Genomic DNA, 114087 nt, shown 5'->3' with positions numbered 1-114087 from the left:
CGGCGCACGTACGGCGGCAATGGGACTGAACCGGCTGATCGACCGCGTGATCGACAAAAAAAATCCGCGAACCCGAAACCGGGCGATTCCGTCCGGTCTGCTGGGGGTCGGCGAAGTGGTCCTGTTTATCGCCGTCTCGTTTCTCGTGCTGCTTTACGCGGCGTGGCGGCTGAACCCGATTTGCATCAAGCTGATGCCGGTCGCCGTCTTCATGCTCGTCATCTATTCCTACACCAAACGGTTCACCTGGGCCTGCCATCTCGTGCTCGGACTGACGATCGGGCTGGCGCCGCTGGGCGGCTGGATCGCCGTGACCGGCGCGTTCGATCTGCCGGCCTGGCTGCTGTATGTGTCGGTCGCGTTCTGGCTGGCCGGCTTCGACATCATCTATGCGACGCAGGACTTCGAATTCGACCGAAAGGAAGGCGTGCATTCGATCCCTGCGCGGTTCGGCATCGCCAAGGCGCTGTGGATCTCGCGGGCATTCCATGCGGTGACCTCCGCGGGATTTCTGACGCTCTTCTGGCTGACCGATTTGAGCTGGGGTTATCTCATCGGCACGATTGCCGCGGCGGGCATTCTGTTCTACGAGCATTGGCTCGTGAAGCCGAACGATCTGAGCCACGTGCATATCGCCTTTTTCCGGATGAACAGCGCCGTCAGCAGCGTGATGTTTATTTTTACGCTGTTCGATCTGGTCGTGCTGCACCGGTGGTAATCGCCGGGATGATTTGATGACGGGCGCGCCGTTTGATATGCTGGAAAGAAAAGCAAAGTGCAGCTGCATTTGATTTGGAGTGGAGATAGGGAGATGTGAGGCATGGGGAAGAATCGCCCGATCACCATTGGACGCATCGATTACGCGAATGCCTGGCCGATTTATCATTATGCGGAAGAACTGCTGCCCGAAGGGCGGTTCCGCATCGAGCAGAAGGTGCCGTCCGCGCTCAACCGGGCGATGAGGATGGGGGAACTCGACATCACGTCAATGTCGTCGTTCGCGTACGCCCAGAACGCGGAGCACTATTTGCTGCTGCCGGATTTGTCCGTCAGCGCCAGAGGCCGCGTCAATTCGATTCTGCTGTTTACGCGCAAACCGATCGAGGACGTGCTCGGCGGCACGATCGCGCTCACGGCGACGTCGGCGACGTCGGTCAATCTGCTGAAAATCATCATGTCGCTATATTTTGAAGCGAGCCCGGCCTATCTGACGATGGAGCCTTCCTTGGACGACATGCTGGAGCAGGCCGATGCGGCGCTTCTGATCGGCGACACGGCGATCCAGGCTTCGTGGGCCAGCCGGGATCTAACCGTGCTCGATCTCGGCGAGCTGTGGCGGAGCTGGACCGGCTGCGGGATGACGTTCGCGCTGTGCGCCGTCCGCAGGGAGACGGCCGAAGCCGAGCCGGAAGCGGTGTCCGCCGTACTGCGGGCATTCACCGAAAGCAAGCGCAGGAGCATCCGGGCGCTGCAGCCGCTGGTCGATAAAGCTTGCCGGGAACTTGGCGGCGAGCCCGCATACTGGAACCGGTATTTCCGCGAGCTCCATTACGATTTCGGACCGGAGGAGCAGTCGGGGCTCTCGCTTTATTTTCGGTACGCGCTTCGGCTCGGACTGCTCGAACACGACGTCGACATGCAATTTTTCGAAGACCAAACTGCCCTACAGGTGAACGAATGAAACTACTCGATATTTATGCAAAAATGAAAAGAGACCTCGATGCCATCGAGAATCAGCTGGCGCATAGCGTCACCTCCGATCACGAGCTGCTGACCGAAACGTCCACTCATCTGCTGAAAGCGGGGGGGAAGCGGCTTCGGCCCGTGTTCGTGCTGCTGGCCGGCAAGTTCGGGGATTACCGGCTGGACGTGCTGCAGCGGGTGGCCGTGCCGCTCGAGCTGATTCATATGGCCTCGCTCGTTCACGATGACGTGATCGATAATGCCGATACGCGCCGAGGCCAGCTGACGGTCAAATCAAAATGGGACAACCGGATTGCGATGTATACAGGGGATTACATATACGGGAAAGCGCTGACGATCGCAACCGGGCTCGGCAATCCGCTTATCCATCAGATTTTGTCCAAGGCGATGGTGCAGATGTGCATCGGCGAGATGGAGCAGATCCGCGATTTTTTCAATACCGAGCAGACGATCCGGAACTATATGCTGCGCATCCGGCGCAAAACGGCGCTGCTGATCGCGGTCAGCTGCCAGCTCGGGGCGATCGCCGCGGGCGCGGAGCAAAGCGTCTGCAGCAAACTGTACCGGTTCGGCTACAATATCGGGATGTCGTTCCAAATTCGCGACGATCTGCTCGATTTGCTCGGTACGGAGAAGCAGATCGGCAAGCCGCCCGGCTCGGACATCCGCCAGGGGAACATTACGCTTCCCGTGCTGCTCGCGCTCCGGGAGACCGGAATCCGCGACCGGCTGCTGGCGGAGATCGGAAAAATCCGCGAATCGGACGGCGGCGGCGATACGAAGGCGGCGATCAAGCTGATCCGGAGCAGCGTCGGCATCGCATTTGCCGACGACCTGGCCGCCCGTTTCATGCACAAGGCGATCGACGCATTGGACGGGCTGCCGAACATTTCGGCGAAGAAGCATTTAATCGATATTGCGCATTTCGTGGCAAAACGAAACTATTGACAAGCCATTGTTTGCTGGGAGGAGAAATGACGGTGGAACGAACGTTTCTAATGATCAAGCCGGACGGCGTACAAAGGGGATTAATCGGGGAAATCGTGTCGCGCTTCGAGCGTAAAGGACTTCAGCTCGTCGCGGCCAAATTTTTGAAGCTGACGCCGGAGCTGGCCGAGCGGCATTACGCCGAGCATGTCGGCAAACCGTTTTATCCGCCGCTCGTCGATTTCATCACTTCGGGGCCTGTGCTGGCCATGGTATGGCAGGGCGATAATGTCATTGCGCTCACGAGGGCGATGATCGGCAAGACGAATGCGCTCGAGGCCGCCCCGGGCACGATCCGCTCCGATTTTGCGGTACATACGAATTTAAATGTGATTCACGGCTCGGACTCGACGGAAAGCGCTGAGCGCGAAATCGCCATTTATTTTGCGCCGGACGAGCTGATCGATTACGAGCAGCACATTCAGCGCTGGATTTAATGAGCCGCGATGGAGGATTTGGACTTTGCGGCGTTTGTAAACCGCATCAAGGAAAAGACGGAGATCGACCTGTCGCAGTATAAAGAAGTCCAGATGAAGCGCAGGCTGATGACGCTGCGCCAGAAGCACGGCTTCAGCTCGTTTGCGGCTTATATGAATGCGCTGGAGAAGGATGGCGGGCTGATGAACGAGTTTCTGGACCGGATGACGATCAACGTGTCCGAATTTTGGCGCAATCCCGGCCGCTGGGAAGCCGTCGAGAAACGGTTCCTGCCGGAAATGCTGCAGGCTGATCCGCACCGGCGGATTAAGCTGTGGAGCGCGGCCTGCTCGACCGGGGAAGAGCCTTACACGCTCGCCATGATCGCCTCGGAGCTCGGCGCGCTGGAGCGGACGTCGATTCTGGCGACGGATATCGACCGGAACGTGCTGCAGAAGGCGGCCCAGGGCATCTATCGCGATCGTGCCGTCCGCGACGTTCCGCAGACGTATTTGAATGCTTATATTCAAATGCGGGAGCCGGACAGCTTCGCCGTCGACGACAAGCTGAAACGGGCCGTTTCGTTTCAACAGCAGAATCTCTTGCAGGACAAATTCGACAGCGGCTTCGATTTGATCGTTTGCCGCAACGTGATGATTTATTTTACCGAAGACGCCAAGCGCGAGCTGTACCGCAAATTTTCGCAGGCGCTCCGTCCCGGCGGCATCCTGTTCGTCGGAAGTACGGAGCAAATTTTTTCGCCTTCGCAGTTCGGGCTGGAATCGGTCGAAACGTTCTTTTATCGCCGGCGGGCGTAAAAGGCGTATATCGTTTTCCAACTTCCCCTATAATAAGCCTATCCAAACGGTTTTGGAGGGTGCTTCATGGACAAGCGTAAAGTGATCGCGGCTTATCGTTCGGGTACGATTACCGTGCTTGAATGCGCGCAAATACTCGGACTGGATGTCGGACATATGCGCGGGCTGATCAACGACCCGCGGTTGTCCGCGGATCCGCAGCCGCCGCGAAATCCGCAATCGGCGGGCGGCTGACGGCCGCTGCGCCGGAATCCGGCTTCCGTCCCCCGAACAAAAGCCGTCTGTCCGCGTCCCGGTGACGCCGTCAGACGGCTTTTGCGTTTTGTCGGACACGTCTGTCGAGGATTCCGATTCCTTGTCAAAGCGGCAAGGCTATACTATAATGAGCAAAGATATCGGGCCGATCGGAACCCCGTTTCCGCCCGAAAGTGACGTTCGGTTTTCAGGGAGGAGCTATTAGGTGAGTTTACGTTATTTAACCGCAGGGGAAACGCACGGCCCGCAGCTTACGGCGATTATCGAAGGGCTGCCGAGCAATATGCAGCTCGATTTCGAGGAGCTGAATTTCCAGCTGCAGCGCCGGCAGAAAGGTCACGGCCGGGGCCGCCGCATGCAGATCGAGAAGGATACGGCAAACATTGTCGGCGGCGTGCGCCACGGCCGGACGACCGGCGCGCCGGTCGCGATCGTCGTCGCCAACAACGATTGGAAGCATTGGACGACGGTGATGAACATTGAGCCGATTGAGGGCGGGGACGAGGAAAAGCGGCGCGTGCATCGGCCGCGGCCGGGGCATGCCGATTTGAACGGCGGCTTGAAATATAACCTGACGGATCTGCGCAACGTGCTCGAACGCTCGAGCGCGCGGGAAACGGCCGCGCGGGTGGCGGTAGGAGCGGTTGCCCGGCAGTTTTTGGCCGCGTTCGGCATCAAGGTCGCCGGCCAGGTGATCCGGATCGGCGAAATTGCGGCGCCGCCGAACGATTTGCCGATCGACGAGCTGATCCGCTTGACCGAGGAGTCCCCGGTGCGCGTCGTCGACAAGGCGACGGAGGAGAAAATGACGGCGTACATCGATCAGATCAAGGCGGAAGGCGATTCGATCGGCGGCATCGTCGAATGCATCGTCGAAGGCGTGCCTGTCGGCCTCGGCAGCCATGTGCAATACGACCGCAAGCTGGACGGAAGAATCGCCCAAGCGGTCGTTTCGATCAACGCTTTCAAGGGCGTCGAGATCGGCATCGGCTTCGAAGCGGGCATCCTGAAAGGCTCCCAGGTGCACGACGAAATCATGTACGCGGAAGACCGCGGCTACTACCGGAACAGCAATCGTCTGGGCGGCTTCGAGGGTGGCATGACAAACGGAATGCCAATCGTCGTGCGCGGCGTCATGAAGCCGATCCCGACGCTGTATAAGCCGCTGCAGAGCGTCGACATCGATACGAAGGAGCCGTTTACGGCCCAGGTCGAGCGCTCCGACAGCTGCGCGGTGCCCGCAGCGAGCGTCGTGATGGAGCACGTTGTCGCCTGGGAAGTGGCGAAGGCGTTTCTGGAGAAATTCGGAGGAGACTCCATGGAAGAAATTCGCGCCAATTACGACCAATATTTGGCGCAAGTGAGGCGGTACTAATGGCGGGCGTACGCGAATTGACCGTCGACCTGGGCAAACGCTCTTATCCGATTTATATCGGCCAGTCTCTGCTGGATCAAGCGGGAAGCCTGCTGGCGAAGCACGGACTAAGCAAAAAATCGCCGCTCCTCATCGTCACCGACGAGCATGTTGCCGCCCGTCATCTCGCCAGGCTGGAACAGGCGCTGGCCGGCGAAGGATTCCAGACCTTCTCCGCCGTCGTGCCTCCCGGCGAAAGCTCGAAATCGCTTGCGGTCTTCGAGCGGTTAATGACGAAAGCGCTTGAGGCGGGGCTGGACCGCAAATCGGCGATCGTCGCCCTTGGCGGCGGCGTGGTCGGCGATCTGGCCGGTTATGCGGCGGCTTCCTACATGAGAGGCATCAAATTCGTGCAAATCCCGACGACCATTCTTGCACACGACAGCAGCGTCGGCGGCAAGGTCGGGATCAATCATCCGCTTGCCAAAAACATGATCGGCGCGTTCCATCAGCCCGAGCTGGTGCTGTACGACCTGGATACGCTGCAGACGCTGCCCCGCCGCGAGGTCAGCGCCGGCCTTGCCGAAGTCGTCAAACACGGGCTCATCTGGGATGCGTCGTTCGTCGATTGGTGTCAGGACCATGCGGACCGGCTGCTGGCGCTTGACCCGGACGCGCTCGGCTACGCCCTGTACAAAGGCTGCAGCGTAAAAGCGGCCGTCGTCTCGCAGGATGAACGAGAGAACGACCTGCGCGCCATTCTGAATCTCGGCCATACGATCGGCCATGCGCTGGAAGCGGTAGCCGGCTACGGCGAGCTGCTGCACGGCGAGGCGATCTCGATCGGGATGGTCGGGGCGGCGCGGCTTGCCGTCCGGCTTGGGGCGCCTGAGGACGTGTATACGGTAACGAAGTTGGCGCTGTCTAGCGTCGGGCTGCCCGTCCGGCTTCCGGCGCATCTCGATACCGATGCGATTATGGACGCGATGATGCACGACAAGAAATTTCAGGAAGGCACGATGGTGTTTATCGTGCCGGTCGCGATCGGCAAAGTGGCAATCAACAAATCCGTTTCGGCCGCGCTCGTACGCGAAATCGTCGAGCAGCTGAAGCTTGAGGAGGTCCTCTCATGAGTGTTCGAGGTGTACGAGGCGCCATTACGGTGGACGCGAATGAAGAACAGCCGATTTTGAATGCGACGACCGATTTGCTGGAACGCGTCGTAGCGGCGAACGGAATCGTTCCCGACGATATTTGCAGCGTGTTCGTCACGGTAACCCGAGATCTGGATGCAACGTTTCCGGCCCGGGCGATCCGCACGATGCCCGGGTGGGAGCTTGTGCCGCTCATGTGCGCCCTTGAGGTGCCGGTAAAAGGCAGCCTGGAGAAATGCATTCGGCTTATGGTCATGATCAATACCGAAAAAACGCAGCAGCAGATCGAGCATATTTATATGGGCAGAGCGCAGGCGCTGCGCCCGGATTTGGCCAAAGCTTGATTTTGTCTGTTTGAAGTCCGTCTGGGTCATGCTTGACTAGTATAGCGAGTGCGTACTTATGCATTATTCCTAACCAATTATCAGCTGTTGACGGCTGCCCGCGGGCAGTGTATAGTGAATGCATACTTGAAAGTGAAGTTGAGCAGAGCTATGAGCCGAGAGCAGTGCAAGCGTGAGACGAGATGAGAAGAGACGAGACGAGCGAAGAGAGGTAAAGGCGATTGTCCGATTCGGGCGAGAGCGCTTCGTTTTTGCTGCCGGACGATTCCGTGCAGCGGGGAGGCGGTTGTTCGTTTGACGGGAGACGTTTTCGACCCCTCGCATTTCATCTTGAACATGCGCACTCCTGCTTCGGCGGGAGTTTTTTTATTTTCCGGAAGAACCGGCAGGCGGCTCGGCTGAGCGCCAAACCTTTTTAAAGGAGCGATTGCGAATGAACCACGAGCTGCAGCAGGTCATCCGGCTGGCGGGGTCCTACAACCTGATCCCGATCGTGCGGCATGTCATGGCGGATACGGAAACGCCGATCCGGCTGTTCCAGCATTTTTACCGGGAGCAACGGGCGTTTCTGCTGGAAAGCGTGGAAGGCGGCGTGAAATGGGCCCGGTATTCGTTTATCGGTACCGACCCGTTCATGCTCGTGCGCGGCAAAAAAGGACGGATGGTCATCGAGCAGAACGGCGATTCAACCGTATTGGAAAGCGGTGAGCCGCTCGAGCTGCTGAAAGCGCGCCTTCGCTCGTTTCGCAGCCCGTCGCTTCCGGAGCTGCCCCCGTTTACCGGCGGAGCGATCGGGTATTTCGGCTACGATCTTCTGCAGTACTATGAGAAGCTCCCCGCGCACCGGATCGACGATTTGGGCATGGACGACCTGCAGTTCATGTTCTGCGATCAAATTATTGTATTCGATCATTTCAAGCAGCATATTCAAGTGATCGGCAACGTCCATGTGCCGGAAGGCGCCACAGACCGGGAGATCGAGGACGTCTATAACCGCACCGTCGGCAAAATCGAAGCGACGACCCGCCGGCTGCAGCAGCCGCTGCCGCTTTCGCTCATGAATACGCAGTCGATCCCGGCCGATCCGGAGCTGGGCGACGTCAGCTCCAACCTGACGAAGGAGCAGTTTATCGGCAACGTGGAAAAGGCGAAGGAATATATCCGCTCCGGCGATATTTTTCAGGTGGTGCTGTCGCAGCGGTTCAGCATCGAGACGGACGTCGATCCGCTCCACGTGTACCGCGTCCTGCGGACGATGAACCCTTCGCCGTACATGTATTATTTGAAAATGGACGAAGAGGTGATCGTCGGCGCGTCGCCCGAGGCGCTGGTGAAGGTGGACGGCGAACGCGTCGAGACGCGGCCGATCGCGGGTACAAGGCCCCGCGGCAAAACGCCCGAGGAGGACGCTGCGCTGGAGAAGGAGCTGCTCGCGGACGAAAAGGAGCGGGCGGAACACCTGATGCTGGTCGACTTGGGCCGCAACGACATCGGCCGCGTGGCGGAATTCGGCTCGGTCAAATGCGATTCGTATATGGATATCGAGCGGTATTCCCATGTCATGCATATCGTCTCGAACGTATCCGGCAAGCTGCGGAAGGATAAAGATTTCTTCGACGCTTTCGTATCCTGCATGCCGGCCGGCACCGTATCCGGCGCGCCGAAGCTGCGGGCGATGGAAATTATCGCGGAGCTGGAGAACGAAGCGCGCGGCGCATATGCCGGCGCAATCGGTTACCTAGGCTTCGCGGGAAGCCTCAATACGTGCATCACGATCCGGACGATCGTTTTCAAGAACGGACGGGCTTATGTTCAGTCCGGCGCGGGTATTGTATGGGATTCCGTGCCGGAGAGCGAATATACGGAGACCGTCAACAAGGCGAAAGGCTCGCTCAAGGCGATTCGCGCGGCGGAGCAGGCGTTTGCCGCCCCTCAGCGGAGTGAAAACCTGATCAATATCGATTATTATGCGGAAGCGAAAGGGTGAGCGGACATGGCCGTCGAAACGAAAATGACGATGCAGGCTGCGCTGGCCAAGCTGATGGAAGGCAACCATTTGTCGCGCGAAGAAGCCCGGGCCGTTATGAGCACCATCATGGACGGGGAAGCGACCGATGCGCAGATCGGCGCCGTCGCCGCCGCTCTGCGAATGAAAGGCGAAACGAAGGATGAGATCACCGGCTTTGCCGAATCGATGCGCGAACACGCCGGCCGCGTGCGCACCGAGCAGCGCGGGCTGCTCGACACGTGCGGCACGGGCGGCTCCGGCGTGCACAAGTTCAACATCTCGACCGCTTCCGCAATCATCGCGGCGGCGGCGGGGGTGCGCGTCGCCAAGCACGGCAACCGGGCGATGTCCGGCAAGGCGGGCAGCGCGGACGTGCTGGAAGCGCTTGGCGTCCGCATCTCGCTGAGCGCGGAACAGGCGGCGGCGTGCCTGGAGCGTATCGGGATCTGTTTTATGTTCGCGCAGCTGTACCATCCGTCGCTGAGGCATGCGGCGGGTCCGCGGCGTGAGCTCGGCGTCCGCACCATATTCAACATGCTCGGCCCGCTGACGAACCCGGCCGGCGCCGACCGCCAGCTGCTCGGGCTGTACGACCGCACGCGCACCGGGACGGTGGCGGAGGTGCTCGGGGAGCTCGGCCTTTCCCGCGCGATGGTAGTCAGCAGCCATGACGGCCTGGACGAAATCAGCATTTCGGCGCCGACGCAAATTTCCGAGCTGCAGGGAGGCGTTGTCCACACTTACGATATGGCGCCGGAGGGGCTTGGGCTGACACGGCGCCCGCTTTCCGCCATCGTCGGCGGAGATGCGGCCGAGAACGCGGCGATTATCCGGCGCATCTTTGCCGGGGAGGAACGGGGAGCTTACCGCGATATCGTGCTGGCCAACGCGGGGGCATGTATGTTTGTCGGCGGAGCGGCAGCCTCGCTGAACGAAGGCGTCACCGCTGCGGCCGACATCATCGATACGGGAAAAGCGCAGGCGAAGCTTGCGGAGCTGATTGAAACGACGGGAGAGTTGACGGATGTTTCTGGATAAAATCGTAGCAACCAAACGCAAAGAAGTGGACGACCTGGCGTCCGGTTTCGACTTGGCTTCCAGCGAGCGCCTCATCGGCGGGATGGAGCCGTGCCGGGGATTTATACGGGCGCTGACGGAGGACCGCAAGCGGCCGGTCGGCTTGATTGCCGAGGTTAAGAAAGCGTCCCCCTCGAAAGGGCTGATCCGCGCAGATTTCGAGCCGGTTTCGCTTGCGAAGGCTTATGCCGCCGCCGGAACGGATTGTATTTCCGTCCTGACCGACACCGATTTTTTTCAAGGCGCGAACGGCTATTTGACGGCCATTCGAGAAGCGGTGGACGTTCCGATTCTGCGCAAAGACTTTACGATCGACTACCGGCAAATATACGAGGCGAGGCTGATCGGCGCAGACGCGGTGCTGCTGATCGCCGCCATTTTGCGGCCGTCGCTGCTGTCCGAGCTGTACGACGTCGCCGTGTCGATCGGGCTCGACGTTCTGGTCGAGGTTCATAACGAGGCGGAAATGGACGAGGTGCTGGGCCTCGGCAAGGCGAAGCTTGTCGGGATCAACAACCGCGATCTGCACACGTTCGTCACCGATCTGACGACGACAGGCAGGCTGATCGATATGGCGCCGGATGGAGTGACCGTTATTAGCGAGAGCGCGATCTCGAAGCCCGAAGATATCGCTTATGTGCAATCGGTCGGCGCGAAAGGCGTGCTCGTCGGCGAGCATTTTATGCGCCAGCCCGATGTCGGCGCTGCGATCGGCGACCTGATGGGACCGGTGACGCGGTCATGACGGAAGCGCTCAAGCCGAAGCCCCGCGTAAAAATATGCGGTCTTCGCGATGCCGCCGTCGTGCGCGCGATGGATGGTCTCCCCGTCGATGAAATCGGATTTTTGTTCGCGAAGAGCAAACGGCAGGTGACGCCGCAGCAGGCCGGCGAGCTGATCGCAGAGGTGCGGCGGCTGCGGAAGCCGGACGGGACCGCTCCGCGGACGGTCGGCGTTTTTGTGGACCCGACCCTCGAGCGCGTGCGCGAGGTGCTGGCAGCCGCTCCGCTTGACGTCGTGCAGCTGCACGGCAGCGAAGATCCCGGATTGTGCGCCGCGATCAAGAGGGAATTCGGCGTTGACGTATGGAAGGTGTTATCCGTCGGCGGTGACGCAGGCTCGGAACGCGAAGAGGCGGCACTTGCCCGGCTCGAAGCGTTCCGCGGGACGGTCGACGCCGTACTGATCGATACGGCCGGCGGCGGGACGGGCAAAACGTTCGCTTGGGAGCTCATTCCCGGGTACATCGAAGCGGCGGAGCGCATCGGCGTCCCGCTGTATGCGGCCGGCGGCCTTCATCCCGGAAATGTCGGCGAGCTGCTAGAACGATACGCGCCGAGCGGGGTGGACGTTTCAAGCGGCGTCGAAACCGACGGCGCGAAGGATATGGAGAAAATCAGGAAATTTGTGGAGAGGGTGAAACGCGCATGAACCGAGTCCCGGACGAAAACGGGCGCTTCGGCAAGTTCGGCGGCCGTTACGTGCCAGAGACGCTGATGAACGCGCTGCTGGAGCTGGAAGAGGCGTACAGCCATTACTCGAAGGATCCGGACTTCATCGCAGAGGTCCGATACTTATTGGCCCAATATTCCGGGCGTCCGACCTCGCTTTATTATGCCGAGCGGCTGTCGCGCCATTTGGGCGGCGCAAAAATTTATTTGAAGCGCGAGGATTTGAACCATACCGGCGCGCACAAAATCAACAACACGATCGGCCAGGGCGTGCTTGCCAAGCGAATGGGCAAAACGAAGGTGATCGCCGAGACGGGAGCCGGCCAGCACGGCGTTGCCTCGGCGACGGTTGCCGCGCTGCTCGGCCTCGAATGCAAGGTGTTTATGGGCGAGGAGGATACGAAGCGCCAGGAGCTGAACGTCTTCCGGATGAAGCTGCTCGGCGCGGAGGTTGTCCCCGTTTTGTCGGGCACGCGCACGCTCAAGGACGCATGCAACGAGACGCTGCGCTACTGGGTCAGCCACGTCGACGATACGTATTATATTCTCGGATCCGTCACGGGACCGCACCCGTATCCGATGATTGTCCGCGATTTCCAGCGCATCATCGGCGACGAGTCCCGCGAGCAAATCCAGAAGGAGACCGGCCGGCTGCCCGACTATATCGTGGCGGCCGTCGGCGGCGGCAGCAACGCGATCGGCATGTTTTATCCGTTCATCGGCGACGAGTCGGTGCGCATGATCGGCGTGGAGGCGGCCGGCAAAGGCGTCGAGACCGAGGAGCACGCGGCAACGATGACCAAAGGCCGGCACGGCGTCTTTCAGGGCTCGCTCAGCTACGTGCTGCAGGATGAATACGGCCAGGTGCAGCCGGCGCATTCGATTTCGGCCGGCCTCGATTATCCGGGCATCGGACCGGAGCACGCCTATTTGAAAGATACAGGGCGCGCCGAATACGTGCCGGTTACGGATGCGGAAGCGCTGGAGGCGCTGCAGCTGCTCTCGCGCACGGAAGGCATTATTCCGGCGCTCGAATCGGCGCATGCGATCGCCCAGGTCATGAAGCTGGCGCCGTCGCTCGGAACGGACCGGACGATCGTCGTCAGCCTGTCCGGCCGCGGCGACAAAGACGTGCAGGCGATCATGGGATATTTGGGAGGTGCAGAGCATGGCCGCTAATTTGATCGACGAAACGTTCCGCCGGTTGAAGGCGGATGGCGAGACGGCGCTCATTCCTTTTTTGACGATAGGCGATCCGGATTTGGATACCTCGCTGGACATTATCCGGACGCTGGAAGAAGCGGGTGCGGATATGATCGAGCTTGGCGTGCCGTATTCCGACCCGCTCGCGGACGGTCCGGTCATCCAGCGAGCGTCGGAACGGGCGCTGCAGCACCGGGTGACGATCGTCGACTGCATCGAAATGGCCGATAAAGCCCGCCAAGCCGGCGTCAAGCTGCCGTTCATTTTATTTTCTTACTATAATCCGGTGATGCAGTTCGGCCTGGACCGCTTCTTCGAGCTCATCGTCAGAAAGCAGATCAGCGGCCTGATCATTCCCGACCTTCCGATCGAGGAGGATGCGGAAGTGCGCGAACGCGCGGAGAACGCGGGCGTACACCTCATTCCGCTCGTCGCGCCGACTTCGCACGACCGCGTTGCCCGGATCGCCAGCAAAGCGAGCGGCTTCGTGTACTGCGTTTCGTCGCTTGGCGTAACCGGGGTTCGTTCCGATTTTCACCGGGGCATCGACGATTTTCTGACGGCCGTGCGCCGCTCGGCATCGACGCCGATCGCCGTCGGCTTCGGCGTTTCCAGCCGCGAGCAGGTGGAACGATTCAGTCAACAAGCCGACGGCGTCATTGTCGGCAGCGCGATCGTGCGCAAGATCGAGGAAACGCTGCCGCTGCTGCAGTCCGCCGGGACGAGAAGCGAAGGCCTGGCGCAAATCCGGGAATTCGTTGCCGGGCTCAAAGGAGCCGGCGTTCAAGGATAACCCCGCGAAGCGGTGTACCCCTATGCCCTTCGGCCGCTCAGCTGCACTGCTCCCCGTCAAGTCGACAGAAAGGGGAGCGGTTCAAGGTGCGGCCGGAGGGCGTTTTTTTCGTTTCCCGGCCCTGAATGGTCCGTGCGTCCCCTGCCAAGAAACACTTTAAAATGCCGCAAACTTATGAGACAATGAAAGGCGTAGCTGTTTCCATTCGCGTCAGCGCGTTTAAGCGGCGAAGCAAAATCGATGAGGTGATCCATACATGCAGCCGAAATCCAACATCGTAAACTTGCCCGTCTATCAGCCCGGCAAGCCGATCGAAGAAGTGAAACGTGAGCTTGGACTGAACGAAGTCATCAAGCTTGCTTCCAATGAAAATCCGTTTGGGTGCTCAGAGCAGGCAAAAGCGGCGATTCAGAGCGAAATCGCAAACGCGAGCCTTTATCCGGACAGCTTCAGCACGGAGCTGACCGCCGCCGTAGCGGATTATTTGCAGGTCGACCGCAATCAGATTATTTTCGGTGCCGGTTCGGACGAAGTGATCCTGATGCTCGCCCGCGCGTATCTGTCTCCCGGCGACGAAACGATTATGGCCGACGAGACGTTCCCGCAGTATAAGCATAATGCGGTCATCGAAGGCGCAGTCGTGATCGAGGTGCCGCTTAAGGACGGCAATCACGATCTCCCGGCATTCCTGGCAAAAATAAACGACCGGACCAAAATCGTCTGGCTTTGCAATCCGAACAACCCGACCGGCACGATTATCCGCCAAGATGAATTGATCGCTTTTGTGGATGCCGTGCCGGAGCATGTCATCGTCGTGCTCGACGAGGCCTATTGCGAATATGTGACCGACGCCGCTTATCCGGACAGCCTGGCGCTGCTGCGCGGGCGAAAAAACGTCCTTGTTCTGCGTACGTTCTCGAAAATATACGGACTTGCGTCGCTGCGCATCGGCTACGGTATCGGCCACCCGGAAGTGATTCGCTTTATCAATCAGGTTCGCGAGCCGTTCAATACGACCCGTTTCGCCCAGGCGGCTGCGGCTGCGGCGCTCGCCGATCAGGCGTTCGTGCAAAGCTGCAGAGAGCGCAATGCCGAAGGGATTCGATACCTGTGCGCCGAGTTTGACCGGCTCGGACTGACTTATTTCGAAGCGCACGGCAATTTCGTGATGGTCGACGTGAAAATGCCGTCCCAGCAAATGTTCGACGGACTGCTGCGCAGGGGCATTATATCGCGCGCGCGCTGGACGCATTATCCGACCTATATCCGCATTACGGTCGGCAGCAGGGAACAGAACGAGAAGTTTGTCCAGGCGCTGGAGCAAACGCTGCAGGAAGCGGCGGTGCTCGGGTAGCTTATGACGAAAATTGCAATATTCGGCGTCGGGCTGATCGGCGGCTCGCTGGCGCTTTGCTTTAAAGGCCGGCCCGGCCTGACGGTCGTCGGTCATTCCGTGCGCGAGTCGTCCGCGCGCAAATACGTGGAGCGGGGGGTCGTCGATTCGGCGACCACCTCGATGAAAGAAGCGGCCGAGGGCGCGGATTTTATTTTTCTGTGCGTGCCGGTAGGCAATTTGGAGCCTTATGTGCGGGAACTGAGCGGGATGGAGCTGAAGCCCGGCTGCATCATTACCGACGTCGGCAGCACGAAGGCGTCCGTTGCGGCCTGCGCGAAAGAGCTGCAGCTGAAAGGCGCGACGTTTATCGGCGGCCACCCGATGGCCGGCTCGGAGCGTTCCGGCGTCGAGGCGGCGTCCTCGTTTCTGTTCGAGAACGCTTATTACGTGCTGACGCCCGACGCATCGACTCCGCAGTCCGAAGTGGACAAGCTGACGGAGCTGCTGAGGCTGACCAAGGCGAGCATTGTGCACGTGCCTGCAGTGGAGCATGATGAAATCGTCGGCGCCATCAGCCATCTGCCTCACATCATCGCCGTTGCGCTGACGAACCAGATCCGCGATTATAACGAGGGCAACCCGCTGTTCGCGCAGCTTGCAGCCGGGGGCTTCCGCGACATTACAAGGATCGCTTCCAGCGAGCCCGTGGTTTGGCGCGATATTTTGATCAACAACCGCAGCGTTCTGCTGAGGCTGCTTCAGGATTGGAACCGGGAAACCGCCGGATTCATCGACATGCTGGAACGGGGCGACGGGGAAAGCATTGAGCAGGCTTTCCGGACGGCGGGCCAATTTCGCAGCCAGCTGCCGGAGCGGCGCAAAGGGATGATTCATTCCGTCTATGAATGCTACATCGATGTGCCCGACCATCCCGGCATTATCGGGAAGGTGGCGACCGAGCTCGGAAACAGCCGGATCAATTTGAGCAATATTCACATTATCGAGAGCCGCGAGGACGTTCCCGGCGTGCTTCGGCTTTCGTTCCGCACCCAAGAGGATTTGGACCAGGCCGTGGCCAAGCTCGGGCAAATCGGCTTTACCGCGCATCTTTAAAAATTTAACGAAAAAAACATGTAAACGCTTATTGACAAAATGAAAACGGATACATATAATAAAAGTACAGTATGGTTTCTCTCCACTCCTATCCAAATCAATCGCACGTTGTGCGGGCCGCCTTTAGCAGGCGGTCTTTTTTTGTTTATTGCACATTTTCCCAATAGGCCTTTAGCTGGACTCAGGTCATGGAACCGGGATGACGCAGCCTGATGCGAGAAAAATTTTCTTTGTTTTTTGTAACCTTTTTGAGATGACTTTCGTCTAACAACCTGGAAGGGTTTTAACCGGCGGCGCATGAAAAAAATTTTGATAAAACTTAAGCTTCGCTTCTGCAGCGCTATGTTACAATGCAAGTAATGCGTGTAAAAAAAAGGGATCTTTGTGTGTCGAAAGAAGCAGGAATTTTGTCTCATTTCGCGAATTTTTTACATATATGGATTGCTGCCTGCTTTGCGGCAGCACCTCGTTCCAGGCTGTGTCTGTCCGGATTACCCCCGACAATCGCATTTTCTGCCCAAACACCGCAACTTTTTTCTTCCGCATCGGTACAATAAGTATACCGGATGCGGATGTACTCCTGATGGCCAAGGAGGTCCGCCCGCTTGTGACCGATTCCCAGTTAATACGCGAAATAAAAGACGGTAACGTACAGCTTTATTCGGAACTGATGCGGCGCTACCAACGCAAGATCCTTGCCTTTATCTATCATATGCTTAAGGGCGCGAAACTCGAGCTCCTGGCGGAAGATTTATGCTCGGAGACGTTTTATAAGGCGTACCGCAGTTTGCACTCGTTCCGGGAAGTCGACGCTTCCTTTTCCACATGGTTGTACACCATTGCCCGAAATACGGTACTCAGCGAGCTTCGCAAGCAGAAGGGAAACAGCGTTTCGCTCGACGAAATCGGCGAGGTCGGCCTGCTGCCGGTCGCTTCTTCGGACTCCGCTCCGGAATTTCGCCTGCTCCAGAGGGAACGCATGACGATGGTGCGCGAGGCGATCAACAGTTTGCCCGAGAAACAGCGTTCTGCGCTTATTTTGCGCGAATACGATCACCTGGATTACCAGGAAATCGCAAACATTCTCGGTCAAACGGTCAGCTCCGTCAAATCGCTTCTGTTCCGTGCCCGCAACAGCGTGAAACTGCAGCTTGAGCCGTACTTCGGTGATTCGCCGATGCTGGAGGAATTCGAGGGGATGAAAATGCGATGAAATGCCTTGAGGTTCAGGAAACGCTCGGCGTTTATTGGGACTTAAACGAGGACGATGCCGAACGCATGGCGGTTGACGAGCATTTGCGAACTTGTCCAAGCTGCAGGGAAGAGTTTGAGATCTGGGAGGAAAGCGAGCGCCTCATTCGCGGTTTTTCGGCCGAGGAGCCGGAGACCGAGCAGCCGGTCGACCGCGTGAACCGGAGCGTTATGGACCGGATTTATGCGGAACAATCGTGGTTCATGCCGGTGACGAGCCGCAGCTATCATTTTTCCCGCTCGTTCCGGCGCAACGTAACCGCGATTATTGCCTGTTGTCTCGCGATATTCGTCTGCGGACTGTTTTATTTGTTGTCGGGACCGGGCGATTCGACCTCGACCGCTCAGGTGCAAAAGCTGACCGGCGTACTGGAGACGGCAAATGCGGCCAGCGACAATTCGGTCATCAGCGCCGATTTTTATGCGGACGTGCCGGTCGCCAGCATCAGCGATCCGATCATTCTCAACGTCGTGCCGACCGTTCCGCAGTACTGGGTCGCGCTATCTCTCATTGGCATCATTATGACGCTGCTGATCATGAACTGGTTTTCGCGAACGCGCAATTAGCGGACATTCCGTTCCGGCAAGCGGTTTGCTTCTGGAGCTCTTCTAGATTTGGCATAGGAAGGAGACCGTTCTTTTGAAAATCGGACTGATCAGACACGGCAAAACGGACTGGAACGCGCTCGGCAAAATCCAAGGCCAGACGGATACGCCGCTGAATGCCGAAGGCATCGCGCAGGCGAAAGCGCTGGCGGAACGACTATCCCGTGATTCGCTCAAATGGGACGCGGTCGTCTCTAGCGATTTGAAGCGGGCTTACGAAACGGCCCGGATTATCGCAGCCAAGCTTGATATCCCGCTTTGGCCGGCCGATAGCCGGATTCGCGAGCGTTATTTCGGCGAGGTCGAAGGAACGACCGAGGAAGAGCGCCTTGCCCGCTGGGGCGCCGATTGGCGGCAGAGCTCGAGCGGCCAGGAACGGGACGATGAGGTGCGAAGCCGCGCGATGGCGTTTATCGAAGAAATGGCCGGCTTGCATCCGGGTGCCAATTTGCTTGTCGTCAGCCACGGCAGCCTGCTGGCGCAGCTGCTGAAAGCGATGTGCGCCCAATTGGAGGATAAGCCGATCGGCAACATGTCCTTCTCCGTTCTCGAGCGGGAAGAAGGCGGCTGGAAGCCGCTTCTCCACAACTGCACCGAGCATTTGCAGCCGTCTCTTTAAGCTTTCCGGCATAGCGGCCGTCCGAAACGCAGACCCTCTGCGCATCGGGCGGTTTTTTTGATGGAATCGCAAGTTTCGAATCCGATAAGTTGTTCCTGATCAATCTGAAAGAAATCTGAAAGAAGAAGCCGGCTTCGCCTTCGTCAAAGAACGGTGAAGACCGGTTCTTTTTGTTTATTTTCACTCTTCGGTTATAAATTTCTCCAATGTTCCCATAATGGTAGTAAACCGAAGGCACCAGGACCGAGAACGGACAGATTGGAGGGCGGACGATGAATTTGGCGGACATGCTGAGTTATGCGGATATCGGTCAGCTCAGCCGGATCGCGACGACTTACCGGTGCGAATGCAACGGCAATTCGAAAAACGAGCTGATTCAGTCGATACTGGCCGCCATTATGAGAAAAGACGTATTCGAAGCGCAGATCAGCGCGATGAGGCTAGAGGATTTGCGTTTTATGAACTCGCTGCTGTTTGACCCGAGAGACGCATTCAGCCTGGAGGAATTGATTGCGCGGATCCAGATGAGCAAGTTCGGCCAATCCGCTCCGGAGAAGAGCGAAGCCGCGGTGCTGATCGCTTCTCCGCAGCAGCAGGCGCAGCCGGAATCGAAAGGAAGCGGGAAGCGAAAAAAGAAGCCGCCGGCCGAACCGGCACCGGAGCCCGGGCCGAGGGAAACCATCTCCCGCTTTAAGCACTACGGCTGGCTGTTTAACGGCTATTCCGGACCGGACCGTTATTTGTTCCAGATGCCGGCCGATTTGAAGGTCCGGTTCAAGGATGCGCTGGAGCGGCGGTTCGCATCGCAGATCGTACCCGCTGCGGACGAGCCGGCCGCCTACCGGGACGAACAGCAGCTGATGGGCGATGACGTGCAGAAGCTCCTCACGTATATTCATCATCACGATATCCCGCTCACCTCGGAAGGATCGATGTACAAGCGCAGCATTTTGCAGATTCTGGATGGGCTCGGCGTCAAAGAACAGCTTCCGACGCGGGGCGAATGGCGCTTCGGATACGGAAGGCGCATGAAGGATTATCCGAACCGTCTCTCGCTGCTTTACGATTATTGTTACTTCGAAGGGTGGCTCTCGGAAAACGACGGCAGACTGACGCTGACGGCCGCCGGGCAGGAGAGGCAGGCGCAGCTCGCACCGGAGGCGCCAGACAAGCTGTACCGCTTCTGGCTCCGCTTATACAAAACGGCGATCCCGAATGTCCGGGCGATTGCCGGCTGGGTCGATAAGCTGGCCAAAGCTTGGATTACCGCCGAATCCTTGAAGCAGGCGCTGACGCCGTTCATCAAGCCGTATTATTACGACCCTCCGGAAACGATTCTGGAGCAGCGGATCGTCGGCATGATGCTGCATTTGGGCATGCTTCGTCTCGGCGAACACGGCGAAAGCGGGCTCGTTGTCCGGATGACGCCGCTCGGCCGATCGATCGTGGCGGGACTGAATATCGAAGACGATGCGATCGTCCTGGAATAACCGCCTCCGGGCAAGGGCATATTCGTGCCCCGAAGGGCGAACGTCTTATTCGGGGCCGCAGCCGGGGAATATGATGGAGTAAGCCGGCTGCCGTTGACGGGACAATTTTCACCCTATACGCTTCGCTGAAACCGCCTGCCGGACAATCGTCAAATGAAACGACCGATTAGACTGCGACTGCACGCGTAAGCGGACGATGAATGCTGCAACGGTGAAAGGAAACGAATATAGGATTCTCTTATTTGCTGGAGGTGTATCCTATGGACAAAATGAAGGTTACGTATGAGGCGATGCTCGCACTCGCCGCTGAAATGGTACTGGACGAGGCTGTCCTGAAATTCCGCACGGACCGGTTGTATCAAGCGATTGATCATGCCCTTGCTTCTGGCGATAAGGATACGTTTCAACGATTGACCGACGAACTGAGAATGCTGCACGCTTAGTGGAAGCTGCGGCACGCATCTGAAACGGCCGGCAGGCGCACGGATTTCGATCCGCCGCATCTGCCGGCCGTTTACTTTGTTTGCCGGCGGCAGAGGTTTCGGCGGCGGCCCCTTTATGATAGGATTAGATTTGCCGTACAAGTTATACATATAATTAGAAGAAAAAATCGAGAACGGGTGTGTTGCGATGAAATTCAGCGAATTCAGCGGGGAACAATGGGCCGAGCTGCAGCCTTATCTGGACACGGCGCTGCTGCCTGTTACGGGTCTGACGGGAACGGAGATGCCTCACGAGGCGGCGGAAGCGCTCGGGCGGCTGCGGGATGTGCTCGCCTTGATTGAGGAGCCTTTTACGGGCAGGGTCGTCACTTATCCGGCGATTCAATACGGCCAGTGGAACGCCGACACGCAGCGGACCGTTTCGGCAGTCTGCGCCAATTTGCGGGCGGCCGGCTTTCGGTACGTCATCGTCGCCGCGGCATTTCCGGTCCAGGATGAGCCGCCCGCGCTCGCCGATCTGCTGTTCGGGATGGACGAACAAGGCCATTTGCCGGATCCTGGGACCGTGAGTGCGGCTGTAAGGGAGCTGTGGCTCGGACGGGCATGACGCCGAAAGGCGAGTACTGTATATTCGCACCTTCAAATGGGAAAAACAAATGCCAGACAAGGTCAAATGTGACAAAATAATAACAAATTAAATTTCCCATTTTGTTCGGCGCTTCAAATTGCCTGCCAAATTCTTGACGCTCTATATCACCTAGGCTATTATAAGTAATGTCCTAGTTCATCGTACGTTTTGCCCTGGCTGGCAGAACGCAAGATAGGCTTTAGCAAAGGGGGTAGAACAGAAGATGAGTAACCACGAGCATTCCGAAACCGCGCATAAACCGGCCAATCGCAGCGGCATGTCGCGCCGGCAGTTTTTGTCGTATACGCTCGGCGGCGCAGGCGCGTTCATGGCGGCTGGCGTCACGCTTCCGATGATCCGTTTTGCAGTCGACCCGATTTTGCAGAAGAAGACGACCAGCTCGTTTATTAAAGTCGTCGAGGCCAACAAAATCACGACGGAACCGCAGGAATTCAAATTTAAAATCCATCAGGTGGACGGCTGGTATGTCAGCGACCCCGAGTTGACCGCATGGATTTGTAAAGATGATCAAGGCAAAATTTTCGCGCTCTCGCCAATCTGCAAGCACCTTGGCTGCACCATTGGCTGGAACACCGAGAAGAACGAAGAATATGTTTGTCCATGTCACGGCGCGCATTATACGAAACTGGGCAAAAACCTGGTCGTTGCACCGAAACCGCTCGACGAGTACGAAGTGAAAATCGACAAGGACTGGATTTATCTCGGACCGATTGTGCCGAATACACGGTTTAAATAAAGGAGGGCGTATCTCAGATGTTGAAAAGTATGTACAACTGGATGGACGAACGTCTTGACATTACGCCGATGTGGAGGGACGTTGCGGACCACGAGGTGCCGGAGCACGTCAACCCTGCGCATCACTTCTCCGCATTCGTGTATTGCTTCGGCGGTCTGACGTTTTTTATTACCGTAATTCAAATCCTGTCGGGCATGTTCCTGACGATGTATTTCGTGCCGGATATTATCAACGCTTACAAAAGCGTCGACTACCTCCAGCATAAAGTCGCTTTCGGCGGCATCGTGCGGGGGATGCACCACTGGGGCGCGAGTCTCGTCATCGTGATGATGTTCCTGCATACGCTCCGCGTTTTCTTCACGGGCTCCTACAAGGCGCCGCGCGAGATGAACTGGGTCGTCGGCATGCTCATTTTTTTCATCATGCTCGGACTCGGATTCACGGGCTACCTGCTGCCTTGGGATAACAAAGCGTATTTTGCGACAAAGGTCGGCATGCAAATCGCCGCTTCGATTCCATGGATCGGCAACTATTTGAAAGAATTGATGGCGGGCGGGGATATCGTTGGAGCCGAAACGCTAACGCGTTTCTTCGCGATTCACGTTTTCTTCCTGCCGGGTGCGCTGCTTGCGCTTCTTGCGGCACACTTCTTCATGATCCGGAAACAAGGCATTTCCGGACCACTATAAGCCGAAGGGAGGCAACTTGCGAATGGCACACGGCCACAAATCGAACGAAAAAGTCGTCTTCGTCGGCGACTCTCGCGTGCGCAAACGCGAGTCTACGGGACCAAGCGCACCGCCGGATTACTCGGCCTACCCGGGAAGATCCGAAGCGTTCATTCCGAACTTTTTGCTGAAGGAATGGATGGTCGGCGTTGTCGTGCTCGTCGGATTTCTCGTTTTGACCATCGCGGAGCCGGCCCCGCTCGGCTACCCGGCGGACCCGACGAATGCGGCGTTTATTCCGATGCCGGACTGGTACTTCCTGTTCCTGTATCAATTTCTGAAATATCCGTACGTATCCGGCGGCTATGTTGTTCTCGGAACGGTCGGCGTGCCCGGCATCGCATTCGGCGCGCTGCTGCTTGCTCCGTTTCTCGACACGGGCAAGGAGCGCCGGTTTTACAAGCGTCCGATCACGTCTGCGCTTATGTTCTTGGCTCTGTTCTCACTGTTCTATCTGACGAAAGTTTCGTGGGATCACTATCAATACGAGCTGAAGCTCACGAACACTGTTCCGGAAGATCAGCTCCGCGAGGAAAAAGCGCGCGAAGCGGCGGAGAAAGGCCAAGGCGCCGGCGGGGGCGGACAGGAAGACGCGACGATTCCGCTCGTAGCTCCTAACGATCCGGCGATGAAAATCGTTCAGAAGGCGCAGTGTATCGCCTGTCACGGCGCGGATCTGACCGGCAACCCGACGACCGGCGCACCTTCGCTTCACGGCATCGGCGACGTCCTGACGAAGGATCAGATCGTCGATACGATTACGAATGGTAAAGCTGGCGGAATGCCGCCATTCAAATCGACGCTGAGCGCCGATGAGATCAATCAGCTGGCAACTTGGCTGTCGAAGCAGAAGAAAGCTTAATACACAGCGTAGATTGGAAACCTGATCGCGAACGACGCGGTCAGGTTTTTTTCGAAACAAGATTCGTTTTTCCCTGCAGATTGGCCTTGAATTTGGATTGAAAGCAACCACCCTTGCCAGGAGATGACGGCGTGCGCCGCTTCTGCCTGGACTCGGGGAAAGGAGCACGGCTTTGAGATTGCTGTCGTGGTTTTGGAGCAAATCGTTTTTACTGGACCGTTCGTTTTTATGGCTGCTGTTTCTCGTCAATGCGGCCGGAACGGTATACGGTTACATCTGGTATGGCAACCAAATTGTCGATACGATCGACCATCATCCGCTTTGGCAGGTCATTTTTGTTCCGGACAGCCCGACCGCCAGTTTGTTTTTTACGCTTTCCCTTCTGTTTTTTTTGTTTCCCCGGCGCAAGACGTCCAGGCCTTCGGCAGGCATGCTCTGGCTTCGGTCCGTTCTCGAAGCGCTCGGCGCAGTTTCTTCCATTAAATACGGCATTTGGGCGGTGACCATGATTGCGGCCGGCGGCGCACAGGGCGACCCGCTGCATTGGGAGCACTACATGCTCGTCGTTTCGCATCTCGGTATGGCGGTGGAAGCGCTGTTGTTTATTCGCTTCCAAACCTTCGGACGGGTCGCCGCGATGGCCGCCGCCTGCTGGCTGCTCCTTAACGATATGGTCGATTATACCTATAACGTTTATCCGTGGCTTCCGGATGTGCTGGAGAACGATTTGCCGGCGATTCGCAGCTTTACGATCGGCCTGACGTTCTTCAGTCTGCTCGCGACCTGGCTGTGTATGAGGTTTCGCAAGGAATAAATGCGGACATCCCCCCATAAAGTGATACAAGCAGCGCATTATCGCGCATCACGTGAAGGAGGGGGAGAACGTGAGGTCGAAACGGATTTTCGTTACCGGGCTGTGCGCCTTACTGCTTATGCTGGCGGCTGCGGGCTGCAGCGAGCGGATTACCCGGCAGGCGGCCGGCGAGGACTCCGCGGCGGACGGATCGGCAGCGGAGGCGGACAGGCTGTACAAGCTGACGGAGCAGTTTTATACCGCCGTCAGCGACGAGAACCGCCAGCTTGCTTATGTATTAGCAGGGCGGATCAAGCAGGCTGCCGCACAGAACGGCGTGCGCGAGCTCGGCTACGGCGGCGGCTGGAAGGCGTTTGACGACACGGTCCAGGCAGCGGAGAAAACGCTTGCGAAAGAGCAGGCTGTAAGCGATTGGAACTTGCAGGGAGCGCAGCTGAAGCTTGCGGCCGATACGCTGGTCCGGCCGAATGCACCGGTATGGCTGCAGTACAAAGATGTATTGGATGACGATCTGAGCAGGCTGGATCAGGTTTGGCGGTCGTCCTCCGCGCAGCGTGTCCAAGGGTCGCTTGCGGCGCTGAACGTCCTGGCCGATCATGCCGAGCGGTTCGAAGTGGCGGCGATGCTGCAGCGTCCGGCAGAGCTTGAACAGGCGCTGCAAAAACAAATCGCGTATACGAAAGAGATGCTGCAGAGCGCCTCCGCGGGTGGTCCGGCTGTGAAATCGATGGACAGGACGTTTGCGCAGCTGAAAGCATCGTACGACCGGCTGTTCGAGCCATCCCCTGCCGAAGCCGCTGAATCGAAGCTTGCTTCGATTGCGCCGATGGACCGGCTGGGAGCGTCACACGAGTACCTGACGACGATGTTCATTGCGGCTTTCGTGATGGGCATTCTCGGTCTTGCGGGCTGGCAGCGTTTTGTTTACGAGAAACGCAAGGGGACGATCGTTCCTCCCCGCGGCGGAAGGAAATAAAGCCGATAAGCATCGTTTATTCCTCTTTAAAGCCTTCGCCGAGTACATCGTGCACATCGCTGATCACAATAAAAGCATGCGGGTCGATACTGCGCACAATCGTTTTCAGCCGCCGGATTTCATGGCGGGCGACGACGCAGTAGACGACCTGCATTTTTTTGCCGGAAAATGCCCCTTTCGCGGAAAACAGCGTCACGCCGCGATCCATTTCCTTCGTTACAAGCGCAGCCAGCCGCTCCGGATAGGGGGTGAAAATCGAAAACGCCTTGGCGGCATAGGCGCCCTCCTGTATAAAATCGATCACCCTTGACGCGATAAAGACGGCGACCAGCGTATAAAGCACCTGCTCCTTCGGAATGTACAGCAGAGCCGAGCCGATGATGACGGCATCCATCGTGAGGATGATTTGTCCCATGCTCCAGCCCTTTTTCTTGGAAGCGATGCGGGCGATAATATCGGCCCCGCCGGTCGTGCCGCCGTAGCGGAACACGAGTCCGAGGCCGGCGCCGATTGTCACACCGGCGTAGAGCGCCGCCAGAATGAAATCGCTGTGCGTGCGGAACGGGACAAGCCAGCCCGCTTCGATCATTCGCTCCAGCAGCGCAAGAAAAAGCGAAAGCGATACGGTGCCGAAAATCGTGTAGCCGATTTGTTCGCGGCCGAGTATTTTCCAGCCAAGGATAAACAGCGGAATATTAAGCGCCAGGGTCGAAACGGACAGCGGCCATCCGAGCGCATAGTTCAGCAGGATGGCGATCCCCGTCACGCCGCCTTCGGTCAGCTTGTTGGGCAAAATAAAGTAATGAAGCCCGAAGGCGTATACGGCCGTGCCGAGCATGATCAGAGGGAGCGTTCGCAGCAGACGGACAACTGACGGTTTCATCGCAGGATCGCCTCCTTTTTATACCGCCTGAAAAGGTTGAACATCCATTTCTAGGTTCCCATTTTCGGCGCGATCTTAAGCATTGTTTTCGAATACGCTTTAGGTTAACATATGGAGTGAACCTTTTGGGAAGAAAGGAAACGAACGATGGCTGAGAAATCGCTTGCGGACATGCAGCGCGAGGTCGACCGGTACATCTCGCAGTTTAAAGAAGGCTATTTCGGTCCCCTGTCGATGCTTGCGCGAATGAGTGAAGAAGTTGGCGAGCTTGCGCGCGAAGTGAACCACCGGTTCGGCGAGAAGCCGAAAAAACCGGACGAAGCGGACAATTCCATCGAGATGGAGCTGGCGGATATTTTATTTATTGTCATTTGCTTCGCCAATTCCCTCGGAATCGATTTGACGGAAGCGCACGATCGCGTGATGCATAAATTCAATACGCGGGACGCAGACCGGTGGACGCGAAAAAACGTCGAACCGTAAGTCCCCCTCTCTCATATGCTGTACAATCAGCATGTGTACAAGGAGGATGGGCGGATGGACGGAGAAAGCGTCGTGAAGAAGGCTTACGAGGCCATCCTCAGCGGCGATTTCGAGCTGGCGATCGTCCGGTTCGAGGAAGCGATCGCGCTGGAACCGGAAAATGCGGCCTTTTGCTATAAATGCTCGATTACGTGCGCGCGCAGCGGGAAATGGCCCAAGGCGCTCCATTATGCCGAAGAGGCGGTCAGGCTGGAGCCCGAGCAGGAGGAGTATCGGTTCCATCTGCAGACGGTCCGCGCGAAACAATTGATTCACGAGGCCGAAACGCTGCTGGCGCAGAGCATGGACGAGGCTGCAGCCGCGATCGTCAAGCTTCGGGAGGCGTCGAGGCTCGACCCGCTGAGTGTGGAGGCGCTGCTGCTGCTGGGAGCCGCTTATTCGGCGCAGGGGCGGCTGGATGAAGCGTCACAGTGCGCCCGCGAGGCGGTGCGGCTGGAGCCTGGGCATACGGCGGCGCGGAAGCTGCTGTCGGACATCAGACGCCGCAAAAGGCTGTGGGGGTACGGCCAGACCAGAAAACGGAAAAGGAACAGGTGAACGCAGTTATGACGGACAAAATTCGGGTTGCCGTAACGGGAGCGGGCGGCCGTATGGGCCGCGAGGTCGTAAAAATGGTGCTGCAGGATGAACAGCTGTCGCTTGCGGCGGCGGTGAGCCCGTCGGCGGGCCCGGTCGATGCCGGGGTACTCGCCGGCGCCGCACCTTGCGGCGTGGCCGTATCGCCGGATTTGGAGTCGGCGCTTGCTGGCGCGGAGGCGGATGTGCTCGTCGACTTTACAGTGCCGCAAGCCGTTTACGGCAATACGAGAATGGCGATCATGAACGGCGTCAGACCCGTTGTCGGTACGACCGGGTTTACGCCGGATCAGATCGCAGAGCTGGACAAGCTGTGCCGGGAACGGGAGATCGGCGGGCTGATTGCGCCGAACTTTTCCATCGGCGCAATTTTGATGATGAAATTCGCCGCACAGGCGTCCAAATATTTGCCCCACGTCGAAATTATCGAATATCACGGCGATCAGAAGCTGGACGCGCCGTCCGGCACCTCGATCAAGACGGCGGAGCTGATTTCCGAGGTCCGGCAGGAGCTGCGCCAGGGCAACCCTCGGGAAGAAGAGACGATTGAAGGCGCGCGCGGCGGTTATTACAACGGTTTCCGCATACATAGCGTCAGGCTTCCGGGCGTGTTCGCCCAGCAGGAGGTCATTTTCGGCGGGCATGGTCAAACGCTGAAAATCCGCCACGATTCCTACGACCGGGCCGGTTATATGCCCGGGGTAAACGCGGCGGTCAAGAAGGTCATGACCTATGTGGGCCTGATTTACGGGTTCGAGCATGTGATGGACTAACATTCGCGGCCTGCCGTTCGTGGAGAGGAGACGAGCACGATGAACATTGCCTTTATTGCACATGACCGAAAAAAAGAAGAGATGGTCAATTTCGTTACCGCCTATGAGCATGTTTTCAAAGATCATACCTTGTATTCGACCGGCACCACCGGCGCGAGAATTATGGAAAAAACGGAGCTCAGCATCCACCGCTTCATGTCCGGACCGCTGGGCGGGGACCAGCAGATCGGGGCGCTGGTCGCCCAGAACGAAATGGATCTGATCATCTTTCTGCGCGACCCGCTCATGGCGCAGCCGCACGAGCCGGACATCATCGCGCTGCTGAGGCTGTGCGATGTTCAGGGAATCCCGGTTGCGACCAACATCGCGACGGGCGAGCTGCTGGTCAAAGCGCTGCAGCGGGGCGATTTCGCCTGGCGGGAGCTGGTGCACAAATATAAGCCGGGTGATCCGGCATGACGTATCATTTTGATATCGCCGCTTTCGGCGCGCATCCGGATGACGTCGAAATCGGTATGGGCGGCACAATCGCGAAGCAGGCGCTGGCGGGCGGCAAGGTTGCCGTTTGCGATTTGACCGCTGCGGAAATGTCGTCGAACGGCACCGTGGAAACGAGGCGGCGGGAAGCTGCCGAAGCTTCCGCGGTGCTTGGTTTATCCGAACGCTCCTGCCTGGGGCTGCCGGACAGAGGGCTGACGGGATCGGCGGAACAGATCGCTGCGGTCGTCCGCGAAATCCGCCGCTTGCGCCCCCGAATCGTGTTCGCTCCCTATTGGCACGACCGCCATCCGGATCATGTAGCGTGCAGCCGACTCGTCGAAGAAGCGGTCTTCAACGCCAAGCTTCGCAATTATATGCCCGAGCTGCCGCCCGTTCAGGTTCAGCAGTGCTATTATTATTTTATTAATGATACGGGCGATGTGTCGCTCGTTGTCGATGTCGGCGGAATATACGAGAAGAAGATTCGGTCGCTGCAAGCGTACCGGTCGCAGTTCGCCCCTCCGGCCGAAGGCGAGGACCGCGTCGGCACGCCGCTGACCGACCGTTATATCCAGCGCGTCGAGGCGCGCGATCTGCTGCTCGGCCAAGCGCAAGGGGTTGCGTATGCCGAGGGCTTTGCCATCAAACGCCCGCATCCGGTCGCGTTATTTTAAGCGCCGCGAATGCCCTTTTTGCCCGAATACCGGCTTAGGGCCAACCGGTATGATTTATTCGTCAAATTTCTTGATCCGTCGTCATAATATTATTCGGTAACGCTCGTTAAAGCGGGAGGTGCGCTGCAGTATGGCAAAACGTTTAAAAATCGGGATCACATGCTATCCGACACTCGGCGGATCCGGCGTCGTCGCGACCGAGCTGGGGAAGCTTCTGGCGGAAAAAGGACACGAGATTCACTTTATTACGCACAGCATTCCGTTTCGGCTCGGCCAATTTCATAAAAACATTTATTATCACGAGGTGGAAGTGAACGATTATTACGTGTTCCGCTATCCTCCGTACGATTTGTCGCTGGCCAGCAAAATGGCCCAAGTCGCCAAAATGCAGCAGCTGGACCTGCTGCACGTTCATTATGCGGTTCCGCACGCGGTGTGCGCCTTTATCGCCAAACGGATGGCGGGCGAGGGGCTTCGCACGGTAACGACGCTCCACGGCACCGACATCACGGTGCTGGCGCAGGACGAATCGCTGAAGGATCTGATCCGGCTTGCGATCAACGAGAGCGACGCCGTGACGGCGGTTTCGAACGATTTGATCCAGGAAACGCGGGATCTGCTCGATATCGACAGGCGGATCGAGCTGACGTATAACTTTGTCGACAAGCGGATCTATTATCCGCGCGACTGTGCGTCGCTGCGAAGCGATTTTGCCCGCGAAGACGAGAAAATTTTGATGCACATTTCCAATTTCCGGCCGGTGAAGCGGGTCGGCGACGTAGTCGAAATTTTCGCCAAGGTGGCCGAAGTAGTCCCGAGCCGGCTCGTGCTGGTCGGCGAGGGTCCGGATTTGCCGAAAATCCAGTGCAAAATCCGCAATCTTGGCATCGAGGATAAGGTTCATTTTCTCGGCAAACAGGACGACGTGGCGCAGGTGATCTCGATTGCCGACCTGATGCTGCTGCCTTCGGAGAAAGAAAGCTTCGGACTGGTGGCGCTCGAAGCGATGGCGTGCGGCGTTCCGACGATCGGTTCGTTCGCCGGCGGCATTCCCGAGCTGGTGACGCACGGAGAGACCGGCTATTTGTCGCCGATCGGGGATACGGAAGATATGGCGCACAACGCGATTCGCCTGCTGTCGGACCGGGCGCTGTACCGGCAGTTCCAGGAGGCGTGCCTGCACCGCGCCACGACCCAGTTTTGCAACGATTTGATAACGGAAGAATACGAGCGGATTTATTATAACGTGCTCGGCATCGAAACGAACGTTCCCGAGCCCGTATGCAAGAGCTGACGGGGAGAACGGGCCCATGACGATGAACGAATCGCTGGCGCGGGCGCTTCCCGTGCTGGAGGCGCTGGAGCGAAGCGGATTCGAAGCCGTTTTTGTCGGCGGCTGCGTCCGGGATGCGGCGCTCGGCCGGCCGCTGAAGGATGTCGATATCGCATCCTCGGCGACGCCGGAGCAGGTCATGGCGATTTTTGCCCGGACCGTTCCGACCGGCATCCGCCACGGGACGGTGACCGTGCTGCATGCAGGCCGGCAATACGAAGTGACGACGTACCGGAAGGAATCGGCTTACGAGCGGTACCGGCGGCCTGCGGAGGTCGAGTTCGTCACCGAGCTTGAAGCCGATCTGCAGCGCAGAGATTTTACGATCAACGCCATGGCGATGCGGCCGGACGGCACGGTTGTCGATCCGTTCGGCGGCATGCGCGACCTCGGCCGCCGCCTGCTGCGCTGCGTCGGCGACGCCGATGCGCGATTTCAGGAGGATGCGCTGCGCATGATTCGCGCCGTCCGCTTTGCCGCCGAGCTGGGATTCCGAATCGCACCGGCTACATGGCGGGCGCTCATGCGGCACGGCGAGCTGCTGCGCCATGTCGCGATGGAACGGGTTGGCGCCGAAGCGGATAAAATGATCGCGGGCGCGAGCCTGGCGCGCGCAGCCGCTTGGCTGGCCGCCGGGGGGCTGCTGGCGAAGACGAAGGAGCGGCTGCCGGACCGGCTGACGGAAGCGGCGGAACAGTTCCGTCTGAATCGGCGTGATCCGGAGGCGCGCAGCTTGACGGCCGCGGCCTTGAGCAGCATTGCCGCGGCGAGCCGGCTGGCGGGTCCAGACGATCGCTGGGCGGCCGTAACGGACGCACTCGCGTTAAAGCCGGAAGAGGCGCTCGAGCTGTTCGGCCGGCTCCGGTTCGCCGCGGGGCGCGCAGACCGGCTGGCGGCGTGTGCGCGCGTACATGCCGCGATGGCGAATATGCCGGAGGATGCCGGCGGCAATTCGGCGCGGTGCAAGCTGCGCGAGCTGTGGCTGGACACGGTGCTGCGGGAAGGCAAGGAAGCCGCGGAGCAGTGGCTGCGCGTTCATTTTGCTGCCGCGGAGACGGGGCCTCTGCAAGAAGCGGACCGTCAGCAGCTGCGGCTTCGGGACAAGCTGCGGGCTTGGCTGCTGGCAATGCCCGCGGCGTCCGTAAAGGAGCTGGCCGTTCGCGGTTCCGATCTTCTGGAGCGGCTGAACGCGCCGTCCGGCCCGTGGCTCGGCGAGCTGCTGAACAGGCTGCTCCGGGCAGCCGCTTTCGGCGAGACCGCGAACGAGCGCGAAGCGCTGCTGGAACTGGCCGAGCGGCTCGCAGCCGCTAAGAACGACAGGAAGGAGCTGCCATGAACAATCGGATTATCGAACTGCTGGAACGGATGCCCGGTGCGTTTGTATCGGGCGAAACGATCAGCAAAGAGCTGCAAATCAGCCGGACGGCCGTCTGGAAGCAGATCCGCAAGCTTGAAACGCTCGGCTACACATTCGAGGCATCGCGCAGGCTGGGCTACCGTCTGGTCGCCAAACCGTCCAAGCTGTCGCTGGAGGAGCTGACACAGCGGCTCGGCGCATCGCCGCTTGCGAAGCGGATCACGCTGCTCGATACCGTCGATTCGACGCAGAACGTCGCGCAGCGGCTGGCGGAGGACGGCGCACCCGAGGGCACGCTTGTCCTTGCGGAGCAGCAGACCAGCGGCCGCGGGAGAATGGGCCGGCACTGGGTGTCGCCCTCGGGCAAAGGCATCTGGATGAGCCTCGTGCTGCGGCCGGATCTTCCGCTCCAGCTGGCGCCGCAGCTGACGCTTCTGGCGGCCGTCGCGCTGTGCCGCGCGCTGAAATCGGTCGCACCGGTCGACATCGGCATCAAATGGCCCAACGATCTGCTGATCGGCGGCAAAAAAATAAGCGGCATTTTGCTCGAATCGACGGCGGACGAGGAACGGATCAAATATGTAGTCGCCGGCATCGGTATCAGCCTGAATTTGGAGCCGGACGATTATCCGGACGAGCTGAAGGAGATCGCCACCTCGCTTCGTATTGAAGCCGGCCGGACGATCGATCGCACGGAGACGATCGCCGCCTTCATCGGGCAGTTCTCGGCGCTTTACGATCTGTACCGCAAGGAAGGCTTCGCTCCGATTCGCACGCTGTGGGAGGCGCTGTCGGTTACGCTGAACAAGCCCGTTCGGCTGAATCTGCCCTCCGGCGCGGTCGAAGGAACGCCGATCGGGCTGGATGAGCGCGGCGCGCTGCTCGTCCGCCGGGCGGACGGTTCGGAAATGCCGGTATTCTCGGCTGAAACGATCGCGCAGCAGGGCTAGCCGTTCATAGACGGTTTGCAACTTATTTGGTATACTCGACATAAGCCGGAGAAACGACTTCAAGCGGGCGGCATTGCGCATGCAAGCCGTACCGGCTGAGAAGCCGCTTCACCGTTTGGACTTATTGCCACATCTTCGAAGGATGCAGTGCGTACTCTGCTCTGAGCCGCTTAGGACCGAGACAGAAGGAAGCTCGCTGGCAGCTTGACGTTCCTTTTTCGTTTGGGACCTTTTTAGCGGCGGCTAAAAGGTTTTTTTGTGTTTCGGCTGCAGGGAGTTTCTCTCTGCAGGAGCGGGAGAAACGGCGCGTCCGTTCTTCCAGCCGCATTCGAAAGGGGACGATTCCCATGAAACATCCGCTGACCATTACGAAGCTGAAAACAATGAAGCAAAGCGGAGAGCCGATCTCGATGCTTACCGCTTACGATTACCCGTCCGCCAAATTGGCCGAGGAAGCCGGCATCGACGTCATTCTCGTCGGCGATTCGCTGGGCAATGTGGTGCTTGGGTACGACACGACGATTCCCGTTACGCTCGATGATATGGTCTATCATACGAAAGCTGTCGCGCGCGGCGCGGCACACACGTTTATCGTCGCGGACATGCCGTTCGCAACGTACCGGATCGGCAAGGAAGCGACGCTGCGCAACGCGGCGAGACTGATGCAGGAGGGCGGAGCGCAGGCCGTCAAGATGGAAGGGGGAGCGGATATCGCGGAAGAGGTATCGGCTCTTGTGAGAGCGGGCATTCCGGTGCTCGGCCACATCGGGCTGACGCCGCAATCCGTGCATCAGCTCGGCGGATACCGCGTGCAGGGCAAGCAGGAGCGCGAAGCGCAGAGCCTGATCGAAGACGCGCAGGCGCTCGAAGCGGCCGGCGCTTTCGGCATCGTGCTCGAGCTTGTCACCGAGCCGCTCGCGGAAGCGGTCACGTCGAAGCTCTCGATACCGACGATCGGCATCGGAGCCGGCCGCGGCTGCGACGGCCAGGTGCTCGTTTTCCACGATTTGCTGCAGTACGCTTCGCCTTACCGCGAGAAACGATTTGTCAAAACGTACGCCGATCTCGGGACGACGATTCGCGGTGCTATCGGCGCATATGTCGGCGATGTGAAGTCCCGCGCCTTTCCGGAACAGAAGCATGCCTTCCCGATGGAGCAGGAGCTCGTTCAGCGGCTTTACGGCGGGGGCGGGGAACGGGACGGAGGTCCGGACTCGGCCTCAAGCGTTGTCAAAGGAGGCGATCGTTCATGATCGTCTGCGAAACGATAAATGAGCTCCGCTCGATCATCCGGAAGCGCCGCCGCACGGCGCCGGAGGGAATAATCGGCTTTGTGCCGACGATGGGATATTTGCACGAAGGGCATGCTAGTCTTATGCGCAGAGCAAAGGACGAATGCGGCTATGCGGCGGCGTCGGTATTCGTCAACCCGCTGCAATTCGGGCCGAACGAGGATTTCGACCGTTACCCGCGGAATCGTGAGCACGATATCGCGCTTGCGGAAGCAAGCGGCGTCGATTTGCTGTTCATGCCTTCCCTGGCGGAGATGTATCCGGAAAAGCCTTTGACGAAGGTGCTGATCGGCCAAGTGTCGGAGCGGCTGTGCGGCGCATCGCGTCCCGGCCATTTCGACGGCGTCGGCCTTGTGGTCGGCAAACTGTTTAATCTGGTGCAGCCGGATAAGGCTTATTTCGGGATGAAGGATGCGCAGCAGGTTGCCGTTATTCGCCGGATGGTCGACGATATGAATTTCCCGGTCGAGATCGTACCCTGCGAAACGGTCCGCGAGCCGGACGGTCTGGCCAAAAGCTCGCGCAACGTCTATTTGAATCCGGAGGAGCGGAGGCAGGCCGTCATCCTGTATGAGACGCTGGAAGCGGCGGGGCGCTGGATGCGCGAGCCGGGCGTGACCGCCTCCGACCTGACGTCCCGGATCCGGGCGAAAATCGCGGAGGCGCCGCTGGCGGACATCGACTATGCCGAGCTGCTGAAATACCCGGATCTTACGCCGCCGGAGCCCGGAGCGGATATATCCCGTCACCCGAAGGAGCTGATCGTCGCGCTCGCCGTGAAATTCGGCCGGACGCGGCTGATCGATAACCGCGTATTTGGAAGCGCAGGGAGGTGAGCGGCATGTTCAGAACGATGATGAAATCGAAACTGCACCGCGCGACCGTTACGGAAGCCAATTTGAATTATGTAGGCAGCATTACCATCGACGAGGATTTGATGGAGCTTGCCGATATTTGGCCCAATGAGAAGGTTCAAATCGTCAACAACCATAACGGAGCAAGACTGGAAACGTACGTCATTGCCGGCCCTCGCGGCTCGGGCGTGATCTGTCTGAACGGCGCGGCCGCGCGTCTCGTCCAGCCCGGCGACAACGTCATTATCATTTCGTACGGCGTCATGACCGAACAGGAGGCCCGCAGCTATAAGCCGAAGGTCATCCTGCTCGATTCCGCGAACAAACCGGTAAACACGGCAGTGGAGGAGACGCACGCCACGATTTTATAACCGCCAAACCCCGCCATGCCAGTCCTGTATAACGTCTGGCACCCGGTATGAAAACAAGCGCCGGGGCAAAGAATGAGCATACGCCATACAGCGACAGCAAAACGGCATGAAGGTGGGATGCAGGCGATGTTTAAGCATGTATTCGGAGTCATGCACGAAATGCTTGACGATATCATGATCCGTTATCCGTACGCGGACTCCGAACAAAAACGGCAACTCGACGAGCAGCTCTCCATGTTAAAGCAATACAGCGACACGTTTATCGAGGATTGGCTTTTATTCGAAGAAAAAATGGCGGATGTGCTTGACCTGCGCGGTGCCGGCGCTGCAGGAGGTTCCGGAGCGCCGATCGGGTCTTCGAAGAAAGCCGCGGAACAGCAGGAGCATCCCTGGATGCCGCCGGCCGGCGGAGAGCATTCCGTTTATGCCGCAGGCAAGCAGCTAGCCGCTTCCGCCGAAGCTGCCGATTACGCGGCGGAAGCGGCGGAAGCGCTCGGCTGCAGCTCCGGTACGGCTGCGGGAGACGCCGCGATGTCCAAAGGGCAGGGCTATTTCAAGCTGCTGATGTTCGGCCAGGCGGCCCGCCATTTTGAAGAGGCGGTCGGCCGCTCGCCCGAAGATAACCGGGCCAGGCTGTTCCTGGCGATGACTTATATGCACCTGCAGGAATGGAATGAAGCGCAGCGGCATTTTCAGCTGATCGTCGAGCTGACGGATCATGCCAAATGGCGGGCGCTGGGCTATAATGCGCTTGGCTGCATTCAAGCGATCCGGATGAATCTGGAGCAGGCGGAACGTTATTTCGTCATGGCGCACGAAGCCGATCCGGATTTTGCAGATCCGCTGACCAACCTGAAGTCTTGCCGGCAGCACAGCGGACATTTGTCGCTTTATTTCGGCAGCGGCCAGCTGTAGATTGTGTGAGAGGATCGAACCCCGGATGAATTACGCGGTACTGGATTTGGAAACGACCGGCCACGGTTCCGGCGACGAGATGATACAGGTCGGACTTGTGCTGCTTGATGAATCGCTGCAGGTTATCAAGTCCTACAGTACATTCGTCAAACCGACAATACCGATACCCCCCTTTATTACCCAGCTTACCGGCATCGACGAATCGATGGTCGCGGACGCCCCGCTTGCGGAGGATGTGCTGCTGGAGCTGATTCCGCTTCTCAGCGATGCCGTGCTTGTCGCCCATAATGTCGGCTTTGACGCCGGCTTTCTGAACGCGGCGCTCGACCGCTGCGGGTATATGCCGTTCGCTGGCAGGCGCCTCGATACGATTGAGCTGCTGCGCATCCTGTATCCGTCGCTCACCAGTTATCAGCTCGGGTCGGTGACGGAGGCGTTCGGGATCGGCCACGACCGGCACCATCAGGCGGACAGCGACGCGCTGGCGACGGCGGAGCTCTTCATCGAGTGCGTGCATAAGCTGGAGCAGCTGCCGCTGCTGACGCTGCAGCGGCTGGCCGCTCTGCTTGGCGGAGACCATGACGACGACCTCGGCTGGTTCGTCGGCACCATCGCTGCGCGCAAGGAGCTTGAATCGTCCGTCATAGCCGATTCGTACGCTTATTTTCGCCAGTTCGCCCTGAAAGCCGGCGACTGGACCGACGAGCAGGCGCCCAGGAGCGATGCGGACGACGCCGAATCCGTTGAGGGCTGGAGCTTCGACGATTTTCTGGCCCATCTGAAGGGCGGCATTCAGGCAATCGTGCCCGGCTATGAGGAACGCGAGCCGCAAAACATCATGTTTCAGGAAGTGATCGAGGCGTTCGAGAACGACCGCCACCTGCTGGTTGAAGCCGGAACCGGAACGGGCAAATCGCTCGGTTATCTGATTCCCGCACTGTTCTACGGAGTTCAGCAGGGAAAGAAAATCATCATCAGCACGCATACGATCAATTTGCAGGAGCAGCTGCGGCAGCGCGATTTGCCGCTGCTCCGGTCAGTTATGCCGGTGCCGTTCAAAGCGACCCTCTTCAAGGGACGCGGCAATTACTTGTGCCTGCGCAAATTCGAGAGCAAGATCAATATGCGCGATTTTGCGGCGCCCGGCGACGACCGGATTACGGCTGCGCAAATGATCGTATGGCTGAGTGAAACCGATTACGGCGATCAGGAGGAGCTCAACTTCGGCAACCGCGGCGCGGAGTTTTGGAATACGGTCGCAAGCGACGCCGATTCCTGCCTCAACCGGAGCTGCCCCTGGTTTAAGCGGTGTTTTTATCACCGGGCGAAGCAGGAGGCGAATTTGGCCGATGTCGTCATCACGAACCATTCGATGCTGTTTACCGACATTCGCGCCGATCACCGGCTGCTTCCGGGCTATGAGCATTTGATCGTCGACGAGGCGCACCATTTGGAGGAAGTAGCAGGTAAACATCTCGGTTCGCAGCTGTCCTATCATTCCGTCCAGCATCCGGTGACGCGGCTGTGCAAGGATGCGCGCAACGGGCTGCTGATCCAGCTGCGGAACCGCTTGGCCGGCGAAGACATGGAACGAACCGAAAAATGGCGGGAGATCATCGACGAGACCGTCCCGGTATTCGGCGAGCTGCGTGACGAATGGGAGCGGATGTTCGAGCTGCTTTATACGATCATGGGCGGCAGTTCGGCGGCATCCGGCGGCGCCGGCCAGGACGCGGGAGGCGGCGAGACCGGGCAGTTCGTGCTGCGGCTGCGCAGCGGCAAGCTGCCGAAGCCGTGGACGGACGCGCAGGCGGCCGGAGAAGTTGTGTACGGCCTGCTCAGCCAGATCGTCCGCCCGCTCGACAAGCTGCTGAGCGATATTAAGGACGATATTGACGATCAGGCGATTGCCGCGCTGGTGACGGATCTGGGCGGGACGGTGAAGGACCTGACCCGCGCCCGCGACGAGCTGCGCCAGTTTATGAAAGCGGACAATCCGGACGTCGTCTATTGGCTCGAAGCGAACAGCCATTCCCGAGCCAGATCGGTGCACCTGATATCGGTGCCGGCGAATGTCAGCAGCCAGCTGCGGGACTATTTTTTCGAAACGAAAAAAAGCGTGGTGCTGACGTCGGCGACGCTGTCGGTGCAGAAATCGTTCCAGTACGCGTGCGAGCAGCTCGGTTTGGCGCAGGATCTGGATACCGGACGGCTCAAGACGGTACAGCTGCCGTCTCCGTTCAATTACCGCGAGCAGGCGCTCGTCTGCATCCCTCGCAATTTTCCGGTGCTGAAGGGCGCTGCGGGCGACCCCATGTTCAACGACATGCTGGTGAAATCGCTGGCGGAGACGGCCATGGAGACGAAGGGCCGAATGCTCGTCCTGTTTACCTCTTACCGGATGCTCCGGCAGGTATACGACCCGCTGAAGGAGCTGCTCGCGCCAAGCGGCATTCAGCTGCTCGGACAGGGCATCGACAGCGGCAACCGGAGCAAGCTGACGCGACGCTTTCAGCAGCAGACGGCCTCCGTGCTGCTCGGCACGAGCAGCTTCTGGGAAGGCGTCGACATTCCTGGCGATGCGCTCACCTGTCTGGCTATCGTCAGGCTGCCCTTTCAGCCGCCGAATCATCCGCTAGTCGAAGCGAAATCCGAGCTGCTGCAGGAACAGAATCAGAATCCGTTCATGAAGCTGTCGATTCCGCAGGCGGTCATCCGGTTCAAGCAGGGCTTCGGCCGGCTCGTGCGGACTTCCCGCGACAAAGGCATCGTTCTCATTTACGATACGAGGGTCATTGAAACGTATTACGGCAAATATTTTCTGTACTCGCTGCCGGGTCCGAAAATCGAGCACATGCATCTGGATCAGATCGTGCCGCGCATTCGGGAGTGGCTGCAGCAGGCCGAGGGGGCGACGCAGGAATGAAAACGTTCAAAATATCCGAAGCGGTCGTTCGCCGGCTTCCCGTCTATTTGCAGGTGCTGAACGACCTGAACAAGCGCGACGTGCAGACGGTCTCCTCGCAGGAGCTGGGCGCCAAGCTGGATTTGAATCCGGCGCAAATCCGCAAGGATCTCGCCTATTTCGGCGAATTCGGGCGCAAAGGCATCGGCTACGACGTGACATACTTGATCGAGAAAATCAGGCAGATTCTGAAGCTGGATCAGCCGCTCAACATGGCGCTCGTCGGCGCAGGCAACCTCGGGCGGGCGCTGTGCAATTACAATACGTACCTGAAGGACAATATGAAAATTACGGCCGTCTTCGACGCGCATCCCGCAGTCGTCGGGCAGGCGATCAACAGCCTGACCGTCCTGCCGATGGATAAGCTGAAGGAGACGGTGACGGAGCGCGATATACGCATCGGCATTATTACCGTGCCCGCTTTTGAAGCGCAAAATGTGGCCGACCGGTTCGTCGAGACAGGCATTGAAGGGATACTCAACTTCGCGCCGACGATTTTGCGGGTGCCGGAGCAGGTCAGAATCCATTATGCGGATTTTACGACCGAGCTGCTAAGCCTGGCGTATTATTTGGAAAAAGGAAAGGACGACGAGGATGAACCGGATATGGATTGAGAACGGCACGTTCGTGACGATGGACGACGCGCGGCCGGTCGTGAAGGGGCATTTGGTGACTGAAGCTGACCGGATCGTCTATCTCGGGGAAGACGCGCCGTCGCCCGCGCCGGAAGCGGCGGAACGGGTCGACGGCAGCGGGCTTGTCTTTATGCCCGGGCTCGTCAACACGCACGGCCACGCCGCCATGTCGCTGCTTCGCGGCTATTCGGACGATCAGAATCTTCAGGTCTGGCTGGAGCAGAAAATGTGGCCGATGGAAGCGAAATTTACCGCAGAGGACGTTCGCTGGGGGACGTCGCTGGCTGCGCTCGAGATGCTGAAGTCCGGCACGACGACCTTTCTCGATATGTACGACAAGATGCATATCGTCGCTGAAGTGACCGAGCAGTCCGGCATGCGCGGGGTGCTGACGCGCGGCGTGATCGGCCTGTGCCCGCCGGATGTGCAGACGGCGAAGCTGGAGGAAGCGAAACAGTTCGTGCGCGATTGGAACGGCCAGGGGGACGGCCGAATTTCCGCGCTGATGTCGCCGCACGCGCCGTACACGTGCCCGCCCGATTACATCGAGCGGATCGTCGAAGCCGCGCACGAGCTGGACGTGCCGCTTCATACGCATATGTCCGAAACGGCCGCCGAGGTCGAGCAGAACGTGAAGCAGTACGGCGAACGGCCCGTCAAGCATTTGGATAAGCTCGGCTTTTTCTCCCGTCCGGCGCTCGTCGCCCATGCGGTCCATTTGACGGAGGACGAAATCGCGCTGCTGGCCGAGCGCGGCGTCTCCGTGTCGCACAATCCCGCCAGCAACCTGAAGCTGGCGAGCGGAGTGGCTCGCGTGCCCGAGCTGCTGGCGGCGGGCGTGACCGTCGGGCTCGGCACCGACAGCGCCGCGAGCAACAACAACCTTGACCTGTTCGATGAAATCCGCCTCGCCGCGCTTATCCATAAAGGCGTATCCGGCGATCCGACGGCCGTGCCCGCATGGGAAGCGCTGAAGCTTGGCACCGTTAACGGCGCCCGGGCCCTCTGGCAGGAAGACCGGATCGGGTGCCTGAAGCCCGGCATGAAAGCGGATTTCATTGCCATCGATATCAGGCAGCCGCATTTTTATCCGCAGACGGACATCGTCTCCCACCTGGTATACGCCGGTTCGGGCCGGGACGTCCGGCACGTCTGGATCGACGGCCGCCAGGTCGTCCGCGGCGGCGAATGCCTGCTCCTGGATGAAGCGAAAATCAAGGCCGAAGCGCAAGCCTGCTTCGAAAGGCTGCTGAAAGGCTGATGCGGGCCAACCGTCGGAAACAGCCGCCGTTTATGACGCCGCGCAAATGGGTTTGGCTCGGCATCCTCGTCTTCGTTGCCGTGCTGATCCTGCTCAATCAGTTTTACCGCTACGTGCAGGGACCGGTATGGAAGGCGGAGCGGCAGGCGGAAGAACAAGCGATGAAAGCGGCGGATTTGAAGGAAGCGGATAAAGCCTATAAATTTGTCTGGGACGATACCGTATGGGTCGTCGACGGGACGAATCAGAATGGGGAAGACGTTTACGTCTGGCTGAGACCGCAAGGCGAGCCGGTTACGATGAAGGTGAACGACGGGCTTTCGAAGGCTGACATGAAGCGGCAATTTCTGCAGGCCAAACCGGATGCGAAGATCAAGCATATGAAAATCGGCATGGTTGGCGGAATGCCGGTTTGGGAGTTCTATTATACCCGCAAACAGGCATCGGAAACCGATACGTATTACGATTTTTACCGGTTCGCGGACGGCGGCTTTGTCGTTACGTACAGGCTGCCGAAGCAATAAAGACTTCCGTATGTCATCGGCATATCATAGAAATAAATGAATGGAAGGCGGCGCCCGGACCGGGCGCCGCCTTTGCCGTTTACCAACGTTCCCTGTTATTACACACACGATTTTGCTGCTAAGTATGATATACTTTGATATATCGGAGAATGATAGATTAATAAAATTTCGAATTACCCAAATGATCGCCGAAAGGGGGCTTTGGCCTTGAAAATACGAGTGATTCCCGTTATCGTGACCGCCGTCCTCACCGCTTGTCTGCTGGTCGGCGGCTGGTATGTATACCGCAACGTCTCGACGGTTCAGCCGCTCGAGCGCATCGCGCAGGACGTCCCCGGCGTGACGGCGGCAAAGCCGGTCATCGGCAGCGATACCGTGACGCTGGACGTGAAGCTTGCGCCTGATGCGGATATCCGGGACGTCTATCAGTCGATCGTGCAGAACGGAGCGGCCGTCATCGGAAGCCGCGGCGTGAAGCTGAACGTGCTGGAGGAGCAGGGCGGCAAACGGCTGGACGATGCGTGGTCTTCGGTCCTGTTCCAGGTCGCCGAAGCGATGGATCATCGCAAATATTCGGAGATCCCGGCCGCGATGAAGCAGGTGGAGAAGCAGTTTAAAGGACTTGAAGCCCGCTCCGAAATCGACGACACGAACGTCTATATTACGCTGAAGGACGGAAATGCCGCGAAGCATGTCGTCCTGCCGCGCACGCCGGACAAGATCGGGGTGTGGCCGGATGCGTAAGTATTGGAAAGAAATGCTGATCGGCTTCGTGCCTGTACTCCTGTTGTTCCTTGAGTTTATCGTTCATGTGAACGTCGTTCCGGTGCTGGTGCTCTTCGTGCTGGCCGGTGGCGTATTTTATGTCGCCCGTTCGCGGGGAAATCTGGCCGCGGTCGGCGGCGACCGCAAAAGCGCCGCCAGACCGCCGACCCCGCTTTCCTTCGAGGAAATCGGCGGACAGGAGCGGGCGAAGCAGGAGCTGATCGAAGCGCTCGATTTTCTCGTGCGCGAGGAGCAAATTTCGAAATTCGGCATTCGCCCGCTGAAGGGCATTTTACTGACCGGCCCTCCGGGGACGGGCAAGACGCTGCTGGCCAAAGCGGCCGCAAGCTATACCGATTCGGTCTACGTGGCCGCATCGGGCTCGGAATTCGTAGAAATGTACGTCGGCGTCGGCGCAAGCCGCGTGCGCGACTTGTTCAAGGAGGCCCGGCAGAAGGCGTCGAAAACGAGCAAAAGCGGCGCCGTCGTCTTTATTGACGAGATCGATGTGATCGGCGGCAAACGCGACGGCGGCCAGCACCGCGAGTACGATCAGACGCTCAATCAGCTGCTGACGGAAATGGACGGCATTCATACGACCGATTCGCCGCGCATTCTGCTGATCGCCGCGACGAACCGCAAGGAAATGCTCGATCCCGCGCTGCTCCGTCCCGGACGATTCGACCGGCATATCGCCGTCGATCTGCCCGACAAGAAAGGGCGGGCGCATATCCTGCGCATCCACGCGCGCAACAAGCCGCTCGGCGAAGACGCCAATCTCGATAAAATCGCCGAGGAGTCGTTCGGCTTCTCCGGGGCCCAGCTCGAAAGCGTCATGAACGAATCGGCGATTTACGCCATGCGGGAAAGCAGCGAATCGATCTCGCAGCGCCATTTGTCGATGGCCATCGACAAGGTGATGATGGGCGAGAAGACGGACCGCGAAGCGACGAAAGAAGAGCGCGAGCGCGTGGCGCTGCATGAGCTCGGACACGCGATCACGGCCGAGCTCGTCCGTCCCGGCAGCGTATCTCAGGTGGCGCTGTCGCCGCGGGGCCAGGCGCTCGGCTACGTGCGCCACAATCCGCAGCAGGACCGGTATTTATACACGCGCCATTTTCTCGACGGGCAAATCATGATCGCGCTCGGCGGAGCGGCGGCGGAGGAGATTTTCTACGGCGAGCGAAGCACCGGCTCGCGCGGCGACTTCGACCAAGCGATGAGCATCGTCCGCTCGATGGTCGAATCCGGTCTGACCGAGGCCGGCATCGTCGACCATTCCATGATGACGCCCGATAAATGGGCGAGCGTCAACGGGGCGATTTTGGATGGGCTCATGTATCGCGTCAAGGAAATGCTCGAACAGCGAAAAGATGTCTTCACACGGGCGCTTGCCGTGCTCGTTGCCGAAGAAACGCTATCCGGCGACCGGTTCCGGGCGCTGCTCTGCGGAGACAACGACCCCGGCCGGTCTCAGAGCGCATAAGGCTGGCAGCATCAAAGCGAATGGCAGGAACGTTCCGTCATGGGCGTTTCCGCGGTTCGCTTCTTTTTTTGTCCAAATTCGTTATAATAAATGAAGCCGAGTCATCTTGAGCTTTTGAGTGCAGCGGATGGGGGGATCAACATGGATGTGCGCAGAGTCGGCGTCGTCGGCGCCGGAACGATGGGACAGGGTATTGCCGAAATGCTCGCCGCTTGCGGTCTGGACGTGCATTTGGCCGAGCATTCCGCGGAGCGGCTGACTCATGCGGTCGCCATGATCGGGCTGAGCCTCGACAAACAGATTGAGAAATGGGCGTTGACGGAGGCCGAGAAGCGGCTTATCCTGAACCGGATTCATCCGGAAAACGAGCTGGAGCAATTGGCCGGCTGCGAACTCGTGATCGAAACGGTGACGGAGGATCTCGATGTGAAACGTGCGGTCTTCGCCGAGCTGGACCGGATCTGCGGGCCGGACGTCATCCTGGCCAGCAATACGTCAACGCTCAGCCTGACCGAGATCGCAAGCGCAGCCTCCCGGCCGGAGCGGGTGATCGGCATGCATTTCGTCTACCCCGTCATCAAGACCGATCTGGTCGAGCTGGTGCGGGGGCTGAAAACGAGCGACGAGACGTTCGAACGGGCGAAGCAGTTTACGGAAGAAACGATACATAAGAAAGGCATCATGGTTTTCGAATCGCCCGGCTTCGTCACGACCCGGCTGATCTGCCTGTTCATTAACGAGGCGCTGCACGTGCTGGAGGAAGGCGTCGCTTCGGCGGAGGATATCGACAGCGCCATGCGGACCGGCTATTCGTTCCAGCACGGGCCGCTCGAACTGGCCGACCGGTTCGGCCTCGATTTCGTGCTGGCCTCGCTCGAGCGTATGTTCCGGGAGTACGGCGAGCTGAAATACCGTCCCTCCATCGTGCTCAAAAAAATGGTGCGGGCGGGCAGTCTCGGCGTCAAAAGCGGCACCGGTTTTTTCAAGTACGATAAGGATGGGGACCGCCTGTGAAAATACTCGTCATGAATGCCGGAAGCTCGTCGCTCAAATACCAGCTGTACGAAATGACCGGCGAAGCCGTTCTTGCGCACGGCCGCGTCGAACGGATCGGGTCGGATTCCGCAATTGTCACGCATGAGGCGGCCGGCAGGCCGGAGCTGCGCGAGGTGAAGGAAATGCTCGATCACAACGCGGCGGTGAAGCGGGTCATCGAGCTGCTGACCGATTCGGGCAGCGGCGTATTAGGGGCGATGGGCGATATCGACGCCGTCGGCCATCGCGTCGTGCACGGCGGCGAAAGCTTCAAGGCGTCGACGCTCGTCACGAACGAAGTGAAGCAGGAGATCCGCCGGCTGTTCGACCTTGCCCCGCTGCACAACCCGCCCGCTATGATGGGCATCGCGGCGGCGGAGGCGAATTTGCCGAACGTGCCGCAGGCGGTCGTATTCGATACGGCATTCCATCAAACGATGCCGATGGAAACGTTTCTGTACCCGATTCCGATGGTGCTGTACAAGCGCCATAAAATCCGCCGGTACGGCTTTCACGGCACGTCGCACGATTACGTCAGCGCTCACGCGGCGGAGAAGATCGGCAAGCCGCTTGCGTCGCTGAAAATGGTCACCTGCCATATCGGCAACGGGGCGAGCTGCGCGGCGATTCTAGACGGCAAATCGTACGACACGAGCATGGGGCTGACGCCGCTCGAAGGACTGATGATGGGAACGCGCAGCGGCGACCTCGATCCGGCGATCGTGCCGTTCACGATGGCCAGGGAGGAGCTGACGCTCGGCGAGGTCAGCTCGATGCTGAACAAGCACAGCGGCCTGCAGGCGATCAGCGGCACCAGCAGCGATATGCGGGAAATTACCGATGCGATGCAAGAAGGCGACAAGCAGGCGAAGCTCGCCTTCGATATGTACACGTACAGACTGCGGAAGTATATCGGCGCCTATGCCGCCGCCATGAACGGCATCGATGCGCTGGTATTTACGGCGGGCGTCGGCGAGAACTCCATCGTATTCCGCAAAGCGGTATGCGAAGGGCTGACCTTTCTGGGCATCGAGCTGGACGAGCGGCGGAACGCCGTCCGGTCGAAGGAAGCCCGGTACATTTCGTCCGACGCTTCCCGCGTGGCCGTGCTTGTCGTGCCGACGAACGAAGAGCTCCTGATTGCGAGGGATACGTACCGACTGGTGAACAACCGTTCGCAGGCCTAAATTCGAAAATAACGATCCGAAAGGCGGGACCCGGCGATGAAAACGTTGACGACGATAAAAAAAATGCAGCAGCATGCGGGACAAACGGTGCGCATCGGCTGCTGGCTGCACGGCAAGCGGTCGAGCGGTAAAATCCAGTTTCTGCAGCTGCGCGATGGAACCGGATTTGTGCAGGGGGTCGTTGTGAAAAGCGAGGTGCCGGAGCAGACCTGGGAAGCGGCGCAGAAGCTTACGCAGGAAAGCTCCCTGTACGCGGTGGGGACGGTCCGCGAGGAGCCGCGCAGTCCATCGGGCTACGAGCTGGCGGTCCAGGACATCGAGATTATCCAATTGACGCAGGATTATCCGATCACGCCGAAGGAGCACGGCGTCGACTTTTTGATGGACCGCCGCCACTTATGGCTGAGAACGCCGAAGCAGCGGGCGATTCTCGTCATCCGCTCGGAGATTATCCGGGCGGTCCAGCAGTTTTTCGACGAGCGGGGCTTCACCCTGGTCGATCCGCCAATCCTGACGCCTTCGTCCTGCGAAGGGACGACGAACCTGTTCCATACAAAATATTTCGACGAAGACGCCTATTTGACGCAAAGCGGCCAGCTATATATGGAAGCGGCGGCGATGGCGCTCGGCAAGGTGTATTCGTTCGGCCCGACGTTCCGCGCCGAGAAATCGAAGACGCGCCGCCATTTGATCGAATTTTGGATGATCGAGCCGGAGATGGCCTTCGTCGATCACGAGATGAACCTTCAGGTACAGGAGCAGTTCGTGACGCACGTCGTGCAAACCGTCGTCGCAAACTGCCGCAAGGAGCTGGAGACGCTCGGACGCGATATCGGCAAGCTCGAGACGGTCAAAGCGCCGTTCCCGCGCATGACGTACGACGAGGCGATCGATCGGCTGCGCGCCGAAGGGATGGACGTCCCGTGGGGCGAGGATTTCGGCGCTCCGCACGAGACGGCGCTCGCCGCAAGCTTTGACCGGCCGGTCTTCATCACGCATTATCCGACCGCCATCAAGGCGTTTTACATGAAGCCGGACCCTTCGCGGCCGGATGTTGTACTGTGCGCCGACATGATCGCCCCGGAAGGCTACGGGGAAATTATCGGCGGCTCGCAAAGGATCGACGATCCGGAGCTGCTCGCGGAGCGTTTCGCCGAGCATGAGCTGCCCAGCGACGCGTACCGTTGGTATTTGGACTTGCGGCAGTACGGAACGGTGCCGCATTCCGGCTTCGGCCTCGGCCTGGAGCGGACCGTCGCCTGGATCTGCGGGCTCGATCATGTTCGCGAAACGATTCCGTTTCCGCGGATGCTGTACCGGCTTTACCCGTAAGGCCCCGCCTCGATTCGCGGCCGCCGGGTAAGGCGGCCCGGCCTCCGGAAGCATCCGCGTAAGGCATAACGCCGGCCGGGCGCCCGGCCGGGGCAGAGGAGGACAAACGATGAAGAACGAACTTGCGCTTGCTTATGCGCGCGGCATGGCAGAGGCCATGAATGCGGGCGCCGTGACGGTGCCGGCAGGTGTGCTGATGGCTTACCGGGATATCGGGATGTCCGATTCCGAGCTGCTGCTGATCGTCCAAATGATGCTGTTCCGGCAGCTGGAACGGACCGATTTTCCGACGCCGGAGGAGCTGTCGGAGCGGCTTGGCATCGCGCCGAAGACCGTGCAGCAAATGATCGGCCGGCTGATGAAGGAGGAGCTGCTGGCCATCGACGAAGAGTTTGATCCGGTCAGCGGCATTCAATCGGAACGATACAACTGGAACGGCCTGATCGTGCGCTGCGCCGAGCGGCTGGCTTTCGACGCCCGGCAGCCGGCACCGCGCGGTCAGGGGCAGAACGCTGCTGCCGGAGGAAAATCAAGCCGGCCGGCCGATTTGTTTACCGTGTTCGAGCAGGAATTCGGCCGGCCGCTGTCTCCGATGGAATGCGAGACGATCAGTGCGTGGCTCGACCAGGACCGCTACCCCGACGAGCTGATCCGCTTCGCGCTGAAGGAGGCGGTCTTCGCGGGCAAGCTTCATTTTCGCTACATCGACCGCATCCTGATCGAATGGAGCCGTAACCGCGTCACGAATACGGACGAAGCGAAAGCGCATGCCCAGAAATTCCGCGGCGGCAGAGGATCCTGATCCCTTCTGCCGTTTTTTCGTGCCTTCTGCCGGGCTTCAAGTCCCTTCCATGCGGGTCCGCGATGCGGCGAATTTCCAATCCATCAACATGGAACGGGCCAAGCTTGAGATCGTCTCACGGATACTGGAAAATAGGGGAAATCGGCGTTTATCGTTTACCTTGCCGGATGAACGGCCGCACGGTTTGGTTTCCTCCGGAACAACCTCCCTCCTAGAAATAGAGTGGTTTTTTCAGCTTCATTTGCTATAATGAGAGGAAGCGGCAAGGCAAAATGAAAGAAGGGGAGCTGGAGAAGTCCGGCTGAGAGGGGATTCAAGGCAAGTCAATCCCGACCCGTTGACCTGATCTGGATAATGCCAGCGTAGGAATCGCAATAAGCCGCGCATACCCGGCCGTCCGTTGGACAGGGAGGCCCGGAACGGCGCGGATTGACGAAGCTATGTTGAAGCATCCTCATCGGGGATGCTTTTTTGCATGTCCATAAGCGGGCGGCCGGCCGTAACATCGATAGAGACTGCGGAGAGGAGTCAACAGCAATGAGAACCAAACGGGGTGCATGGGCAACATGGGGGATCGCCGTCCTCATCGTCCTGGTGGCGCTGACGGGCTGCGGCACAAAACAAAACGGCGGCGGTAACGCGGCGCAGACGGGTAATGCCGGCGCGTCCGGCGGCAGCGCAGCCGGGGAGGACGCAAGCGTAGCCGGGACATCGGCGAATTCGGGAGCGGACAATACGGCCGGCAGCGCAGCGGGCGCCGGGAACGCGGCGGCGGACAAGCCGCTGACGAAAGTGAAGGTCGTGCTCGACTGGACGCCGAATACGAACCATACGGGACTGTATGTCGCCCGCGATAAAGGCTTTTTCAAAAATCACGGGCTTGACGTCGAGATCGTGCAGCCGGGCGACGCCGGGGCGGATACGATGGTGGCGACGGGCGCGGCGGAATTCGGCGTCGGCTACCAGGAAGGCGTGACGCAGGCGCGGATTAACGGTGTGCCGCTCGTCTCGATCGCGGCCGTCATCCAGCATAACACGTCGGGCTTCGCTTCGCCGGCTGCCAAAAATATCAAGGAGCCGAAAGATTTTGAGGGCAAGACGTACGGCGGCTGGGGCTCGCCGTCCGAGGAAGCGGTCATCGCTTCGTTGATGCAGGAGCAGAAGGCCGACGTGAAGAAGGTCAACATCGTCAATATCGGCGATGCCGACTTCTTTACGGCCGTGAAGAAGAACATCGACTTCGCCTGGATCTTTTACGCCTGGACCGGCGTCGAGGCCGAGCTTCGCGGCGAGAAACTCAACATGATTTACCTGACCGACTACAGCAAAAAGCTCGATTATTATACGCCGGTGCTGGAGACGAGCGAGAAAATGATCGCGGAGCATAAAGACGTCGTGCAGGCGTTTACGGCCGCGGCGGCGGAAGGCTACCAATTTGCGATCGACCATCCGGACGAAGCGTCGGACGTGCTGATCAAGGCGGTGCCGGACTTGAACGCGGACCTCGTCCGCGCCAGCCAGAAGTGGCTCAGCCCGCGCTACAAGGACGATGCGCCGCGCTGGGGCGAGCAGAAGCTCGAGGTGTGGAAAAACTACGCCGACTGGATGTACGACCATAAGCTGCTGAAGAAGCAGCTCGATCCGGAGAAGGCGTTCACGAACGAATTTTTGCCGCAATAAACATGTAAAGCCAACGACAGAAAGGGGAATAGGTCCATGGCGAACGCACTGCTGAGCATTCAAATTTTACCGCATACGCCAGGAGGCGAAAGCGTCATTCCATACGTCGACCGCGCGATCGACATCATTAAAGCGAGCGGAGTGCCGTATCGGGTCGCGCCGCTTGAGACGACGATGGAAGGGGAGCTCGGACGGCTGCTCGCGATCGTTCAGGAGATGAACGAAGCGATGACGGCGATGGGCTGTCCGTCCGTCATCTCGCAGATCAAAGTGTATTACAACCCGGAAGGCGGCGCGTCGATGGAGCGGCTGCTGGAGAAATATCCGGATGGCAAGTAACAAACGCAAATGGCTGCCGCCGCTTGCCGTGTTTGCGGCGTTCCTCGTCGTATGGCAGGCGGCGGTCGTTTTGCTGCACATCGATGAATATGTGCTGCCTTCGCCGCTTGTCGTCGCTGCGAATACGATTGCCGAAGCGCCGCGGCTGCTGGAGCATACAAAGGCGACGCTGGCCATCACGCTGATCGGCTTCGCGGCAGGCTCGGCGGCGGGTTTTGCGCTTGCCGCCTTGCTGCATCTGATCCCCGGCGCGCGCGCCGGCGTTTATCCGCTGCTTGTCCTGACGCAGAACGTGCCGCTGATGGCGCTCGGGCCGCTGCTGGTGCTGTGGTTCGGTTTCGGCATGATGCCGCGGGTTCTTCTCATCATGCTCGTCTGTTTTTTTCCCGTTTCGGTGGCGATGCTGACGGGGCTGACGCAAACCGACCGTGCGCTGCTGAACTATATGAAAATGATCGGCGCAACGCGCAGTCAGCTGTTTCGGCGGCTGGAGCTGCCGAGCGCGGTCCCTTATCTGTTCTCCGGTCTGAAAATCGCCGCGTCATACAGCGTCATCAGCGCGATTTACGCCGAATCGATCGGCGGGAGCAAAGGGCTGGGCAGCTTCATGCTTCTTTCGCAGCGCGGCTTCGAGACGGCGAACGTGTTTTCTGCCATTGCCGTCATCGTGCTGCTCAGCCTGGCCTTGTTCGGTCTGATCGCCGCCGCGGAGCGGCTCTTCCTTCGGGGAAGACAGGGGAGAAGGGAGGCGGAGGCGTAATATGACCCGCCTGCTCGACATCCGGGACGTATCGAAAAGCTTTGACGGGCCAGGCGGACCGAAAAAGGTGCTGGACGGCGTCACCTTCCGCGTGGAGGAGGGGGAGTTCGTCTCCTTGATCGGCCCTTCCGGGAGCGGCAAGTCGACGCTGTTTCATATGATCGGCGGCCTGACGCGTCCAACCTCCGGCGAAATTGCCGTGAACGGCCGCCGCATCGACGGCGACCGCGGACATATCGCGTATATGCCGCAGCAGGCATCGCTCATGCCGTGGCTCACCGTCGCCGGCAATATCGAGCTGGCGCTCGGCATCGGCGGCATTGCGCGGCGCGAAGCCCGCAGCATGGCTCGCGACTGGCTGAAGCGGGTCGGACTCGGCGAGGCCGCGGACGCTTACCCGCTTACGCTGTCCGGCGGAATGCAGCAGCGGGTGTCGTTCCTGCGGGCGCTGCTTTCGCCGCAGCCGCTCATGTGTCTAGACGAGCCGTTCGGCGCGCTCGACGCGCTGACCCGTCTCCATATGCAGCAGTGGCTGCTTTCGCTTTGGGAGGACAACCGCCGTTCCGTATTGCTCGTAACGCACAGCATCGAGGAAGCGATTCTCATGTCCGACCGCATCGTCGTATTATCCGCTTCGCCCGCATCGGTCATTCATGAAGTCGATGTGCCCTTCCCGCGGCCGCGCGGCGAGGAGCTGTGGAGCGAGCCGCTGTTTAACAAATTGAAAACCGAAATTTACGAGCTGCTCCGCCCGGACGATGACGGGCCGGGGCGCAAAAGGGAGTCGATATAAGGGCATGACGACGGCCGGTTTATGGGTGGATGCTCATCTCCATGCGGATAAATACGGCGAAGCGGAGCGCGACGCGATGCTCCGCGGCGCCTTCGAAGACGGAATTGCCGCCGTCGTGGCGGTGTCGACGGACCTTGCTTCGTGCGAGATGAACCGGGCGCTTGCCCGCCGGTTCGCGGGCCGGGTGCTGCCGGCATACGGCTTTCATCCGGAACAGCCGGTCCCGGACGCCACCGAGCTGGACACGATGTTTCGCTGGATTCGGGAACGGAATGCGGAAGGAGAGCGTTTCGCCATCGGGGAAGTCGGTCTGCCGTACTACACCCGAACCGATGCCGAACGAAAGGGGCAGCCGTTCGACGAACGGCCGCATCTTGAGCTGCTGGACCGGTTTGCAGCGCTGGCGGCGGAGCTGGACCGGCCGCTCGTCCTGCATGCCGTATACGAAGATGCGGATAAAGCGCTTGATGCGGCGGAGCGCCGGGGCGTGCGCCGCCTCCATTTTCATTGGTTCAAGGGAGCGGAGAGCACGGTGAAGCGGATGATCGACCTGCGCTGCCGCATCTCGGTGACGCCCGATGTCCTGTACGAAGAGGAGATAAGGTCGCTTGTAAGGACGTATCCGCTCGAGCTGACGATGACCGAAACGGACGGCCCCTGGCCGTTCGAAGGGCCTTTTGCCGGGAAGCCGACGCGGCCCGCCATGGTGAAGGAAGCGGCGAAAGCGATTGCCGCATTGAAGGAGATGCCCGTTCTGGCGGTACAGGAGCGGCTGCTGCAAAATGCGGTGGAATTTTATGAATTACAGGGCTGATTAAAATCGGCTTTAAGAACCGGCAAAGCCGCGCGGACGGCGGAGCCGGTTTTTTTATGCGCGAACGGTCATGACCGCCTTCGGAAAAATGGCATGCATAAATTATCGAACAAGGGACAAAACATAGATGTAATCCCAAAACAATTCAATTGGTGGAGGTCTTGCATCCGTGAAAAAGGCAATTGCAAGTGCAGCTTTAAGCGCCGTGATGTCGGCGATGCTCGCTGTTCCGGCTATGGCTGATGGTTCCACGGTCAACACGAGCACGACACATACCTACAGTGCCGCCGCTCAAGCAAACGGAACGAACGGCACGATGGGCACGTACGGCACGACGAATGACCGCACGAACAATGCTTATGCACCGGGCGTGGCTCCTTACACGACGCGGGCAAGCAGCGTGCGCGCCAATGCAGCCGACGTGGCGAACGACAACGATATGGACTGGGGCTGGCTCGGTTTGCTCGGCCTGCTCGGTCTGATCGGTCTTCGCGGCCGCAACCGGGAACGCGCTTAAGTCACGTCCTTTTGAGAAACGGCAAAGCGGGCCGGCAGCATGACATCATGCTGCCGGCCCGCTTTCATTTGCGCCGCATCGGAACGGCATGGGGGCTATATAAGAAACATCGCGACGATCGTCGTAATGGCGAGGCCGATCAGCACCGGCTTCACGTTGCGCCGCGCAAGCTCGAACGGATCGACGCCGCAGATGGCCGCAGCGGGGATCAGCGCCCATGGGATTAGCGTCCCGCCGCCTACCCAGATGGCGGCGACTTGGCCGAGGGCGGTCAGCGTCGCCGCTCCCGAGCCGATCGCTGCGGCAAACAGATGGGCGATGGAGCCGGCTAGCGAAATGCCGGAAAAGCCCGATCCGTCCAGACCGGTTATGGCGCCGGTCACGGTCAGCGTAATCGAACCGATCGCACCGTTCAGGGGCACATGATGGGCCAGCGCTGCGCCAAGGTCGTTGACGATGCCGGTGGAGCCGGCGGGCAGCGTCTTGCCGAACAATTCCGTAAACGCCGAATCGCCGAGATAAAAAAACGCGGCGATCGGAATGACCGGTCCGAACACTTTGAAGCCGAACTGGAAACCTTCGATCAAATAGCTCGTCGTTTGTTCGAGACTCTCATTCTTATGCGCAAGCAGCGTAACCGCGATCAGAATGAATACGGCCGTACCGCCGATCAGCGCGGTTGCGTCGCCGCCCTGCAGACGGAGGACGAACATGGCGGCGACGTCGGCCGCAAACAACAGCGGGATGACGACCGCGAGCCACTGCTTAGTCCGGCGGGGGAGCGGTATTTTCTCCTCATCGCCCGGAACGCCCGATTCCGATCCACTGCCGGCCGCGACAAGTCCGTCTTTCCAAGTGCCGCGCTTCATATCCCTGCGCATGAACCAGAAGGCGCAGACGGTCGTCACCACCCCCATCACCGCGACGAGCGGAATGCTCGCTTCCATGACGGCCGAGACGGGAAGTCCGGCGGCATCGGCCGTCAGCTTCGGCGCTCCTTGAATAATGTAGTCTCCCGACAGCGCGATCCCGTGCCCGAACAGGTTCATTGCCATCGCGGCGCCGAGCGCGGGCAGCCCGACGCGCAGCGCGACGGGGAGCAGCACCGCCCCGATCAAGGCAACGCCCGGCGACGGCCAGAAAAACCACGACGTCACCAGCATGATAATTCCGATCCCCCAGAAAGCGAGCGCCGGCGTGCGCATAAACCGGGTAAGCGGCGCAACGATCATCTCGTTAATCCCCGTTTTGATCATGATTCGGCTCATGGCGACGATGATGGAAATGATCAGAATCGTATCGATCAATTGCTTGATTGCATAGACGAAGCTGTTGAATACGCCGCTGAGCGAATGGCTCAGACTGCCGGTAGCTATCAGGCCCAGCGTGAATATCCCGGCGACGCACACAAGCGTCGTATCGCGTTTTTTGATCAGCAGCCCCATGATGAACAAGATAAAGGCAAGATACACCCAATGCAGCGGGACAAGCCGAATATCCATCCGGGTTCACCCTTCCGAAAACTGGTTGTTTGCCATACAGCGTATGCGGAGGGGCGGCTGGGCGTTCTAACGAAAACCGCCTCCGTCCGCTGTGCGGAGGGAGGCGGTTTGACGCGGCGCGAGGCGATTATCTTTTCCGGGCTTTCTTTCTCGGCCGTACGCTCGATACGCGGCACATCACGTCTTTCATCGAATAGGCCGTGTGGTGCTGGTAGACGGGAACGCAGTGATGCTGATTGATGATTTCGACCGGATGAATGACGTTGACGAGCTGCGGGTGGTAGAAGTTTTGGTACATCGTGACAGGCGGATCATAAACGGTTTGAGTAGGACAGTCCGGGCAGAATTGCTGCATGATCCATTCATCTCCTTTCCGTTTATCTCCCTCCCAATATACGCATTTTCAGGCGAATCTGCCTGTACGAATGTCATGGAGGGACATCGGCCTGCGAAGCGGTCCGCACCTCGTTTTACGTTCCGGTGTGCGGAAGACCGTCCGGGGAAAGGTTATCTGCGCGGCCGGCCGGCGGATTCGCCGCCGGAAGCGGGCGGCGCATAGGATGCGATCTGAATGACCAGCGAAGACAGCAGGATGCCGAGGGAGTCGATCGCCACGTCGTACAGTCTGCCGTCCCGGTTGAAGTACAGCTGGAAAATTTCCGTCGCCAGCGCGAAAAAGACGGCTAGCGCGAGCGAGACGCCTTTTCTGCGCGTTAAATTATAGAGCAGCAGGTCCAGAATAAAAAAACCGACCAAATGGCCGACCTTCACTGCAATCCATTCGTGGTGAATGGAATTGATGTCCCGAAGCTCGAAAAACTCGCGGAAATTCGGATGCGGATTATAGATAAAATGAACGACGCGCGTTCGCAGAAACGTGCCCAGCCTGAACGTGCAGGTCAGAACGAACAGCACAAAGGCCCATGCGATGACAAGCAGCAAACGGATTTTTACACTCATTGCAGGCCTCACTCCATCCCATTTGGAACTTTTATTGTAACCGTTCCGCAGGCAGTATGCCAATGCGGCGCAGGCTCTATATTCGTACGGTCGAGCATCTTTTCTCTATTACGATTCGGGATACGGTAAAGTTTTGGGTGAAGGAGGGGCAGTGAACCTTTTTGGAGGAGGTTCCGTTTGGTGCATGTACCGCCGGCAGCATGCAAAAAAATTCGGGGCCCCCTTTCGGGAGCCCCTTTCATGGGAGAGGAGAAACCGGACGAAGAGCTTATGGGGAAACGTAAGTCTTCTCCGCGGTTGTCTACGGCATCTCTCGACGCCGATATCTTCATGATGTCCAGCGCGGATTTTTTTATACGCGGGAGCGAACTTTTTTTTTCGGCGGTATCGAGTTCAGGCTGCGCAGGTAGATTCGTCGGCATCGAGCTTATGCTACAGCGAGTAGATTTGCTTAACGATCGATACGATGTCTGCCGCCGTCATGACCGCCTGGCTCCGATCCCGCGTCCGGACGGCTGCCCGCAGCCTGTCGATATTGCGAGCAAGCTGCTCGTATTCCTCTTCGTCGCCAAGCAGCTGGTATTTCCATTTGCTTCCGTGATAAGCTTTCCTTAGCGCTTCCGTTTTCGCGGCGGCCGGCTTCCACTGTTCCCGGCCGGCGAGCGACTCGACGGCTTGTGCGGCCTTGATGACCGGTTCGGCTTCGTGTGCGCGGGCTTCCGGCGTACCGGCCGGTCCGAGCTGAAGAGCGGTCAGCAGCAGCAAAGAAAGCATGAATCGAACCATCGAAGACCCCCTCCTTCCTTATTCGCGCATGATTAGGTTTCATTTTTCCCATATTAAGAGGGAACATGTACCAAGGGGGGAATGTTTTGCCGGAATATCTGATGATTCTGATTCGTTCGATCGTTGCGTTTCTCGTCCTGCTGGCGATGACGCGGCTGATGGGGAAAACGCAGCTGGCACAGCTGACTTTTTTCGATTATGTGGTCGGCATTTCCGTCGGATCGATTGCGGCCAGCATGTCGGTCGACCAAAACGTGAAAATACTGAACGGTTTTATGGGCATTCTCGTTTGGGGACTCCTTCCGATCGTCATCGCCATCGTCAACCTGAAATCGTACCGCTTCCGGCGCATGACCGACGGGCAGCCGACGATTCTGGTGCACCGGGGCAACGTACTGGACCGTAATTTGCGCAAATCGAGAATGTCGTCCGATGAACTGATGCTGATGCTTCGCCAAAAAAATGCGTTCAAGCTGGCGGACGTCGAATTTGCCGTCCTCGAAACAAACGGCCAGCTGAGCGTAATGAAAAAGACGGGCGCGCAGGCCGTTACCCCGGATAAGATGGGGATCCGCACGAAGAAGGAGGAGCACGAGCCCCAGGCCGTTATTATGGACGGCAATGTGATGGAATCGACCTTAACCGCGCTCGGCTACGAGAAAAGCTGGCTGCTGAAGGAGATCAGGCGGAAAGGGGCGGACGGCTTCGAAGACGTTTTTATGGCCCAGCTTTCCCTGGACGGAACGCTTCATGTGGATTTGAAGGAGAAGTAAATTCCGCCGGCGGGCGGTGGAAAGAAGCGGATTTTTTATCTTTTCTTAAGGTTTTGGAACTGCGGTTCTGTTATAGTGTACAAGCATAGAAACCAATGCCGCACCTTGCGAGAAGGAAGGGAGATTTTCAAGTTGAACGAGAAAGATCAGCCAAAGGATGAAAGCTTGAACGATAAAGAGGAAGCGATGAAGGAGGCGCAGCAGGAATCCGAAGCGCAGCAGGAATCCGAAGCGCATCCGGCATCCGTCGAAGCGAAAGAGGACGCCGTTCGGGACGATACGGCCGACGAGCCGAACGATTCGGCGGAGAAGCTCCGCGACGATGAAGATGAAGAAGAAGGGGAGCCGACTGCCGCAGCGGGAGCCAAGCAGGGCAAAGGCGGCGGCAGGGGATGGATGATCGCCTCGGTCGTGCTTGCCGTACTGCTGGCCGGATCGCTGATCAAGCCTCCCTTCGCGAATACGAACCCCGCGGTTGCGAAAGTCAACGGCGCCAAAATAACAAAGAACGACCTGTACGATGCGATGGTGAAGGTCGGAGGCAAGGCCACGCTCGACAATATGGTGCAGGAGGAGCTGGTCAAGCAGGAAGCCGACCGCAAAGGCATCACCGTCACCGACGCCGATATCCAGAGCGAGATCGACAAGATCAAGAAGCAGTTTCCGAGCGAGCAGGATTTCGAGGCGGCTCTCCAGCAAAGCGGATATACCGTCGACAGCCTGAAAGAGCAGATGCCGATGCAGATCCGCGTCCGTAAAATTTTGGAGCCGGAAGCGAAGAAAAGCGTCACCGACGCCGACGTCCGAAAATATTTTGACGACAACAAGGCGCAGTTCGATACGCAGGAGCAGGTGCGGGCGTCCCACATTCTCGTGGCGACGAAAGCGGAAGCGGACGAAATCGAGAAGCAGCTGAAGGGCGGCGCCGATTTCGCCACGCTGGCCAAGGAAAAGTCGACCGACACCGGATCGGCTGCGAACGGCGGCGATTTGAACTATTTTACGCGCGGACAGATGGACAAGGCGTTCGAAGACGCGGCGTTCTCGCTCAAGCCGGGCGAAATCAGCGAACCGATCAAAACGCAGTTCGGCTATCACATCATTAAAGTGACCGATCATAAACCGGCTCATCAGGCGACCTTCGATGAAAAGAAAGCGGAAATCGAGGATCAGCTCATCGACCAGAAAGTGTCCGAGCTGACGCCGGGCTGGTTATCGGATCTGCAGTCGAAAGCGACGATTACGAACACGCTCGATCCGACGGGCGCTGCAGGCGCAATCGCCCCGCCGCCGGAGGAAGGCGCGCCTGCGCCGGGCGGAAGCGGAGCCGAAGGGAATGCGGCTCCCGGTAATGCCGCTGCAGGAGGCTGATCGGCCCACAGCCGGTCGCAGCCGGGAGCGTGCTGCTCTCGGATGATGGTCCGTTAATACGAACAAACATTGTTGGAAGTTCAAACAAACCGCAGGCCGGGATTCTGTCATTCCGGCCTGCGGTTTATATGCGTTTCGAGCATTTATAAGATGCGCTCGCCGAGCAGCGAGCCGATCAGCTCGACCGCCAGCCTCGCTGTTGTGTGGCCGTTATCGAGCAGCGGATTGAGCTCGACGAAGTCCGCGGACGTGACGATTTCGGCGTCGGCGAGCATCTCCATCGCCAAATGCGCCTCGCGGTAATTGAGCCCGCCTCGTACGGGCGTGCCCGTTCCCGGCGCTTCGCCGGGATCGACGCTGTCGATATCGAAGCTGACATGGACGCCGTCCGAGCCGGAGGCTGCGATACGGATCGCCATCTCCATGACGCGGGCCATGCCTTGTTTGTCAATATCGTGCATGGTAAAGCAGGAGATTCCTTGTTCGCGGATCAGCTGCTTTTCGCCGTCGTCCAGCTCGCGGACGCCGACCAGGACGACCCGCTCCGGCTGCAGCTTCGGAGAGGCGCCTCCGACGCCGGTGAAGCGGGGATCGCCGATTCCGAGGCTTGCGGCGAGCGCCATGCCGTGAATATTGCCCGAAGGCGTCGTCTCGGGCGTGTTCAGGTCGGCGTGCGCGTCGATCCATAGAACACCGAGCTTTGAGCAGCGACGGGCATGGCCGGCTATCGTGCCGATGGCGATGCTGTGATCGCCGCCGATCGCAAGCGGGAACGTGCCGCTGCCGATCTGCCCGACTTCCCGGCATACGGCCTCGCACATGGCGAGAACGCGCCCCCAATGCTTGATGCGGGGCGACGTGCGGCGGTCGGCGAGCGTGCCGGACAAATAGGCGTCGCTCCGGATGTCGAAGCGGCGGCCGAGCTTCGCAAGCTTGCGTTCCAGCCCGGTCATCAGCGCCGCGGCCGGCCCGCCTTCGGCGCCGCGGCGGCTTGCGCCCCAGTCGAACGGGACGGGCAGCACGCCGACAGGCGCCAGCTCCTTCTTCATTGCAGCCACCTCCTCTCGAAAAGCTTGATGACCCGCGTTCGCCTGCCGGCAATGTCCCGCTGAAGGGAGGCGGAGGATCCGGGTTCGGCACAAGGCCGAGCCGGATTCCCGCTCGGCCGATTCGGTGCTTGCAGCGGCGGCTGCCCGCGTCACGCGCAGCACTGCCGTCTATTTCCGTTTGATCAGGCTTTTCGCGATAAACAGGACGTTCGCGGGACGCTCGGCCAGCCGGCGCACAAAGTACGGATACCAGCTCCGCCCGAACGGCACGTAGCTGCGCACCGTATAGCCCTGCCGGGCCAGCTTCTCCTGCAGCGGTACGCGAATGCCGTACAGCATTTGAAACTCGAATGCGGTAAGGGGAATGCCGCGCATGCGGGCATACGATTTCACCCAGCCGATGATCGCCTCGTCGTGCGTCGCCACCGCCGTATAGACGCCGCTGTCGAGCCGGAGCTGGATGAGGCGGCGCATATTGGCGTCGACCTGCTTTTTCGATGGAAAAGCGATCCGGCGCGGCTCCTTGTAGGCGCCTTTCACCACGCGCAAATTGACGTTTTCGGCGCACAGCCTCCGGACGTCTTCCTCGCTTCGGTATAGATAAGCTTGAATGACCGTTCCCTGGTTCGCGAAGCCTTCTTCCCGAAGAGTCCGCACGAGGCCGATCGTGGCATCGGTCCAGCGGCTGTCCTCCATATCAAGCCGGACGAACAGCCCGAGGCGGGATGCCTCCCGAACAACCGACCGGATGCCGCCCAGACAGGCGCTTTCGTCGATGGCGAGACCGAACTGCGTCGGCTTCAGCGAGACGCCGCCGTCAATCCGTTCCTCGGCGATTGCCTGCAGCAGCCGGATATAAGCCGTTTCCGACCGCTTCGCTTCCTCCAGGCTGCTTACGCTTTCGCCCAGCACATCGAGCGTGACCGCAATCCCGGTACCGTTCAGTCGCTTCGCCTGGGCAAGCGCCTCCTCCATCGTTTCGCCGGCGACGAACCGCCGCGCGCCGAGCCGCATGCCGTAACGCTCCGAAAAGGCCCGCGCCGCCCGGTTCCCGGCCAGCCCGAGCAGCGCCGAACGGAACAGCCGCGTTCCGATATCCATGATGCTTCCCCCTCCTTCCGCACCCGGCCGCCCTTAGCTTATATATAGGCGCTTCGCGCGGCGCGCATGACAAAAAGGGCGCGGAGCGCAAGGCGCCTGCGGCATCCCTTTAACAACGACGAATAAATGTGATACGATAGCAGAGGTCATCAAGGATGAAGGGAGCGGGAACGGGAGTTGAGAGTGATCGCGGGCTCGGCGAAGGGCCGCGTTTTAAAAGCGGTGCCCGGCATGAATACCCGTCCGACGACCGACAAGGTGAAGGAAGCGATCTTCAGCATGATCGGCCCGTATTTCGACGGCGGATGGGTACTCGACCTGTTTGCCGGCACCGGCGGGCTCGGCATTGAAGCGCTTAGCCGGGGCGCGGAGCGGGCCGTTTTTATCGACAGGGAGAAAGCGAGCGTCGACGTCGTCCGGCATAACCTCGCTGCGGCCGGTGTGTCGGACCGGGCGGAACTGTACCGCAATGAAGCGGTGCGGGCGGTCAAAGCGCTCTCGAAAAGGGAAACGAAGTTCCGCTATGTGTTTCTCGATCCGCCCTATCGCATGAAGGATATGGACGAGCTGATGGCGCAGCTGGCCGAATACGGCCTGCTGGAGGACGAAGCCGTCATCGTCATCGAGCACGACGCGGAGCATCGCTACCCGGAAACGGCTGCGCATTTTGAACAGACGAAGCGCTCGGCGTACGGCGATACGGCGGTCACGATTTACCGGTACCGGCCGGCGGCGGAAGCCGCGCATCGAACGGAGCGCCCCGAGCAGATGGAGGATTAAACGATGTCATCGTCAAACAACGAATCGAGAGTCGCGGTGTACCCCGGCAGCTTCGATCCGGTTACATACGGCCATTTGGATATTATCCGGCGGGCGGCCAAGCAGTTCGACCATTTGATTGTCGCCGTTTTGAACAACACCAGTAAAAATCCGTTATTTTCCGTGGACGAGCGGAAGGCGCTGCTGTCCGAGGTGACGCGCGATCTGCCGAACGTCGCGATCGACAGCTTCCGCGACCTGCTCGTCCGGTTCATGCGTTCGCGCCATGCCCAGGTGATCGTCCGCGGCATCCGCTCGATCACCGATTTCGAATATGAAATTCAGCTGGCGTCGACGAATCATCAGCTCGATCCGGAAATTGAAACGATCTTCATGATGACGAATCCGAAATATTCGTATTTAAGCTCCAGCATCGTAAAAGAAATCGCGCAGTTTCGCGGCAGTGTGAAGGACCTCGTCCCCCCGGAGATTGAACGCGCCCTCGCCGCTAAATTCGCAAGCCGCCCGTAACGGACGCCGGTCACCCGCAGCCGCGCAAATTAATATGCCGCCTTTGATCCGGCGGGGCACTGCCGGATCAAAGGCGGCATTGTGGTCACCTGCGGGCGGCGCCGCTTCCGCGGACGCCGGCCAGGGCGGACACGGCGGCCAGCAGGAGCAGCACGGCGCCGAAGCCCGCGATGAGCAGCGGGGCGTACGCCCACAGGCTCGCGAGGCTTGCGGCATGGATGGCGGCCGGCGCGGCGGTATTCCGGGCCGCGCCTTCCAGCTCCAGCACAGGCGCGGCGGCCGGCGACAAGGCGGTGAATAGGCCGGTCAGCGGCCGCCACAAGCCGAGCAGCAGTGCCGCAGCGAGAGCCGACTGCGCCAGCCGCGCGGCGGCGAGCTTCGCCAGCGACAGGTCGGTGCCGGCGACGGCGCTGCCGGCCTGCAGGAGGGCGCTGACACCGCCCCAGCCGAGGACGGCGGCCGCGGCGGCCGCGTTTAAGGCGATGCCGCCGGGAAGCTGGGCGGCCGCAGCCGCGTAGGCGCCGATATGGCTTTCCAGCAGGCCCGGCAACAGCAGGGCGGGCACCGCATCGGGCACGAGCGGCTCGAGCAGGCGGACGATTACCGCGCCGAACATCATCAGGCCGCCGACGGCCAGCAGCTTGTAGACCGCGGCGGTTACGGAATCGCCGAGCGCCTTGCCGAAGGTGCGTCCGTCGAGCGCCCTCGCTTTGGCCATGGCCGAAGCGGCTTGGCGCAGGAGGCCGATTCCGGGAGCCGCGCCGGGGATGGGCCGGCCTTCGCCGGGAGCGCCGTCTTTGCCGCGCCGCGCGAGCCGCGCGCCGGCGAACGCCGCCGCGAAGGCGGCGAGCCATACGGCGCAGGCGACGGCCGCGCCGAGCTCCGGCCTGCGGAAAAAGCCTGCGCCGACGACGAGCAGCATGAAGAGCGGGCTCGGCATATGCGCCAGCGCCAGCAGGCGCTGCCCTTCCCCGCGTGTGACGGCCTCCCGGCGCCGCAGCGCGGCCGCCGCTTCGGCGCCGGCCGGGAAGCCGCCGGTCCAGCCGGCCGCAACGGCGAAGCCGGCTTCGCCCGGCAGCCGGAACAGGCGGCGCATCAGCGGGTCGAAGAAGACGCCGAGGGCGTGAACGGCGCCGAAGGCAAGCATAAGCTCCATCAGCGTCAGAAACGGCAGCAGGCCGGGAAACACGATGTTCCACCACACGGTCAGCCCTTGCAGCGAGGCCTGGAATGCGTCGTCCGGCCGGTATACGATGGCGGCGACAAGCAGCAGGGACAAACAGGCGTAAGTCAATGTGCGCGTCACAATTTCCAACTCCGTTACGATAAAATGGCCGAAACCGGGCGTGCGGGACAAACCGTCCCTACATTGTACGCTTGCCTGTGCGGCAATATAACCCGGCGGAAGCAGAAGCCGAAGCGGAAGCGCGATGCGCGCAGCGCCGGCGCGTTCTGCATCCGGGTGGAGCCCTGCTGACGCTTCGGCCGATGTATCGTGCGCCCAAGCCGGTTTGCGCCAAGACGCAGGTAAGACGTGGAAGCGGACGTATGATACGCGCAGCACCGGCGTGTTCTGAATCAGGAGCCGGCGGGTGTTTCAGCCGGCGTACCGTCCCGCCCAAGCCGGTTTGCGCCAAGACGCGTGACACGAGCAGCGCCGGCGCGTCCTTCTGGCCGGAGCTGGCGGGCGTTTCGGCCGGCCCGTCAAAACGCAGGAAAGCCGGCCCGCTACAGCGTGACCGGCTTCCCGTAATAATCGCGGAAGCATTCCTCCGGCCCGGCGTCCCGCCAGGCGAGCGCATAGACGGCGCTTGCGCGCACGTCCAGCTCCAGGAACGGGTACGGCTCCGGCGGCCGCGCCGCGCTGAGCAGCACGGGCAGCCGCGCCGTTTGGCGCATGCGGCGCAGAAGCGCGCGGCCTTTGTCCGTGAACCCGAGCACGCGGATATACCGCACGCCGTCCCGCAGCCTATTCGGCGTCAGCCACTCCTTGCGGTGCCCGAGCAGAACGGCGAGCAGGGCGCGCTGAAGCTTCGTGCGGGTATAACGCTTCGTCTTGAGCGCGTCGAGCAGCGATTTGAAATCCAGAGCCGGCAGCCGGGTCAGAACCCTTGCAAGGCGGTGCTCGAGTCCTTCGCTCATCTCGCGGTATTCGCCGAGCGTTCCGGCCTGTTCGGCGAGCAGCTTGTGAAAAAGCGGCCGCTCGTAATCGGCCCAGCCCACGGGGCCGCGGCCTTCGGCGGCGGCGCGGAGCAGCAGCTCCAGCGTGGAAGCCGGCACGTACGGCGCAGCTTCCGCCGGCGACTTCCGCTCCGCGACAAGCTTCCGGATCGCGGTGGCGCTGGCAATCCGCGCATCAGTAATGGTTGCTTGCGCGTAGCCGGCTTTCTCGCGCCGGATCGTGCAGGGCTCGACCGCGCTGCCGAGCCGCTCCAGCGCAAGCAAATAATGCAGCCCGAGCGTATTGTTGGGCTGCGCAAGCGGATAGGCGGCCGCTTCCGCGTCCCCGGCCGCCTCCATGAAGCGCCGCACCGCGGCGCTGTATGCGGCGGGATAGCTGACGCCCGCCGCAAGCGCTTCCGCCAGGAGCCGCGGAAACGGCTCCGGCTCGTTCGCCACCGCGCGTGCAATGCGCCGCAGCGGGCCGAGCTCGCCGGATTCGCTGCCGAAGCACAGCGAATCCACGACGCCCGTCGCGCCGAGCAGCGCCACGGCGCCATACGCGAACCATTCCGCCGCCTGCGTGGAATAGGCGACGGGCAGCTCGATGACGAGGTCGCAGCCGCCCCGCAGCGCCATTTCCGTCCGGGTCCATTTATCCGCAAGCGCCGGCTCGCCGCGCTGCAGAAAATGGCCGCTCATGACCGCGACGACGGCGTCCGCCTTCGTTATTTTGACCGATTGCTGCAAATGATAGAGGTGTCCGTTATGAAACGGATTATACTCGACAATTAAGCCGACCGTGCGCATGACATTCCCTCCGGGCGAATAAAATGGTTGTTTTTCACTATATCATGCCGTGAAAATGTTGACAAAAGGTTTAACCGGTCGATATAATAAACTTTGTTTGTTTGGAGTGATCGTAATGGAATTGCGTATACAGGAAATGGCTTCCAAAGGGACGAAGGCCGAGATCCGGACAACGCTGGACGGCGGCTGGCTGAAGGACGTTCGCAAAGATATTCTCCGCGCGGGACCGATCGCCGTCGATTTGACGGCGCAGGGCGAGGGCGGCGAAGTGAACGTCGGCGGGCGGCTGTCGACGGAAGTCGAGCTGGCGTGTTCGAGGTGTCTGGAGCCGCTCGCTTACAAGGCGTCCGCCGATTTCCGCGAAACGTTCAAGCCGGCTTCGGCGATGAACGGCTCGGAGCCGGAGGAGACGATTCCGGTGGAAGAGGACAAGGTCGATCTGGAGCCGTTCGTCGAAGAGACGATGATGCTTGCGCTTCCTTTTGCCCCGCTGTGCGAAGAGTCCTGCAAAGGGCTGTGCCATACGTGCGGCGCCAATTTGAACGAAGGCGGCTGCGGCTGTTTGACGGATGCGGTCGATCCGCGTTTCGCTGCACTGAAGGATTTGTTTAAATCGTAAATGCCGGACGCTCAAGGCCGGCCGAATTCTGTGAAGGAGGTGGGAAACAATGGCAGTACCACAACGAAGAACGTCCAAAACTCGTCGTGACAAGCGCCGTACGCATTTCAAGCTGACGGTTCCGGGCATGGTGAAATGCGACCAATGCGGAGAGCTGAAGCTGGCTCACCGGGTGTGCAAGGTGTGCGGATATTATAAAACGAGAGAGATTATCAAACAATAACGGTTCACAAGTAGTACTTCATCCCGCGGTGAGGTGCTATTTTTTTGCCCAGGGGACATTCGGCCGGTCGCGGCGGCGGAGCGGCAAACGGTTCTATCTCGTTGCTTCCCGCCGTATTCTTCTATATACTATTAGTACCTGGTTATAAAAGCTGACGCAATGGCTCGGATCGCGGGCGAACCGGGCCCGGCTGCAAAGCGGGGATCAACAGGCAAAGGCGGTGCGGAACATCGAACGCATACCGAAGCGGCAGCGGCACCAGCAGCTCTCCCGGCTGATCGAAGAAAATCCGTTCATTACGGACCGGGAATTGACAAGAGTACTCAAGGTCAGCATTCAGACGGTCCGTCTCGACCGGATGGAGCTCGGCATACCCGAGCTGCGCGAACGGCTGAAGCTGATGGCCGAACGGTCCTACGATGCCGTCCGTTCCTTGCCGCTGCATGAAGTCATTGGCGATATCGTCGATTTGCAGCTCGACAAGAGCGGCATTTCCATTTTTGAAATACGCGACGAACATGTGTTTTCGAGAACCGGCATTGCCCGCGGACACCATCTGTTCGCTCAGGCGAACTCGCTTGCGGTTGCCGTCATCAACGACGAAATCGCCTTGACGGCGTCAGCCGACATTCGCTTCCTGCGGCAGGTCAAGCTGGGAGAAAAGTGCATCGCGAAGGCGTATGTGCGCTCCGGCGGCCGCAGCAAGGCGAAGGTGGAGGTGTTCTCGTACGTTGGCGACGAGATGGTTTTTCAGGGCAACTTTATGATTTATCGGTCCGCGGGAGAGCCGGTCGTTAAGGGAGGAAATTAAGTGCGGATCGCTATCGACGCGATGGGAGGCGATCATGCGCCTTCGCTGATCGTGAAAGGGGCGCTGGAAGCGGCGGCGGAGTTCCGTGATACGGAGCTGCTGCTCGTCGGAGACCGGGCGCAAATCGAGACGCATATGGCCGGCGCGAAGCCGGCAAATGTCGGGATTGTCCATGCGGACGATGTGATTGGGCCGGATGAAGAGCCGGTCAAGGCGGTCCGCCGCAAGAAAGGGTCGTCCATGGTAATGGCCGGCCAGCTCGTGCGCGAAGGCGAGGCGGAGGCGATGCTGTCGGCAGGCAATACCGGCGCGCTGATGACGACCGGCCTGCTGGTCGTCGGCCGGATTGGCGGAATCGACCGGCCGGCGCTTGCGCCGATGCTGCCGACGATGGACGATGTCGGCGTGCTGGCGCTCGATCTGGGAGCCAACATGGACGCGAAGCCCGAGCATTTGCTCCAATATGCGATTATGGGCAGCATTTACCGTGTCAAAGTGCACGGCATCGACAAGCCGCGCGTTGGGCTGCTCAACGTCGGCACGGAAGCGATGAAAGGCAACGAGCTGACGAAGGCGGCCTTCGAGCTGCTGCAGACGGCGCCGGTGCATTTTATCGGCAATGTGGAGGCGAGGGACGTGCTGATCCGCAATTGCGATGTGCTGATATGCGACGGCTTTGCCGGAAATATTATGCTTAAAGCGATGGAAGGCGCGGCCGGCACGGTAATGCGGGGCGTGCGGGATGCGCTGACAAGCACGTGGCTGACCAAGCTGGCGGCGCTGGCCGTCAGGCCGAAGCTGCTGGAGCTGCGGGCGAAAATGGACTATAAGGAGCACGGCGGCGGCCCGCTGCTCGGCGTAAAAGGGCTCGTCATCAAATGCCACGGCTCATCCGACGCGAAAGCGGTGAAAAACGCGGTCGGCAAAGCGAGAACGGCGATCAATAACCGTTTGACCGAATCGATAATAACGGAATTTAGCGGGAAGTGAGTGGGCGAATACATGCAGCATCATCCTGTAGGCATTATTGGTTCCGGCAAATACGTTCCGGAACGGATACTAACCAACCGCGAGCTGGAGCAAATGGTCGAAACGAACGACGAATGGATCGTCACCCGTACGGGCATCCGGGAGCGGCGGATCGCCGCGGCCGAGCAGGCGACGTCGGATCTCGCGTACGAAGCCGCGGTAAAGGCGCTTGAAGCGTCCGGCTTATCGGCGGAGGACCTGGATCTCATTCTGGTGGCGACGATTACGCCGGATATGTTTTTCCCGTCCACCGCAAGTCTGCTGCAGGCCAGGCTCGGCGCGAAAAAAGCCGCTGCGTTCGACCTGTCGGCCGCTTGCACGGGCTTCATTTACGGCTTGGCGACGGCAAGCAGCATGATTGCGACGGGCATGTACAACCATGTGCTGGTCGTAGGCGCCGAATGCCTGTCGCGCATTACCGATTACACCGACCGCAACACCTGCATCCTGTTCGGCGACGGAGCGGGCGCGGTCGTACTTGGCCGGGTGCCGGAGGGACGCGGATTCAAATCGTTCGAGCTTGGCGCGGACGGCACCGGCGGCGAGCTGCTGAAAATAGGCGGCGGCGGGTCGCGGCTTCCGTCTTCTCAGGCTTCCGTTGCGGACAAGCAGCATTACATCTACATGGCCGGCAGAGAGGTGTTCAAATTCGCCGTCCGCATTATGGGCGGAGCCGCGGAAGAGGCGCTTCGCAAAGCGGGAATCGAGAAGAGCGAGATCGATCTGCTCGTCCCCCATCAGGCGAATATCCGGATTATCGAGTCCGCGCTGAACCGGCTCGAACTGCCACCTGAGAAATGTATGGTCAATTTGGATAAGTACGGAAATATATCGGCAGCTTCCATTCCGATTGCGCTGGCGGAAGCGGTGGAGCAGGGCCGCGTCAACGAAGGCGACTGCATCGTGCTGGTCGGCTTCGGCGGCGGCCTCACCTGGGGCGCATCGGTATTGATCTGGTAAGCTTCGATAAGAATTGGAGGTGTGGGGAGCATGGGTAAAACCGCATTTGTTTTTCCCGGCCAAGGCGCTCAGGCGGTCGGCATGGGGAAAGACGCTTTCGAGACGAACGATGCGGCGCGCGCGATCTTCGAGCGCGCGGACAAGGCGCTCGGCTTCGCCTTGAGCGACATCATTTTCGAGGGGCCGGACGAGGCGCTGAAGCAGACGGCCAACACGCAGCCCGCGCTGCTCACCGTCAGCATTGCGCTGCTGGAAGCCTTCCGCTCGCGCGGCATAACACCCGATTACGCCGCCGGCCACAGCCTTGGCGAATACAGCGCCCTGGTGACGGCGGGCGTGCTGACGTTCGAGGACGCCGTGCGCACCGTCCGCGCCCGGGGCGAATATATGGAAATGGCGGTGCCTGGCGGACAGGGCGCGATGGCGGCGGTTCTCGGCGCCGAACGCGAAGCGCTGGCCGCGCTGTGCGAAGCGGTCACGGCGGAAGCCGGCGCCGTTGAGCTCGCCAACGTCAACTGCCCGGGACAAATCGTCGTCTCCGGCACGTCGGCCGGCGTACAAGCCGTTATCGAACGGGCCAGAGAAGCGGGCGCGAAACGCGCTATCCCGCTGGAGGTTAGCGGCCCGTTCCACTCGTCGTTGATGAAGCCGGCGGCGGCACGGCTGGCGGATACGCTTGCGGAGCTGACGATGAACGACGCCTCGTTTCCCGTCATCGCCAACGTAACGGCACAGCCTGTCGCCGAAGCGGCTCAAATCCGCCGTTTGCTGGCGGAGCAGGTCTATTCCCCGGTCCTGTGGGAGGACAGCGTCCGCTGGCTGATCGAACGGGGCGGCGTCGACCGTTTTGTCGAAATCGGTTCGGGCACCGTCCTGGCGGGCCTGATCAAGAAAATCGACAAGTCCGTCAGCATCGTTTCGATCAACAGGCTGAGCGCAATGGAAGCGATAGCGGCAGCACAATAACCGCAGGGTAACATGGGCTAGAGTTCCATAAAATGTAAGGGGATTGCAAAGGGCGCAGCCCTTAGCGCCTCAATCTTGAGGAAAGGTGTGTCCTCCATTGTTTGCAGACCTCACGGGCAAAATCGCGCTGGTTACCGGCGCTTCCCGCGGCATCGGCCGCGCGATCGCGATTGCGCTTGCGGAAGCGGGCGCGGATGTGGCGATCAATTACGCAGGCGGTGAATCGGCCGCGGCCGAAACGGCGAAAGCGGTCGAAGCGGCCGGCCGCCGGGCGCTTATCGTCCAGGCGAACGTCGGCAAATCCGCCGAGTTCGACGCGATGGCGAAGCAGGTGATCGAGACGTTCGGCACGATTGACATTTTGGTCAACAATGCCGGCATTACGCGGGATAACCTGATCATGCGCATGAAGGAAGAGGATTTCGACGCCGTCATTGAAACGAATCTAAAGGGCGTGTTCAACGGCATCAAAGCCGTCACCCGCCCGATGATGAAACAGCGGTCCGGCCGCATCATCAACATTTCCTCCGTCGCCGGCTCGCTCGGCAATCCGGGCCAGGCCAATTACGTGGCGGCGAAAGCCGGAGTGATCGGACTGACGAAGGCGTCCGCCCGCGAGCTCGCTTCGCGCGGAATTACGGTGAACTGTGTTGCGCCAGGTTTTATTCAAACCGACATGACCGACAAGCTGCCGGAAGACATGAAGGCGAAGCTGCAGGACGACATCCCGCTCGGGTCGCTCGGCAGACCGGAGGATATCGCGGCCGCAGTCCGTTTTTTGGCCTCGGACGCCGCCTCGTATATGACCGGACAGACGATTCATATCGACGGCGGAATGTATATGTAACGGGCATTTTCGGGCATCATGGCACGTAGTCGGCCTCATCGATAGATGTATGGCAATTTGTCCGCAATTCTCGTATAATACCATGGAGGAGGTGAACCGGATGTCCGATGTTTTCGATCGTGTGAAACGCATCGTAGTCGACCGCCTTGGCGTGGACGAATCGGAAGTGACGCTCGAGGCGTCGTTTAAAGACGACTTAGGCGCTGACTCTCTCGATGTCGTTGAGCTCGTCATGGAACTGGAAGACGAGTTCGATATGGAGATCTCTGATGAAGATGCAGAGAAAATTACCAGTGTGGGAGAAGTTGTGAATTACATACAATCTCATACGTAAAGATTCAGACAAGTCCCGTTGCCCTAACGGGACTTCTCTCCATCTAGCTCGAACTCCAGCCACGTTCCCGTCAGCAACCGCTGCCATGCGTTTTTTTCTATAGATCCGCTTTGCTCGCAGAAATATTTACTAATCGTTGTCAATCAGAGGTGACTGGAATGAAACAGAGAGTGGTCGTTACGGGCATGGGCGTTATGACTTCGCTCGGCTCCGATCTGGAACGGTTTTGGGGCAATTTAATGGAAGGCCGGTCGGGCGTCTCGCATATCGATGCGTTTGATGTATCGGAATATACGACGCAAATCGGCGCCGAAATCAAAAATTTCAACCCGGAAGACTATGGAATCGATAAAAAAGAAGCGCGCCGTATGGACCGGTTCGTCCAGTTTGCGGTTGCCGCCAGCTTGGCCGCGCTCAAGGACGCTCAGCTCGAAATCGGGGCGAACGTCGACGCGGAACGCACGGGCGTCATGATCGGCTCCGGCATCGGAGGACTCGGGACATGGGAGGACCAGCACAATATTTTGCTGGAAAAAGGGCCCAAGCGTGTCAGCCCGTTCTTCATCCCGATGATGATCGCGAATATGGCGTCAGGCCAAGTGTCCATGGCGACAGGCGCAAAAGGCCCGAACAGCACGGCGGTCACCGCTTGCGCGACCGGAACGCATTCCATCGGGGATTCGTATAAAATGATTCAGCGCGGCGATGCTGACGCGATGATTTGCGGCGGCGCGGAAGCGACGATCCGTCCGACCGGCATGGCCGGCTTCTGCTCGATGCGGGCGATGTCCACGCGCAACGACGAGCCGGCCAAAGCGAGCCGGCCGTTCGATATCGACCGCGACGGCTTCGTGATGGGCGAAGGCGCCGGCATCCTCGTGCTGGAGTCGCTCGAAGGCGCGCAGAAGCGCGGTGCGCGCATCTATGCGGAGATCGTCGGCTACGGCATGAGCGGCGACGCCCATCATATGACCGAGCCCGACCCGGACGGCGCCGCGCGCTGCATGGTGCGCGCGCTGAAGGACGGCGGCATCGAGCCGGTCGAGATCGATTATATCAACGCGCACGGGACGTCGACGCCGATCGGCGACAAGTCGGAGACGACGGCGATCAAGAAAGCGTTCGGCGAACATGCGTACAAGCTGGCGGTCAGCTCGACCAAGTCGATGACCGGACACCTGCTTGGCGCCGCAGGCGGCGTCGAAGCGGTCATTTTGGGACTGACGATCGTAAACGGCATCATTCCGCCAACGATTAATTTGGACAACCAGGACCCGGAATGCGATCTTGATTACGTGCCGAACAAACCGCGCCAGGCGGACGTTCGCATCGGCATGTCCAATTCGTTCGGTTTTGGCGGACACAACGCCACGATCGCGATGAAGAAATATGAAGCATGAATCGTTCGAAGAGCTGCAGGCGCGGCTCCGGATCCGCTTTCGTAACGTGCGCTTGCTGCGGCAGGCGTTCACCCACACCTCCTACGTCAACGAGCACCGGCAAACCGCGCTCGAGCATAACGAACGGCTCGAATTTCTCGGCGACGCCGTCCTTCAGCTGACCGTTTCGGAATATTTGTACCGCACCTTTCCGGACCGGCCGGAAGGCCATCTGACGCGGATGCGGGCCGCCATCGTGTGCGAGCCGTCACTCGCCCGCTTTGCGGAAATGCTCGATTTCGGCGCGCATGTCCAGCTCGGCCGCGGCGAAGAGCAGCTTGGAGGCCGGCATCGTCCGGCTCTGCTCGCCGACCTGTTCGAATCGTTTGTCGGAGCGGTTTATCTGGACCAGGGGCTGGACGCGGTACGCGAATTTTTGGCGGAAAATGTGTTTCCGCATATCGACGGCGACGGCGGGCTGCTGGTGAAGGATTACAAGTCGACGCTCCAGGAGCGCGCCCAGCATGTCGGTCTCGGCCCGATTGAGTACCGGATTTCGGAGGAGCGGGGACCCGCCCATGACCGGGAGTTCGTCGTTCAGGTGCTGATCGGCGAGCGGGTAACCGGCACGGGCGTCGGCAGAACGAAGAAGGAAGCGGAGCAGCAGGCGGCCGCGGAAGCGTGGCGCGCCCTGTTCAAGCCGTCGCAATAGCGCATGACCCGGTTTGCCCAGGCGAACCGGTTTTTTTATGTGCTCCGGGGTTCCGGCAGGTGTCGAATCCGGCTGTTTTGAATCCCGTCGTCGCTTTTTGTTGGTTATTGCGAATGCCCGTCCCTCCTTCGTTCGACATGTCCTATCCGGTCAATTATGGTACAATAGACGCCGAGGTGAAAGCGGAGCCATGTTCCTGAAAAGAATTGAATTATCGGGATTCAAATCGTTTGCCGACAGGACGGAGCTTGAATTCGTCCGCGGTATTACGGCCGTTGTCGGTCCGAACGGCAGCGGCAAAAGCAACATCAGCGACAGCATCCGCTGGGTGCTGGGCGAACAGAGTGCCAAGAGCCTCCGGGGCGGCAAGATGGAGGATATCATTTTCGCCGGAAGCGATGCCCGCAAGGCGGTCAATTTCGGTGAAGTGTCGCTGACGCTCGATAACGCCGACGGCGCGCTGCCGCTCGAATACAATGAAGTGACTGTCACGCGCCGGGTTCACCGGAGCGGCGAGAGCGAATATATGATCAACAAGCAGCCGTGCAGGCTGAAGGATATTACCGAGCTGTTCATGGATACGGGCATTGGGAAAGAAGCGTATTCGATTATCGGACAGGGCCGGATCGAGGAAATCTTAAGCACGCGTTCGGAGGACCGGCGGGGGATTTTCGAAGAGGCGTCGGGCATCGTCAAATATAAATCGCGCAAGCGTGAAGCGCAGAAAAAGCTGGATGAGACGGAGCAAAATTTGCTGCGGATTCACGATCTCGTATCGGAGCTTGAGGACCAGGTCGAGCCGCTGCGCGAGCAGTCGGAGAAGGCGAAGCATTACAAGGAGCTGCGCGAGCGGCTGAAAACGTCCGAGATTTCGATGTACGTGTACAATATCGAGAACGTTCACGCTTCGTGGACGGAAGCGAACGCGCGCCTGGCGAAGTTCCGGGAAGAAGAGCTGGCGCTGACTTCCGTCGTCAGCAAGCATGATGCGCTGCTCGAGAAGGACCGGATGAAGCTGCGCGAAATCGAGGAGTCGCTGGACAAGCTGCACGGGGAAATGCTGCAGATCAGCGAGGAATACGAGAAATGCGAAGGCTACGGCGAAGTGCTGAAGGAGCGGAAAAAAAATCTCGAGCAGAATCGCCGGCAGCTGGAAACGTCGATCGAAGCGCAGATGGAACGGATTTCGGCGCTGACGAAGGAAGAGGCCGAGTTTCGCAGCAAGGCGGCCGCGCTGGAAAGCGATTTGGCGGCCCTTCGTACAAGGCTGGCCGAGGAGGAGGCGCGCCTTCTGGGGACGTCGGCGGCGATGTCCGAGGATGCCGTCGAGGCGCTGAAGAGCGAGCTGCTCGACGTGCTGAGCGCCATGGCGCAGCTGCGCAACGAGATCCGGTATGCCGCACAGCAGGAGGAGGCTCTCCAGCGGCGGATGGAACGGATCGGCGACGAGCAGTCGAAGTGGCAGGGGCAGTACGAGTCCATGCAGGCGCGGCGGGAAGAGCTGCAGCAGCGGCTGGATGCGGCGCTGGAGGAAATCGCGGCACTGCGGGATCGGTACATCAGCGAAGCCGAACGGCTGAAAGCCGGGCAATCGCTGCTTGAGGAAGCCCAGTCCGCGGCGCGCAAATGGGAGCAGAAGCTCGAAGCGCTTCGTTCCCGCCGGGATACGATGAAAGAAATGCAGGACGACCTGGACGGCTTTATGCACGGCGTCCGGGAAGTGTTGAAGGCCGCCCGGCGGTCCTCCGGCGGACTGGAAGGTGTGCACGGCGCGGTCGCCGAGCTTGTCCGGGTGCCGGAAAAGGTGGAAACGGCCGTCGAAACGGCGCTCGGCGGCGCGCTTCAGCATGTCGTCATGAGCGACGAGCGGAGCGCGCGCGCGGCGATCGCGTTCCTGAAGCAGCGCCAGTTCGGGCGGGCCACCTTTCTCCCGCTCGACGTCATCCGGGGGCGCGCCGTCCCCGAACAGGACAAGCGGACCGTGGCCGCAATAAGCGGCTTCGTCGGCATCGCCTCGGAGCTCGTGACATGCGAGCCGAAATACCAGTCGATCGTGGACAACCTGCTCGGCAACGTACTGATTGCCGAAACGCTCGAGCAGGCGAACCGGATCGCGGCGAAATGCCAGTACCGGTTCCGCGTCGTCACGCTGGAAGGCGACGTCGTCAACGCCGGCGGTTCGATGACAGGCGGAAGCCTGCAGAAGAAAGGCGCCAATCTGCTTGGCCGCAAGCGGCAAATCGAGCAGCTGGACGCGGAAATCGTTTCGGGGGAGCGGCAGCTGGACGGGCTTCGCGACAACATCGGCGATCTCCGCAAGGAGCAGTCGATCGTCTCGCAAAACGTCGACGAGCTGCGCGGACAGGGCGAGCAGCGGCGCATCGACGAGCAGCATCTTCGTGCGGCGCTGCAGCAGCTGGACAACGAAAGCCGCCACCTGGAGGAGCAGCGCCAGCTGTTTGAAGCCGACAGCAGCGGCAATCGCAGCGAACGCGAGCAGCTTGCGGCGGCGGCGGCCGAGGCGGAGAAGCGGCTGGAAGCGAAGGCGCTCGAGGAAACGAAGCTCCAGGAAGCGATCCGCATCGCCGAAGAGCGGCGCAAGGAGAGCGAATCGGCCAAGGAGCAGCTGCAGGACGAGCTGACCGACCTGAAAATCGCGGCTGCGAAGACCGACCAGGAGAAGCAGTCGTTCGAGGACCAGGCCGCACGGGTACGCGCCGACATCGGCCGGGCGAAGCAGGAGCTTGCCGCGCTGCGGGGCATGCTGGAACGCCATGAAGAGGAAGCGGCCCTTCACGCCGAGGAAGGCGTGCGGCAGATCGAACAGTTGAACGAGCTGCGAATGAAGAAAACGGCTTGCTCCGAGCAAACCGACCTGAGGCGGTCGGAACGTGCGGATCTGACGCAGGTGCTGGAGCAGGGCGAAAGCGAGACGAAGGAGCAGCGCGCGGAGCTTCGCCGGGTCGAGGACCGGCTGAGGCAGACGGAGATCGCGGTCAACCGGCTGGATGTCGAGCTCGACAACCTGCTTCGCAAGCTGAGCGACGAATACGAGCTGAGCTTTGAACTGGCCAAGGAGCGCTATCCGGTGCCGGAGGACGTGCAGGCGGCGCAGAACGAGGTGCGCGACCTGAAGCGCCAAATCGCCGCGCTCGGCGATGTGAACCTCGGCGCCATCGACGAGTACGAGCGCGTCAAAGAGCGCTACGAGTTTCTGAATGCGCAGAAGAACGACCTGATCGAAGCGAAAACGACGCTGTACCAGGTGATCCGCGAAATGGACGACGAAATGGCGAAGCGTTTTCGCTCGACCTTCGAAGCGATACGCGGCCATTTCGTCGTCGTCTTCGCCAAGCTGTTCGGCGGCGGTCGCGCCGACCTTGTCATGGTCGAGCCCGATAACGTGCTCGAAAGCGGCGTCGATATCGTCGCCCAGCCGCCGGGGAAGAAGCTGCAAAATTTGCAGCTGCTGTCCGGCGGTGAACGGGCGCTGACGGCGATCGCGCTGCTGTTTGCCATTTTGCAGGTGAAGCCGGTGCCGTTCTGCGTGCTGGACGAGGTGGAGGCGGCGCTGGACGAAGCGAACGTCAGCCGGTTCGCGCAGTACCTGCGAGAGTTTTCGGAGCTGACGCAGTTTATCGTCGTCACGCACCGCAAAGGCACGATGGAGGAAGCCGACGTGTTGTACGGCGTGACGATGGAGGAGGGCGGCGTATCGAAGCTCGTCTCCGTCCGGCTCGAGGACGAGGGCGAGGAGGCGGTTTCCGCTTAAAGGGCGGGTATCGCCTAGACGGGAGCGGAAGCCGTGATAAACGTACTGCCGGAGCAGGAGGCTCGTGACCTGCACGCGGTATCGTGCCGCTCGAGTCTTAGCGCCGGAACCGCACGCCTCCGGCGGCAAATGGTTTATGAGTATAAGCCCGCGCCGGGCGCCGCGATGCGCGCCTCGGACGGGTCCGATTTTTTGCAATCCAAGGAGATGGAGGAAGCGCATGAGTTTTTTCAAACGGCTCAGGGAAAGCATATCGCAAAAGACCGAAAGCGTCACAAGCAAGTTCAAGGAAGGGCTGTCGAAGACACGAAGCGCGTTCGTCGAGCGGGTGGAAGAGCTTATTCTGCGCCGCAAAAAGATCGATGAAGCGTTCTACGAGGAGCTGGAGGAAATTTTGATCGGCGCCGATGTCGGCGTAAATACGGTCATGCAGCTGATCGACGATTTGCGCACCGAGGTGAAGAAACGCAAAATCGAAGCTGCGGCCGAACTGCAGCCGATCCTATCCGAGAAGCTGGTCGAGCTGCTGAAGGGAGGCGAGCCGGCTGCGCTTCACATGGAGGACGGCGGCATGACCGTCATCCTGTTCGTCGGCGTCAACGGCGTGGGCAAGACGACGACGATCGGCAAGCTGGCGCACAAGTTCAAGAGCGAAGGCAAAAGCGTGCTCTTGGCCGCGGGCGACACTTTCCGCGCAGGCGCAATCGAGCAGCTCGAGGTATGGGGCCAGCGCGTCGGCGTCGACGTGATCAAGCAGGCGGCCGGCTCCGATCCGGCGGCGGTAATGTATGACGCGGTACAGGCGGCGAAGCAGCGCGGCGTCGACGTGCTGCTGTGCGACACAGCCGGTCGGCTGCAGAATAAGACGAATTTGATGGAAGAGCTGAACAAAATCTACCGTGTCATCCAGCGGGAGGTGCCGGGCGCTCCGCATGAAGTGCTGCTCGTGCTCGACGCGACGACGGGGCAGAACGCGCTCAGCCAGGCAAAGGTATTCGGAGAAAAAAGCGGCGTTACCGGGCTCGTGCTCACGAAGCTGGACAGCACCGCCAAAGGCGGCATTGTGATCGCGATCCGGAACGAGCTGAACCTGCCCGTCAAGCTGGTTGGACTCGGCGAAAAGATGGACGATCTGCAGCCGTTTGATTCCGAGCAGTTCGTCCATGCGCTGTTCGCCGGGCTGATTCAGTCGGCGGAAGAAAACGAACCGGTCTGAAAGCCGCTGACAAGGCTTATCCCTTGACAGGGTACAGATCAATAGGCTATGATTAACGTCGTATTCAACATGTAAAGGTTTTTCCCTTGACGGATGACGGAAGGGGTGGCCGAAGGTGACGCTGCAGGAGCCTGATGCTCTGGCCAAGACGAACCGGATCAATTTGCTGTTCGACTTTTACGAACCGCTGCTCACAGAGAAGCAGCGGACGTTTCTGAAATATTATTTTCACGACGATTATACGCTCGGCGAAATTGCGGCCGAATTCGAAGTCAGCCGCCAGGCCGTATACGAGCACATCAAGCGGGCGGAATCCGTGCTCGAGAGCTACGAGCACAAGCTGCGGCTGCTCGCACGGCACGAAGCGGCAGCGGATTTGCTGTCGCGCCTGGACGCGGTTGCGGAATCGCTTGCCGGCCAGGACGATGTCGTCTGCGAGCTTCGGACGATCTCGCGCCGTTTGAAGGAAATCGACGGCGCGTAGCACGCAAGCGGATGTTTGCGTAGGGAGTTTTTCTACGAAAAACATAAGTAGAAGCTTACGAAGCGAGTTTTTCTACGAAAAACTAAGCGGATGCTTATGTGCGAGTTTTTCTAAGAAAAACTTTACCTTATGCTCACGGAATAAGTTTTTCTTCGGGAAAAACTTTCAGGAGGTGACAATCATGGCATTTGAAGGTTTGACAAACAGGCTGCAGAACGTATTCGGCAAGCTGCGCGGCAAAGGCAAGGTGAGCGAGGAAGACGTCAATGAAGCGATGCGCGAAGTGCGGCTGGCGCTGCTCGAGGCCGACGTCAACTTTAAAGTCGTGAAGGACTTTATCGCCAAGGTGAAAGAGCGCGCGGTCGGTCAGGAAGTGATGAAGAGCTTCACGCCGGGCATGGTCGTCGTCGACATCGTCAATAAAGAGCTGACCGAGCTGATGGGCGGCTCGCAAAGCAAGCTTGCAAAAGCGAGCAAGCCGCCGACCGTCATCCTGATGGCGGGCCTGCAGGGCGCCGGCAAAACGACCTCCTCGGCCAAGCTCGCCAAGCTGCTGCTGAAGGAGAAGCACAAGCCGCTGATGGTCGCGGGCGACATTTACCGTCCGGCGGCGATCAAGCAGCTTCAGGTGCTCGGCGAGCAGATCGGCGTTCCGGTCTTTACGCTCGGCGATCAAACGTCGCCGGTCGAAATCGCCAGAGCCGGCCTGCAGCATGCGAAGGAAAACAGCCACGATTACGTCATCATCGATACGGCGGGCCGCCTTCATATCGACGAAGCGCTTATGGAAGAGCTGCGGCAAATCCATGAGGTGACCAAGCCGGACGAGGTGCTGCTTGTCGTCGACGCGATGACGGGTCAGGAAGCGGTCAATGTGGCGCAAAGCTTTCACAGCCAGCTCGAGCTGACGGGCGTCATCCTGACGAAGCTCGACAACGATACGCGCGGCGGCGCCGCGCTGTCGGTCAAGGCGGTGACGGGCTGCCCGATCAAATTCGCCGCGACCGGCGAAAAAATCGAACCGCTCGAACCGTTTCATCCGGAACGGATGGCCTCGCGTATTCTCGGCATGGGCGATATGCTGTCACTGATCGAAAAGGCGCAGTCGAATATCGATGCCGAGAAAGCGGCGGAGATGGAACGAAAAATGCGCACCGCCGAGTTTACGTTCGAGGATTTTCTCGAGCAGATGGAGCAGGTCCGCAAGCTCGGTCCGCTGGATCAGCTGTTCGACATGCTGCCCGGCATGGGCAAGATGAAGGATATGAAAAACCTGAAAGTCGATGACAAGCAGATCGGACGCGTCGAGGCGATCGTGAAGTCGATGACGAGGGCGGAGAAGCAGAAACCGGAAATATTGAATTACAGCCGCCGGAGAAGGATCGCGGCGGGCAGCGGAACGTCGCTCGCCGAGGTAAACCGGCTGATCAAGCAGTTCGACGATATGAAAAAAATGATGAAGCAGTTTTCGTCGATGATGGGCCCGAAAGGACCGAAGGGCGGCATGAAAGGGCTGAAAGGGCTGCTCGGAAAAGGCACGAAGTTCCCGTTTTAGAACGTCCGGCTTAGGGCCCCATTTTATTGAAGGAGGTGATTTTTGTGGCAGTACGTATTCGTTTGAAGCGGATGGGTGCGCATAAGGCGCCGTTTTATCGCGTTGTCGTATCCGATTCCCGTTCCCCTCGCGACGGCCGGTTCATTGAAGAAATCGGCACTTACAATCCGGTCGCGCAGCCGGCGCAGGTAAACATCGACGAGGAAAAGGCGCTGAAATGGCTCCAAACCGGAGCACAAGCTTCCGACACCGTTCGCAGCTTGCTTTCCAAAGCGGGCGTGATGAAGAAGTTTCATGAACTGAAGCTCCAGAAATAATCCTCTTCGCGGGGGGCCTTGAGATGAAAGAATTGATTCTTGTCATAGCGAAGGCTTTAGTGGATCACCCGGAGGACGTACGAGTCGACGAGAAAGAGGACGATCGCGGCATCGTCTACATGCTGTCCGTTCACCCCGAGGATATCGGCAAGGTAATCGGCAAGCAGGGACGAATTGCGAAAGCGCTTCGGACGGTCGTCGCTTCGGCGGCCGTCAAATCGCAGAGGCGCGTTCTGGTCGATATCATTTCGTAGCGGTCGTACATCGAAGCAGGGTTAGGATAGCGATATCCTAGCCCTTTTTCGATGGGGAAGGCGGATTTCGGGATATATTTTAATGGAAGAGGCAGGAAACTGAACATGACGGAACAGTGGCTCACGGTCGGCAAGGTGGTCAATACGCACGGCATACGGGGAGAAATCAAAGTCGTTTCGCAGACCGATTTCCCCGAGGAGCGATTTGCGGAAGGCAGCGTGCTTTGGCTTGTCCATCCGGAGACGCAGCAGCGGCTTTCGGTTGAAGTGCAAGGGGCGAGAATGCATAAAAACATGTATATCGTGAAGCTGAAGGGCTGCGACGACATCAACGAGGCGGAAAAATATAAAGGCTGGCAGCTGAAGGTATCGAGGGATGACCTTGCGGAGCTCGACGAAGGCGAATATTACCATTATGAAATCATCGGATGCCGGGTCGTCACCGACGAAGGAGCGGAGCTCGGCACCGTAACCGAGATTTTAAGCCCGGGCGCGAACGACGTTTGGGTCGTTCAGCCTCCGAAAGGCAAGCAGGTGCTCATTCCGGTCATCGATGACGTGCTGCTCCGCGTCGATCTCGGGACGAAGACGGTTACCGTCCGGCTGATGGAAGGGTTGATTTGATCCGATGCGGATTGACGTATTGACGCTGTTCCCGGACATGTTCGAGGGCGTGTTCGGCTCAAGCATCCTCGGGAAAGCGCGCGAAAAGGGAATTGTCCGCCTGCATGCGGTCAATTTCCGCTCCTATGCGAACAACAAGCACAATACGGTCGACGATTACCCGTATGGCGGCGGCGGAGGCATGGTGCTGAAGCCGGAGCCGCTGTTCGCCGCGGTCGAGGATCTGCTGGATGAAGGCGGGGCGAAGCCGCGGATCGTCCTGATGTGTCCGCAGGGCGAGCCGTATACGCAGCGAAAGGCGGAGGAGCTTTCCCGCGAGGAGCATCTCGTGTTCGTCTGCGGCCATTATGAAGGCTATGACGAACGGATACGCGAGCATTTGGTTACCGACGAGCTGTCGATCGGCGATTATGTGCTGACGGGCGGGGAATTGCCGGCGATGGTTGTGATCGACAGCATCGTCCGCCTGCTGCCGGGCTCGCTCGGCAACGAGCTGTCCGCCGTTACCGACTCGTTCAGCACCGGCCTGCTGGAGCATCCGCATTATACGCGGCCGGCCGTTTTTCGGGGCTGGGAAGTGCCCGAGGTTCTGCTGTCGGGCCATCACGCCAACGTCGAAGCGTGGCGCCGCGAGCAGTCGCTCATGCGGACGCTCAAACGGCGGCCGGAGCTGCTGGAGACGGCCGAGCTAACCGCGAAGGAACGCGAATGGCTGAAGCGGCTGGCGGCGGAGGAAGCCGGCGACAACGGATGAGCGGCACGGAATCGATTGGCTGTTGTACTGCAGGCTGAATTGTGGTAAAATTTCTAATGTTGTCTTTGTATAATCGGACGGTCCGCTGCGAAGCCGTAACCCGGCATTTCAGGAATGCCGGATAGCTTGTATGAACGTCTATGGTGGAAGGAGTGAATCGACTATGAATCTTGTCCAAGTGATTGCACAAGAGCAGCTGCGGAAAGACCTTCCCAGCTTTCGTCCGGGCGACACGCTGAAGGTACACGTAAAGGTTATCGAGGGTTCCCGCGAGCGTGTTCAGCTGTTCGAAGGCGTTGTCATTAAACGCCGCGGCGGCGGAATCAGCGAAACTTTTACGGTTCGTAAGATTTCGTACGGCGTAGGCGTAGAAAGAACGTTCCCGCTGCATTCGCCGAAGCTTGAGAAGATCGAGGTGGCCCGCCGCGGTAAAGTGCGCCGCGCCAAGCTGTACTATCTTCGCAATCTTCGCGGTAAAGCTGCGAGAATTAAAGAGATCCGCTAACGAACGCATGGAGGGGGCTTGGTATATTCAAGCCCCTTTTCGTATTTTAAGCTCCGATTTTGGGATTGAAGAGGTGGATGTATGGACCAACAGCATCGAAACGAAGAAAATCTTTCTGTCAACGCCGAACCGTCATCGAACGAAAACGGTCAGCCGGCGGCGCAGCTGCAGGGCGAGCCGGCAGGCGTGTCCAAATCGGGCGGCAAAGGCGCGCAGAAAGAAGTGGTCGAATGGATCAAGGCGATCGCCATTGCCGCGCTGCTCGTCGTCGTCATCCGCTATTTCCTGTTTGCGCCGTTTATTGTTGACGGTCCATCGATGCAGCCCAATTTTTATACCGGTGAACGTCTGATCGTCAATAAGCTGATCTACGACATCCGCGCGCCGAAACACGGGGAAGTCATCGTATTTAAGGTACCGGAGGAAGGCCGGGATTTTATTAAGCGCGTCATCGGCGTGCCCGGCGATAAAGTGAAATATGAAGGAGACGATTTGTACATAAACGGTAAAAAGGTCGACGAACCTTATTTGAAGCAGTCGATCGCGGCGGCGAAGGCAAACGGCGAAATTTTCAACCTGCCGGGCCTCGATTCGAGTTTTCCGAACGAGAACTTCAAGACGGACGTCGTGCCGAAAGGCATGGTGCTGGCCTTCGGCGATAACCGGCGCAACAGCAAAGACAGCCGGATGATCGGATTTGTGCCGTTCAGCCGGATCGTCGGCCGCGCCGACGTAATTTTCTGGCCGATGGACAAAATGAAGCTTGTCAAGCAAGGATGAGGTGACAGCATGACGATTCAGTGGTTTCCCGGCCACATGACGCGGGCGCGCCGGCAAATTCAGGAGAAGCTGAAGCTGATCGACATCGCGATCGAGCTGCTGGACGCCCGGATTCCGCTCTCAAGCCGGAACCCGATGATCGATGACATTTTAAGCGGCAAGCCGCGGCTCATTCTGCTGAACAAAGCGGATTTGGCGGACGGCCGGACGACGGAACGGTGGCTCGCGTATTTCGCCGATCAAGGCTATTCCAGCATTGCGGTGGATGCGAATACCGGCACGCGGGTGGGGGAAATACCGGAGCGGGCGAAGCTGATTTTGCGCGACAAAATCGAGCGGCAAATCGCCAAAGGCATGAATCCGCGGGCGATTCGCGCGCTGATTGTCGGCATCCCCAATGTCGGCAAGTCGACGCTGACGAACCGGCTGGCGGGCCGCAGCATCGCCGCGACCGGCGACAGGCCCGGCGTCACGAAGGGGCAGCAGTGGATTAAGGTCGGCACCGACATGGAGCTGCTCGATACCCCGGGCATTTTATGGCCGAAATTCGAGGATCCGCTGGTCGGCTACCGGCTTGCGATGACGGGCGCGATCAAAGAGCAGATTTTGAATGTGGAGGACGTCGCTTTTTTCGCCGTCAAAGAGCTCGTGAAGCGGTACTGGCCCGCGCTTGAGGAACGGTTTGGGATTGAACGCCAGCCGTCCGATCCGGATGACCCGGACGAAATCGTCCGTGTAATGGAGGATATCGGCCGGAAGCGGGGCTGCCTCGTCAGCGGAGGAAGAATCGATCTGGAGAAAGCGTCCGGCATTATTTTGCGGGAGCTGCGTGCCGGCAAATTCGGGCGGATTTCGCTCGAAGCGCCGAACGAGGCGTAAACCGAACAGCTGGCTGTAGACAGTGCCGGAGAACGCACCGCTCCGGACGACGGATGGACGAACCATTTGATCCATTTGATCCATCACGCGAATCAAGCTTTTGGGAGAGCTTCGCATGCGGTGCGCAGGGATTGCCTGGTTCCGCTTCGCTGACGGATGTTTCGGCCGGGTGAAGGCGCCTGTTCCAGGCAGGCTTGGCGCAGCGGGATGAATGATGTTTTGCATGGGGGAATGCCGGATGCTGGAGTTCGAGAAGCCGTTATGGGCTCAGGGGCACCGCTTTATTGCGGGAATCGACGAGGTCGGGCGCGGCTGTTTGTTCGGCGACGTGGTCGCCGCGGCCGTTATTTTGCCGGAGGGGCTTGTGCTGGAAGGCGTGGACGATTCGAAAAAGCTGTCCGCGAAGAAACGGGAAGAGCTTTATGAAGCGATTACCGGGCAAGCGCTTGCCTGGTCCGTCGCCCGGGTCGACGCGAGCGTCATCGATTCGATCAATATTAAGCAGGCGTCGCGGCTCGCCATGAAGCAGGCGACGGCAGCGCTCGGCGTGGACCCGGATTATTTGCTCGTCGATGCGGAAAAGGTCGATTGCGACGTGCCGCAGCTCGCCATTATAAAAGGCGACGCCAGAAGCCAGTCGGTCGCCGCCGCCTCGATCGTGGCGAAGGTGACCCGGGACCGGCTGTGCGCGAACGAATGGGATGTGCTGTATCCTGCTTACGGCATTGCGATACATAAAGGCTATGCGACGAAGCTTCACCGCGAGAAGCTGCTTGAATACGGGCCGAGCCCGATGCACCGGCAATCGTTTCTCGCGAAGCTCTACGCCGAGCAGCAGGTGCTGTTTTGACAGCCGGTTGAGCGCGGCGGCGAGACTGCCATACGATTCGAATGGAAGGGGAATAGCCGTCGAAGGTTATGGATCGCTGAAACTCGCCGCCCAGAAACGATTGCAGGTTGAACGTTTATCGAAGTTGAGAGGTCACCCGGAAAGATTTTTCGTATCCGGGGGGCTTTTTTTATGCCCGGATCCGCTTTTACGTTTCGCGTCTCGTCATTACCCGCAGCTCGATAACTGCGATGCCGATTGTCCGGCACGGATTCGCATTCCCCGGCACATCGCGTTAACGGTTGGGACCGTATAGACCGATAATGAACGTAACGAAGGATATCGGTCGCAACCGGGTGGATACAAGCGGTTGGTGATAATGGAAAGGAGCGGTATATGCATATCGGACAGCTGATGCGAGGGCTGCTCGGCGAAGCCCGGCCGGACGGCGGAAAAGCGCTGGAGCTGAAGGGAGGACAGATCGTTCGGGGCGTTTTGCTGCAGGCCGTCGACGAGCTTGAAGCGCTGGTCCAAATAAACGGCGTCCAGGTGCGCGCCCGGCTGGACATCCCGATGACGACCGGACGGACGACACTGCTTCAGGTACAGCCGCAATCGGAGGACGGGCTGCTCCATTTGAAGCCGATCGGGCTGCAGGAGGCGGAGGCGCCGGACGAAACGTTAAAAGACTGGGCCAAGGCGATGGGCCTGCCGGCGGACCGGCAGTGGGCGCTCGATCTGGCAAGCGAGGTTCGCAGCAGACAAGGATCTTCGCTTCAGGAAGCGGCGGCTTCGTTTCGGCTCGCAGCCGCCGCTATGCCGCAGGGAGAAAACGCGATTACCTGGATGCAGGCGGCAGGGCTTGCGTACAGCCGCGGACTGCCGATGACCGCGACGGTCGTCAGTGCGCTTCGGCAGGTGGAGGCCGGGCCGCCGCTGCATGAGCTGCTGGACGTTTTGGAGGCGAAGCTGGACGACTGGCGGAATTCCGCAGCCCGGGAGGAGGAGCGTTCGGTGGCGCAGCCGTCCGGTTCTTTCCGGTTGGCGGCGGAGAAGCTGAAAAACCTGCTGATTGAAGACGGCGAAGCGCTGCTGAGGGCTGTGAGCGGTGACCGGGCGCTTGCGGATGGCCGGCTGCCGACAGGCGAACAAGCCGGATCAGGCGCCGGCGAAGCTGGATCCGCTGTGCTGCCCGGGAATGCCCCTGCGGCTTTCGCTGCCCGCGGAGGAGCACAGTCACAGACGGCCACCGGCCCATCGGATGCGCGGACGTCGGCGCATGCGGGCCAGGCGCGTGCCGTGCCGGACGGAAGCGTCGCTTCGCAGAACGGCGGCGAGCCGGTCGCTCCTCGGGCGCTGCGAGGCACGCCGGAAACCGCCGCCGGCCTGGGAGCGGTGAACGCGGAGCACGGGCAGGCCCGCGACTCCGGCGGCTGGCCGGCCCAAATTTTAAAATGGCTCGGCGTCGATCACGAGCGGCTTTTGGCGCGGGCCGTCACAGAATCGGCGGCGAAACGAGCTGTGGATCCGCCAGCCGCAGACAGCCCGATCGATTCGTCACGGGAGGACGCTCGTCATGCCGGTACGGCGCAGCCGCCCGCCGACGAACAGGCGGAGCGGATAACCGGGGATGCGACTCGCGGCGGCCCTCAGCCCCGATATGCCGCCGGCCCTGTATCCGCTGCCGTACATTCTTCGGGCAGTGAGCCGCCCCGGCTGGAGGCGGAATCGCTTAAGAACTCGCTCATGACGCTGGCAAGCGATGCCGACGTCCCTCCCGCGCTTAAGGATGCGGCGGAGCAGCTGGTCCGGCATATTACCGGTCAGCAGCTGATGCTTGCGCCGGAGCGAACGGGGGGGCTATTCACTTATGTCGCGATGTTTATCCCGATGCGAGGAGAAGACGGCGCCCGGACGGCATCCGTCCACATCCAGACCCGCCGCGGCCGCAAAGGCGAGCTCGATGCCGACAACTGCCGGCTGCTGTTCGATTTGCGGCTGAAATCGCTTGGCGATACGGTCGCGGAGGTCCAGGTCGTGGACAAAATCGTCAGCGTAAACCTATGGAATAACCATCCTGCCGTCGCGGACCTAATGGAAGCATCTCGCGATGAAATGGCAGAATCGCTCCGGAGGGCCGGATACCAGCTGTCTTCGCTCCGGACGACGCCTTTTGCGGAGCGAAGCCGGGAGGAGCCGCAAGGCGGCGTTTTGCAGGTTCTGCCGTCAGCCGATTTCCGGGCTCGGTCGTCCAAGCCGTATAAGGGAGTTGATTATCGCATATGAACGAAGAACGCAGTCCGGCAACGGGCAAACGGCAGCCTGCCGAAGACCGGGCGGTCAAAAAGGCGGTTGCGCTCAAATACGAGCCCGGCGACGGCGGAGCGCCTGTCGTCACAGCCAAAGGAAGCGGGAAATTGGCGGAAGCGATTTTGGACAAAGCTGCCGAAGCAGGCGTACCGGTGCAGCAGGACGCTTCGCTCATCGAGGTGCTGTCCAAGCTCGATATCGACCAGGAAATCCCGCCGGAATTGTACGCCCTGGTCGCCGAAATCTTGTCGTTCGTCTATCGGACGGATCAGCGCGCGGGAGGGGGGACGCGATGAGCGGCGGCTTTGGCAAACCTCCGGGAAAGCCGCGCGACCTGGATGCTTCGCTGCGGCTGAGCAGGCGTCGCGAGGTGGGCCGCATAGGCGAGGAGGCTGCAGCCGAACGCCTGCGGCAGGGAGGCTACGAAATCCTTCACCGCAACTGGCGGTGCCGGTTCGGCGAATTGGACATCGTAGCTCGCCGCGGGGAAACGGTAATCGTGGCGGAGGTGCGGACGCGGACCTCCGGCGGCCGTTTCGGCACGGCATCCGAATCGGTCGACTTTCGCAAGCAGCGGCGCGTGCGGACGCTAGCGGAAATCTATATTCAGCAGCACAACCTGCAGGGCGTCCCGGTCCGGTTCGATGCCATCGTGCTGTCGCTGGACAAGCATTCCGGCCAAATCATCGAGTATCGCCATCTTGAGGGCGCTTTTTAGCCGAGATGGAGCAGGCGGAAACGGGGGCCGTCCTGCGCCTGCAAGCCTTCCGACCGATTAAAGCGACTGCAGCTTGCGGTCGAGGCTCCGGTAGCCGATCGCTTCTGCGATATGCTGGCTTTCCACGCGTTCGGACTCCTCGAGATCGGCGATCGTGCGCGAGAGCCGGAGAATCCGGTCGTGCGCGCGAAGGCTGACGCCAAGCGAATCGAACGCAAGCTGCAGCATGCGAGCCGCTTCCTGCGAAAGATCCGCCGCTCTCCGCAGCGCCGCGCCGGCCATTTCCCCGATATGCCCCCCGGTGCTTCGGGTTCGTTCGCGGCCGATGCGGTGCGCTTTCAGGACGGTGTCGCGCATTTGCGCCGACGTCATCCCAGGAGACAGCCCTTCCGAAGCGAGCGGGCGGGAAACCTCGATCTGCATATCGATGCGATCCAGCAGCGGACCGGATATTTTTGTCCGGTACCGGGCAATTTGGACCGGGCTGCAGCGGCAGGCGTTGTCGTCGCTCTCGTGGCCGAAATAGCCGCACGGGCAGGGGTTCATCGATGCGGCGAGCAGAAAGCTCGCCGGAAACCGGACGGCCGCGCGCGACCGGGCGATCGTCACCTCGCGGTCCTCGAGCGGCTGCCGCAACACCTCCAGCGCCGCCCGCGAGAACTCCGGCAGCTCGTCGAGAAACAGCACGCCGCGGTGCGCCAGCGTCGCTTCGCCCGGCCGGGGAACGGAACCGCCGCCGATCAGGCCGGCTGCGGATATCGTATGATGCGGCGACCGGAACGGCCGCTCGCGCAGCAGCGACGTGACGCCTTGCGGAAGCTTGCCTGCGGCGCTGTAAATTTTCGTGACCTGCAGCGCTTCCTCTTCCTCCAGATACGGCATGATGCCGGGAAGCCTGCGGGCAAGCATCGTTTTTCCCGTACCCGGAGGCCCCGACAGCAGGACGTTGTGCTTTCCCGCCGCGGCGATCAGCATCGCCCGTTTCGCATGATGCTGGCCGAGCACGTCACCGTAGTCCCCGCAGGAAAACGACGGCGGTTCAGCTGCCGCACCGCGGGCAGCGGCCGCCTTCTCCCCGTCGAAACGCAGGCTGCCGAGGTCCCCGCCGGACGAACAGCCGGCAAGCTCGCGCAAATGTGCGGTTCCGAACAAATCGAGCCCGCCGATAAACGACGCTTCCGGCGCATTGTCACCCGGCAGCAGGATGCGGCGGATGCCGTGCAGCTTCGCCTGCTCGACCATGGCGAGCACGCCGGGAACGGCGCGGATCTCCCCGTTCAGCGCCAGCTCACCGAGCACGAGCGCACCTTCGAACAGCCCGGGCTTCAGCTGCCCGCTCGCGGCCAGGATGCCGCAGGCGATCGCCAGATCGTACGCCGTGCCTTCTTTGCGCAGATCGGCGGGGGCGAGATTGATCGTGATCCGTTCCAAAGGGAACGTGAACCCGCAATTTTTGATCGCCGCCCTGACCCGTTCCACCGATTCCCGTACCGCGGGATCGGGCAGCCCGACGATGTTGACCTGCGGCAGGCCGCTGGAAATATCCGCCTCGACGGTAATCAGCCGTCCCTCCACGCCGTATACGCTCCCGCTGCATAAGCTTGTATACATGCAAAAAAGCACCTCCAAAATATGGATGAAGGTGCTTCCTCACAATCCTGTCGAATGAACTTGTTTGTTGTAGAAAATCTTAGATCAACGGAGGCGGATCTGTCAACAAAATCCGACGCTTTCCACCCGTTTGAAACAAACGTGCAAGTTTTTTCCAGTCGATGGCCATACTAGCCGATGTGTAAAAAACAAGAGGAAGGACTTGGAAAACGGTATCGAACTTGATCGATTTAATCTCGAAATGAGATGAAAATGATATCAAAAAAGATGCCATCTTCACATGAAAAGATAAGGAAAGCCTTATGAAAACATGCTACAATAATTAAGGCTTGTGTTCATCTATGGGGAAGTATAACATTTCGCCTTACTATCTCTATAGATTTATGGGAAGAAACTCGCATCGCCCTATAGGACGACGTCGTCATGTTTCTTCTAGATCCGCAGCAATCGACTTACGGATAGGAGGATTTTCGTCAATGAATATCCATGAGTATCAAGGCAAGGCAGTGCTGAAACAGTACGGTGTCGCCGTACCCGAGGGCAAGGTGGCTTTCACCGTCGACGAGGCGGTCGAAGCGGCGAAAGAGCTCGGTACGCAGGTCGTCGTCGTCAAAGCGCAAATTCATGCCGGCGGCCGGGGTAAAGCCGGCGGCGTCAAAGTCGCCAAAAATTTGGACGAGGTGCGCCAATACGCCAGCGAAATTTTAGGCAAAGTGCTTGTCACGCATCAAACGGGTCCGGAAGGAAAAGAAGTGAAGCGGCTGCTCGTCGAGCAGGGCTGCGACATTAAGAAAGAATATTACATCGGGGTCGTCGTCGACCGCGGTACGGGCCGCGTCGTCATGATGGCTTCCGAAGAGGGCGGCACGGAGATCGAAGAAGTGGCCGCGCGCACGCCGGAGAAAATTTTCAAAGAAGTGATCGACCCCGCTGTCGGGCTGCAGCCGTTCCAGGCGAGAAAGCTCGCTTTTGCGATTCATATCCCGAACGAGCTGGTCAATAAAGCGGCGCAGTTCATGCTGTCCCTCTACAGCGCGTTTGTGGACAAGGACTGCTCGATCGCCGAGATCAATCCGCTCGTCGTCACGGGCGACGGCAATGTCATGGCGCTTGACGCCAAGCTGAACTTCGATTCCAACGCCCTGTACCGGCACAAGGACATCCTTGAGCTGCGCGACCTGGACGAGGAAGACGAAAAGGAAATTCAGGCATCCAAATTCGACCTGAGCTACATCGCGCTCGACGGCAACATCGGCTGCATGGTCAACGGCGCGGGTCTTGCGATGGCGACGATGGACATTATCAAATATTACGGCGGCGATCCGGCCAACTTCCTCGACGTAGGCGGCGGCGCGACCAAAGAGAAAGTAACGGAAGCGTTCAAAATCATTTTGTCCGACGAGAAGGTCAAAGGGATTTTCGTTAACATTTTCGGCGGCATCATGCGCTGCGACGTCATCGCGGAAGGCGTCATCGCCGCGGCGAAAGAGCTGGGTCTCGACCGTCCGCTCGTCGTTCGCCTCGAAGGCACGAACGTCGATTTGGGCAAAAAAATGCTGAACGAATCGGGACTGAACATCGTGGCCGCCGACTCCATGGCCGACGGCGCGCAAAAAATCGTCGGGCTCGTGAAGTAACGCCGGACCGTTTTCCGAAGAATAAGCGGCATATGAATTCTTTTAGGGGATGTGAGCTTCGAAATGAGCATTTTGGTAGGAAAAGATACAAAGGTCATCACGCAGGGCATCACGGGTAAAACCGCTTTGTTTCATGCCAAAGGGGCTTTGGACTACGGAACGCAAATGGTAGGGGGAACGTCGCCGGGCAAAGGCGGCCAGAAGGTCGACATTACGTTGGAGAACGGGAGCACGGTGTCGCTTCCGGTATTCAACACGGTCGCCGAAGCCGTCGCCGAAACGGGCGCAACCGCATCGGTTATTTACGTTCCGCCGGCTTTCGCGGCCGACGCGATCCTGGAAGCGGTCGACGCCGAGCTGGAGCTCGTCATCTGCATCACGGAAGGCATTCCGGTGCTGGACATGGTTAAGGTGAAACGGTACATGGAAGGCCGTAAAACGCGCCTGATCGGGCCGAACTGTCCGGGCGTCATTACGCCGGACGAATGTAAAATCGGCATCATGCCGGGCTACATCCACGCCAAGGGCCATGTCGGCGTCGTCTCCCGCAGCGGAACGCTGACTTACGAAGCCGTGCATCAATTGACGACGCGCGGCATCGGCCAATCGTCCGCGGTCGGCATCGGCGGCGACCCCGTTAAAGGCTCGGAGTTTATCGACGTCCTGAGCATGTTTAACGACGATCCGGACACCTATGCCGTTATTATGATCGGCGAAATCGGCGGTTCCGCGGAAGAGGAAGCGGCCGAATGGATCAAGGCGAACATGAAAAAGCCGGTTGTCGGCTTTATCGGCGGCGCAACGGCGCCTCCAGGCAAACGGATGGGCCATGCCGGCGCGATTATTTCCGGCGGCAAAGGAACGGCGGCCGAGAAAATCGCCACGCTGGAGAAGTGCGGCATCCGCGTCGCGCCGACGCCTTCGGAAATGGGCTCGACGCTCGTGGCGGCGCTGGAAGAGCGCGGCATGCTGGACAAGTGTAAAACGCACTGACAGCCGGTTTAAGCCAATCGAATACGTAGGATGCGCAAAAGGTAAGCAACCTTTCGGAAACCCGTCAACCGGGCCGGAAGGTTGCTTTTTTCATGAATATGGAGCGGCGGCTTGCATTCTGAATCCATGTCAAGCAAAATAGGGAAGATAGGATGCAAGCCGTCCCGCACGAAAGGACGGAATGTTATGTATAATGAAGCGAAACGTACGGAAGCGCTGCTGACGCTGCACGAAACGCCGGGCATCGGCTGGCAAACGGTCCGCAAAGCGGCCGAATTCGGAAGATGGGACGCTTACGGCCGGTTCACGCCCGAAGCGTGGGTATCGTCGGTCGGATTGAAGCCGGAGCAGGCTGCGGCGGCGTCCAGAGCATTTGCCGGGACCGATCAGGCGCTGCGCTCGCAAAAGCTTGCCTCCCGCGGCATCCGCGTGCTGACCGTCTTTGATGCCGAATATCCGGAGCGGTTAAGACAATCGCCGCAGCCGCCTTGGGTGCTGTATACGATCGGGCGCACCGAGCTGCTGACCCGGCCGTCGATCGCGATTGTCGGGACACGCGGGCCGACCGCTTACGGCCGCAGAATCGCCTCGCACCTTGCCCGGGAGCTGTCCGAATGCGGCATCGTCGTCGTGAGCGGCATGGCACGCGGCATCGACAGCATGGCTCACGAGGGGGCACTGGAGGGAAGCGGAGGCACGGTGGCGGTGCTGGGCACGCCGGTCGACGTCGTTTACCCGCGTGAAAACCGCGCCTTGTACCGCTCCATTGCGGAGCGGGGCAGCGGGGTCGTCATTTCCGAAGTGCCGCCCGGAACGCCTTTCCATCCCGGCCTGTTCCCGCTTCGCAACCGCATCATCGCCGGACTGTCGCTCGGCACGGCCGTCGTGGAGGCCGCGGAGCGCAGCGGCTCGCTCATAACGGCCGATCAGGCGCTGGAAATGGGGCGCGATGTGTTCGCCGTACCGGGACCGGTTTCCTCGCCCAAGAGCGCGGGAACGAACAGTCTGATCAAGCAGGGAGCAAAGCTGATTGCGTCCGCGGCTGATATTATGGAAGAGTACAGCGAGCTGCTGCCGAAGCGGAGAACGGCTGCAGCTCCGGGAGCTTTCGAAGGGCATTCCGGTGCGGAACCTCTGACGGCGGAGGAAGCGGCTGTGGTCGCGATTTTGCAGGATGGGCCGCTCACGATCGACGAGCTGCACGAGCGGACCTCGTACCCGTTTGGACTTTTGAACGCAGTTCTGATAAATTTATGTATAAAACAAAGGGTCGAACAACATCCCGGTTCAATATATAGCGCCTTTTAGTGCGAGTTGGAGCAATTTATGGAAAGGGGGACGTTCAAGATGGCGGATTCGCTCGTAATCGTCGAGTCGCCGGCTAAAGCGAAAACGATCGGCAAATACCTTGGCAGCAAATTTATTGTCAAGGCGTCGATGGGACATATTCGCGACCTGCCGAAGAGCCAGATCGGCGTTGAGGTCGAGAACGATTTCAATCCCAAATATATTACGATACGCGGCAAAGGGAGCGTTCTCAAGGAACTGAAGGACGCAAGCAAAAAAGTAAAAAAAGTATATCTCGCGGCGGACCCCGACCGCGAAGGAGAAGCCATCGCCTGGCACCTGGCGCATTACCTCGAGCTGAACGAACGCGACTCGTGCCGCGTCGTCTTTAACGAAATCACGAAGCAGGCGGTCAAGGATGCGTTCAAATCGCCGCGGCCGATCAATATGGATCTGGTAAACGCCCAGCAGGCCAGGCGGATTCTCGACCGTCTTGTCGGCTATAAGATCAGCCCTCTGCTGTGGAAAAAGGTGAAAAAAGGGCTGTCGGCCGGACGCGTGCAGTCCGTCGCCGTCAAGCTGATTATCGACCGCGAAAATGAAATCGACGCCTTCGTGCCGGAGGAATACTGGACGATAACGGCGCTGCTGAAGCACGGCAGCTCCACGTTCGAAGCGAAGTTTTACGCGCTTGGCGGAGAGAAGAAGGAGCTTGGCAGCGAACAGGACGTTCAGGACGTGCTGAAGGCGATGGGCTCTTCGCCGTTCACCGTCGCGGACGTGAAGGAGAGGGAGCGGCTGCGCAATCCGGCACCGCCCTTCATTACAAGCTCCCTGCAGCAGGAGGCGGCCCGCAAGCTCGGCTTCCGGGCTTCCAAGACGATGTCCATCGCCCAGCAGCTGTATGAAGGGGTCGATTTGGGCAAAGAAGGGACCGTCGGTCTCATCACCTATATGCGTACCGATTCGACGCGGGTATCTCCCGTTGCCCAAGAGGAAGCGAAAGGGTTTATCGAAGACAAATACGGCGCGCCTTATTACCCGGAGCAGCCGCGGGTTTATTTGAAGCGAAACAGCAACGCGCAGGACGCGCACGAGGCGATTCGGCCGACATCGGTGCTGCGCGAGCCGGATTCGGTCAAAGAGTTTTTAAGCCGCGACCAGTTCCGGCTTTACAAGCTGGTATGGGAACGTTTTGTCGCGAGCCAGATGGCGTCGGCCGTGCTCGATACGATGACGGTCGACCTGTCGGTAGGAACGGCGACGTTCCGTGCGGTCGGCTCGAAAATCAAGTTTCCGGGCTTCATGAAAATTTACGTGGAAGGCAATGACGACGGCACGACGGAGGAGGAGAAGTTTCTGCCTCCGCTGAAGGCAAGCGATACGGCCGAGCCGGAATCGGTCGAGCCGAAGCAGCATTTTACGCAGCCGCCGCCCCGGTACACCGAAGCGAGACTTGTCCGCACGATGGAGGAAATCGGAATCGGACGGCCAAGCACCTATGCGCCGACGCTGGAGACGATCCAGAAGCGCGGCTATGTCGCGATCGAAGAAAAGAAATTTTTTCCTACGGAGCTCGGCGAGCTGGTCATCCAGCTGATGGAGGAATTTTTTCCCGAAATTCTCAATGTGGAGTTTACCGCGCATATGGAAGACGACCTCGACCATGTCGAGGACGGGAAGGAAGATTGGGTGCGCGTGCTGGGCGCCTTCTACGAATCGTTCGAGAAGCGGCTCGAGGTCGCCGAGGACGAAATGAAGGAAATCGAGATTCAGGACGAGGTATCGGATGAGATCTGCGAGAAATGCGGCCGGCATATGGTCTATAAAATGGGTCGCTTCGGCAAGTTTCTCGCCTGCTCCGGCTTTCCGGATTGCCGGAACACGAAGCCGATCGTGAAAGATATCGGCGTTACGTGCCCGAAATGCAAGGAAGGCAAAATTATCGAGCGCCGCAGCAAGAAGGGCCGAATCTTTTACGGCTGCGACCGTTATCCGGCATGCGATTTCGTATCCTGGGATAAACCGTCGGGCAAGCCTTGTCCGCAGTGCGGTACGATGCTGGTCGAGAAGCGCAACCGAAGCGGCGCGCGGCTGCAGTGCCCGCAGTGCGATTATAGGGAGGAAGTGCTGGAGGACCAGGAGCTCGAACAGGAGCAGGCGGAATATTGACGCGGCGCCGGGCAAACTCGTCCGGCTAGAAAGGAAGGTACACGTTTTGTCCGAACATCAGCGCGTGACGGTCGTCGGAGCAGGGCTTGCCGGCAGCGAAGCGGCCTGGCAAATCGCCGCCCAAGGCGTTCCCGTCACGTTATATGAAATGCGGCCGGTCCGGAAGACGCCGGCGCATCATACGAAGCATTTCGCCGAGCTCGTCTGCAGCAACAGCCTGCGGGCGAACGGACTGAGCAACGCGGTCGGGGTGCTGAAAGAAGAAATGCGCCGGAGCGGGTCGCTTATTATGGATTGCGCGGACCGCAACGCCGTGCCGGCCGGCGGCGCGCTCGCCGTCGACCGGGACGGCTTCTCCGGCGATGTCACGCGGCTCCTTGAGGAACATCCGCTTGTCGAAGTGCGCCGCGAGGAGCTGACGTCGATTCCGGAGGACGGCATCGTCGTCATTGCGACCGGCCCTCTTACCGCGCCGGGGCTGTCGGAACAGATTCGTTCGAAGCTCGGCGAGGAATATTTTTATTTTTACGACGCCGCGGCGCCGATCGTCGAGAAAGACTCCATCGATATGAGCAAAGTCTATTTGGCTTCTCGCTACGACAAGGGTGAAGCGGCCTATTTGAACTGCCCCATGACGGTGGAGGAGTTCGACCGGTTCTACGAGGCGCTTGTAACGGCGGAAACGGCAGAGCTCAAAACGTTCGAGAAAGAGCAGTATTTCGAGGGCTGCATGCCGATAGAAGTGATGGCGCGGCGCGGGAAACAAACGGTGCTGTTCGGTCCGATGAAGCCGGTCGGCCTCGTCAACCCGCATACGGGCAAACTTCCGCATGCCGTCATTCAGCTTCGTCAGGATAACGCCGCCGGCACGCTGTACAACCTGGTCGGCTTCCAGACCCATTTGAAATGGGGCGAGCAGAAGCGGGTCTTTTCGCTTATTCCGGGCTTGGAGCATGCCGAGTTCGTCCGGTACGGGGTTATGCACCGCAATACGTTTATCAATTCGCCGAAGCTGCTTCGGCCGACTTACCAGTTCAACCAACGAGATACGCTGTTTTTTGCCGGCCAAATGACCGGCGTCGAAGGCTATGTCGAATCGGCCGCCTCGGGACTGATTGCAGGTTTGAATGCGGGACGGCTGGCGCGCGGCCTAGCGCCGCTCGTATTTCCGGCGGACACGGCGCTTGGCAGCATGGCGCAGTACATTACGACGGCCGATTTCAAGCATTTCCAGCCGATGAACGCCAACTTCGGGCTGTTTCCGCCGCTGGAGCGCAGAATTCGCGGCAAGAAAGAGAAGAACGAAGCGATCGCTCTGCGGGCGCTGGAACGGCTTGCCGCTTTCCGCAGCGAGCAGGACGGCAGAAATCCGATTACGTCAGGAATCGAATAAGCCCGTTCGTCCGGTGCAGATGAGGGGCGGCGGTCGACAAGCGGCTGCCCGGCCGGCAGAAGCGGCCGCTGCTTCCTTTTGGTCGCGGGTACCTGCTCGAAAGCGCGTCGTTCGATTTGAAATGCGGCGGTCATGTTTGTTTAACGCTGAAGGAGGCGGTATCATTGGAAATGCAGTTTCATGCGACCACGATTTGCGCGGTGCGGCATAATGGAAAAGGAGCGATTGCCGGCGACGGCCAAGTAACCTTCGGAAACAGCATGGTCATGAAGCATCAGGCCAAGAAGGTCCGCCGTTTATATCGCGGACAGGTCGTCGCCGGTTTTGCGGGCTCGGTCGCCGATGCCATTTCCCTGTTCGAGAAATTCGAAGGGAAGCTGGAGGAGCATCACGGCAACCTGCAGCGCGCCGCAGTCGAACTGGCTAAGGATTGGCGCTCCGACCGCGTGCTTCGCCGGCTGGAAGCGATGATGATCGTGATGGACGCGAGCGGCATGCTGCTTGTTTCCGGCAACGGCGAAATTATTGAGCCGGACGACGGCATTCTCGCAATCGGATCGGGCGGCAGCTTCGCCATGGCCGCTGCGCGCGCGCTCAAGAAGCATGCCGTTGATCTGGAAGCGAAAGAGATGGCCAGATCCGCACTGGAAATCGCTGCGGACATCTGCGTCTTTACGAACCGGAATATTATCGTGGAAGAGATCGAGTAAAGCGGCCTTAAGCCGGCCGGTGGAGGGATTGGAATGGAAAACGATGTATTGACGCCGCGGCAAATCGTTGCGGAGCTGGATAAGTATATCGTCGGACAAAAACAGGCGAAGCGTTCGGTCGCGGTGGCGCTGCGCAACCGGTACCGGAGAAGCCGGCTGGAAGAGACGCTGCGCGACGAAATCGTGCCGAAAAACATTCTGATGATCGGGCCGACCGGCGTCGGCAAGACGGAAATTGCGCGCCGGCTTGCCAAACTTGTCGGTGCCCCGTTCGTCAAGGTAGAGGCGACGAAGTTTACGGAGGTCGGCTATGTCGGCCGCGACGTCGAATCGATGGTGCGCGACCTGGTGGAGACGGCGATCCGGATGGTGAAGGCGGAGAAGACCGAGAAGGTGCGCGATAAAGCGGAGGTGCTCGCCAACGAGCGCATCGTTTCGATGCTCGTGCCTTCGTCGTCGAAACCGAAGCCGCAAAAAAATCCGTTCGAGATGCTGTTCGGCGGTGCAAACCAAAAAGAACCCGAGCCGGAGCAGGAGCAGGACGCTTCCGTCACGAATCGCAGGCAGCAGATCAGGGAGCAGCTCGCGGCCGGTAAGCTCGAACAGGAACAGATCGAGATCGAGGTGGAGGACACGGCGCCGACCATGCTGGATATGCTGGCAGGCCAGGGAGCGGAAGGCATGGGGGCAAACATGCAGGAGCTGTTCGGCCAGCTGATGCCGAAGCGGACGAAAAAGCGGAGGCTTCCGGTCAAGGAAGCGCGCAAGGCGCTTACTCAGGAAGAAGCGAATAAGCTGATCGACATGGACGATGTCATTGCGGAATCGATCGGCCGCGCCGAGCAGTCGGGTATTATTTTTATCGATGAGATCGACAAAATCGCCAGCTCCTCGCGGGGATCGGGGCCGGACGTGTCCCGGGAAGGCGTGCAGCGCGACATCCTGCCGATCGTCGAGGGCTCGACGGTTACGACGAAATACGGTTCCGTCAAAACGGATTTTATTCTGTTCGTTGCAGCCGGCGCTTTCCATATCGCGAAGCCGTCGGATCTGATACCGGAGCTGCAGGGACGGTTCCCGATTCGCGTGGAGCTGACCAACCTTGGCCTGGAGGACTTTATCCGGATTTTGACCGAGCCGAAGAACGCGCTGACCAAGCAGTATACGGCACTTCTCGAAACCGAAGGGATTGAAATCGATTTTACCGACGAAGCGATCCGCGAGCTCGCCTCGATCGCGGTCGATGTCAACAAAAATACGGAAAATATCGGGGCGCGCAGGCTGCATACCATTTTGGAGAAGCTGCTGGAGGATCTGTCGTTTGAAGCTCCGGAGCTGTCGCTGGACCGGATGACGATTACGCCGGAGTATGTCCGCGAAAAGTTAGGGAATATTGCGAAAAATCGCGATTTGAGTCAATATATTTTATAGAGGTTCGGATTGGAATGTAGGAGGCCAAGGCATGAGTTTACTTGCAAAGACGAGAACGCTGAACCGGCTGCTGCAGCGCGCGGCCGGCGGTGCTCTCAATTTTCGGGATATGGCGGAGGTGCTGTGCACAACGATACAAGCCGATGTATTTGTTGTCAGCCGCAGGGGGAAGGTGCTCGGCAGCTCCGCGGCGAATCCGCATCAGCATGAGCAGCTGCGCGTAATGCCGGCATCGGATCTCAGGTTTTCGCAGGAAAGCAACGACAGGTTCATGAATATGCAGGAAACGGTAACGAATGCCGAGCCCGACGAGGGGATCCGCGAAGCGTTTCCGATGATGGGCGGGCAGGAGAAAATGACGGTTGTCCCGATCGTCGGCGGACGCGACCGTCTAGGTACGCTTGTTTTGCTGCGGAGCTCGGAGCCGTTTGGCGACGACGATCTGATTTTGGCGGAATACGGCTCCACCATCGTCGGCATGGAAATTTTACGCGAGCGCGCCGAAGAAATCGAGCAGGAAGCGAGAAGCCGGGCCGTCGTGGCCGTCGCCGTCGGCTCGCTGTCCTTCAGCGAGCTTGAGGCTGTCGAGCACATTTTCGAAGAGCTGGATGGGAAGGAAGGTCTGCTTGTCGCATCGAAAATCGCCGATCGTGTGGGCATTACGCGCTCGGTGATCGTGAACGCTCTTCGCAAGCTGGAGAGCGCGGGCGTCATCGAGACGCGTTCGCTCGGCATGAAGGGGACCTATATCAAAATCTTGAATAATCAGCTCATTCAGGAGCTTGACAAGCAAAAAAGTTAATTCTTTCCTAACAATGAGGCGTTTCCGTGCAAAGTCCTATCTAACACAAGATAGGGCTTTTTTCTTATTGTAAACAATTAGGAAATTGGGAGAATATTAATGTGTCGTAAATCGACACGGCTCTCTCATTTTTTTAATAATCTTTTGTCGAAGAAAGAAGGAATGTTGATCATTCTGTTGAATAGTAACTATGAACAATATGGAAAGTGGTGGTATATCCTATGCAGGTATTGAGCGGTACCGGATTCAGGCGGCTTGAACAGGCGGTCCAAGCTGGCGAAATGAGGCAGAAAGTCATTTCCAACAATATTGCGAATGCAGACACGCCTAATTTTAAACGTTCTGAAGTCTTATTCGAAGAGCTGCTGCAGGGCGCTGCAGGCGCGAACCAGCCCGTATTGCAGGGCAGACGAACGAATGCGCGCCATATTGCCATCGGACCGTCCGGGTCCGTTCCGGAAGCGCAGCGGATTACGGACGAGCACGACAGGATGAACAATAACGCGAATAATGTCGATATTGATCGGGAAATGGCGCTGCTTGCGCAAAATCAGCTCGGCTATAACGTATACATACAGCAAATCAGCCACGATGTGAAAATGATGCGAACGGCGATTGAGGGGAGATAGCGGCGGTGAACCTGACAAGCGGATTTGACATCAGTGCCTCGGCGTTAACGGCGCAGCGTCTTCGGATGGACGTCATTTCGTCGAACATCGCCAATGCCGATACGACAAGGGCGAAGTTTGTGAACGGGCGATACGAGCCGTACAAGCGAAAGATGGTCGTCTTCGAACCGATGCCGTCGTTCTCCGATTTGTTAGATGGTCAAATGAACGGCAGCGACGGCTCAATAGGCTCCAAGGGTGTAAAGGCGGCGAGAATTGTCGAAGATCCTTCGCCCGCCAAGCTTGTCTATGATCCGGGCAATCCCGATGCGGATGCAAATGGATATGTCCAAATGCCTAATGTCGATGTGCTGAAAGAAATGGTCGATATGATATCGGCCTCCCGCTCTTATGAGGCGAATGTCACGGCGCTGAATGCGACGAAAGGCATGTTCATCAAAGCGCTCGATATCGGCAAATAAGCAGTTCAATCATCGGAGGGGTTACCTTGATCAACCAAATGTCGTTATTCCCGGTTCGTCCGGCTCACGGGCCGGAGACAGTAGAGCAAGCAGGCGGAACGCCTGCGGAGATGACCCGGAGCTTTGGCGATTATCTACAGCAGGCATTGAATGGTGTGGGGGCCATGGAGCAAAATGCAAGCGCCGTCACCGATCGATTCATGCTCGGTCAGGCGGACGTGTCGGACGTCATGATCGCATCGCAGCAAGCCGAGCTAAGCCTTGCGCTCACCTCGCAAGTCCGCAACAAAGTCATTGACGCTTATCAGGAAATTATGCGGATGCAGATGTAGCTCCTGTCAACAGCCTGAGATTGAGGTGAAACGGTGAACGAAAAATTCGTCCGATATCGGCAGGCGGTCGCCGGGTATTGGAACAGGATGGGGAAAAGTCAAAAAATATGGCTTGGCGCGTCTGCGGGTGTGCTTCTGCTGACCGTCATACTATTGACCGCTTTTTTCTCCCGGACCCATTACGAGCTCGCGTTTCAAAATTTGGACAATACGGACGCGGCAGCGGTCCTGAATTATTTGGACGGCAATAAAATTCCGTACCGGCTGACCGACGGCGGGCAAAGCATTCTGGTGCCGGCGGCCGAGGCGGCAAAGGTGAAAGTGGAAGCGGGCTCCGAAGGACTCGTCCAAAACGGCTCCATCGGCTTTGACGCTTTTAACGACGGCTCATCGATGTTCGGATCGACGGACCGCGAGTTCGATGTGAAATACCGCAATGCGCTGAACGGCGAAATTCAAAAGCTGCTAAACGGCATGCAAGGCGTCGAACAAACGAAGGTGCTGGTCAATTTGCCGGAAGAAAGCGTTTTTCTCTCAACGGATGAGAAGGATCAGGCTTCCGCTTCGATCATGATGACCTTCAAGCCCGGTTACCGGCCGGCGCAGAAGGAAATCGACGGCTATTACAATCTCGTCAAAACGGCCGTGCCGAACCTGAGCGCGGACAATATCACCATTACGAGCCCGCAAGGCGAGCTGCTCGCTTCCGGCGAGCTCGGCGGCGCAGCCGGCGCAACGGCACTCGAGACGCATTTGCAGATCCAGCGCAAATACGAGCTTGACCTGAAACAGAAAATCCAGCAGTTTCTCGGTCCGATCGTCGGCCAGAACAACTTGGTCGTCAACGTCAGCAGTTCGATTAATTTCGATAAAAAAACGACGGACGAGCACCTGGTGACGCCGCTGGACAATAACAACAATAACGGCATTATCGTCAGCGAGCAGCAGGACAACAAAACCGCAACCGGGTCAAGCGGCGCGGGGGGCGTTGCCGGCACGGGACAGACGGACATCCCCACGTACCAGGCGGCGGACGGAAGCGGTACGACAAGCAGCGAAGAAAACAGCCGGACAACCAACTACGAGTTTAATCGGATTAACAATCAAATCGAGTCGGGCCCTTATGTGATTCAAGATTTATCGGTCAGCGTCGGCATCGAGCAAAGCAGGCTGACGCCGCAGGCGAAAGCCGATATCAATGCGTTTCTGACCTCGCTTGTGCGGTCCCAGCTCGCAGGCTCCGGTCAAAACGTCAGCGACGACACGCTGATCGCCAAGAAGGTTTCGGTCATCGGTCAAACCTTTGCGGACTCCGGCCCGGCAGGAACGGCTTCCGGACTTTCGACTGCCTGGATGGCCGGCATCGGTCTCGCCGCAGTCGCGCTGATTGGCGGACTCGGTTACGCCATAATACGCAAACGCAGACGGTCGGAGCAGCTCCAGGAAGCGGACCTGCCCGCCAAATTGGAATACCCGACCATCGATCTCGAGAGCGTAAACGACGAGACCCAGGTACGCAAACAGCTCGAGACGCTGGCAAAACGGAAGCCGGACGAGTTTGTCAATCTGCTCCGGACTTGGCTCGTTGATGAATAGAGGTGACAAAAAGGGTGGCGAAAGTCTCACAAGGTTTCAGCGGCCGCCAGAAAGCGGCGATATTGCTCATTTCGCTCGGCCCTGAAGTTTCAGCCCAAATCTTTAAACATTTGAGAGATGACGAAATCGAACAGCTGACGCTCGAAATCGCCAATGTCCGGAAGGTCGACAGCGGCGACAAGGACCAAATCTTAAGCGAGTTTCACCAAATCTGCCTTGCACAGGAATATATTTCGCAGGGCGGCATTACATACGCCAAAGAAATATTGGAGAAGGCGCTCGGCGAGACGAAAGCGATGGAAGTGATCAACCGGCTGACGGCAACGCTCCAGGTGAGGCCGTTCGATTTTGCCCGCAAAGCGGACGCCAGCCAGATTTTGAACTTCATCCAGAACGAAAACTCGCAGACCATCGCGCTGGTGCTTTCGTACTTGCAGTCCGATCAGGCGTCGGCGATTTTATCCTCGCTTCCGCAGGAAAAGCAGGCCGAAGTCGCGCGCAGAGTCGCGCTGATGGACAGCACGTCGCCGGAAGTCATCTCGCAGGTCGAGCGCGTGCTGGAGCAGAAGCTGTCGGCTACCGTTACGCAGGACTACACCAGCGCAGGCGGAATTGAATCGATCGTGCAAATTTTGAACGGGGTCGACCGCGGCACGGAGCGCACGATCCTCGACGCGTTGGAAATCCAGGACCCGGAGCTGGCCGAGGAAATCAAGAAGCGGATGTTCGTCTTCGAGGATATCGTCAACGTCGACAACCGTTCCATTCAGCGGATTATTCGCGATATCGAGAACGCCGATCTTCAGCTTGCGCTTAAAGTGGCCAGCGACGAAGTGCGAGAAGCGATATTCCGCAATATGTCCAAGCGCATGTCGGACACGTTCAAAGAAGAAATGGAATTTATGGGCCCTGTCCGGCTGCGTGACGTCGAAGAGGCGCAAACCCGCATCGTAGCGACGATTCGCAGGCTGGAGGAAGCCGGCGAAATCATTATTGCCCGCGGCGGAGGTGACGATATCATTGTCTAGCCGGCTGTACAAATCCACTCATGTCGTCTCGGTCGACGATTTGAAGAAGCTCGAATGGTTTAATAAGCATGCTTTCAAAGCAAAAGCCGCAGCTCCCGAAGAGCCGGCCCGGCCCGACCGGGAAACGATCCTGCTGCGCGACCAAATTTTGAACGACGCCGAGTATATCGCCAATCAGCGGCTCCAGGAAACGAAAGAGCAGGCCGAAGCGATGCTTAGCGAAGCAAAAGCGCAAATCGACGCCTGGTGGGAGGAGCGCCGCGAACAGGATTTGCTCCATATGGATCAGGTTCGCCGGGACGGCTATGAGCTCGGCTACAACGAAGGCTTGCAGCAGGCTGAAGCCGAATCGCGGTCCAAGTGGGAATCGATGCTCGCCGAAGCGAAGTCGATTCTGGATTCCGCTTATGCGATGAAAGAGCAAATCATCGGAGAAGCCGAGCCGTTTCTGGCCGAGCTGAGCACGGCGATCGCCGAGAAAATTATCTGCAGGCAGCTCACGATTGCACCCGAATGGACGCTTGAGCTCATTCGCAAAACGCTCGAACGCCGTCGGGAACAAGGCGTGATTACCCTGTGCGTCGCCCCCCAGCAGCTGGCTTTTATCCAGGCGGCGAGAGACGAGCTCAGCCTTGCGATCGATTCGCAGGCCGAGCTGCAAATCGTTCCCGACGCGACTGTCAAGCCGTTCGGCTGCGTTATCCGGTCCGCGTTCGGCAGCATCGATGCCCGGATTGATACGCAGCTGGCGGAGCTGAAAAAGGAGCTTGTCCAGCTCGCGATGGTAACCGAAGGGCGTGAGCAGTCCGATGAAGGCCGTTAAACCGGATCCGCACAAATATATCGAGCAGCTTCGGCGCATGGATCCCGTTCGTGTCAACGGCAAGGTCACGCAGGTGATCGGGCTTACCGTCGAGTCCGAAGGGCCCGACGCCAATATCGGCGAGGTCTGTTATATCTACCCTGTCAAATCGGCAAAGCCGCTTCATGCCGAAGTCGTCGGCTTCCGCAACAATAAAGTGATTCTGATGCCGCTCGGCGATCTGAACGCGATCGGCCCCGGATGCGACGTTGTCGGCACGGGCAAGCCGCTGACCGTGCAGGTTGGAACCGAGCTGCTCGGCAAAGTGCTGGACGGGCTCGGAAATCCGCTCGACGGCTCGTTTCTGCCGAGCCGGATGCCGCATTATTCGACGCATAACCCGCCGTCCAACCCGCTCATGCGTCCGCGGGTGAAAGAGCCCCTCAGCATCGGCGTCAGAGCGATCGACGGGCTGCTGACGGTCGGACAAGGCCAGCGCGTCGGCATTTTTGCCGGATCCGGGGTCGGAAAAAGCACGCTGCTCGGCATGGTGGCGCGCAACACGTCGGCCGACGTCAATGTCATCGCCCTCATCGGCGAGCGCGGACGCGAGGTGCTCGAATTTATCGAAAAGGATCTGGGGCCCGAAGGCCTCGCACGCTCGGTTGTGATTGTCGCGACGTCGGATCAGCCGGCGCTTATCCGGATGAAGGGCGCATTGATCGCAACGACGATCGCCGAATATTTTCGCGACCGCGGCTTGAACGTCATGCTCATGATGGATTCCGTTACTCGTTATGCGATGGCGCTGCGCGAGGTCGGACTCGCGATCGGCGAACCGCCGGCGACGAGAGGCTATACGCCGTCCGTTTTCGCGGCGCTGCCGAAGCTTCTCGAACGGGCCGGTACCGGCGTGCACGGCACGATTACCGCTTTCTATACGGTGCTTGTCGACGGCGACGATATGAACGAGCCGATCGCCGATGCGGTGCGCGGTATTTTGGACGGTCATATCGTGTTGAGCCGGGCGCTGGCGAACAAAGGTCATTTTCCCGCCATCGACATTCTTGCATCGGTCAGCCGCGTCATGAACGAAATCGTCCCTGAAGAACAGCTGGATGCAGCCGGTGAATTGAAGCGTCTACTATCTATTTATAAAGATTCGGAAGACCTTATCAATATTGGGGCGTACCAGCCCGGTTCGAATAAAAATATTGATGCGGCCATCGATGCGATCGAATCGATCCGGTCGTTCGCGAAACAGAAGACATCGGAAAAGGTCGGCTATGCCGAAGCGCAGCAGAGGCTTGTGAGCGAATTTTACAGGAGATGATCATTCAAATGGGCGGGTTTCATTATGCATATCAGAAAATCGTCGACCTGAAGGGCAGCGAGCGGACCCAGGCCGAATGGCTGCTCACTGCGGCAGTCGTCAAGCTGCGCCAGGAGGAAGCGTCGCTCGGAAGGCTGAGGGAAGAACGGGAAGCCTGGATCGCGCGGCTCCAACAGGCTTCGGGAACCGCCGTACCGCTGGTACAGCTGCTGACGATGCAGCAGTATGTCGATTATTTGGACGGCTGTATCGCCCGCAAGCTGGCCGACGTCAGCGAGGCGGAGCGGGAAGTCGACCGGAAACGGTCCGCATTGTCGACAAAAATGAAGGATGAACAAATTTGGCAAAAATCGAAGGACAATGCGCTTCAGCTGTTTCGGGCGGCCATGCAGTCGAAGGAGCAGGGTGAGCTGGATGAAATGGCGGCGGTCCGGTTTGCGGTATCGGCCCCTTGACATCAGGGCTCGCAATTGACGATTAGGGCGTCAGCCCTAGGGAGGGAGCCCTTATGGCGGACATGGAAATGGAAAAGCAGAGCTACAGCGGATTCGAGCGGGTGATGTTTTTCGTCACTCCGATCCTGTTTACGCTTATCCTGCTCGGCGTTTTGATGACGCTGTTCAACTACGATCTTCGGAACAAAGCGCTTGAAATCGGCAGCTCGATTCCGCTGCTGAACAAGGTGCTGCCCGCGCCGGAAACGGCGGCCGGCCGTCAGCCGGACGACGAAACGCTTCGCGGCGCCAATACGGCGGCGAAGCTGAGCGAGCTGCAGACGGCTCTGACCGCGAAGGAAGCGGCGCTGGCTAAAGCGGCGGCCGATGCTGCGCAGCAGGCGCAGCAGATTAACGATTTGCAGGGCCAGGTCGACCAGCTGAAGCGGGTCAACGAAGAGAAGCAGCTGACGGACGAGCAGTACCAAAGTAAAATCGCCGAGCTCGCGAATATGTATGCCAAAATTACGCCGAGCAAGGCGGCGCCCATATTGGAAAGCATGGACATGGAAGATGCGGTGCTCGTGCTGAATGCAATGCGGCCCGACGACCGCGTCAGCATTCTCGAGAAAATGAATCCGAAGACGGCGGCGGAGGCGACGATCCGGCTGAAGGACGCGGTGCCCGCCAAGGACATGCAGATCGCGGCGTTGCAGGCGCGGGTCAAGGAGCTGGAAACGAAAAGCGCGCAGCCGCAAACCGTGCTGGATCCGGCGCAGCTGAACCAGACCTTCTCGCAAATGGACCCGAAAAGCGCGGCGGGGCTGCTGGTCAAAATGGCCGATGTCAGCCCGAGCAAAGTATTGCGGATATTAGGCACGGTCAGCGATGCCTCGCGTTCAGCCATCATCGCGGAGATGTCGAACATGAACGACGGCATGACCGCGCAGCTCGTATCGAAGCTGCTCGCCGGCAAATAACAGCCGCTTGCTTTCTTGAATAGGGGAAGGAGGTGAACAAACAACATGCCGATGACAATATCGCAGTCCGCCTCGCCGGCCGTTTCACAGCCCGCTTCAGCCGCCGGCCAGGCGGCCAAACCGGAAGGCGGAAACGCGTTCGGGCAGGCGCTGGTGCAGACGATTTCCGGCACGGCAGGCGCCGGCGCCGGCGCTGGCGGAGCAAACGGCCGCGCCGAAATTCGGCAGGCAGCGGAAGGTACCGCAGCCAATGTCAAAACGGAAGGGCTTGCGAACCCGCTGCTCGCCGGAAACGCGTCTTCGGCCGACCTTCTTGCGGTTATTGACAAGCTGCTGCAAAAGCTGGAAACGGCGGATGCGAAAGAGGATACGCAGCAGAAGCGGCAGCAGGACGATCTGTCCGCTGCATGGGTTCAAATGGATCAACTGCTGTCGCTGCTCGGCCTGGCGCCGATTTTGCAGCCGATGCCGGAATCGGATCAAGCGGAGGCAAGCGGCGGCGATTCGGAGCTTCCGCTGGGACTGCCTGCCGGTCCGAACGGCGCTGCGGGGATGAGCGCCGCATTAAATGCGCTCGTGCTGCAGCAGGCGCAAGCTCTAACAGCCGGCGCGTCAACGCAGGAGGCGCAGCCGGAGCCATTAAGCGCAGCGCGCCCGCAGCCGGAGATTGCAGTCCTGAAAGCGGGGCTTCAAGAGGCGCTCGCCGATTTAAAGACGTTCGTGCAGGACAGCAAAGGAACGGCCGCCGGCCGGAGCGCTTATGCAGCAATCGCCCAGCAGCTCGTCTCCGCAAGCGAGCTGCTGGACGGCGGAGGCGAAGCCGGCAGGACAGCGGCCAGCTTACCGGATGCCGTTCAGGCGGCGTTTCAGCAAGCGGCGCAATCGCCGCACACCGGGCAGGCCGCAAGCGCCCACCTGCAAAAGTTGGGCAGCCGGCCGCTGACAGCCGGACTGCTTGCGGTTGTGCAGGATCGGGAGAAAGAGACGCCCGAACAACGGCTCAGCATGACGGAGCGGCCGGGTTCCGCTCATCCGGAGCCGGCTCTGCAGCCGGGCGGAGGTATTCAGGAGCCGCTTAAGGCCATTTTGCCGACCCGGCTTCCTGCCGCTCAGCCGGTGCCGGCGCAGCAGTTTGCGCAGTCCATGCAAGAGCTGATCGTCAGACAGTTTACGGTTTCCGGCGGCGCAAACGGAGTTCATGAAGCGCGCATTTCGCTCTTCCCGGAGCAGCTCGGACAAGTGGACGTGCGCATCGCGCTGCATAACGGCCAGCTGACGGCCCATTTCGTCACGGATACGGCGGCGGCGAAGGACGCGCTCGAAGCCCAGATGATGCAGCTTCGTTCGGCACTGCAAACGCAGGGGATTCAGATCGACCGGCTTGACGTGACGCAGAATCAGGTGCAGCAGGGTCTGTTCCAGGATCGGCAGGGACAACCGGGCAGAGAGCAGCAGCATGCCAAGCGTAACAAGCCGAAAGACGATGCGGCGGAAGGCGTTTCCGCTTTCGATGCGGATATGGAGCGGCTTGAAGCGCAGCAGGCGGCGCATCGCGACCTGGGGCTGGGCAGAAGCCTGCATACGACGGTTTAACAGAATCTTGATGGTCCCGGAGGAACGGAGGTGAGGCGCAAATGGCCGGAGAAGGCATATCCACGCAAAATGTTTGGCCGTATTATGCAGCCGGCAATGTCCAGGCCGCAGCGGCCAAACCGAAGGACACGTCGCTCGGAAAGGACGATTTTCTTAAAATACTCGTTACCCAGCTGAAAAACCAAGACCCGATGCAGCCCCTGGACGATAAAGATTTTGTGGCGCAGATGGCGCAGTTTACCTCGGTCGAGCAGCTGATGAACATGTCGGACGAAATGACCCGGCTGCGGCAAAATCTCGGCATGGCCTCCAGCATGATCGGCAAGACGATCGAATGGAACGACGTGTCGGACGGCGGGGAGCCGGTTCTGAAATCGGGCCAGGTCGATTCGATTCTGATTAAAGACGGCGCGGAATACGCCAAAGTCGGCGGCACCGACGTGAATCTGGACGAGATCGTTTCGATCGCCGATGGCGGTGACGCGGCAAATGGAAATGAATGACCGGTTGACGATCGGCAGGCTGGCCTTGACCGGACCGGGAGCGCAGCTGCGGAAGCAGCCCCGGCCGAATGAGCCGGCGGAAAACGGCGCGACGTTCAAGGAGGCGCTCGAACGGACGACGCTGAAATTCAGCCATCATGCCGAAGCGCGGATGGCCCAGCGCGGCATTGCGCTGAAGCCGGAAACGCTGGCCAAAATCGTCGGCGCAATCGATCAGGCGGAGGCGAAAGGCGCCAAAGACTCGCTTGTGCTGTACCGCGATATCGCCATGATCGTCAACGTGCCCAGCCGCACGGTTGTGACGGCCATGGCCGGGCATTCGGTCCATGGCGGCGTGTTCACGCAGATCGACAGCGCGGTTGTTGTTACATGACGGACGGCCGGACCTCGGAATGAGGAAGCCGAAATGCCGCGGATCGACGGAAGCGGCAGTAAGCGGGTAATCAATATTAATCTCAGGGAGGATGACAGCTTCAATGTTAAGATCGTTGTATTCCGGAGTTTCGGGTATGCGCGGATTTCAAACCAAGCTGGATGTCATCGGCAACAATATTGCCAACGTCAACACAATCGGGTTTAAAGCAGGCCGCGTCATGTTTCAGGACATTCTCAGCCAATCCGTGGCGGGAGTCACCGCCCCGGTGGAAGGGACGTCGGGGGGCATCAACGCGAAGCAGGTCGGGCTCGGCGTTGCGATTTCCGCGATCGATACGCTCCACACGCCGGGCAGCGCCATGACGACGAACGTGCCGACGGACGTCCGGATCGACGGCGACGGATTTTTCGCGGTCGCCCCGAATGCCGACGGCGGCACGCCGTACTTGACGCGCGCGGGCAATTTCACGCTCGATGCGGCCGGCCAGCTGGTGACGAGCGACGGCATGTTCGTGCTGGATTCGGGCGGCGCGCCGATCACCGTCGATCCGACGACGATCAAGGCGTTCTCCATCGCCCAGGACGGCTCGATTATCGGCGTAGCCGCCGACGGCACGACGCAGACGATTGCGCAGCTTGGACTTGTCAAGGTCGTCAACCCCGGCGGGCTGGAAAAAGTAGGCGGCAATTTGTACCGCGTAACCCCGAACGCGAATCCGGACGGCGAGGTCGAGATAACGACGGCCAACGACCCGGATGCCGGCACGGGCGCCATCGTCGCCGGTCAGTTGGAAATGTCGAACGTCGATCTGACAAGCGAATTTACGGAAATGATCGTGGCTCAGCGCGGCTTCCAGGCCAATTCGCGCATCATTACGACATCCGACGAAATTTTGCAGGAGATTGTGAACCTGAAGCACTAGGCGTAACCCGCTAGGAGGCGCCGCAGCGCCTCCCCGGCAGGGTAAGGAGGAAGTCCCATGATCGAGGTAACTCGTTTAAACGGCAGTCATTTATACATAAACGCGCTGCTGATCGAAACGGTCGAGGAAACGCCCGATACGCTGGTAACGCTGACGACCGGAAAAAAAATATTGGTGCTTGAAGCAGCGGACGAGGTCATTGCTTCCATGCAGCGTTATCTTCGCACGATCGGCGTTTATGCGGCCAGCTCCAAAAGCGGCGAAACGGAGGAACAATCATCATGAGAAGGATGCTCCCGTGGCTGATGACCATTTTGCTCGCGATTACGCTGATTGCGGTTGTGGCGGTTATCCTCTACAAGTCGATGCTGGGCGGCGACGATCCGAAGAACGCCGCGGACAAAGCAGCGGGCGAAGCCGCTTCGGTGAAGGCGGAGCAGCTGAGCGCGGACGAGCGCGTCGCGCTCACGAGCGAGCTGTCCGATATTAAAACGAACCTGGCGGACACGGATTATATCGCCGTCCTGAGCTTAGCGTTTCAGCTGGACAAGAAATCGACCAAAGCGGATTTTGACAAAATCAAGGACATTCAGATCACGCCGATCATTTTGCGGACGCTTGCGGATTTGAAGCCGGAGGATATTAAAGGCTCGCACGGGCAGGACGAACTGTGTGCGAAGCTGCTCAACCTGATCAATCCGGTGCTGACCGACGGCGGCAAGCTGGTCAATGTCGAACTGACGAATCTGATCGTTACGCCTCTTTAATGAAACGGAAGGCCGCCGCATTTTTCGAAGGGGGTGAGGGAATTGGTTGACGTTTTGTCGCAAAACGAGATTGATGCGCTGCTGGCTGCGCTGTCGTCCGGAGAGATGGACGCCGAGGAGCTGAAAAAAGAAGAGACGCAGCGGAAGATTCGTTCGTACGAGTTCAAGCGCGCGGTCCGGTTTTCGAAGGATCATATCCGCAGCCTGACCCGGATTCATGAAAACTTTGCGCGGTATTTGACCACCTATTTTTCGGCGCAGCTTCGCACCTTCGTCCAGATCAACGTCGTTCAGGTGGAGCAGCTGCCCTACGATGAATTTATCCGTTCCATTCCGAAAATGACCATCCTGAACATTTTCGAAGCGGAGCCGCTGGAAGGCCGTATGGTGCTTGAGGTTCATCCCAATGTGGCCTTCGCGATGGTGGACCGCATGCTGGGGGGACAGGGGACGGCGCCTTCGAAAATCAATGCGCTGACGGAAATCGAAACGATGATTATGGAACGCATTTTCAGCCGGGCGTTCGAAAGCCTGCAGGAAGCATGGAAAACGATTATCGACATCTCGCCGCGGCTGGAAGCGCTCGAGACGAATCCGCAATTCATGCAGATCGTCTCGCCGAACGAAACGATCGCACTCATTTCGCTCAGCACGAAAATCGGCGATACGACGGGGATGATCAACCTGTGCATTCCGCATGTGGTCATCGAGCCGGTCATGCCGCGCCTCTCGGTGCACCACTGGTTCGTATCGCAGAAAAAAACGCGCGCGCCGGAGGAAATGGAAGTGCTGAAGCAGCGCGTCAGCAAAGCGAAGCTGCAGGTCGTTTGCGAGCTGGGCCAATCCAGCATTACGATCCGCGAATTTCTCGGCCTCTCGGCAGGGGACGTGATCGCGCTGAACAAGCCGATCGGTTCCGGCCTCGACATCAAGGTGGGGGACAAGCTGAAATATATCGGGAGTCCGGGCTCCGTGAAGGAACGGATGGCCGTTCAAATCGACGAGGTTGTAAGCGAAGGAGTGGAGGAAGATTATGACGAGTAAAGACTACTTGTCACAGGAAGAGATCGACGCCCTTCTGCGTCAATCTTCGGACGAGGCGGGCAAGCCGCAGGGACAGGACATGCTTTCGGATTTTTTAAGCCCGATCGAGCAGGATGCGCTCGGTGAAATCGGCAACATTACGTTCGGAAGCGCCGCAACGGCGTTATCGACGCTGCTCGGCAAGAAGGTCGACATTACGACGCCGACGGTCTCGCTCATTCACCGCAAAGAGCTCGATGAGGAATTTCCGAGGCCGCATGTCGCCGTATCCGTCCGGTATGTCGACGGATTTCAGGGCATCAATTCGCTGGTGATCAAAACGCAGGACGCGCAAATCATTGCCGACCTGATGCTCGGCGGGGAAGGGGTACCCGGCGATTCGGAGCTGAACGAAATCCATATCAGCGCCGTGCAGGAAGCGATGAACCAGATGATGGGATCGTCCGCGACGTCGATGTCGACGATTTTCAACCGCTTCGTCAACATCTCCCCGCCGGGAATCGACATTTTGAACGTTACGAACGGCGAAGGCGTCGACAGCCTGCCGCCGGACGATAAATTCATAAAAATCTCGTTCCGCCTCAAAATCGGCGATCTGATCGACTCGACCATCATGCAGCTGCTGCCGATTTCGTTCGCGAAAGAAATGGTCGCAACGCTCATGGGAGGCGCGGCCGATCCGGCTCCGGAGCCGGCGCCCGCAGCCGCAGCGCCTGCACCGGCTGCGGAGGCACCTCCGTATGCAGCGCCGGAACCTATGCCTGCCGCACCGTATACGCCGCCGGCGCAGTCCTACGATGCGCAGCCGCAGCACATGGCTCCGCCGCAATACGCTGTGCCGCCGCATGCTGCCGCAGCGCCGACCGCAGGATACGCCGGGCCTCAAACGTACGGGGGACTGCCGGGCCGGGGCGTCAGCGTACAGCCGGTCCAGTTTGCGAACTTTCAGGGCGCGCCTTACGTTCAGGCCGACGATTCGAACCTGAATTTACTGCTCGACATCCCTTTGAAGGTAACCGTAGAACTAGGAAGAACCCAAAAACAGATCAAAGATATTCTTGAGTTGTCACAAGGCTCCATTATTGAGCTCGACAAGCTGGCCGGCGAACCGGTCGATATTCTCGTCAATAACAAGCTGATTGCGAAGGGCGAAGTGGTCGTGATAGACGAGAACTTCGGCGTCCGGGTGACGGACATCGTCAGTCAATGGGACCGCATCCAGAAACTACAATAATAACATCTTAGGAGGAAGTAACAATGGCAAACCGGATTTTGATCGTAGACGATGCAGCTTTCATGCGGATGATGATTCGGGACATTTTAACCAAAAACGGCTACGAGGTTGTCGGCGAAGCGCAGGACGGCGCGCAGGCGATCGAAAAATACAAAGAATTAAAGCCCGATCTGATCACGATGGACATTACGATGCCGGAAATGGACGGTATTGTCGCCCTCAAGGAAATCAAGAAAATCGACGGCAACGCCAAG

General features: G+C 59.3%; 121 protein-coding genes and 1 riboswitch (2 of these 122 cut by a window edge). Of the genes, 111 read left to right on the top strand and 10 right to left on the bottom strand.

What is annotated here, in order from left to right; genetic code table 11:
• From PD282_RS15985 to PD282_RS15850, 28 genes are all read left to right on the top strand, one after another.
• On the top strand, positions 1-718 hold the 3' portion of the coding sequence (locus PD282_RS15985) for a UbiA-like polyprenyltransferase (protein ID WP_274651649.1). 158 nt of this gene lie to the left of the window's left edge; the window shows 718 of its 876 coding nt (coding positions 159-876); the start codon falls outside the window, past its left edge; its stop codon occupies positions 716-718.
• A 102-nt stretch (positions 719-820) separates the two neighbouring features.
• Complete coding sequence (locus PD282_RS15980) at positions 821-1681, top strand: menaquinone biosynthetic enzyme MqnA/MqnD family protein (RefSeq protein ID WP_274651648.1); 861 nt, start codon at positions 821-823, stop codon at positions 1679-1681.
• Positions 1678-2652: a polyprenyl synthetase family protein gene (locus PD282_RS15975; protein ID WP_274651647.1), complete on the top strand. Its 975-nt coding sequence runs from the start codon at positions 1678-1680 to the stop codon at positions 2650-2652. Before PD282_RS15980 ends, PD282_RS15975 begins: the two co-directional genes overlap by 4 nt.
• 32 nt (positions 2653-2684) lie before the next feature.
• Positions 2685-3128 carry a nucleoside-diphosphate kinase gene (ndk, locus tag PD282_RS15970; RefSeq protein ID WP_274651646.1) on the top strand — a complete coding sequence of 148 codons (444 nt, stop codon included), beginning with the start codon at positions 2685-2687 and terminating at the stop codon, positions 3126-3128.
• 9 nt (positions 3129-3137) lie between these two features.
• A complete protein-coding gene (locus PD282_RS15965) occupies positions 3138-3926 on the top strand; it encodes a CheR family methyltransferase (protein WP_274651645.1) in 789 nt (262 codons plus the stop codon).
• A 66-nt stretch (positions 3927-3992) separates the two neighbouring features.
• A complete protein-coding gene (locus PD282_RS15960) occupies positions 3993-4160 on the top strand; it encodes a hypothetical protein (protein ID WP_274651644.1) in 168 nt (55 codons plus the stop codon).
• Positions 4161-4386: 226 nt separating this feature from the next.
• Positions 4387-5556: a chorismate synthase gene (gene aroC, locus PD282_RS15955; RefSeq protein WP_274651643.1), complete on the top strand. Its 1170-nt coding sequence runs from the start codon at positions 4387-4389 to the stop codon at positions 5554-5556.
• Complete coding sequence (aroB, locus tag PD282_RS15950) at positions 5556-6668, top strand: 3-dehydroquinate synthase (protein WP_274651642.1); 1113 nt, start codon at positions 5556-5558, stop codon at positions 6666-6668. The genes aroC and aroB overlap by 1 nt, the downstream gene beginning before the upstream one ends.
• Positions 6665-7033 (top strand): chorismate mutase, encoded by a 369-nt coding sequence (gene aroH, locus PD282_RS15945; RefSeq protein WP_274651641.1) that lies wholly within the window; start codon positions 6665-6667, stop codon positions 7031-7033. The genes aroB and aroH overlap by 4 nt, the downstream gene beginning before the upstream one ends.
• Positions 7034-7466: 433 nt before the next feature.
• The gene (trpE, locus tag PD282_RS15940; protein WP_274651640.1) at positions 7467-9020 is read left to right on the top strand and encodes an anthranilate synthase component I; all 1554 of its coding nucleotides are present in this window, start codon (positions 7467-7469) and stop codon (positions 9018-9020) included.
• A gap of 6 nt (positions 9021-9026) precedes the next feature.
• Positions 9027-10079, top strand: a complete 1053-nt coding sequence (gene trpD / locus PD282_RS15935) for an anthranilate phosphoribosyltransferase (protein WP_274651639.1) — start codon at positions 9027-9029, stop codon at positions 10077-10079.
• Positions 10066-10863: an indole-3-glycerol phosphate synthase TrpC gene (trpC, locus tag PD282_RS15930; protein WP_274651638.1), complete on the top strand. Its 798-nt coding sequence runs from the start codon at positions 10066-10068 to the stop codon at positions 10861-10863. The genes trpD and trpC overlap by 14 nt, the downstream gene beginning before the upstream one ends.
• Positions 10860-11549: a phosphoribosylanthranilate isomerase gene (locus tag PD282_RS15925; RefSeq protein ID WP_274651637.1), complete on the top strand. Its 690-nt coding sequence runs from the start codon at positions 10860-10862 to the stop codon at positions 11547-11549. The genes trpC and PD282_RS15925 overlap by 4 nt, the downstream gene beginning before the upstream one ends.
• Complete coding sequence (gene trpB / locus PD282_RS15920; RefSeq protein WP_274651636.1) at positions 11546-12748, top strand: tryptophan synthase subunit beta; 1203 nt, start codon at positions 11546-11548, stop codon at positions 12746-12748. Before PD282_RS15925 ends, trpB begins: the two co-directional genes overlap by 4 nt.
• Complete coding sequence (trpA, locus tag PD282_RS15915) at positions 12738-13565, top strand: tryptophan synthase subunit alpha (protein WP_274651635.1); 828 nt, start codon at positions 12738-12740, stop codon at positions 13563-13565. Before trpB ends, trpA begins: the two co-directional genes overlap by 11 nt.
• 256 nt (positions 13566-13821) lie before the next feature.
• Positions 13822-14919: a histidinol-phosphate transaminase gene (hisC, locus tag PD282_RS15910; protein ID WP_274651634.1), complete on the top strand. Its 1098-nt coding sequence runs from the start codon at positions 13822-13824 to the stop codon at positions 14917-14919.
• Between the two features lie 3 nt (positions 14920-14922).
• The gene (locus PD282_RS15905) at positions 14923-16014 is read left to right on the top strand and encodes a prephenate dehydrogenase (RefSeq protein ID WP_274651633.1); all 1092 of its coding nucleotides are present in this window, start codon (positions 14923-14925) and stop codon (positions 16012-16014) included.
• A 607-nt stretch (positions 16015-16621) separates the two neighbouring features.
• Entirely contained in the window at positions 16622-17227 is a 606-nt protein-coding gene (locus PD282_RS15900) for an RNA polymerase sigma factor (RefSeq protein ID WP_274655263.1), read from the top strand.
• Positions 17224-17832, top strand: coding sequence for a zf-HC2 domain-containing protein (locus tag PD282_RS15895; protein ID WP_274651632.1), 609 nt, complete (start codon positions 17224-17226; stop codon positions 17830-17832). Before PD282_RS15900 ends, PD282_RS15895 begins: the two co-directional genes overlap by 4 nt.
• Before the next feature lie 73 nt (positions 17833-17905).
• Positions 17906-18490, top strand: a complete 585-nt coding sequence (locus PD282_RS15890; protein WP_274651631.1) for a histidine phosphatase family protein — start codon at positions 17906-17908, stop codon at positions 18488-18490.
• A gap of 272 nt (positions 18491-18762) precedes the next feature.
• Positions 18763-19980, top strand: a complete 1218-nt coding sequence (locus tag PD282_RS15885) for a hypothetical protein (protein WP_274651630.1) — start codon at positions 18763-18765, stop codon at positions 19978-19980.
• Between the two features lie 260 nt (positions 19981-20240).
• Complete coding sequence (locus PD282_RS15880) at positions 20241-20423, top strand: IDEAL domain-containing protein (RefSeq protein ID WP_274651629.1); 183 nt, start codon at positions 20241-20243, stop codon at positions 20421-20423.
• 187 nt (positions 20424-20610) lie between these two features.
• Complete coding sequence (locus tag PD282_RS15875) at positions 20611-21030, top strand: DUF2487 family protein (protein ID WP_274651628.1); 420 nt, start codon at positions 20611-20613, stop codon at positions 21028-21030.
• Between the two features lie 244 nt (positions 21031-21274).
• Positions 21275-21808, top strand: coding sequence for a Rieske (2Fe-2S) protein (locus PD282_RS15870; protein WP_274651627.1), 534 nt, complete (start codon positions 21275-21277; stop codon positions 21806-21808).
• Positions 21809-21825: 17 nt separating this feature from the next.
• Positions 21826-22497: a menaquinol-cytochrome c reductase cytochrome b subunit gene (qcrB, locus tag PD282_RS15865; RefSeq protein ID WP_274651626.1), complete on the top strand. Its 672-nt coding sequence runs from the start codon at positions 21826-21828 to the stop codon at positions 22495-22497.
• Positions 22498-22519: 22 nt separating this feature from the next.
• Entirely contained in the window at positions 22520-23398 is an 879-nt protein-coding gene (locus PD282_RS15860; RefSeq protein WP_274651625.1) for a menaquinol-cytochrome c reductase cytochrome b/c subunit, read from the top strand.
• A 172-nt stretch (positions 23399-23570) separates the two neighbouring features.
• Positions 23571-24212: a DUF1405 domain-containing protein gene (locus PD282_RS15855; protein WP_274651624.1), complete on the top strand. Its 642-nt coding sequence runs from the start codon at positions 23571-23573 to the stop codon at positions 24210-24212.
• Positions 24213-24282: 70 nt separating this feature from the next.
• A complete protein-coding gene (locus tag PD282_RS15850; protein WP_274651623.1) occupies positions 24283-25188 on the top strand; it encodes a sporulation protein YpjB in 906 nt (301 codons plus the stop codon).
• Between the two features lie 16 nt (positions 25189-25204).
• On the opposite strand, the gene PD282_RS15845 is transcribed toward PD282_RS15850, so the two are convergent.
• Positions 25205-26071: a YitT family protein gene (locus tag PD282_RS15845; RefSeq protein WP_274651622.1), complete on the bottom strand. Its 867-nt coding sequence runs from the start codon at positions 26069-26071 to the stop codon at positions 25205-25207.
• Between the two features lie 147 nt (positions 26072-26218).
• On the opposite strand from PD282_RS15845, the gene PD282_RS15840 reads away from it, so the two are divergent.
• From PD282_RS15840 to PD282_RS15705, 28 genes are all read left to right on the top strand, one after another.
• Positions 26219-26554, top strand: coding sequence for a nucleotide pyrophosphohydrolase (locus PD282_RS15840; protein ID WP_274651621.1), 336 nt, complete (start codon positions 26219-26221; stop codon positions 26552-26554).
• Positions 26555-26608: 54 nt separating this feature from the next.
• Positions 26609-27151 (top strand): tetratricopeptide repeat protein, encoded by a 543-nt coding sequence (locus tag PD282_RS15835; protein WP_274651620.1) that lies wholly within the window; start codon positions 26609-26611, stop codon positions 27149-27151.
• An 8-nt stretch (positions 27152-27159) separates the two neighbouring features.
• Positions 27160-27963, top strand: coding sequence for a 4-hydroxy-tetrahydrodipicolinate reductase (dapB, locus tag PD282_RS15830; protein WP_274651619.1), 804 nt, complete (start codon positions 27160-27162; stop codon positions 27961-27963).
• A gap of 39 nt (positions 27964-28002) precedes the next feature.
• Positions 28003-28422: a methylglyoxal synthase gene (mgsA, locus tag PD282_RS15825; protein ID WP_274651618.1), complete on the top strand. Its 420-nt coding sequence runs from the start codon at positions 28003-28005 to the stop codon at positions 28420-28422.
• Complete coding sequence (gene bshB1, locus PD282_RS15820; RefSeq protein WP_274651617.1) at positions 28419-29117, top strand: bacillithiol biosynthesis deacetylase BshB1; 699 nt, start codon at positions 28419-28421, stop codon at positions 29115-29117. The genes mgsA and bshB1 overlap by 4 nt, the downstream gene beginning before the upstream one ends.
• A 130-nt stretch (positions 29118-29247) precedes the next feature.
• Positions 29248-30411: an N-acetyl-alpha-D-glucosaminyl L-malate synthase BshA gene (gene bshA, locus PD282_RS15815; protein WP_274651616.1), complete on the top strand. Its 1164-nt coding sequence runs from the start codon at positions 29248-29250 to the stop codon at positions 30409-30411.
• A gap of 16 nt (positions 30412-30427) precedes the next feature.
• Entirely contained in the window at positions 30428-31786 is a 1359-nt protein-coding gene (locus PD282_RS15810) for a CCA tRNA nucleotidyltransferase (protein WP_274651615.1), read from the top strand.
• Positions 31783-32757, top strand: coding sequence for a biotin--[acetyl-CoA-carboxylase] ligase (locus PD282_RS15805; RefSeq protein WP_274651614.1), 975 nt, complete (start codon positions 31783-31785; stop codon positions 32755-32757). The genes PD282_RS15810 and PD282_RS15805 overlap by 4 nt, the downstream gene beginning before the upstream one ends.
• Positions 32758-33098: 341 nt before the next feature.
• Positions 33099-34010, top strand: coding sequence for a 3-methyl-2-oxobutanoate hydroxymethyltransferase (panB, locus tag PD282_RS15800; RefSeq protein ID WP_420832360.1), 912 nt, complete (start codon positions 33099-33101; stop codon positions 34008-34010).
• Positions 34007-34885, top strand: coding sequence for a pantoate--beta-alanine ligase (panC, locus tag PD282_RS15795; protein ID WP_274651612.1), 879 nt, complete (start codon positions 34007-34009; stop codon positions 34883-34885). The genes panB and panC overlap by 4 nt, the downstream gene beginning before the upstream one ends.
• Positions 34886-34890: 5 nt before the next feature.
• On the top strand, positions 34891-35274 hold the full coding sequence (panD, locus tag PD282_RS15790; RefSeq protein WP_274651611.1) for an aspartate 1-decarboxylase: 384 nt from the start codon (positions 34891-34893) through the stop codon (positions 35272-35274).
• Between the two features lie 126 nt (positions 35275-35400).
• Entirely contained in the window at positions 35401-36189 is a 789-nt protein-coding gene (locus PD282_RS15785) for a tetratricopeptide repeat protein (RefSeq protein WP_274651610.1), read from the top strand.
• Between the two features lie 25 nt (positions 36190-36214).
• Positions 36215-39115 (top strand): ATP-dependent DNA helicase DinG, encoded by a 2901-nt coding sequence (gene dinG, locus PD282_RS15780; protein ID WP_274651609.1) that lies wholly within the window; start codon positions 36215-36217, stop codon positions 39113-39115.
• Positions 39112-39768 (top strand): redox-sensing transcriptional repressor Rex, encoded by a 657-nt coding sequence (locus PD282_RS15775; RefSeq protein ID WP_274651608.1) that lies wholly within the window; start codon positions 39112-39114, stop codon positions 39766-39768. Before dinG ends, PD282_RS15775 begins: the two co-directional genes overlap by 4 nt.
• Entirely contained in the window at positions 39749-41050 is a 1302-nt protein-coding gene (locus PD282_RS15770; RefSeq protein WP_274651607.1) for an amidohydrolase, read from the top strand. The genes PD282_RS15775 and PD282_RS15770 overlap by 20 nt, the downstream gene beginning before the upstream one ends.
• Positions 41050-41574 (top strand): cell wall elongation regulator TseB-like domain-containing protein, encoded by a 525-nt coding sequence (locus PD282_RS15765; protein WP_274651606.1) that lies wholly within the window; start codon positions 41050-41052, stop codon positions 41572-41574. The genes PD282_RS15770 and PD282_RS15765 overlap by 1 nt, the downstream gene beginning before the upstream one ends.
• A 207-nt stretch (positions 41575-41781) precedes the next feature.
• Positions 41782-42318 carry a hypothetical protein gene (locus tag PD282_RS15760; RefSeq protein ID WP_274651605.1) on the top strand — a complete coding sequence of 179 codons (537 nt, stop codon included), beginning with the start codon at positions 41782-41784 and terminating at the stop codon, positions 42316-42318.
• Positions 42311-43825, top strand: coding sequence for an AAA family ATPase (locus PD282_RS15755; protein ID WP_274651604.1), 1515 nt, complete (start codon positions 42311-42313; stop codon positions 43823-43825). The genes PD282_RS15760 and PD282_RS15755 overlap by 8 nt, the downstream gene beginning before the upstream one ends.
• Before the next feature lie 141 nt (positions 43826-43966).
• Complete coding sequence (locus PD282_RS15750) at positions 43967-44839, top strand: 3-hydroxyacyl-CoA dehydrogenase family protein (protein ID WP_274651603.1); 873 nt, start codon at positions 43967-43969, stop codon at positions 44837-44839.
• A complete protein-coding gene (locus PD282_RS15745) occupies positions 44836-46047 on the top strand; it encodes an acetate/propionate family kinase (RefSeq protein WP_274651602.1) in 1212 nt (403 codons plus the stop codon). Before PD282_RS15750 ends, PD282_RS15745 begins: the two co-directional genes overlap by 4 nt.
• Before the next feature lie 36 nt (positions 46048-46083).
• Positions 46084-47379 carry an asparagine--tRNA ligase gene (gene asnS / locus PD282_RS15740; protein ID WP_274651601.1) on the top strand — a complete coding sequence of 432 codons (1296 nt, stop codon included), beginning with the start codon at positions 46084-46086 and terminating at the stop codon, positions 47377-47379.
• 109 nt (positions 47380-47488) lie between these two features.
• Positions 47489-48181 carry a DnaD domain-containing protein gene (locus tag PD282_RS15735; protein WP_274651600.1) on the top strand — a complete coding sequence of 231 codons (693 nt, stop codon included), beginning with the start codon at positions 47489-47491 and terminating at the stop codon, positions 48179-48181.
• Positions 48182-48451: 270 nt separating this feature from the next.
• Positions 48452-48567, top strand: a riboswitch (TPP riboswitch).
• Positions 48568-48718: 151 nt separating this feature from the next.
• A complete protein-coding gene (locus PD282_RS15730; RefSeq protein ID WP_274651599.1) occupies positions 48719-49861 on the top strand; it encodes an ABC transporter substrate-binding protein in 1143 nt (380 codons plus the stop codon).
• A 36-nt stretch (positions 49862-49897) separates the two neighbouring features.
• A complete protein-coding gene (locus PD282_RS15725) occupies positions 49898-50200 on the top strand; it encodes a thiamine-binding protein (protein ID WP_274651598.1) in 303 nt (100 codons plus the stop codon).
• Positions 50190-50960, top strand: a complete 771-nt coding sequence (locus PD282_RS15720; protein ID WP_274651597.1) for an ABC transporter permease — start codon at positions 50190-50192, stop codon at positions 50958-50960. Before PD282_RS15725 ends, PD282_RS15720 begins: the two co-directional genes overlap by 11 nt.
• A 1-nt stretch (position 50961) precedes the next feature.
• Complete coding sequence (locus PD282_RS15715) at positions 50962-51753, top strand: ABC transporter ATP-binding protein (protein WP_274651596.1); 792 nt, start codon at positions 50962-50964, stop codon at positions 51751-51753.
• A gap of 4 nt (positions 51754-51757) precedes the next feature.
• Complete coding sequence (locus tag PD282_RS15710; RefSeq protein ID WP_274651595.1) at positions 51758-52567, top strand: TatD family hydrolase; 810 nt, start codon at positions 51758-51760, stop codon at positions 52565-52567.
• Positions 52568-52736: 169 nt separating this feature from the next.
• Positions 52737-53084 carry a WGxxGxxG family protein gene (locus PD282_RS15705; RefSeq protein WP_274651594.1) on the top strand — a complete coding sequence of 116 codons (348 nt, stop codon included), beginning with the start codon at positions 52737-52739 and terminating at the stop codon, positions 53082-53084.
• Between the two features lie 95 nt (positions 53085-53179).
• On the opposite strand, the gene PD282_RS15700 is transcribed toward PD282_RS15705, so the two are convergent.
• The 4 genes from PD282_RS15700 to PD282_RS15685 all read right to left on the bottom strand — a co-directional run bounded on the left by PD282_RS15700 (position 53180) and on the right by PD282_RS15685 (position 56332).
• Positions 53180-54586 (bottom strand): hypothetical protein, encoded by a 1407-nt coding sequence (locus PD282_RS15700; protein WP_274651593.1) that lies wholly within the window; start codon positions 54584-54586, stop codon positions 53180-53182.
• A 127-nt stretch (positions 54587-54713) separates the two neighbouring features.
• Complete coding sequence (locus tag PD282_RS15695; protein ID WP_274651592.1) at positions 54714-54941, bottom strand: hypothetical protein; 228 nt, start codon at positions 54939-54941, stop codon at positions 54714-54716.
• A gap of 152 nt (positions 54942-55093) precedes the next feature.
• Complete coding sequence (locus PD282_RS15690) at positions 55094-55546, bottom strand: VanZ family protein (RefSeq protein ID WP_274651591.1); 453 nt, start codon at positions 55544-55546, stop codon at positions 55094-55096.
• Between the two features lie 432 nt (positions 55547-55978).
• Entirely contained in the window at positions 55979-56332 is a 354-nt protein-coding gene (locus PD282_RS15685) for a DUF4363 family protein (protein WP_274651590.1), read from the bottom strand.
• Between the two features lie 86 nt (positions 56333-56418).
• Between PD282_RS15685 and PD282_RS15680 the strand changes: the two genes are divergently transcribed.
• Complete coding sequence (locus tag PD282_RS15680; protein WP_274651589.1) at positions 56419-57105, top strand: DUF421 domain-containing protein; 687 nt, start codon at positions 56419-56421, stop codon at positions 57103-57105.
• A 132-nt stretch (positions 57106-57237) separates the two neighbouring features.
• The gene (locus PD282_RS15675) at positions 57238-58476 is read left to right on the top strand and encodes a peptidylprolyl isomerase (protein WP_274651588.1); all 1239 of its coding nucleotides are present in this window, start codon (positions 57238-57240) and stop codon (positions 58474-58476) included.
• A 143-nt stretch (positions 58477-58619) separates the two neighbouring features.
• Here the strand turns inward: PD282_RS15675 and rocF are convergent, their stop codons facing one another.
• Positions 58620-59525 (bottom strand): arginase, encoded by a 906-nt coding sequence (gene rocF, locus PD282_RS15670; protein WP_274651587.1) that lies wholly within the window; start codon positions 59523-59525, stop codon positions 58620-58622.
• Between the two features lie 168 nt (positions 59526-59693).
• Entirely contained in the window at positions 59694-60626 is a 933-nt protein-coding gene (locus PD282_RS15665) for a proline dehydrogenase family protein (protein ID WP_274651586.1), read from the bottom strand.
• A 177-nt stretch (positions 60627-60803) separates the two neighbouring features.
• On the opposite strand from PD282_RS15665, the gene rsmD reads away from it, so the two are divergent.
• Together rsmD and coaD are read left to right on the top strand one after the other, a co-directional pair.
• Entirely contained in the window at positions 60804-61406 is a 603-nt protein-coding gene (rsmD, locus tag PD282_RS15660) for a 16S rRNA (guanine(966)-N(2))-methyltransferase RsmD (protein WP_274651585.1), read from the top strand.
• A 3-nt stretch (positions 61407-61409) separates the two neighbouring features.
• Positions 61410-61916, top strand: coding sequence for a pantetheine-phosphate adenylyltransferase (coaD, locus tag PD282_RS15655; protein WP_274651584.1), 507 nt, complete (start codon positions 61410-61412; stop codon positions 61914-61916).
• An 85-nt stretch (positions 61917-62001) separates the two neighbouring features.
• Here the strand turns inward: coaD and PD282_RS15650 are convergent, their stop codons facing one another.
• Together PD282_RS15650 and PD282_RS15645 are read right to left on the bottom strand one after the other, a co-directional pair.
• Positions 62002-63222, bottom strand: coding sequence for a nucleoside recognition domain-containing protein (locus PD282_RS15650; protein ID WP_274651583.1), 1221 nt, complete (start codon positions 63220-63222; stop codon positions 62002-62004).
• 422 nt (positions 63223-63644) lie between these two features.
• Positions 63645-64886, bottom strand: a complete 1242-nt coding sequence (locus PD282_RS15645; protein WP_274651582.1) for a nucleotidyltransferase — start codon at positions 64884-64886, stop codon at positions 63645-63647.
• A gap of 115 nt (positions 64887-65001) precedes the next feature.
• Between PD282_RS15645 and PD282_RS15640 the strand changes: the two genes are divergently transcribed.
• The 25 genes from PD282_RS15640 (at position 65002) to PD282_RS15520 (ending at position 87763) form a co-directional block, all read left to right on the top strand.
• On the top strand, positions 65002-65505 hold the full coding sequence (locus PD282_RS15640; RefSeq protein WP_274651581.1) for a YceD family protein: 504 nt from the start codon (positions 65002-65004) through the stop codon (positions 65503-65505).
• Between the two features lie 49 nt (positions 65506-65554).
• A complete protein-coding gene (gene rpmF, locus PD282_RS15635) occupies positions 65555-65728 on the top strand; it encodes a 50S ribosomal protein L32 (RefSeq protein ID WP_274651580.1) in 174 nt (57 codons plus the stop codon).
• Between the two features lie 238 nt (positions 65729-65966).
• Entirely contained in the window at positions 65967-66539 is a 573-nt protein-coding gene (fapR, locus tag PD282_RS15630) for a transcription factor FapR (RefSeq protein ID WP_274655262.1), read from the top strand.
• Positions 66540-67529, top strand: coding sequence for a phosphate acyltransferase PlsX (gene plsX, locus PD282_RS15625; protein WP_274651579.1), 990 nt, complete (start codon positions 66540-66542; stop codon positions 67527-67529). It abuts the gene before it with no gap.
• 12 nt (positions 67530-67541) lie between these two features.
• Positions 67542-68528, top strand: coding sequence for a beta-ketoacyl-ACP synthase III (locus tag PD282_RS15620; RefSeq protein ID WP_274651578.1), 987 nt, complete (start codon positions 67542-67544; stop codon positions 68526-68528).
• Positions 68529-68558: 30 nt separating this feature from the next.
• Positions 68559-69494, top strand: a complete 936-nt coding sequence (gene fabD, locus PD282_RS15615) for an ACP S-malonyltransferase (RefSeq protein WP_274651577.1) — start codon at positions 68559-68561, stop codon at positions 69492-69494.
• Positions 69495-69591: 97 nt separating this feature from the next.
• Entirely contained in the window at positions 69592-70341 is a 750-nt protein-coding gene (fabG, locus tag PD282_RS15610) for a 3-oxoacyl-[acyl-carrier-protein] reductase (protein WP_274651576.1), read from the top strand.
• Positions 70342-70441: 100 nt separating this feature from the next.
• The gene (gene acpP / locus PD282_RS15605; protein WP_274651575.1) at positions 70442-70675 is read left to right on the top strand and encodes an acyl carrier protein; all 234 of its coding nucleotides are present in this window, start codon (positions 70442-70444) and stop codon (positions 70673-70675) included.
• Between the two features lie 158 nt (positions 70676-70833).
• On the top strand, positions 70834-72075 hold the full coding sequence (fabF, locus tag PD282_RS15600; RefSeq protein ID WP_274651574.1) for a beta-ketoacyl-ACP synthase II: 1242 nt from the start codon (positions 70834-70836) through the stop codon (positions 72073-72075).
• Complete coding sequence (rnc, locus tag PD282_RS15595; protein WP_274651573.1) at positions 72065-72766, top strand: ribonuclease III; 702 nt, start codon at positions 72065-72067, stop codon at positions 72764-72766. The genes fabF and rnc overlap by 11 nt, the downstream gene beginning before the upstream one ends.
• Before the next feature lie 190 nt (positions 72767-72956).
• Positions 72957-76538 carry a chromosome segregation protein SMC gene (gene smc, locus PD282_RS15590; RefSeq protein ID WP_274651572.1) on the top strand — a complete coding sequence of 1194 codons (3582 nt, stop codon included), beginning with the start codon at positions 72957-72959 and terminating at the stop codon, positions 76536-76538.
• A 220-nt stretch (positions 76539-76758) separates the two neighbouring features.
• Positions 76759-77754, top strand: a complete 996-nt coding sequence (gene ftsY, locus PD282_RS15585) for a signal recognition particle-docking protein FtsY (protein ID WP_274651571.1) — start codon at positions 76759-76761, stop codon at positions 77752-77754.
• Positions 77755-77875: 121 nt separating this feature from the next.
• The gene (gene ylxM / locus PD282_RS15580; RefSeq protein ID WP_274655261.1) at positions 77876-78238 is read left to right on the top strand and encodes a YlxM family DNA-binding protein; all 363 of its coding nucleotides are present in this window, start codon (positions 77876-77878) and stop codon (positions 78236-78238) included.
• 181 nt (positions 78239-78419) lie between these two features.
• Entirely contained in the window at positions 78420-79793 is a 1374-nt protein-coding gene (gene ffh / locus PD282_RS15575; RefSeq protein ID WP_274651570.1) for a signal recognition particle protein, read from the top strand.
• Between the two features lie 44 nt (positions 79794-79837).
• On the top strand, positions 79838-80110 hold the full coding sequence (rpsP, locus tag PD282_RS15570; RefSeq protein ID WP_274651569.1) for a 30S ribosomal protein S16: 273 nt from the start codon (positions 79838-79840) through the stop codon (positions 80108-80110).
• A 23-nt stretch (positions 80111-80133) separates the two neighbouring features.
• Positions 80134-80364 (top strand): KH domain-containing protein, encoded by a 231-nt coding sequence (locus tag PD282_RS15565; protein ID WP_274651568.1) that lies wholly within the window; start codon positions 80134-80136, stop codon positions 80362-80364.
• A gap of 105 nt (positions 80365-80469) precedes the next feature.
• Positions 80470-80988 (top strand): ribosome maturation factor RimM, encoded by a 519-nt coding sequence (rimM, locus tag PD282_RS15560; protein WP_274651567.1) that lies wholly within the window; start codon positions 80470-80472, stop codon positions 80986-80988.
• Between the two features lie 4 nt (positions 80989-80992).
• Positions 80993-81742, top strand: coding sequence for a tRNA (guanosine(37)-N1)-methyltransferase TrmD (gene trmD, locus PD282_RS15555; RefSeq protein ID WP_274651566.1), 750 nt, complete (start codon positions 80993-80995; stop codon positions 81740-81742).
• A gap of 163 nt (positions 81743-81905) precedes the next feature.
• Positions 81906-82247 carry a 50S ribosomal protein L19 gene (gene rplS / locus PD282_RS15550; RefSeq protein ID WP_274655259.1) on the top strand — a complete coding sequence of 114 codons (342 nt, stop codon included), beginning with the start codon at positions 81906-81908 and terminating at the stop codon, positions 82245-82247.
• A gap of 81 nt (positions 82248-82328) precedes the next feature.
• Positions 82329-83027 carry a signal peptidase I gene (gene lepB, locus PD282_RS15545; RefSeq protein ID WP_274651565.1) on the top strand — a complete coding sequence of 233 codons (699 nt, stop codon included), beginning with the start codon at positions 82329-82331 and terminating at the stop codon, positions 83025-83027.
• Positions 83028-83036: 9 nt separating this feature from the next.
• A complete protein-coding gene (ylqF, locus tag PD282_RS15540; protein WP_274651564.1) occupies positions 83037-83906 on the top strand; it encodes a ribosome biogenesis GTPase YlqF in 870 nt (289 codons plus the stop codon).
• Positions 83907-84144: 238 nt separating this feature from the next.
• Positions 84145-84756 (top strand): ribonuclease HII, encoded by a 612-nt coding sequence (locus PD282_RS15535; RefSeq protein WP_274651563.1) that lies wholly within the window; start codon positions 84145-84147, stop codon positions 84754-84756.
• 375 nt (positions 84757-85131) lie between these two features.
• Complete coding sequence (gene fliK, locus PD282_RS15530) at positions 85132-87021, top strand: flagellar hook-length control protein FliK (RefSeq protein ID WP_274651562.1); 1890 nt, start codon at positions 85132-85134, stop codon at positions 87019-87021.
• Entirely contained in the window at positions 87018-87341 is a 324-nt protein-coding gene (locus PD282_RS15525) for an EscU/YscU/HrcU family type III secretion system export apparatus switch protein (protein WP_274651561.1), read from the top strand. The genes fliK and PD282_RS15525 overlap by 4 nt, the downstream gene beginning before the upstream one ends.
• Complete coding sequence (locus PD282_RS15520; RefSeq protein ID WP_274651560.1) at positions 87338-87763, top strand: YraN family protein; 426 nt, start codon at positions 87338-87340, stop codon at positions 87761-87763. The genes PD282_RS15525 and PD282_RS15520 overlap by 4 nt, the downstream gene beginning before the upstream one ends.
• A 57-nt stretch (positions 87764-87820) precedes the next feature.
• Here the strand turns inward: PD282_RS15520 and PD282_RS15515 are convergent, their stop codons facing one another.
• Positions 87821-89374, bottom strand: a complete 1554-nt coding sequence (locus PD282_RS15515; RefSeq protein WP_274651559.1) for a YifB family Mg chelatase-like AAA ATPase — start codon at positions 89372-89374, stop codon at positions 87821-87823.
• A 476-nt stretch (positions 89375-89850) separates the two neighbouring features.
• Between PD282_RS15515 and sucC the strand changes: the two genes are divergently transcribed.
• From sucC to PD282_RS15385, 26 genes are all read left to right on the top strand, one after another.
• The gene (gene sucC, locus PD282_RS15510; protein ID WP_274651558.1) at positions 89851-91011 is read left to right on the top strand and encodes an ADP-forming succinate--CoA ligase subunit beta; all 1161 of its coding nucleotides are present in this window, start codon (positions 89851-89853) and stop codon (positions 91009-91011) included.
• Between the two features lie 63 nt (positions 91012-91074).
• Positions 91075-92004, top strand: coding sequence for a succinate--CoA ligase subunit alpha (sucD, locus tag PD282_RS15505; RefSeq protein WP_274651557.1), 930 nt, complete (start codon positions 91075-91077; stop codon positions 92002-92004).
• A gap of 186 nt (positions 92005-92190) precedes the next feature.
• A complete protein-coding gene (dprA, locus tag PD282_RS15500) occupies positions 92191-93312 on the top strand; it encodes a DNA-processing protein DprA (protein ID WP_274651556.1) in 1122 nt (373 codons plus the stop codon).
• A gap of 39 nt (positions 93313-93351) precedes the next feature.
• Positions 93352-95463, top strand: a complete 2112-nt coding sequence (gene topA, locus PD282_RS15495; protein WP_274651555.1) for a type I DNA topoisomerase — start codon at positions 93352-93354, stop codon at positions 95461-95463.
• Between the two features lie 46 nt (positions 95464-95509).
• A complete protein-coding gene (trmFO, locus tag PD282_RS15490; RefSeq protein WP_274651554.1) occupies positions 95510-96856 on the top strand; it encodes an FADH(2)-oxidizing methylenetetrahydrofolate--tRNA-(uracil(54)-C(5))-methyltransferase TrmFO in 1347 nt (448 codons plus the stop codon).
• Positions 96857-97020: 164 nt separating this feature from the next.
• The gene (gene hslV / locus PD282_RS15485; protein ID WP_274651553.1) at positions 97021-97566 is read left to right on the top strand and encodes an ATP-dependent protease subunit HslV; all 546 of its coding nucleotides are present in this window, start codon (positions 97021-97023) and stop codon (positions 97564-97566) included.
• Positions 97567-97599: 33 nt separating this feature from the next.
• Positions 97600-98997 (top strand): ATP-dependent protease ATPase subunit HslU, encoded by a 1398-nt coding sequence (gene hslU / locus PD282_RS15480; RefSeq protein ID WP_274651552.1) that lies wholly within the window; start codon positions 97600-97602, stop codon positions 98995-98997.
• 31 nt (positions 98998-99028) lie between these two features.
• A complete protein-coding gene (gene codY / locus PD282_RS15475; RefSeq protein ID WP_274651551.1) occupies positions 99029-99799 on the top strand; it encodes a GTP-sensing pleiotropic transcriptional regulator CodY in 771 nt (256 codons plus the stop codon).
• 221 nt (positions 99800-100020) lie between these two features.
• The gene (flgB, locus tag PD282_RS15470) at positions 100021-100428 is read left to right on the top strand and encodes a flagellar basal body rod protein FlgB (RefSeq protein ID WP_274651550.1); all 408 of its coding nucleotides are present in this window, start codon (positions 100021-100023) and stop codon (positions 100426-100428) included.
• Between the two features lie 5 nt (positions 100429-100433).
• Entirely contained in the window at positions 100434-100889 is a 456-nt protein-coding gene (gene flgC / locus PD282_RS15465; protein WP_274651549.1) for a flagellar basal body rod protein FlgC, read from the top strand.
• A 38-nt stretch (positions 100890-100927) separates the two neighbouring features.
• Positions 100928-101221, top strand: a complete 294-nt coding sequence (gene fliE, locus PD282_RS15460) for a flagellar hook-basal body complex protein FliE (protein WP_476703965.1) — start codon at positions 100928-100930, stop codon at positions 101219-101221.
• A gap of 33 nt (positions 101222-101254) precedes the next feature.
• The gene (gene fliF, locus PD282_RS15455; RefSeq protein WP_274651547.1) at positions 101255-102817 is read left to right on the top strand and encodes a flagellar basal-body MS-ring/collar protein FliF; all 1563 of its coding nucleotides are present in this window, start codon (positions 101255-101257) and stop codon (positions 102815-102817) included.
• 14 nt (positions 102818-102831) lie between these two features.
• Positions 102832-103845, top strand: a complete 1014-nt coding sequence (gene fliG / locus PD282_RS15450; protein ID WP_274651546.1) for a flagellar motor switch protein FliG — start codon at positions 102832-102834, stop codon at positions 103843-103845.
• Complete coding sequence (locus PD282_RS15445) at positions 103838-104668, top strand: FliH/SctL family protein (RefSeq protein ID WP_420832303.1); 831 nt, start codon at positions 103838-103840, stop codon at positions 104666-104668. The genes fliG and PD282_RS15445 overlap by 8 nt, the downstream gene beginning before the upstream one ends.
• Entirely contained in the window at positions 104655-105980 is a 1326-nt protein-coding gene (fliI, locus tag PD282_RS15440; RefSeq protein ID WP_274651545.1) for a flagellar protein export ATPase FliI, read from the top strand. Before PD282_RS15445 ends, fliI begins: the two co-directional genes overlap by 14 nt.
• Positions 105981-105988: 8 nt before the next feature.
• Complete coding sequence (gene fliJ, locus PD282_RS15435; RefSeq protein WP_274651544.1) at positions 105989-106435, top strand: flagellar export protein FliJ; 447 nt, start codon at positions 105989-105991, stop codon at positions 106433-106435.
• A 53-nt stretch (positions 106436-106488) separates the two neighbouring features.
• Positions 106489-107394, top strand: a complete 906-nt coding sequence (locus tag PD282_RS15430) for a magnesium transporter MgtE N-terminal domain-containing protein (RefSeq protein ID WP_274651543.1) — start codon at positions 106489-106491, stop codon at positions 107392-107394.
• Between the two features lie 45 nt (positions 107395-107439).
• Positions 107440-108987 (top strand): flagellar hook-length control protein FliK, encoded by a 1548-nt coding sequence (locus tag PD282_RS15425; RefSeq protein WP_274651542.1) that lies wholly within the window; start codon positions 107440-107442, stop codon positions 108985-108987.
• 41 nt (positions 108988-109028) lie between these two features.
• Entirely contained in the window at positions 109029-109490 is a 462-nt protein-coding gene (locus tag PD282_RS15420) for a flagellar hook capping FlgD N-terminal domain-containing protein (protein ID WP_274651541.1), read from the top strand.
• Complete coding sequence (locus PD282_RS15415) at positions 109477-109863, top strand: TIGR02530 family flagellar biosynthesis protein (protein WP_420832302.1); 387 nt, start codon at positions 109477-109479, stop codon at positions 109861-109863. Before PD282_RS15420 ends, PD282_RS15415 begins: the two co-directional genes overlap by 14 nt.
• Before the next feature lie 103 nt (positions 109864-109966).
• On the top strand, positions 109967-110788 hold the full coding sequence (flgG, locus tag PD282_RS15410; protein WP_274651540.1) for a flagellar basal body rod protein FlgG: 822 nt from the start codon (positions 109967-109969) through the stop codon (positions 110786-110788).
• 57 nt (positions 110789-110845) lie between these two features.
• Positions 110846-111073 carry a flagellar FlbD family protein gene (locus PD282_RS15405; protein ID WP_274651539.1) on the top strand — a complete coding sequence of 76 codons (228 nt, stop codon included), beginning with the start codon at positions 110846-110848 and terminating at the stop codon, positions 111071-111073.
• Entirely contained in the window at positions 111070-111555 is a 486-nt protein-coding gene (locus PD282_RS15400) for a flagellar basal body-associated FliL family protein (RefSeq protein ID WP_274651538.1), read from the top strand. Before PD282_RS15405 ends, PD282_RS15400 begins: the two co-directional genes overlap by 4 nt.
• A gap of 42 nt (positions 111556-111597) precedes the next feature.
• Entirely contained in the window at positions 111598-112599 is a 1002-nt protein-coding gene (gene fliM, locus PD282_RS15395) for a flagellar motor switch protein FliM (protein WP_274651537.1), read from the top strand.
• The gene (gene fliY / locus PD282_RS15390; RefSeq protein ID WP_274651536.1) at positions 112589-113833 is read left to right on the top strand and encodes a flagellar motor switch phosphatase FliY; all 1245 of its coding nucleotides are present in this window, start codon (positions 112589-112591) and stop codon (positions 113831-113833) included. The genes fliM and fliY overlap by 11 nt, the downstream gene beginning before the upstream one ends.
• A 23-nt stretch (positions 113834-113856) precedes the next feature.
• Positions 113857-114087: the 5' portion of a response regulator gene (locus PD282_RS15385; RefSeq protein WP_090637619.1), read on the top strand. 132 nt of this gene lie beyond the right edge of the window; the window shows 231 of its 363 coding nt (coding positions 1-231); its start codon is at positions 113857-113859; its stop codon lies beyond the right edge, outside the window.

It is taken from the genome of Paenibacillus humicola (assembly GCF_028826105.1).
GTDB classification, from domain to species: Bacteria; Bacillota; Bacilli; order Paenibacillales; family Paenibacillaceae; genus Paenibacillus_Z; species Paenibacillus_Z humicola.
Note: the sequence above shows the minus strand (reverse complement) of the source record. Positions and strands in the feature narration are given on the sequence as shown.

Bases quoted from the DNA above. Each gene is read 5' to 3' on its own strand.
- PD282_RS15425 (WP_274651542.1), top strand. From the start codon at position 107,440: ATGCCGATGACAATATCGCAGTCCGCCTCGCCGGCCGTTTCACAGCCC.
- aroB (WP_274651642.1), top strand. From the start codon at position 5,556: ATGGCGGGCGTACGCGAATTGACCGTCGACCTGGGCAAACGCTCTTAT.
- PD282_RS15980 (WP_274651648.1), top strand. From the start codon at position 821: ATGGGGAAGAATCGCCCGATCACCATTGGACGCATCGATTACGCGAAT.
- lepB (WP_274651565.1), top strand. From the start codon at position 82,329: ATGGACCAACAGCATCGAAACGAAGAAAATCTTTCTGTCAACGCCGAA.
- hslU (WP_274651552.1), top strand. From the start codon at position 97,600: ATGGAAAACGATGTATTGACGCCGCGGCAAATCGTTGCGGAGCTGGAT.
- PD282_RS15965 (WP_274651645.1), top strand. From the start codon at position 3,138: ATGGAGGATTTGGACTTTGCGGCGTTTGTAAACCGCATCAAGGAAAAG.
- PD282_RS15775 (WP_274651608.1), top strand. From the start codon at position 39,112: ATGAAAACGTTCAAAATATCCGAAGCGGTCGTTCGCCGGCTTCCCGTC.
- PD282_RS15520 (WP_274651560.1), top strand. From the start codon at position 87,338: ATGAGCGGCGGCTTTGGCAAACCTCCGGGAAAGCCGCGCGACCTGGAT.
- trpC (WP_274651638.1), top strand. From the start codon at position 10,066: ATGTTTCTGGATAAAATCGTAGCAACCAAACGCAAAGAAGTGGACGAC.
- PD282_RS15400 (WP_274651538.1), top strand. From the start codon at position 111,070: ATGAGAAGGATGCTCCCGTGGCTGATGACCATTTTGCTCGCGATTACG.
- fliY (WP_274651536.1), top strand. From the start codon at position 112,589: ATGACGAGTAAAGACTACTTGTCACAGGAAGAGATCGACGCCCTTCTG.
- qcrB (WP_274651626.1), top strand. From the start codon at position 21,826: ATGTTGAAAAGTATGTACAACTGGATGGACGAACGTCTTGACATTACG.
- PD282_RS15620 (WP_274651578.1), top strand. From the start codon at position 67,542: ATGCAGCATCATCCTGTAGGCATTATTGGTTCCGGCAAATACGTTCCG.
- trpB (WP_274651636.1), top strand. From the start codon at position 11,546: ATGAACCGAGTCCCGGACGAAAACGGGCGCTTCGGCAAGTTCGGCGGC.
- fabD (WP_274651577.1), top strand. From the start codon at position 68,559: ATGGGTAAAACCGCATTTGTTTTTCCCGGCCAAGGCGCTCAGGCGGTC.
- PD282_RS15525 (WP_274651561.1), top strand. From the start codon at position 87,018: ATGAACGAAGAACGCAGTCCGGCAACGGGCAAACGGCAGCCTGCCGAA.
- ftsY (WP_274651571.1), top strand. From the start codon at position 76,759: ATGAGTTTTTTCAAACGGCTCAGGGAAAGCATATCGCAAAAGACCGAA.
- PD282_RS15925 (WP_274651637.1), top strand. From the start codon at position 10,860: ATGACGGAAGCGCTCAAGCCGAAGCCCCGCGTAAAAATATGCGGTCTT.
- trpD (WP_274651639.1), top strand. From the start codon at position 9,027: ATGGCCGTCGAAACGAAAATGACGATGCAGGCTGCGCTGGCCAAGCTG.
- codY (WP_274651551.1), top strand. From the start codon at position 99,029: ATGAGTTTACTTGCAAAGACGAGAACGCTGAACCGGCTGCTGCAGCGC.
- flgB (WP_274651550.1), top strand. From the start codon at position 100,021: ATGCAGGTATTGAGCGGTACCGGATTCAGGCGGCTTGAACAGGCGGTC.
- PD282_RS15730 (WP_274651599.1), top strand. From the start codon at position 48,719: ATGAGAACCAAACGGGGTGCATGGGCAACATGGGGGATCGCCGTCCTC.
- PD282_RS15860 (WP_274651625.1), top strand. From the start codon at position 22,520: ATGGCACACGGCCACAAATCGAACGAAAAAGTCGTCTTCGTCGGCGAC.
- panC (WP_274651612.1), top strand. From the start codon at position 34,007: ATGATCGTCTGCGAAACGATAAATGAGCTCCGCTCGATCATCCGGAAG.
- PD282_RS15710 (WP_274651595.1), top strand. From the start codon at position 51,758: ATGACGACGGCCGGTTTATGGGTGGATGCTCATCTCCATGCGGATAAA.
- rocF (WP_274651587.1), bottom strand. From the start codon at position 59,525: ATGAAGAAGGAGCTGGCGCCTGTCGGCGTGCTGCCCGTCCCGTTCGAC.
- PD282_RS15430 (WP_274651543.1), top strand. From the start codon at position 106,489: ATGGCGGACATGGAAATGGAAAAGCAGAGCTACAGCGGATTCGAGCGG.
- panD (WP_274651611.1), top strand. From the start codon at position 34,891: ATGTTCAGAACGATGATGAAATCGAAACTGCACCGCGCGACCGTTACG.
- PD282_RS15835 (WP_274651620.1), top strand. From the start codon at position 26,609: ATGGACGGAGAAAGCGTCGTGAAGAAGGCTTACGAGGCCATCCTCAGC.
- smc (WP_274651572.1), top strand. From the start codon at position 72,957: ATGTTCCTGAAAAGAATTGAATTATCGGGATTCAAATCGTTTGCCGAC.
- PD282_RS15640 (WP_274651581.1), top strand. From the start codon at position 65,002: ATGGAATTGCGTATACAGGAAATGGCTTCCAAAGGGACGAAGGCCGAG.
- asnS (WP_274651601.1), top strand. From the start codon at position 46,084: ATGAAAACGTTGACGACGATAAAAAAAATGCAGCAGCATGCGGGACAA.
- PD282_RS15875 (WP_274651628.1), top strand. From the start codon at position 20,611: ATGAAATTCAGCGAATTCAGCGGGGAACAATGGGCCGAGCTGCAGCCT.
- PD282_RS15960 (WP_274651644.1), top strand. From the start codon at position 3,993: ATGGACAAGCGTAAAGTGATCGCGGCTTATCGTTCGGGTACGATTACC.
- PD282_RS15765 (WP_274651606.1), top strand. From the start codon at position 41,050: ATGCGGGCCAACCGTCGGAAACAGCCGCCGTTTATGACGCCGCGCAAA.
- PD282_RS15885 (WP_274651630.1), top strand. From the start codon at position 18,763: ATGAATTTGGCGGACATGCTGAGTTATGCGGATATCGGTCAGCTCAGC.
- PD282_RS15870 (WP_274651627.1), top strand. From the start codon at position 21,275: ATGAGTAACCACGAGCATTCCGAAACCGCGCATAAACCGGCCAATCGC.
- dinG (WP_274651609.1), top strand. From the start codon at position 36,215: ATGAATTACGCGGTACTGGATTTGGAAACGACCGGCCACGGTTCCGGC.
- sucC (WP_274651558.1), top strand. From the start codon at position 89,851: ATGAATATCCATGAGTATCAAGGCAAGGCAGTGCTGAAACAGTACGGT.
- rnc (WP_274651573.1), top strand. From the start codon at position 72,065: ATGAAGCATGAATCGTTCGAAGAGCTGCAGGCGCGGCTCCGGATCCGC.
- trpA (WP_274651635.1), top strand. From the start codon at position 12,738: ATGGCCGCTAATTTGATCGACGAAACGTTCCGCCGGTTGAAGGCGGAT.
- PD282_RS15715 (WP_274651596.1), top strand. From the start codon at position 50,962: ATGACCCGCCTGCTCGACATCCGGGACGTATCGAAAAGCTTTGACGGG.
- PD282_RS15685 (WP_274651590.1), bottom strand. From the start codon at position 56,332: ATGGTTCGATTCATGCTTTCTTTGCTGCTGCTGACCGCTCTTCAGCTC.
- fliI (WP_274651545.1), top strand. From the start codon at position 104,655: ATGAAGGCCGTTAAACCGGATCCGCACAAATATATCGAGCAGCTTCGG.
- PD282_RS15420 (WP_274651541.1), top strand. From the start codon at position 109,029: ATGGCCGGAGAAGGCATATCCACGCAAAATGTTTGGCCGTATTATGCA.
- PD282_RS15735 (WP_274651600.1), top strand. From the start codon at position 47,489: ATGAAGAACGAACTTGCGCTTGCTTATGCGCGCGGCATGGCAGAGGCC.
- PD282_RS15415 (WP_420832302.1), top strand. From the start codon at position 109,477: ATGGAAATGAATGACCGGTTGACGATCGGCAGGCTGGCCTTGACCGGA.
- trmD (WP_274651566.1), top strand. From the start codon at position 80,993: ATGCGGATTGACGTATTGACGCTGTTCCCGGACATGTTCGAGGGCGTG.
- PD282_RS15535 (WP_274651563.1), top strand. From the start codon at position 84,145: ATGCTGGAGTTCGAGAAGCCGTTATGGGCTCAGGGGCACCGCTTTATT.
- PD282_RS15845 (WP_274651622.1), bottom strand. From the start codon at position 26,071: ATGAAACCGTCAGTTGTCCGTCTGCTGCGAACGCTCCCTCTGATCATG.
- fabF (WP_274651574.1), top strand. From the start codon at position 70,834: ATGAAACAGAGAGTGGTCGTTACGGGCATGGGCGTTATGACTTCGCTC.
- mgsA (WP_274651618.1), top strand. From the start codon at position 28,003: ATGAACATTGCCTTTATTGCACATGACCGAAAAAAAGAAGAGATGGTC.
- PD282_RS15645 (WP_274651582.1), bottom strand. From the start codon at position 64,886: ATGCGCACGGTCGGCTTAATTGTCGAGTATAATCCGTTTCATAACGGA.
- PD282_RS15700 (WP_274651593.1), bottom strand. From the start codon at position 54,586: ATGGATATTCGGCTTGTCCCGCTGCATTGGGTGTATCTTGCCTTTATC.
- PD282_RS15805 (WP_274651614.1), top strand. From the start codon at position 31,783: ATGAACAATCGGATTATCGAACTGCTGGAACGGATGCCCGGTGCGTTT.
- PD282_RS15840 (WP_274651621.1), top strand. From the start codon at position 26,219: ATGGCTGAGAAATCGCTTGCGGACATGCAGCGCGAGGTCGACCGGTAC.
- PD282_RS15785 (WP_274651610.1), top strand. From the start codon at position 35,401: ATGTTTAAGCATGTATTCGGAGTCATGCACGAAATGCTTGACGATATC.
- rpmF (WP_274651580.1), top strand. From the start codon at position 65,555: ATGGCAGTACCACAACGAAGAACGTCCAAAACTCGTCGTGACAAGCGC.
- flgG (WP_274651540.1), top strand. From the start codon at position 109,967: ATGTTAAGATCGTTGTATTCCGGAGTTTCGGGTATGCGCGGATTTCAA.
- acpP (WP_274651575.1), top strand. From the start codon at position 70,442: ATGTCCGATGTTTTCGATCGTGTGAAACGCATCGTAGTCGACCGCCTT.
- PD282_RS15725 (WP_274651598.1), top strand. From the start codon at position 49,898: ATGGCGAACGCACTGCTGAGCATTCAAATTTTACCGCATACGCCAGGA.
- ffh (WP_274651570.1), top strand. From the start codon at position 78,420: ATGGCATTTGAAGGTTTGACAAACAGGCTGCAGAACGTATTCGGCAAG.
- sucD (WP_274651557.1), top strand. From the start codon at position 91,075: ATGAGCATTTTGGTAGGAAAAGATACAAAGGTCATCACGCAGGGCATC.
- PD282_RS15665 (WP_274651586.1), bottom strand. From the start codon at position 60,626: ATGGATATCGGAACGCGGCTGTTCCGTTCGGCGCTGCTCGGGCTGGCC.
- PD282_RS15515 (WP_274651559.1), bottom strand. From the start codon at position 89,374: ATGTATACAAGCTTATGCAGCGGGAGCGTATACGGCGTGGAGGGACGG.
- trpE (WP_274651640.1), top strand. From the start codon at position 7,467: ATGAACCACGAGCTGCAGCAGGTCATCCGGCTGGCGGGGTCCTACAAC.
- fliJ (WP_274651544.1), top strand. From the start codon at position 105,989: ATGGGCGGGTTTCATTATGCATATCAGAAAATCGTCGACCTGAAGGGC.
- dapB (WP_274651619.1), top strand. From the start codon at position 27,160: ATGACGGACAAAATTCGGGTTGCCGTAACGGGAGCGGGCGGCCGTATG.
- PD282_RS15690 (WP_274651591.1), bottom strand. From the start codon at position 55,546: ATGAGTGTAAAAATCCGTTTGCTGCTTGTCATCGCATGGGCCTTTGTG.
- topA (WP_274651555.1), top strand. From the start codon at position 93,352: ATGGCGGATTCGCTCGTAATCGTCGAGTCGCCGGCTAAAGCGAAAACG.
- hisC (WP_274651634.1), top strand. From the start codon at position 13,822: ATGCAGCCGAAATCCAACATCGTAAACTTGCCCGTCTATCAGCCCGGC.
- PD282_RS15975 (WP_274651647.1), top strand. From the start codon at position 1,678: ATGAAACTACTCGATATTTATGCAAAAATGAAAAGAGACCTCGATGCC.
- dprA (WP_274651556.1), top strand. From the start codon at position 92,191: ATGTATAATGAAGCGAAACGTACGGAAGCGCTGCTGACGCTGCACGAA.
- ylqF (WP_274651564.1), top strand. From the start codon at position 83,037: ATGACGATTCAGTGGTTTCCCGGCCACATGACGCGGGCGCGCCGGCAA.
- fliK (WP_274651562.1), top strand. From the start codon at position 85,132: ATGCATATCGGACAGCTGATGCGAGGGCTGCTCGGCGAAGCCCGGCCG.
- bshB1 (WP_274651617.1), top strand. From the start codon at position 28,419: ATGACGTATCATTTTGATATCGCCGCTTTCGGCGCGCATCCGGATGAC.
- PD282_RS15770 (WP_274651607.1), top strand. From the start codon at position 39,749: ATGAACCGGATATGGATTGAGAACGGCACGTTCGTGACGATGGACGAC.
- PD282_RS15720 (WP_274651597.1), top strand. From the start codon at position 50,190: ATGGCAAGTAACAAACGCAAATGGCTGCCGCCGCTTGCCGTGTTTGCG.
- aroH (WP_274651641.1), top strand. From the start codon at position 6,665: ATGAGTGTTCGAGGTGTACGAGGCGCCATTACGGTGGACGCGAATGAA.
- PD282_RS15405 (WP_274651539.1), top strand. From the start codon at position 110,846: ATGATCGAGGTAACTCGTTTAAACGGCAGTCATTTATACATAAACGCG.
- rplS (WP_274655259.1), top strand. From the start codon at position 81,906: ATGAATCTTGTCCAAGTGATTGCACAAGAGCAGCTGCGGAAAGACCTT.
- bshA (WP_274651616.1), top strand. From the start codon at position 29,248: ATGGCAAAACGTTTAAAAATCGGGATCACATGCTATCCGACACTCGGC.
- PD282_RS15695 (WP_274651592.1), bottom strand. From the start codon at position 54,941: ATGCAGCAATTCTGCCCGGACTGTCCTACTCAAACCGTTTATGATCCG.
- coaD (WP_274651584.1), top strand. From the start codon at position 61,410: ATGTCATCGTCAAACAACGAATCGAGAGTCGCGGTGTACCCCGGCAGC.
- PD282_RS15565 (WP_274651568.1), top strand. From the start codon at position 80,134: ATGAAAGAATTGATTCTTGTCATAGCGAAGGCTTTAGTGGATCACCCG.
- PD282_RS15755 (WP_274651604.1), top strand. From the start codon at position 42,311: ATGCGTAAGTATTGGAAAGAAATGCTGATCGGCTTCGTGCCTGTACTC.
- PD282_RS15810 (WP_274651615.1), top strand. From the start codon at position 30,428: ATGACGATGAACGAATCGCTGGCGCGGGCGCTTCCCGTGCTGGAGGCG.
- PD282_RS15880 (WP_274651629.1), top strand. From the start codon at position 20,241: ATGGACAAAATGAAGGTTACGTATGAGGCGATGCTCGCACTCGCCGCT.
- fliE (WP_476703965.1), top strand. From the start codon at position 100,928: ATGTCGTTATTCCCGGTTCGTCCGGCTCACGGGCCGGAGACAGTAGAG.
- PD282_RS15905 (WP_274651633.1), top strand. From the start codon at position 14,923: ATGACGAAAATTGCAATATTCGGCGTCGGGCTGATCGGCGGCTCGCTG.
- rimM (WP_274651567.1), top strand. From the start codon at position 80,470: ATGACGGAACAGTGGCTCACGGTCGGCAAGGTGGTCAATACGCACGGC.
- PD282_RS15895 (WP_274651632.1), top strand. From the start codon at position 17,224: ATGAAATGCCTTGAGGTTCAGGAAACGCTCGGCGTTTATTGGGACTTA.
- PD282_RS15750 (WP_274651603.1), top strand. From the start codon at position 43,967: ATGGATGTGCGCAGAGTCGGCGTCGTCGGCGCCGGAACGATGGGACAG.